This is a genomic window from Streptomyces sp. NPDC044061 (assembly GCF_056434305.1).
In genome coordinates this window covers 80290-178281 of sequence record NZ_JBWKFL010000019.1, presented here as the reverse complement: position 1 = coordinate 178281, position 97992 = coordinate 80290, and the positions used below count along the sequence as shown (strand labels likewise).

90 protein-coding genes and 2 pseudogenes are annotated in these 97992 nt (G+C 72.0%); 35 read left to right on the top strand and 57 right to left on the bottom strand.

The genetic code is table 11. The features are described 5' to 3' along the window. Window positions 1-141: 141 nt before the first annotated feature. The gene (locus AC07CM_RS29820) at window positions 142-1599 is read right to left on the bottom strand and encodes an FG-GAP-like repeat-containing protein (protein WP_478879544.1); all 1458 of its coding nucleotides are present in this window, start codon (window positions 1597-1599) and stop codon (window positions 142-144) included. A gap of 150 nt (window positions 1600-1749) precedes the next feature. Between AC07CM_RS29820 and AC07CM_RS29815 the strand changes: the two genes are divergently transcribed. The 6 genes from AC07CM_RS29815 (at window position 1750) to AC07CM_RS29790 (ending at window position 5884) form a co-directional block, all read left to right on the top strand. Further along, on the top strand, window positions 1750-2040 hold the full coding sequence (locus AC07CM_RS29815) for a hypothetical protein (protein ID WP_478879543.1): 291 nt from the start codon (window positions 1750-1752) through the stop codon (window positions 2038-2040). A gap of 305 nt (window positions 2041-2345) precedes the next feature. Continuing rightward, entirely contained in the window at window positions 2346-3758 is a 1413-nt protein-coding gene (locus AC07CM_RS29810; RefSeq protein WP_478879542.1) for a condensation domain-containing protein, read from the top strand. A 260-nt stretch (window positions 3759-4018) separates the two neighbouring features. Next, window positions 4019-4279 (top strand): hypothetical protein, encoded by a 261-nt coding sequence (locus AC07CM_RS29805; RefSeq protein WP_478879541.1) that lies wholly within the window; start codon window positions 4019-4021, stop codon window positions 4277-4279. Window positions 4280-4437: 158 nt separating this feature from the next. After that, entirely contained in the window at window positions 4438-4779 is a 342-nt protein-coding gene (locus AC07CM_RS29800; RefSeq protein WP_478879540.1) for a hypothetical protein, read from the top strand. A gap of 169 nt (window positions 4780-4948) precedes the next feature. Beyond that, window positions 4949-5263, top strand: a complete 315-nt coding sequence (locus tag AC07CM_RS29795; protein WP_478879539.1) for a hypothetical protein — start codon at window positions 4949-4951, stop codon at window positions 5261-5263. A 276-nt stretch (window positions 5264-5539) separates the two neighbouring features. Further along, window positions 5540-5884, top strand: a complete 345-nt coding sequence (locus AC07CM_RS29790) for a hypothetical protein (protein WP_478879538.1) — start codon at window positions 5540-5542, stop codon at window positions 5882-5884. 130 nt (window positions 5885-6014) lie between these two features. Here AC07CM_RS29790 and AC07CM_RS29785 read toward each other — a convergent pair whose 3' ends face one another. The 3 genes from AC07CM_RS29785 to AC07CM_RS29775 all read right to left on the bottom strand — a co-directional run bounded on the left by AC07CM_RS29785 (window position 6015) and on the right by AC07CM_RS29775 (window position 7624). Beyond that, window positions 6015-6323 (bottom strand): hypothetical protein, encoded by a 309-nt coding sequence (locus tag AC07CM_RS29785; protein WP_478879537.1) that lies wholly within the window; start codon window positions 6321-6323, stop codon window positions 6015-6017. Between the two features lie 215 nt (window positions 6324-6538). Continuing rightward, window positions 6539-6832, bottom strand: a complete 294-nt coding sequence (locus tag AC07CM_RS29780; RefSeq protein ID WP_478879536.1) for a hypothetical protein — start codon at window positions 6830-6832, stop codon at window positions 6539-6541. A 246-nt stretch (window positions 6833-7078) separates the two neighbouring features. Continuing rightward, window positions 7079-7624: a hypothetical protein gene (locus AC07CM_RS29775; RefSeq protein WP_478879535.1), complete on the bottom strand. Its 546-nt coding sequence runs from the start codon at window positions 7622-7624 to the stop codon at window positions 7079-7081. A 463-nt stretch (window positions 7625-8087) separates the two neighbouring features. Between AC07CM_RS29775 and AC07CM_RS29770 the strand changes: the two genes are divergently transcribed. Continuing rightward, window positions 8088-8744 carry a hypothetical protein gene (locus tag AC07CM_RS29770; RefSeq protein ID WP_478879534.1) on the top strand — a complete coding sequence of 219 codons (657 nt, stop codon included), beginning with the start codon at window positions 8088-8090 and terminating at the stop codon, window positions 8742-8744. A 75-nt stretch (window positions 8745-8819) separates the two neighbouring features. Then, on the top strand, window positions 8820-9095 hold the full coding sequence (locus AC07CM_RS29765; RefSeq protein ID WP_478879533.1) for a hypothetical protein: 276 nt from the start codon (window positions 8820-8822) through the stop codon (window positions 9093-9095). A gap of 468 nt (window positions 9096-9563) precedes the next feature. Here the strand turns inward: AC07CM_RS29765 and AC07CM_RS29760 are convergent, their stop codons facing one another. Together AC07CM_RS29760 and AC07CM_RS29755 are read right to left on the bottom strand one after the other, a co-directional pair. Next, complete coding sequence (locus AC07CM_RS29760; RefSeq protein ID WP_478879532.1) at window positions 9564-10175, bottom strand: chaplin; 612 nt, start codon at window positions 10173-10175, stop codon at window positions 9564-9566. Window positions 10176-10365: 190 nt separating this feature from the next. Further along, on the bottom strand, window positions 10366-11106 hold the full coding sequence (locus AC07CM_RS29755; RefSeq protein ID WP_478879531.1) for a hypothetical protein: 741 nt from the start codon (window positions 11104-11106) through the stop codon (window positions 10366-10368). Between the two features lie 188 nt (window positions 11107-11294). On the opposite strand from AC07CM_RS29755, the gene AC07CM_RS29750 reads away from it, so the two are divergent. Continuing rightward, entirely contained in the window at window positions 11295-12293 is a 999-nt protein-coding gene (locus AC07CM_RS29750) for an ATP-binding cassette domain-containing protein (protein ID WP_478879530.1), read from the top strand. Further along, the gene (locus AC07CM_RS29745; RefSeq protein ID WP_478879529.1) at window positions 12290-13120 is read left to right on the top strand and encodes an ABC transporter permease; all 831 of its coding nucleotides are present in this window, start codon (window positions 12290-12292) and stop codon (window positions 13118-13120) included. Before AC07CM_RS29750 ends, AC07CM_RS29745 begins: the two co-directional genes overlap by 4 nt. A gap of 35 nt (window positions 13121-13155) precedes the next feature. Here AC07CM_RS29745 and AC07CM_RS29740 read toward each other — a convergent pair whose 3' ends face one another. The 3 genes from AC07CM_RS29740 to sigJ all read right to left on the bottom strand — a co-directional run bounded on the left by AC07CM_RS29740 (window position 13156) and on the right by sigJ (window position 17903). Then, window positions 13156-16311: an AfsR/SARP family transcriptional regulator gene (locus AC07CM_RS29740; RefSeq protein WP_478879528.1), complete on the bottom strand. Its 3156-nt coding sequence runs from the start codon at window positions 16309-16311 to the stop codon at window positions 13156-13158. Between the two features lie 125 nt (window positions 16312-16436). Beyond that, a complete protein-coding gene (locus AC07CM_RS29735; RefSeq protein WP_478879527.1) occupies window positions 16437-16853 on the bottom strand; it encodes an ester cyclase in 417 nt (138 codons plus the stop codon). A 60-nt stretch (window positions 16854-16913) separates the two neighbouring features. After that, window positions 16914-17903 (bottom strand): RNA polymerase sigma factor SigJ, encoded by a 990-nt coding sequence (sigJ, locus tag AC07CM_RS29730; RefSeq protein ID WP_478879526.1) that lies wholly within the window; start codon window positions 17901-17903, stop codon window positions 16914-16916. A 162-nt stretch (window positions 17904-18065) separates the two neighbouring features. On the opposite strand from sigJ, the pseudogene AC07CM_RS29725 reads away from it, so the two are divergent. After that, window positions 18066-18546: pseudogene (locus tag AC07CM_RS29725) on the top strand (NAD(P)H-dependent oxidoreductase); the annotation flags it as partial. A gap of 49 nt (window positions 18547-18595) precedes the next feature. Here the strand turns inward: AC07CM_RS29725 and AC07CM_RS29720 are convergent. From AC07CM_RS29720 to AC07CM_RS29700, 5 genes are all read right to left on the bottom strand, one after another. After that, a complete protein-coding gene (locus tag AC07CM_RS29720; RefSeq protein WP_478879525.1) occupies window positions 18596-19021 on the bottom strand; it encodes a hypothetical protein in 426 nt (141 codons plus the stop codon). 97 nt (window positions 19022-19118) lie between these two features. After that, entirely contained in the window at window positions 19119-21365 is a 2247-nt protein-coding gene (locus AC07CM_RS29715) for a transglycosylase domain-containing protein (RefSeq protein ID WP_478879524.1), read from the bottom strand. Window positions 21366-21385: 20 nt separating this feature from the next. Next, on the bottom strand, window positions 21386-23692 hold the full coding sequence (locus AC07CM_RS29710; protein ID WP_478879523.1) for a bifunctional polysaccharide deacetylase/glycosyltransferase family 2 protein: 2307 nt from the start codon (window positions 23690-23692) through the stop codon (window positions 21386-21388). Window positions 23693-23708: 16 nt separating this feature from the next. Then, window positions 23709-24458 (bottom strand): hypothetical protein, encoded by a 750-nt coding sequence (locus tag AC07CM_RS29705; protein WP_478879522.1) that lies wholly within the window; start codon window positions 24456-24458, stop codon window positions 23709-23711. Between the two features lie 91 nt (window positions 24459-24549). Further along, complete coding sequence (locus tag AC07CM_RS29700; RefSeq protein ID WP_478879521.1) at window positions 24550-25086, bottom strand: DUF1877 family protein; 537 nt, start codon at window positions 25084-25086, stop codon at window positions 24550-24552. 371 nt (window positions 25087-25457) lie between these two features. On the opposite strand from AC07CM_RS29700, the gene AC07CM_RS29695 reads away from it, so the two are divergent. Continuing rightward, a complete protein-coding gene (locus AC07CM_RS29695; RefSeq protein WP_478879520.1) occupies window positions 25458-26090 on the top strand; it encodes an RNA polymerase sigma factor in 633 nt (210 codons plus the stop codon). A 125-nt stretch (window positions 26091-26215) separates the two neighbouring features. After that, window positions 26216-27040 carry a hypothetical protein gene (locus AC07CM_RS29690; protein WP_478879519.1) on the top strand — a complete coding sequence of 275 codons (825 nt, stop codon included), beginning with the start codon at window positions 26216-26218 and terminating at the stop codon, window positions 27038-27040. Between the two features lie 226 nt (window positions 27041-27266). Here AC07CM_RS29690 and AC07CM_RS29685 read toward each other — a convergent pair whose 3' ends face one another. Continuing rightward, entirely contained in the window at window positions 27267-29657 is a 2391-nt protein-coding gene (locus AC07CM_RS29685; protein WP_478879518.1) for an ATP-binding cassette domain-containing protein, read from the bottom strand. Between the two features lie 346 nt (window positions 29658-30003). Next, the gene (locus tag AC07CM_RS29680; protein ID WP_478879517.1) at window positions 30004-30477 is read right to left on the bottom strand and encodes a carboxymuconolactone decarboxylase family protein; all 474 of its coding nucleotides are present in this window, start codon (window positions 30475-30477) and stop codon (window positions 30004-30006) included. Between the two features lie 282 nt (window positions 30478-30759). On the opposite strand from AC07CM_RS29680, the gene AC07CM_RS29675 reads away from it, so the two are divergent. Next, on the top strand, window positions 30760-31608 hold the full coding sequence (locus AC07CM_RS29675) for an SCO2400 family protein (protein ID WP_478879516.1): 849 nt from the start codon (window positions 30760-30762) through the stop codon (window positions 31606-31608). A 35-nt stretch (window positions 31609-31643) separates the two neighbouring features. Here AC07CM_RS29675 and AC07CM_RS29670 read toward each other — a convergent pair whose 3' ends face one another. Together AC07CM_RS29670 and AC07CM_RS29665 are read right to left on the bottom strand one after the other, a co-directional pair. Then, window positions 31644-32366 (bottom strand): TIGR03943 family putative permease subunit, encoded by a 723-nt coding sequence (locus tag AC07CM_RS29670; RefSeq protein WP_478879515.1) that lies wholly within the window; start codon window positions 32364-32366, stop codon window positions 31644-31646. Next, on the bottom strand, window positions 32363-33442 hold the full coding sequence (locus tag AC07CM_RS29665) for a permease (RefSeq protein ID WP_478879514.1): 1080 nt from the start codon (window positions 33440-33442) through the stop codon (window positions 32363-32365). The genes AC07CM_RS29670 and AC07CM_RS29665 overlap by 4 nt, the downstream gene beginning before the upstream one ends. Window positions 33443-33606: 164 nt before the next feature. Here AC07CM_RS29665 and AC07CM_RS29660 point away from each other — a divergent pair, with 164 nt between their 5' ends. Continuing rightward, window positions 33607-35460: an NAD-binding protein gene (locus tag AC07CM_RS29660; RefSeq protein ID WP_478879552.1), complete on the top strand. Its 1854-nt coding sequence runs from the start codon at window positions 33607-33609 to the stop codon at window positions 35458-35460. A gap of 156 nt (window positions 35461-35616) precedes the next feature. On the opposite strand, the gene AC07CM_RS29655 is transcribed toward AC07CM_RS29660, so the two are convergent. Beyond that, the gene (locus tag AC07CM_RS29655; protein ID WP_478879513.1) at window positions 35617-37425 is read right to left on the bottom strand and encodes a S9 family peptidase; all 1809 of its coding nucleotides are present in this window, start codon (window positions 37423-37425) and stop codon (window positions 35617-35619) included. A 176-nt stretch (window positions 37426-37601) separates the two neighbouring features. On the opposite strand from AC07CM_RS29655, the gene AC07CM_RS29650 reads away from it, so the two are divergent. Both AC07CM_RS29650 and AC07CM_RS29645 read left to right on the top strand, forming a co-directional pair. Further along, on the top strand, window positions 37602-38381 hold the full coding sequence (locus AC07CM_RS29650) for a class I SAM-dependent methyltransferase (protein ID WP_478879551.1): 780 nt from the start codon (window positions 37602-37604) through the stop codon (window positions 38379-38381). Between the two features lie 43 nt (window positions 38382-38424). Next, window positions 38425-39222: an SURF1 family protein gene (locus tag AC07CM_RS29645; protein ID WP_478879512.1), complete on the top strand. Its 798-nt coding sequence runs from the start codon at window positions 38425-38427 to the stop codon at window positions 39220-39222. A gap of 15 nt (window positions 39223-39237) precedes the next feature. Here the strand turns inward: AC07CM_RS29645 and AC07CM_RS29640 are convergent, their stop codons facing one another. The 4 genes from AC07CM_RS29640 to AC07CM_RS29625 all read right to left on the bottom strand — a co-directional run bounded on the left by AC07CM_RS29640 (window position 39238) and on the right by AC07CM_RS29625 (window position 43798). After that, window positions 39238-40311, bottom strand: a complete 1074-nt coding sequence (locus AC07CM_RS29640) for a hypothetical protein (RefSeq protein WP_478879511.1) — start codon at window positions 40309-40311, stop codon at window positions 39238-39240. A gap of 128 nt (window positions 40312-40439) precedes the next feature. Continuing rightward, the gene (locus AC07CM_RS29635; protein ID WP_478879510.1) at window positions 40440-41129 is read right to left on the bottom strand and encodes a SigE family RNA polymerase sigma factor; all 690 of its coding nucleotides are present in this window, start codon (window positions 41127-41129) and stop codon (window positions 40440-40442) included. 327 nt (window positions 41130-41456) lie between these two features. After that, complete coding sequence (locus AC07CM_RS29630) at window positions 41457-42530, bottom strand: aspartate-semialdehyde dehydrogenase (RefSeq protein WP_478879509.1); 1074 nt, start codon at window positions 42528-42530, stop codon at window positions 41457-41459. Further along, a complete protein-coding gene (locus AC07CM_RS29625; RefSeq protein ID WP_478879508.1) occupies window positions 42527-43798 on the bottom strand; it encodes an aspartate kinase in 1272 nt (423 codons plus the stop codon). Before AC07CM_RS29625 ends, AC07CM_RS29630 begins: the two co-directional genes overlap by 4 nt. Before the next feature lie 171 nt (window positions 43799-43969). Here AC07CM_RS29625 and AC07CM_RS29620 point away from each other — a divergent pair, with 171 nt between their 5' ends. Further along, on the top strand, window positions 43970-44695 hold the full coding sequence (locus AC07CM_RS29620) for a sulfite exporter TauE/SafE family protein (RefSeq protein WP_478879507.1): 726 nt from the start codon (window positions 43970-43972) through the stop codon (window positions 44693-44695). 33 nt (window positions 44696-44728) lie between these two features. Here AC07CM_RS29620 and AC07CM_RS29615 read toward each other — a convergent pair whose 3' ends face one another. From AC07CM_RS29615 to AC07CM_RS29605, 3 genes are all read right to left on the bottom strand, one after another. Then, window positions 44729-45385: a DUF5063 domain-containing protein gene (locus tag AC07CM_RS29615; protein WP_478879506.1), complete on the bottom strand. Its 657-nt coding sequence runs from the start codon at window positions 45383-45385 to the stop codon at window positions 44729-44731. Beyond that, window positions 45378-45977: a recombination mediator RecR gene (gene recR / locus AC07CM_RS29610; protein WP_478879550.1), complete on the bottom strand. Its 600-nt coding sequence runs from the start codon at window positions 45975-45977 to the stop codon at window positions 45378-45380. The genes AC07CM_RS29615 and recR overlap by 8 nt, the downstream gene beginning before the upstream one ends. Window positions 45978-46071: 94 nt before the next feature. Next, on the bottom strand, window positions 46072-46416 hold the full coding sequence (locus AC07CM_RS29605; RefSeq protein ID WP_478879549.1) for a YbaB/EbfC family nucleoid-associated protein: 345 nt from the start codon (window positions 46414-46416) through the stop codon (window positions 46072-46074). A gap of 310 nt (window positions 46417-46726) precedes the next feature. Between AC07CM_RS29605 and AC07CM_RS29600 the strand changes: the two genes are divergently transcribed. After that, window positions 46727-47476, top strand: a complete 750-nt coding sequence (locus AC07CM_RS29600; protein ID WP_478879505.1) for an SLATT domain-containing protein — start codon at window positions 46727-46729, stop codon at window positions 47474-47476. A gap of 27 nt (window positions 47477-47503) precedes the next feature. On the opposite strand, the gene AC07CM_RS29595 is transcribed toward AC07CM_RS29600, so the two are convergent. Both AC07CM_RS29595 and AC07CM_RS29590 read right to left on the bottom strand, forming a co-directional pair. Further along, window positions 47504-49036 carry a substrate-binding domain-containing protein gene (locus AC07CM_RS29595; protein ID WP_478879504.1) on the bottom strand — a complete coding sequence of 511 codons (1533 nt, stop codon included), beginning with the start codon at window positions 49034-49036 and terminating at the stop codon, window positions 47504-47506. A gap of 129 nt (window positions 49037-49165) precedes the next feature. Further along, complete coding sequence (locus AC07CM_RS29590) at window positions 49166-51163, bottom strand: serine/threonine-protein kinase (RefSeq protein WP_478879503.1); 1998 nt, start codon at window positions 51161-51163, stop codon at window positions 49166-49168. Window positions 51164-51386: 223 nt separating this feature from the next. On the opposite strand from AC07CM_RS29590, the gene AC07CM_RS29585 reads away from it, so the two are divergent. The 4 genes from AC07CM_RS29585 to AC07CM_RS29570 all read left to right on the top strand — a co-directional run bounded on the left by AC07CM_RS29585 (window position 51387) and on the right by AC07CM_RS29570 (window position 56855). Beyond that, window positions 51387-52742, top strand: coding sequence for an aminotransferase class III-fold pyridoxal phosphate-dependent enzyme (locus AC07CM_RS29585; protein WP_478879502.1), 1356 nt, complete (start codon window positions 51387-51389; stop codon window positions 52740-52742). A gap of 101 nt (window positions 52743-52843) precedes the next feature. Further along, window positions 52844-53536, top strand: coding sequence for a GntR family transcriptional regulator (locus AC07CM_RS29580; RefSeq protein ID WP_478879501.1), 693 nt, complete (start codon window positions 52844-52846; stop codon window positions 53534-53536). Further along, window positions 53533-56124: a dolichyl-phosphate beta-glucosyltransferase gene (locus AC07CM_RS29575; RefSeq protein WP_478879500.1), complete on the top strand. Its 2592-nt coding sequence runs from the start codon at window positions 53533-53535 to the stop codon at window positions 56122-56124. Before AC07CM_RS29580 ends, AC07CM_RS29575 begins: the two co-directional genes overlap by 4 nt. An 80-nt stretch (window positions 56125-56204) precedes the next feature. Next, window positions 56205-56855, top strand: coding sequence for a hypothetical protein (locus AC07CM_RS29570; RefSeq protein ID WP_478879499.1), 651 nt, complete (start codon window positions 56205-56207; stop codon window positions 56853-56855). 15 nt (window positions 56856-56870) lie between these two features. On the opposite strand, the gene AC07CM_RS29565 is transcribed toward AC07CM_RS29570, so the two are convergent. The 4 genes from AC07CM_RS29565 to AC07CM_RS29550 all read right to left on the bottom strand — a co-directional run bounded on the left by AC07CM_RS29565 (window position 56871) and on the right by AC07CM_RS29550 (window position 59499). Beyond that, on the bottom strand, window positions 56871-57869 hold the full coding sequence (locus AC07CM_RS29565; protein ID WP_478879498.1) for a peptidoglycan-binding protein: 999 nt from the start codon (window positions 57867-57869) through the stop codon (window positions 56871-56873). Window position 57870: 1 nt separating this feature from the next. Further along, window positions 57871-58041 (bottom strand): hypothetical protein, encoded by a 171-nt coding sequence (locus AC07CM_RS29560; RefSeq protein ID WP_478879497.1) that lies wholly within the window; start codon window positions 58039-58041, stop codon window positions 57871-57873. Further along, complete coding sequence (locus tag AC07CM_RS29555) at window positions 58034-58981, bottom strand: helix-turn-helix domain-containing protein (RefSeq protein ID WP_478879496.1); 948 nt, start codon at window positions 58979-58981, stop codon at window positions 58034-58036. Before AC07CM_RS29555 ends, AC07CM_RS29560 begins: the two co-directional genes overlap by 8 nt. Window positions 58982-59082: 101 nt before the next feature. Beyond that, window positions 59083-59499 (bottom strand): hypothetical protein, encoded by a 417-nt coding sequence (locus tag AC07CM_RS29550; RefSeq protein WP_478879495.1) that lies wholly within the window; start codon window positions 59497-59499, stop codon window positions 59083-59085. Between the two features lie 116 nt (window positions 59500-59615). Here AC07CM_RS29550 and AC07CM_RS29545 point away from each other — a divergent pair, with 116 nt between their 5' ends. Beyond that, window positions 59616-60458: a helix-turn-helix domain-containing protein gene (locus tag AC07CM_RS29545; protein WP_478879494.1), complete on the top strand. Its 843-nt coding sequence runs from the start codon at window positions 59616-59618 to the stop codon at window positions 60456-60458. After that, complete coding sequence (locus AC07CM_RS29540) at window positions 60458-60667, top strand: DUF397 domain-containing protein (RefSeq protein ID WP_478879493.1); 210 nt, start codon at window positions 60458-60460, stop codon at window positions 60665-60667. The genes AC07CM_RS29545 and AC07CM_RS29540 overlap by 1 nt, the downstream gene beginning before the upstream one ends. Here the strand turns inward: AC07CM_RS29540 and AC07CM_RS29535 are convergent. The 3 genes from AC07CM_RS29535 to AC07CM_RS29525 form a co-directional block, all read right to left on the bottom strand. Then, on the bottom strand, window positions 60624-62441 hold the full coding sequence (locus AC07CM_RS29535) for a bifunctional metallophosphatase/5'-nucleotidase (protein WP_478879492.1): 1818 nt from the start codon (window positions 62439-62441) through the stop codon (window positions 60624-60626). The two genes, AC07CM_RS29540 and AC07CM_RS29535, sit on opposite strands and share 44 nt — an antisense overlap. Before the next feature lie 126 nt (window positions 62442-62567). Further along, window positions 62568-62780, bottom strand: coding sequence for a hypothetical protein (locus AC07CM_RS29530; protein ID WP_478879491.1), 213 nt, complete (start codon window positions 62778-62780; stop codon window positions 62568-62570). Window positions 62781-62886: 106 nt separating this feature from the next. Next, window positions 62887-64170, bottom strand: a complete 1284-nt coding sequence (locus AC07CM_RS29525) for an adenylosuccinate synthase (RefSeq protein ID WP_020941292.1) — start codon at window positions 64168-64170, stop codon at window positions 62887-62889. A gap of 197 nt (window positions 64171-64367) precedes the next feature. On the opposite strand from AC07CM_RS29525, the gene AC07CM_RS29520 reads away from it, so the two are divergent. Then, window positions 64368-65219, top strand: coding sequence for a diacylglycerol kinase family protein (locus tag AC07CM_RS29520; protein ID WP_478879490.1), 852 nt, complete (start codon window positions 64368-64370; stop codon window positions 65217-65219). A gap of 37 nt (window positions 65220-65256) precedes the next feature. Here AC07CM_RS29520 and AC07CM_RS29515 read toward each other — a convergent pair whose 3' ends face one another. Further along, window positions 65257-65748 (bottom strand): GbsR/MarR family transcriptional regulator, encoded by a 492-nt coding sequence (locus tag AC07CM_RS29515; protein WP_478879489.1) that lies wholly within the window; start codon window positions 65746-65748, stop codon window positions 65257-65259. 73 nt (window positions 65749-65821) lie between these two features. On the opposite strand from AC07CM_RS29515, the gene AC07CM_RS29510 reads away from it, so the two are divergent. Both AC07CM_RS29510 and AC07CM_RS29505 read left to right on the top strand, forming a co-directional pair. Further along, on the top strand, window positions 65822-66715 hold the full coding sequence (locus tag AC07CM_RS29510; RefSeq protein WP_478879488.1) for an ABC transporter ATP-binding protein: 894 nt from the start codon (window positions 65822-65824) through the stop codon (window positions 66713-66715). After that, window positions 66712-68343 carry an ABC transporter permease gene (locus AC07CM_RS29505; RefSeq protein WP_478879487.1) on the top strand — a complete coding sequence of 544 codons (1632 nt, stop codon included), beginning with the start codon at window positions 66712-66714 and terminating at the stop codon, window positions 68341-68343. The genes AC07CM_RS29510 and AC07CM_RS29505 overlap by 4 nt, the downstream gene beginning before the upstream one ends. Window positions 68344-68368: 25 nt before the next feature. Here the strand turns inward: AC07CM_RS29505 and AC07CM_RS29500 are convergent, their stop codons facing one another. From AC07CM_RS29500 to AC07CM_RS29465, 8 genes are all read right to left on the bottom strand, one after another. Beyond that, window positions 68369-69586 carry a cytochrome P450 gene (locus AC07CM_RS29500; protein WP_478879486.1) on the bottom strand — a complete coding sequence of 406 codons (1218 nt, stop codon included), beginning with the start codon at window positions 69584-69586 and terminating at the stop codon, window positions 68369-68371. 19 nt (window positions 69587-69605) lie between these two features. Further along, on the bottom strand, window positions 69606-70271 hold the full coding sequence (locus AC07CM_RS29495) for a response regulator (RefSeq protein WP_478879485.1): 666 nt from the start codon (window positions 70269-70271) through the stop codon (window positions 69606-69608). Beyond that, window positions 70268-71626: a sensor histidine kinase gene (locus AC07CM_RS29490; RefSeq protein WP_478879484.1), complete on the bottom strand. Its 1359-nt coding sequence runs from the start codon at window positions 71624-71626 to the stop codon at window positions 70268-70270. The genes AC07CM_RS29495 and AC07CM_RS29490 overlap by 4 nt, the downstream gene beginning before the upstream one ends. 91 nt (window positions 71627-71717) lie before the next feature. Beyond that, window positions 71718-72398, bottom strand: a complete 681-nt coding sequence (locus AC07CM_RS29485) for a response regulator (RefSeq protein ID WP_478879483.1) — start codon at window positions 72396-72398, stop codon at window positions 71718-71720. Beyond that, on the bottom strand, window positions 72395-73780 hold the full coding sequence (locus AC07CM_RS29480; RefSeq protein WP_478879482.1) for a sensor histidine kinase: 1386 nt from the start codon (window positions 73778-73780) through the stop codon (window positions 72395-72397). Before AC07CM_RS29480 ends, AC07CM_RS29485 begins: the two co-directional genes overlap by 4 nt. Continuing rightward, window positions 73773-75023: an acyltransferase family protein gene (locus tag AC07CM_RS29475; protein WP_478879481.1), complete on the bottom strand. Its 1251-nt coding sequence runs from the start codon at window positions 75021-75023 to the stop codon at window positions 73773-73775. Before AC07CM_RS29475 ends, AC07CM_RS29480 begins: the two co-directional genes overlap by 8 nt. Next, a complete protein-coding gene (locus AC07CM_RS29470; protein ID WP_478879480.1) occupies window positions 75016-75996 on the bottom strand; it encodes an alpha/beta hydrolase in 981 nt (326 codons plus the stop codon). Before AC07CM_RS29470 ends, AC07CM_RS29475 begins: the two co-directional genes overlap by 8 nt. Window positions 75997-76156: 160 nt before the next feature. Next, complete coding sequence (locus AC07CM_RS29465) at window positions 76157-77023, bottom strand: alpha/beta hydrolase (protein ID WP_478879479.1); 867 nt, start codon at window positions 77021-77023, stop codon at window positions 76157-76159. A gap of 460 nt (window positions 77024-77483) precedes the next feature. Between AC07CM_RS29465 and AC07CM_RS29460 the strand changes: the two genes are divergently transcribed. Then, entirely contained in the window at window positions 77484-78809 is a 1326-nt protein-coding gene (locus AC07CM_RS29460; protein ID WP_478879478.1) for an MFS transporter, read from the top strand. 220 nt (window positions 78810-79029) lie between these two features. Here AC07CM_RS29460 and AC07CM_RS29455 read toward each other — a convergent pair whose 3' ends face one another. Next, window positions 79030-79794 carry an XRE family transcriptional regulator gene (locus tag AC07CM_RS29455; protein WP_478879477.1) on the bottom strand — a complete coding sequence of 255 codons (765 nt, stop codon included), beginning with the start codon at window positions 79792-79794 and terminating at the stop codon, window positions 79030-79032. A 188-nt stretch (window positions 79795-79982) separates the two neighbouring features. Further along, window positions 79983-80396, bottom strand: coding sequence for an SH3 domain-containing protein (locus tag AC07CM_RS29450; protein WP_478879476.1), 414 nt, complete (start codon window positions 80394-80396; stop codon window positions 79983-79985). Between the two features lie 365 nt (window positions 80397-80761). On the opposite strand from AC07CM_RS29450, the gene AC07CM_RS29445 reads away from it, so the two are divergent. From AC07CM_RS29445 to AC07CM_RS29435, 3 genes and pseudogenes are all read left to right on the top strand, one after another. Further along, a complete protein-coding gene (locus AC07CM_RS29445; protein WP_478879475.1) occupies window positions 80762-81142 on the top strand; it encodes a DoxX family protein in 381 nt (126 codons plus the stop codon). Beyond that, window positions 81139-81606: a peroxiredoxin gene (locus AC07CM_RS29440; protein ID WP_478879474.1), complete on the top strand. Its 468-nt coding sequence runs from the start codon at window positions 81139-81141 to the stop codon at window positions 81604-81606. Before AC07CM_RS29445 ends, AC07CM_RS29440 begins: the two co-directional genes overlap by 4 nt. Before the next feature lie 75 nt (window positions 81607-81681). Beyond that, window positions 81682-82098: pseudogene (locus AC07CM_RS29435) on the top strand (ATP-binding protein); the annotation flags it as partial. Here AC07CM_RS29435 and AC07CM_RS29430 read toward each other — a convergent pair. The 5 genes from AC07CM_RS29430 to AC07CM_RS29410 all read right to left on the bottom strand — a co-directional run bounded on the left by AC07CM_RS29430 (window position 82099) and on the right by AC07CM_RS29410 (window position 85165). Further along, window positions 82099-82533, bottom strand: coding sequence for a cupin domain-containing protein (locus AC07CM_RS29430; protein WP_478879473.1), 435 nt, complete (start codon window positions 82531-82533; stop codon window positions 82099-82101). 87 nt (window positions 82534-82620) lie between these two features. Further along, entirely contained in the window at window positions 82621-83091 is a 471-nt protein-coding gene (locus AC07CM_RS29425; RefSeq protein ID WP_478879472.1) for an ATP dependent DNA ligase, read from the bottom strand. Window positions 83092-83120: 29 nt separating this feature from the next. After that, a complete protein-coding gene (locus AC07CM_RS29420) occupies window positions 83121-83348 on the bottom strand; it encodes a hypothetical protein (protein WP_478879471.1) in 228 nt (75 codons plus the stop codon). A gap of 284 nt (window positions 83349-83632) precedes the next feature. Next, the gene (locus AC07CM_RS29415; RefSeq protein ID WP_478879470.1) at window positions 83633-84244 is read right to left on the bottom strand and encodes a DNA polymerase ligase N-terminal domain-containing protein; all 612 of its coding nucleotides are present in this window, start codon (window positions 84242-84244) and stop codon (window positions 83633-83635) included. Window positions 84245-84301: 57 nt separating this feature from the next. After that, on the bottom strand, window positions 84302-85165 hold the full coding sequence (locus tag AC07CM_RS29410; RefSeq protein WP_478879469.1) for an oxidoreductase: 864 nt from the start codon (window positions 85163-85165) through the stop codon (window positions 84302-84304). Between the two features lie 156 nt (window positions 85166-85321). Here AC07CM_RS29410 and AC07CM_RS29405 point away from each other — a divergent pair, with 156 nt between their 5' ends. Next, the gene (locus AC07CM_RS29405) at window positions 85322-86197 is read left to right on the top strand and encodes a helix-turn-helix domain-containing protein (protein ID WP_478879468.1); all 876 of its coding nucleotides are present in this window, start codon (window positions 85322-85324) and stop codon (window positions 86195-86197) included. A gap of 2 nt (window positions 86198-86199) precedes the next feature. Here the strand turns inward: AC07CM_RS29405 and AC07CM_RS29400 are convergent, their stop codons facing one another. Beyond that, on the bottom strand, window positions 86200-86709 hold the full coding sequence (locus AC07CM_RS29400; RefSeq protein WP_478879467.1) for a hypothetical protein: 510 nt from the start codon (window positions 86707-86709) through the stop codon (window positions 86200-86202). 328 nt (window positions 86710-87037) lie between these two features. Between AC07CM_RS29400 and AC07CM_RS29395 the strand changes: the two genes are divergently transcribed. Then, window positions 87038-88021 (top strand): TauD/TfdA dioxygenase family protein, encoded by a 984-nt coding sequence (locus AC07CM_RS29395; RefSeq protein ID WP_478879466.1) that lies wholly within the window; start codon window positions 87038-87040, stop codon window positions 88019-88021. A gap of 10 nt (window positions 88022-88031) precedes the next feature. Here the strand turns inward: AC07CM_RS29395 and AC07CM_RS29390 are convergent, their stop codons facing one another. The 5 genes from AC07CM_RS29390 to AC07CM_RS29370 form a co-directional block, all read right to left on the bottom strand. Next, window positions 88032-89207 carry a hypothetical protein gene (locus tag AC07CM_RS29390; RefSeq protein ID WP_478879465.1) on the bottom strand — a complete coding sequence of 392 codons (1176 nt, stop codon included), beginning with the start codon at window positions 89205-89207 and terminating at the stop codon, window positions 88032-88034. Beyond that, complete coding sequence (locus AC07CM_RS29385) at window positions 89204-90229, bottom strand: hypothetical protein (protein WP_478879464.1); 1026 nt, start codon at window positions 90227-90229, stop codon at window positions 89204-89206. Before AC07CM_RS29385 ends, AC07CM_RS29390 begins: the two co-directional genes overlap by 4 nt. A 122-nt stretch (window positions 90230-90351) precedes the next feature. Further along, window positions 90352-91407, bottom strand: a complete 1056-nt coding sequence (locus AC07CM_RS29380) for an LLM class flavin-dependent oxidoreductase (protein WP_478879463.1) — start codon at window positions 91405-91407, stop codon at window positions 90352-90354. A gap of 67 nt (window positions 91408-91474) precedes the next feature. Next, the gene (locus AC07CM_RS29375) at window positions 91475-92977 is read right to left on the bottom strand and encodes a metallophosphoesterase family protein (protein ID WP_478879462.1); all 1503 of its coding nucleotides are present in this window, start codon (window positions 92975-92977) and stop codon (window positions 91475-91477) included. A 162-nt stretch (window positions 92978-93139) separates the two neighbouring features. Further along, window positions 93140-94942: an alkaline phosphatase family protein gene (locus AC07CM_RS29370; RefSeq protein WP_478879461.1), complete on the bottom strand. Its 1803-nt coding sequence runs from the start codon at window positions 94940-94942 to the stop codon at window positions 93140-93142. A gap of 584 nt (window positions 94943-95526) precedes the next feature. Here AC07CM_RS29370 and AC07CM_RS29365 point away from each other — a divergent pair. Further along, on the top strand, window positions 95527-97920 hold the full coding sequence (locus AC07CM_RS29365; RefSeq protein ID WP_478879460.1) for a M4 family metallopeptidase: 2394 nt from the start codon (window positions 95527-95529) through the stop codon (window positions 97918-97920). Window positions 97921-97992 lie beyond the last annotated feature (72 nt).

Sequence of the window (97992 nt, the reverse complement as noted above, 5' to 3'; positions counted from 1 at the left end):
GGGAACGGGGGTGGGGTCCGCGGTTCGTGTTTGGGGGGGGGTCAAAACCGGGAGACGGGGAGAAGGGAGAGGGGGGGGGGGGGGGGGGGGGGCCCCCCCACCCCCCCCCCCCCCCCCCCTTCCGGCTGTCTGTCTACGTGCTCAGGAGCCCGACATGGCGCGCCCGAACATGGGGTCGTCCCCCGACTTCCCGATGTCCACGGAGGACGCGCCGAAGCTCACCGCGCCGGTGGCCGTGACTCCTCCGGTGGAGCCGCGCAGGACCCACACGGCGCCGTCGTCGCTGTTCTCGCCGGCCGCGCCCACCGACAGATCGGCGCGGCCGTCCTTGTTGTGGTCGGCGAGGTGGATGACGTCGCCGAACATGTCCGCCGACTCGTTGGCGCCCGGGACGCCCGAGGTGCCCTGGTTGAAGGACTGGGCGCCGCTCCCCGTCAGGCCGGAGGCACTGCCACGCAGCACCCAGACGTTGCCGGCGCCGGTCGCGGAGCCGATGGTCTCGAAGCTCGCGCCGACGGCGAGATCCGGGTAGCGGTCGCCGTTGACGTCGCCCGCGGCGAGTGCGCCACCGAACGAGTCGTCGGACTCGTCCGCTCCCGGCACACCCGCGGTGTCCTGGCTGAAGACGGCGCTGCGAGTGGTGTCGACGCCCGCCGTACCGCCGTAGAACACGGTGACGTAGCCGCCCTTCGCCGTCCGGTCCGTGACGGAGACGAAGTCGGAGCCCACGACCAGGTCGTCGTGCCCGTCGCGGTCGAAGTCGGCCACGGTGAGCGCGCCCGCGTACCCCGGGCCCGCCTCGGTCTGCAGCGTGGGCCCGGTCGAGGCGCCCCGGTAGACGAAGTTGCCCGCGGAGGACCCCACCACCAGGTCGTCCACCCCGTCGTTGTCGAAGTCCCCGGCGGCCAGCTGGACGGCGCCCCTGGGGAACGCGCCGGACTCGATCTGCGCGTCGAAGCGCAGCTTCCCGGCCGCGCCACCGGACTTGGTGAAGCCGCCCTTGAAGATCCACACGTCCTTGCCGGTGGAGCCGACCGCCAGATCGGCCCTCCCGTCACCGGTGAAGTCGCCGACCGCGAGGGACTGGCCGAACCGGTCGTGGCCCGACGCGTTCGGGTCGCTGATCGCCGTGCCACCCGACAGGCCGGACGAGCTGCCCCACAGGATCGTGACCGAACCACCGTCGACATCGCCGCTGACGTCCTCCAGCGGTGTGCCCACGACGAGATCGCCGTAGCCGTCGTTGTTGAGGTCGCCGTGCGCGAGTTCGGTGCCGAAGCGGTCGGAGGTCTCCGAGGTGCCCGGCACGCCGGAGGAACTCTGCGACGTCGTCTTGTGGCGTGCGGCGCTGATACCGCTCGACGAGCCGTAGTTGACGACCACGGCGCCCGCCTTCGCCTTCCCGCCCGCGACCGCACCCGGGGCGCCGATCGCCAGATCGCGGTACCCGTCACCGTTGAAGTCGTCGGCGAGGCCCGACGCGGCGGCACTGGCGCCGCCGGGCAGGGTGATGAGCAGGCCACCGGCCAGGGCGGCCGCGACGGCGGTGGCGCCCAGGACGACGGGACGCCGGGAGCGTTTGTGGTGGGGCCGGGACATGGGTTCCTCTCCAGGACATGGGCGCGGGCCCAGAGATGACCTCTGGTGAGCCTGAAGGGTTGTACGGGAAAGGAGAGGAGAGGGGAGGCAGCAGTACAGCAGCGAGGTACGGCAACCGCGTGAACCGCAGCTGCGGTACGGGAGTTGTCGATGTACGACGAGCACATGCGCGCTCTCCCGCGGAAACCGGCGATCTCGTCTGCCGAACCGATTGCGCCGAGTGTCGTTGATCAAGCCATGAAGAAGATGATGATCCCGGCTGCGGTCGTCGCCGTGGCAGCCTGCATGATGTTGTCCCCCTCCCACGCTCAGGCACAGACACTCGCCAACGGTGCAGGGGCCCGAGGCACGGACGATGAGCCGAACCCCCTGGGCAATCTGCTGCAGACGGGGCCGATCACGTTTCCGGAGTCCCTCTACCAACTGCTGCCGACCGATTGACCGTAGCCGCGGTGGTCTCCTCTACCCGCTGACGGGGAAGGCGAGTGGCAACCGGCGTCCACTCCGTGCGTCACGGGCTCCGGGAAGGACGTGCCACGAACTCCCGGGGCCCGATCGCGGGAACGCACTGTTTCAACGACGCCAATTCCTTGACGTCACGCGGCGGATGGCGCGCGGAACGGCGGTGATCGCTTCATCGTTCGAGGTGTCACACGTTTCACTGAAATGCCGACGACACAGCAGACACCACTCGCGCACGGCTTCTCCTTGATCAAGCCTGTGTCTTCTGCGAAGGAGACGCCACTGTGCGAATTTCTGACATTCAGCGCTGCGAGGTCCGGCCCGGACGGCTCGTCGAGTGGACGTTCAGCCCGGCGACCGTCGCGGCCGCAGCAGTGCTGCCGCCGGATCCGCGGCCGCCGGCATACATCCAAGAGTCGCACATCAGGACGGCGCGGTCGGTGCGCGAGGACGGACTGTTCGTGCCGACCTGGCTCGGTACAGCGTTCGACCTGCCGGGCCGGGCCGACCTCGACGCACTGGAACAGGCGCTGCGCGACTGGACGTTGCGCCACGAGACGCTGCGCAGCGGGTTCCGATGGGCCAGAGACGAGATGCAGCGGTTCACCCTCGTCGAGGACGACGTGACGCTCCACCGCGAGGTGGTCGGCGACTTCACCGACGAAGATGTGCTCATCCGATATCTGCAGGACCGTTTCGACGCCGCGGCGGACGCGCTCGGTTGGCCCAATCTCATTTACGCGGCGGTCGTCCGCGACGATTCCACCAGTGTGTACCTGGCCTTCGACCACACCAACGTCGACGCCTACTCCCTCCAGCGCATCCCCGACGAGATCCACGACCTCTACACGGCACGCTTCACGGGACGGCCGGTCGTCAGTGCACCCGTCGGCAGCTACGTCGACTTCTGCGAGCAGGAGCGGGCGAACGCGGACGCCGTCGACGACACACACACGATCGTCGCGCGCTGGCGGGAGTTCATCGGCCGGTGCGACGGAAGGCTTCCGGAGTTCCCCGTCGATCTCGGCCTGCGGCCCGGTGGCGATCTGCCCACTCAGAAGCTGGTGCGTGAGCCGCTCGTCGACGCCGACGCGGCCGCCGCGTTCGAGGCGTATTGCCGGCCCTACGGCGGCAGCCTGGTGGGCGTCCTGGCCGCGACCAGTCTGATCGTCCATGAGCTCGGCGGCCAACCGGTCTACCGCACGGTCGTGCCGTTCCACACCCGGCTGAAGTCCGCGTGGTCGGACTCCGTGGGCTGGTATGTCGGCGGCGCGCCGATCGAAGTACGGGCGACACGGGACTTCGACGGGGCGCTCGCCTCGGTCCGTGCCGAGTTGCAGGCCAATCGTTCACTGGCACGGATTCCACTGGCCCGGGTCCTGCGGCTGCTGGGTGCGGACTTCCGCCCCACGTCACCCGACATGTACTCGATCATCTCGTATGTGGACGCTCGCCTCATCCCCGGCGCGGCCCGCTGGGCCGAACAGAAGGCGTACGGACTGCTCCGTGTCTCGTACGGCGACCAGGTGTGCGCCTGGGTCAACCGGCTGCCCGAGGGACTGTGGATCGCCTGCCGCTACCCGGACACCGACGTCGCCCACAAGAACGTGCGCCTTTACGTCGAGGGGCTCAGGGACTTGATCCTCTCCGCGCCCGTCCGCAGCCGCCTCCATGTCGCGCAGGCGTCGTCGTCCTGATGCAACTCTCCTTGAGTACACCCAGGTTGACGCGAGCCGCACCGGATCTGACATACCGTCAGCTCGCGTCGCAGCGCGTCCCGCAGGGCAAACCGGCGTGCTGTGAAACCAGTTGGCGCCCACGAGTGGCTTTCCGGGCCCATGTTCCCCCGCGGACACGTACGAACGCTGTGGAACCCCCCGGTCCGCTACTGCTAGTGTCCGTCTGGTCACGGTAGGCAATCAGCCTTCATGTACAAGCGATGGAGAACCGAGGACCCATGCGTAAGTTTCAGCAGGTCGTGATCGCAGCAGCAGTGGCGGCCGGCGGCCTGTCCGCCATCGGCGCCGGCACCGCTGCCGCCGACACCTACGACAACGGACCGCAGGTGTCCGACCTCTACCGCCCCTACCAGGAGTGCAGCCCGCAGACGGTGGCCGAGGGCAACATCCCGGTCGGAGTGCTCGGCCTCGCCCAGACCCTGGACACCACCTGCGGTCAGTACAACAGCGCCCAGCACTACAGCGCCTTCACTCACTGAGGTCGACGGCGTCATCGTGGCGCCACTCGGCGCGGATCCGGGCGGGTCGGCCTCCAAGGGGCCGGCTACCCGGCCGGCCGCCCGAGTGTCACAGACCGCGCCCGGCGCGGCCGTCCGCAACGGACGATGCCCGGGCCTCCGCGAAAAGGACACATCACATGTTCAGCAGGAGAAAGATCGCGGCCGTCTCGGGGCTCGTCGCAGGCCTCGCCGTGGCGTCCGCCGGCGTCACACACGCGTACGCCGCAGGTGGCCCGGGAACCTGCACTCGGGACCTCCTGGGCAACGTCAGCTGTGTCCAGCACATCGAAGGCGTGATCCCCGAGGACGGCTTCATCCCCCACCAGGAGACCTGCATGCGGGTGCAGCCCGTGACGCTGCCGGCCGCCACGGGCAACGGCACGACGCGGTTCGGGCCCGAGGTGACCTGCTCGGCCGGGACATCCGAATCGCCGACAGAGGCCGACGGCGACCGGGAGCCGCTTGACCTGCTCCACTGAGCCTCGTACGGCCGAACCCTCCCGACGGCCCTCCTCACTCCGTGGCACGGCTCGCCGTGCGCCGACGCGACATGTGTGGTGTAGATCCCAAATCGCTACATACGGTGTGTATATGATCACCCTATGTAGTCGATCCAGGCGGCATGCCTGGGCAAGAAAGGGTTGCATCATGCGTAAGTTTCAGCGCGCTGCGGTCGTAGCGGCGGCGGTCGTGGGGCTGTCCGCCCTCGGCGCCGGCATCAGCTTCGCCGGTGAGGGCGACGTGCCCGTCATCGCCACCTCCAACTCGTCGGCCAACTCCCTGGCCGTCGGGCGTGATTACGTCCAGCCGCAGGAGGAGCAGGAGGGGCCCCAGTACTCCGAGCCCGCGAAGGGTCCCGAGCAGGGTCCCGACGAGCACCAGGGCGAGGAGCAGGGTTCCGGCGAGCACCAGGGCGACAACGACCAGGGCTACGGCCAGCAGCAGGGCGACGACGACCAGTAAAGACATACCGCGGTCTCATCCCCTCGGCGCCACCACGGGAGTTTCCTTCAGGAGCGCAGGAACCCGGCCTCCGGATTCCGCATCAGCTCCTCCGTGCACGATCTGTTGAGCGACAACCCGTGGTGAAAGTAGCCCGGACGCACCATGCGCGTCCGGGCTACGGCCGTCCCACCGTCGAACGCCAGGATCACCTTCTTTCCGCACCTCTCGGCCCGGGCGACACCGGTCAACGGCACAGACACACGCCCGAGCCCCTTCACCAAAGGAATGCAGCACATGTTCTCTTCGCAGAAGACTGCCGCCGTCGCGGCACTGGTCGGAGGTCTGGCCGCGATCTGCCTCGGCGCCGGACACGCGTACGCCGGGGGAAAGCCGGACCACTGCCACACCACCAAGCAGGGCGACTTCGTCTGCGTTCAAAAGAACGAGACGTTCATCGACAAGGACGGCACGCATGTCCTGAAGCAGGAGCAGAACTGCTCGATGGCCGACCGGCCGCGCGTGGACCTTCAGAACGACTCACTGCTGGAAGACGAATCCGCCAAGGACGGCACGACCATGGATTGCTCCAACACCGCCAAACTGCCTGCGGGGTTCAAGAAGCCGCACATCGGCCTCTGAGCGCCAACGGCAAAATGCTGGTCCGGGATCGTTCCCGGACCAGCATTTCGTTTCTGGCAGGCAGGCCTTCTGGGGAAATGGAATTCCCCGGTGCAGCGGGCGGAGCAGCTGCACCGGGGAAGGCTGTGTCCTACTTGCCGCCGAACGTGTTGTTGCAGCCCTGGTCGGAACCTTGGTCGGTCTGCTGGGCTCCCGAATTGCCCTCGCCGCCCAGCAGGTTGCCCCCGAGACCGTTGGCGAGGCCGAGCTCGCCGAGGATGTCGAGGTTGGTGTCGTGCGACCTGCACTTGGCGGTCTGCATGATGTTGAAGGTGTCGCCCTTGTCGCCCTTGCCGCCCTTGTGGCCCCAGCCCGTGTCGGCGTGGGCAGCGCCGGTGCCCAGGAGTCCGAGGCTTCCGAATGCGGCCACCAGGACGGCAGCCGTGCGGAGCTTACGCATGTCATCTCCGAAGTGAGGTGGATGCGATCTGTGAGAGATCGACTTTGTGCAGTGGTGAAGTCTGTAGCGGCTCCTGGTACCGGGGACCTGAGACGTCCGGCCACGAGCCTCGCCGCCGCGGAGTACCGCCGGCGTACATGAATGGTCCCGGCGCCCTGCCTGAGGCCCGGGTGCCGGGACCATTCGCTGTCCGGCGCCTGTGCGCCGGAGAGACGTCAGAGGGCGCTGTTGTTGCAGCCCTGGGTCGAGCCCTGGTCGGTGGCCTGGGCGCCCGGGTTGCCTTCGCCGTTGAGGGCGCTGCCCAGGACACCGTCGAGCAGGCCGACTTCGCCGAGCAGGTCCAGGTTCATGTCGTGCGACCTGCAGCTGCTGCTCTGCTTGATGTTGAACTTGTCGCCGTGGTCGCCGCCCTTGCCGCCGTAGCCGCCGTCCGCGTGGGCGGTGCCGCCCACGAGTCCGATGCTGCCGATTGCAGCGATCAGGACGGCAGCGTTGCGAAGCTTGCGCATGTCATCTCCGTGAGGTGAGTGGGTGCGATCTGTAGCAGATCGGCTTTTTACAGTTACGAGAGGTTAGTAGGAAATACCCCAAAACGGACATCGACGCGCCGACTTGTGATCACATAGACGAAGCATCCGAAAGCTGTGCCGCGGCGAGCGGCCCACCGGGCGCGAACCCCCAAGGTCCGCGCCGAGCGCCGACGCTGGGCCGTCCGGTAGCGCTACTGCACGAGCACCACCGCACGAGCGCCACTGTCACGAGCGCTGCTGCGCGCTGGCGAACGAGTTCGACTGGCTGCTGGCCTGGGTGCAGTCGACGCCGCGGGTCTGGGAGGCGGCAAGCAGGGCGACCGGGACATTCGCGTCGAGCAGGCTCTGCGGGCTGCACTCCTGGTACGGACGGAACAGGTTGGCCTGGTTCGGCGAAGCGCTCTGTGCCCCCTGCGCCCCCTGCGCCGCCTGACCCGTCTGCGGTGTCTGCGGCGTCTGAGAAGAGATCTGCGGGCTGATCTGCGGGTTCAGCTGCGGGTTGATCTGCGGGGCAACCTGGGTGGCCCGCTGCGGTGCCGCCTGCTGCGGTACCGCCTGCTGCGGTGCCGCCTGCTGGGGAGCCGGCGAGCCATAGGTCTGCGTGGCCGCCTGAGCGGAGGTTGCCGAGACAGCCTGAGCGTCCTGCTGTGCAACGGGGGGCGGCACGGCGCCGTTGTTGGCGTAGGGGACGGCGGCGCTGGGGCCGGCACCGACGCCGGACAGGCCGCCGGCTGCTGCGACGATGAGCGCGACCTTGTGGAGCTTGCGCATGAAAACCTCGGTCCTTCAATTGACCTGTGCACGGAACCTGTTGAGATGCCGATGAAGCAGCGCAGCCATTGCCGTTCCTGCTGCCCTGTGCGGCTGCGATGGCCCATCGTTCTCGCCCCGTGGGGAACGAGACGAGAACGGACTTGATACGGGTGCCGGTGGTCTGGTCACCCATTTGACGCAAGGGCGCGGGGCCCCAACACCCGTGTCGAAGGCGGCAAATGGGTGAAGGGTCGTGAGTGCCGTGACCACGTCGCCGGAATCCTCGTTCCTCTACGGAGAGGGCAGCGACTGTGGGGCCGTTACGAGGTGGACGATTCCGCTCTCGGCTCCGAAGCGAAGGCCGTGTGCTCCTCGAGATGACCGTTGCCGACGGTGCGGTGCGTATATCGCATTGACGGAAAGCGTGACCGCACTTGATGCAACGGGTTCCCAGTTCAGGTATTGAAGGGCCGAGGGTTTCATGCGCAAGCTTCACAAGGCCGCGCTCATCGTCGCAGCGGCCGGCGGTCTGACCGGCATCGGCGCCGGCAGCAGCTACGCCGACTCTGCCGTCCCACCAAGCACTGCCCCACCGGCATCAGTTCCGGATCAGCAGGCCGCACCGGCGCCCGCTCCGGCACCTGCGTACCAGCAGGCCGCACCAGCTCCAGCCCCGGCGCCCGCGTACCAGCAGGCCGCACCGGCGCCCGCTCCGGCACCTGCGTACCAGCAGGCCGCACCGGCGCCCGCTCCGGCGCCCGCGTACCAGCAGGGCGGATACGCCTCCGCCACGGCGTCGTCGCAGGGAATGGCCCAGTCCTTCACCTCGCCGAGCCCGCAACAGGCCGCCCCTCCGCAGCTGATGCAGGCCGCCCCCGCCCAGCCGGCACAGGGCGCGCCGCAGGTCATGCCGCAGGTGATGCCGCAGGTCGCCCCGCAGCTGGCAGTACCCCAGGCGTTCGCCCCAGAGCCCCCGGCGCAGGTCACCCCGCAGGTGAACCCGCAGGTGAACCCTCAGGTGAACCCGCTCATCAACCCGACGCTCGCGCCCACGGCCGTACCGGCGCTGTCTCCGGTCGGCCTCGGTCAGCTTGCGGCGCCCCCCGTCGGACAACTGGGGCTTCCCCGACTCGGCTGACGGCCTGCCCGGAAGAAATCCGCAGCTCCGACACGACGTGTTGCGGATCCCACCCATTGCAACAACGGAGAATCCATGCGCAAGTTCCACAAGGTTGTCATCGTGAGCGCCCTCCTGGGCGGTGTCGGCTCCTTGGGCGCCAGCACCGCCTTCGCACACGGTGAGCGGGGCCATGACCTGGACATCACGCAGGGTACCGAGTGCCGCTCCCACGACATGAACATCAACGTGCTCGGCAGCGTCGGTGCCATCAACGGTCTGGCGGGCAACCTGCTGAACGGCGAAGGCAGCCCGGGCGCACAGCCGAACCACCTCGGTTCCGACATGGGCTGCAACAACCAGGCACTCTGATCGACCCCGAAGTCGATCGACCCCGAACCGGCCATTTCGTCGAGGCGGTCTCACCGTATTCACGCGCGGAGACCGCCTCGACGCGCGTGGTCTTCGAATCGGGCGGCCTGACACGCCCTTCCGCGTCCGAGACCGCATTGCCTTCCTGTCTCACTCAGGAAGAGCCGCACACAGCGGGTGGACATCGCCGGTATTTGGCACAGGCTCTGCGCCGAAACCTTTCAGCAGAGTGCTTTGTACCTGCGCGGCTGCTACGCCACGCATTTGGCCGGGGCCACTCAACAGAAGCCGTCACGGGTCCCAGGAGGACATGCCATGACCTCCTGGGACCCGGACCGAAGGGAACGCGCTCTTTCAACGACACTGCGTCCGAAAAGTCATGCGCCGGTCGGCTGAGCTTCTCCCGGCACCACGGCGAACGTGAACGGCCCCACGGGACGAGCCTGGTGGGGCCGTTCGGCGTTCGGTTCAGTGGGTGCGGCCCGGACGGAAGCGGCGGTACAGGGTCGCGCCCGTGAGCAGGAACGCGCCGGCGACGGCGGCGGCAGGGGCCGTGAGGTCCGTTCCCGTGTGGGCCAGCGTGGACGTCGCCGCACGAGGGGTGTGCGGACGGGGCTGAGGCCGAGCCGGGGACTTCGGGGCAGCCCGGTGCTTCGGGGTAGTGGTGTGAGGGTGGTTGACCGACTGATTGCCGATCGCCGGGTTGCCCACGCCGACCACGTTGACGCTGTTCCCGGAAACGTTCGCCGGCAGGTCGACGGGGAGCTCGACACCGTTGCCCGAGAGCAGCCCGGGCGAGTCCGCGACTCGTCCGTGGGCCGAGGCCCCGCCTGACGTGTCCGATCCGCTGCGGCTCTTCCCACCGCCGGCCTTCGCCGAGCCGCCGTTCGCGCACACGTTGCCCGCGGCCGGATTGAGCAGCCCCACGACGTCCACCGTGTTGCCGCAGACGTTCACCGGCACGGACACCGGAACCTGGATGCTGTTGCCGGAGAGAACCCCGGGCGAGCCGGTTGCCGTACTGTCGGCGTCGGCCCCGTCGGCCGCGAAGGCGGCGGTCGCGGGGATCGCTACGACCATCGCGCCAGAGGCGACGGCGATCACACGGTTTCGGGTAGCCCGTTTCATAGGTCACTGCCTTCCTGACATCCTGGCGGGTGCTCACCCGCATCTCTTAAAACGCTCGTAAAGCAGCAGAGTTATGGCATTCCGGCTTCCAGTTGCCGCGTGGCCGAGCGAATCCCTGTGACCAGGGCCTGAAAGCGAGGCCCTAGGACTCCGGGGCGGTCTCGGAGCGGGTGCGCTCGTACTCGGCGGGGTCCAGGATTTCCCAGACCGCCTGGCCGATGGCGAGGACGCCGCGGGCCGGCAGGGTCGCGGCACCGATACGCACGCAGTCCGGCAGATGGGCGGGGCGGCCGAGGTCGGCGCCTTCGAGCACGGCTCGCGAGCTTTCGACGAAGTAGATCCGCTGCGGCATGAGCATTCCGGTGTGGCCGCTCGGCATGACCCCGGAGAAGCGCATGTCGCCCATTCCGAGCGCCCGGGCCAGTCGCTGCCGTGCCCGAAGCCAGAGAGGGCTGCGCCAGGTGGAGAGCGGCAGCGCCGCGCTGACACTGTTCAGAAGGTCCAGAAGGCGGGTCGAGGTGGCGGTCAGGGTCCAGTCCAGTGAGGGGCTGTCCATCGTCACCCGCAGGGAGGCCGGTCCCGTCCAGGTGACCTGTATGCGCGCGTGTCCCGTGCGGTCGCACGCGCTGCCGTAGTACCTGGGGCACGCGGTGTCCAGCCGTGTCCCGTCGACGTCGATCGACCAGTCGCCGTCCGGACCGCGATGCCACAGCGTGCGGTACGGACCGAAGTCGTTCTCCGGGAAGACGCGCAGCGCGAGCACGTGACCGGAGTCGAAGGGCAACCCGAACACGCCCCAGCCCCTGACGTACTCGTGTCCGGGCCAGGGGGCTCGGCCGCGTACCGCCGGGAGGTCCGACAACCTGGCGGACAAATCGAGCATCTCGATCACCCCGGTGCGTCGTCCGTGTGCTTCGACGCTCCCGATACCAGCGTAGGGGTCACCCGAGCTGTCAGGCCGCTGACAGCCTCGTCAGGTGGTGCCAGCGGCCTGACGGCGTCCTGCCAGCGGGACGCGGCACCGTCTTCCTCATCGAGAGCGTGACGAACGAAGAGATGGGGAGGGCACAGATGTCGTACGCCATCCGGGCCGAGGGTCTGGTCAAACGCTACGGGGACATGGTCGCGCTGGACGGCGTCGACCTGGAGGTGCCGGCCGGCAAGGTGATCGGCGTGCTCGGGCCGAACGGGGCGGGCAAGACCACCACCGTACGGATCCTGTCGACGCTGCTGCGGCCGGACGGCGGACGGGCCACGGTCGGCGGCCACGACGTGGTGCGCGACCCGCTGCGGGTGCGCCGGCTCATCGGTCTCACCGGGCAGTACGCGTCGGTCGACGAGGACCTGTCCGGCACGGAGAACCTGGTCCTGCTGGGCCGGCTGCTGGATCTGCCGAAGCGGGCGGCGAAGGCGCGGGCCGCGGAGCTCCTGGAGCAGTTCTCGCTCACCGAGGCGGCGAACCGGCCGATCAGCACCTTCTCCGGCGGGATGCGCCGCCGCCTCGACCTGGCGGCGAGCCTGGTCGGCCGGCCGCAGGTGCTCTACCTGGACGAACCGACCACCGGCCTCGACCCGCACGCCCGCGGCGAGGTGTGGGACGTGGTGCGGCGGCTGGTCGACGACGGCTCCACGGTGCTGCTCACCACGCAGTACCTGGAGGAGGCGGACCAGCTCGCCGACAGCATCACGGTGTTCGACCGCGGCCGGGTCGTCGCCGAGGGCCGTCCCGGTGACCTGAAGCGCCGGGTCGGCGGTCAGATCCTCCAGGTCCGTCCGTCGCTGTCGCACGACGTGCCCCGGGTGGCCGCGATGCTGACCGAGCTCACCGGCACCGAGCCCGCCCAGGACGGCACGAACGGGCTGCTGACCGTGCCCGCCGACGACCCGCTGCTGGTGTCCGCGCTGGCCCGTCGCCTGGCCGCGGACGGCATCGGCGCCGACGAGATGGGGCTGCGCCTGCCCAGCCTCGACGAGGTGTTCCTGGCCCTGACCGGACGCCCGACCACCGACGACAAGCAGAACGACGACAAGCAGAACGACGACACCTACGCCGAGAGGACCGCGGCATGAGCGCCCAGACCTTCACCCCCGGCCACGACGCCCATCACGCCGCCGCCCCCTCGCGCGTCGGTGCGGCCCGGACCCTGCGGCACAGCTTCGCCCTCGCCGGGCGGGGCGCCACCAAGTTCATGAAGTCCCCGTTGCAGCTCACCGACGTGGTGCTGACACCGGTCATTTCCCTGCTGATGTTCGTCTACCTCTTCGGCGGCGCCATTTCCGGCGGCCATGACCACGCGTACCTGCAGATGGTCACGCCAGGGGTCATGGTGATGACGGTCTTCCAGGCGAGCATCGGCATCGGCGTCTCGCTCAACGCCGATGCGAGCACCGGAATGTTCGACCGGTTCCGGTCCATGCCGATCGCCCGCTCCGGACCGCTCGTCGGCGCCGTCCTCGCCGACTTCGTGCGCTACGCGGTCTGCCTCGGCACCCTGCTGATCCTCGCCCTGATCATGGGCTACCGGATCGGGACCGACCCGCTGTCCACGCTCGCCGCGCTGGTCCTGCTCATCGGTTTCGCGCTGAGCTTCTCCTGGCTGTCGGTGTACATCGGCATGCTGGCCAAGACTCCCGGGTCCGTGCATGGTCTGATGACGGTCGTGGTGCTGCCGCTGACCTTCGCCAGCAACGTGTTCGTGCCGGACCGGACCATGCCGGGCTGGCTGAAGGCCTGGTCGGACGTCAACCCGGTCAGCCTGATGGCGGACACCGTGCGCGGCCTGCTCAACGGCGGCGCGATCGCGCACCCGCTGCTCGGCAGCCTCGGCTGGATGGCCGGCATGGTCGCCGTCTTCTTCCCGCTGGCGATGCGCGCCTACCGCAAGAATGCCGGGTGATCCACAACTGCCCTACGAATTCCGGCACTTGGATGCTACGAGCGCACCGGCCGGCCGACTTGTCCGGCCAGCCGGTGCAGCGCGTCCGTCCGTGCCGGCGCGGCGCCCTCGTCGAACGCCGCGCGGTACTCGTGCTCGCCGAGCCGCCCCGTCAGCCGCTCGACGAGTTCGCGCAGCTCGGGCTCCCCCGCGTCGAACGCGCCCCGCATCACCTGGCTCATCCCGAGCGAACGCGCCGCACCGGCCGGGTCGCCCTCCAGCGCGAGCAGTCCGCCGAGCAGCTCCGCGACCCAGGCGAGGCCCGCTCCCGCGCCCTGGGCCAGCAGCCCGCCGGCCGCCTCGGGCAGCAGGGCCCGCGCCCCGGCGGCGTCGCCCGCTGCCAGCCGGTTCTCCATCCGCGTGCTGACGATCAGGTCCCGGGCCAGTTGCTCGGGGATGGACCGGCTGTGGACGAACGACTCCAGTTCGTCGAGGACCCGGTCGGCGCCCGCCAGATCGCCTTCCCTGCGGTGCAGATTGGCCATGCCCGCCACGATGTTGGCCTCCAGCCGGCGGTGGCCCCGCTCCCTGGCCTGGCTCTGGGCCCACTCCAGGTCGCGCCGCGCGCCGGCCAGGTCGCCGCTGCGCCGCCGCTCGCGGGCCAGGCGGACCCGTCCGAGGTCCAGGTAGTCGTCGGTACCGAGCTCCGAGCTGAGCGCGACCACCCGTTCGTAGGTGGCGATGGCCTGGGCGTACTCGCCGCGCAGCGAGTGGTCGCGGCCGACGGGCAGCAGGCTCATCACCAGGCCCCAGCGGTCGCCCACCTCCTCGAAGCCGCGCAGCGCCGCAAGCCGGGATGCCTCGCCGGTGCGCAGATCACCCTGCTCGGTGAGGGCGAAGTCGTACGCGAGGTGGGCGCTGGCCCGCACCCAGGGGTCGGGCGACCGGAGCGAGCGCGCGAGGCGGTCCTCGGGTGACTCCGACTCGTCGTCCGATACGGCCAGTTGGGAGATGCGAAGGAAGAGTCCGGCCGTGTGGAACTCGCGGGCGCCCGCCGAGTCCACGTCCGCGATCGGCCGGCGAGCCCGGTGCGGCGCGTCGTCCAGGGTGCGCAACTCGGCCAGTGCCGACTCCAGCTGGGAACTCATGCCGCGCACCCCCCAGTACCAGGACAGCGCTCCGACGAACCGGGCGGCCAGGTCCGCGTTCCCGGCGTCCGCAACATCCATGGCTGTTCTCAGCGCGTGCATCAGGTTGGGGTGCTCGGCGTCGAACACCGCGATCGCTTCGAGTTGCCGGCCGGTGCGCAGCCCGGGCTCGTGTTCCTGGGCCAGGGCGAGGAAGTACCGCGCGAACGGGCCGGTGAGGTCGTCACCGGAGGCGTCGAGGCGGGTAGCGGCGTAGGCGCGTACGGTCTCCAGCATCCGGTAGCGCGGCTCGCCGTCACCCGTGTCGGAGGAGTCGACCAGTGACTTCTCGATGAGCGCGTCGAGGACGTAGAGGACGTCGTCGGCGGGGAGTGCAGCGTCCGTGCAGACCGCTTCGAGGGCGGCGAGCGTCGCTCCACCGGGGAACGCGGACAGGCGGCGGGCGAGGATCCGTTCGGGCTCGTCGAGCAGGTCCCAGCTCCACTCGACGACCGCGAGCAGGGTGCGCTGCCGCGGCAGGGCGGTGCGGCTGCCCGAGGTCAGCAGCCGGAACCGGTCGTCGAGGCGGCGGGCGATCTGGGCGACGCCCATCGAGCGCAGCTTGGCGGCGGCCAGCTCCAGGGCGAGCGGCAGCCCGTCGAGCCGCCGGCAGATCTCGACCACGGCGCCGACCGTGGCGTGATCGAGCGTGAAGCCCGGCCGGACGCTCTCGGCCCGGTCGACGAACAGCCGCACCGCCGCCGACCGTGCCGCCTCGGCGGGCTCCGGATCGCCGGTGGGCACGTCGAGCGGGCCGAGATGGCACAGCGCCTCGCCGTCGATGGCGAGAGGTTCTCTGCTGCTGGCGAGGATTCGCAACTGTGGGAGCCGCTGGAGCAGTTGTCCGGCGAGTTCGGCGGCGGCATCGACGATGTGCTCGCAGTTGTCGAGGACGAGGACGGCGTCGCCGATGTCGAGGAGCTCCGCCATCCGGTCGACCGGTGCGGTGCCCTGGGTGCGCCCGGCCTCGTAGAGGCCACCGTCCGTGGAGCCGACCGCGCCGAGCACGGCGTCGGCCAACTGGCCGGGGGCCCCGACCCCGGCGAGCGGCACGAACCAGACGCGGCCGCGCTCCTGGGCCCGGTCCCGGCCGACGGCTTCCAGGGACAGCCGGGTCTTGCCCGCGCCGCCCGGGCCGACGATGGTGACCAGGCGGGACGCGGCCATCAGCGCGGCCAGCCGGGTAAGTTCGCGCTCGCGGCCGACGAAGCTGGTCAGGCGGGCCGGCAGCCGGTTCGCCACAGTCTGCGGCCGTGCCGCCACCGGGCGCGCCAACTCGCCGCGCAACAGGGCGAGATGGACCTCCCTGAGACCGGCGGACGGATCGACGCCCAGCTCGTCGGCGAGCCGCTCGCGGATCTCCTCGTACGCCGCGAGCGCGTCCGACTGGCGGCCGGCCGCCCACAGGGCACGCATCCGCAGCTCGGCCAGGCGCTCGCTCAGCGGGTTGGCTGCTGCCGCCGTGCCCAGGTCGGCGAGGACCTCCGCGTGCCGGCCGAGCCGCAGCTCGGCCTCGAAGAGGTCCTGGGCCGCCGCGGTCCGCAGATCGTCGAGGCGGGCGACGACGGCGGCGGCGAAGGGCGCCTCCCGTACGTCGGCGAGGGCCTCGCCCTGCCACAGCCCCAACGCCTCGCGCAGCACGACCGTCGCCTCGTCGTAGCGGCCCTCCGCGCACCGCTTGCGGCCGTCGGCGGCAAGCTCCTCGAACCGGGCGGCATCCACCTCCATCGCCCCGTCGGCGATGAGCCGGTAACCCCCGGCGGCGGACTCCACGCGGGCTGCGCCGCCCAGCGCCCTGCGCAGCCGGGACACCAGGGACTGCAGCGCGTTGCCCGCGTCGGCCGGCGGGTCCTCGCCCCACAGGCCCTCGACCAGCGTGTCGACGGACACCGGGCGTCCGGCCTCCAGGGCGAGCCGGGCACACAGCATCCGCAGCCGGGTCCCCGATACGGCGGCCTGCGGCGCACCGTCCGTACCGTCCGCGTGTCCCCGCACCTGGACGGGGCCCAGCAGAACTATGCGCACGGCGCTTCCCCCATGATCAGCCGACGACCCGACACAGCATCCAGCACAGGCCGTGCCCGGTAAAGGCCGGAGGGAAGACGGCGCCCTCGGGAGCGGTGACCCCGGTGGGCGGGGACTCCGCGCCCTCACCCCTCGGCGAGGCCGAGTTGGCGCAGCATGCCGAGTTCGTCGCTGCTGCCCCAGCGCTCGACGAGCTTGCCGTCACCGTCGAAGCGGCTGATCTGCATGCCCCGGTAGCTCACCTGCCTGCCGGTCGCCGGGTGGCCCATCAGAGGCCCCAGGTGCGTGCCGGTGATGGTGTAGGCGAAGGCCAACTCGTCGTCGGCGGCCACCAGATGCTCCACCGCGAGCCGCAGGTCCGGAAAGGCCGTTCGCATCTCGCCGAACATGGCCTTGTACCCCTCGGGCCCCGGCGCCTGTCCGGGCGCGGGGTCGTGGTCGATCGAGCCGGCCGCGACGATCTCTTCGAGGGCGTCGAGGTTCCCGGCGACGACGGCCTCTCCGAAAGCGGTCTGTGCGGCGATGATTGCTTGCTGAGACATGGGCACCCCTCGGTGGCGTGTCGACCACCGGCCCGTCCGCCGGCTGCGGAACCCACGCACCTACGACCTCTTCCGACCGTACATCCGCCCCACGCACCCGGCATGTCTGTGCCCGCCGTCGCGGCCGTCTCGGCGCCTCGTCCAGGAGCCGAGCTTCTCGGGGTTCAGTACGGCCCAGATGTGGCTGATCCGGTCGTGCGTGACGTCGAACGCCATCACGGAGACGGTGACGCCGTCCCGTTGGGCCACCAGGCCCGGCCGGCCGTTGACGGTGCGTTCCACGAGCGTCGGGGAGGGTGCCGTGACGGGTCGGCTTGCGAAGAAGAGGGCGACCTGCTCGGCGCCCCGGACCGGGTGGAGCGCGGCCGTGACGAGTCCGCCGCCGTCTCCGGTCGCCGTGGCGCCGGGGGCCGGCAGGCCGACGAGGGCGTCGATGTCCTGGGCCTCCCAGGCCTGTTTGAAGGCTCTTACGATGCGGGCCTGCCGCACCGGCGGTGCTTCTGCCACGGAAGGCTGTGACGCGCGAACGCGGCGCCGGGCCGAGGTGGCGAGTTGGCGGCAGGCCGCCGGGGTGCGGCCGACGATCCGGGCGATGTCGGTGAAGGGGTGGCGGAAGACGTCGTGCAGCACGAACGCGACGCGTTCGGCCGGGGTCATCGACTCGAGCACGACGAGGAAGGCCATGTGGACCGACTCGTCGAGGGTGACCCGGTCGGCCGGATCGGCGATCGTGCCGCCCGTGCGGCCGCTGATCCACTCCGTGCGGTCGGGCAGCGGCTCCGGGATCCACTGGCCCACGTAGCGCTCGCGCCGGGCCCGTGCCGAGCCGAGCAGATCGAGGCAGACGCGGCCGGCGACCGTGGTCAGCCAGGTTCCGGGAGAGACGATCGCGTCCTGCTCCTCGGGCGGCATGGCGTACCAGCGGGCGTAGGTCTCCTGTACGACGTCCTCGGCATCGGCCAGGGAGCCCAGCAGCCGGTACGCCAGGTTGGTCAGCCGGCACCGCTCGCTCGTGATCGCGCTCAGGTGCGGATCGGACGGGTTGGTCATGGTGTCACCGGCCCCCTCGGACGTTTCGCCTCACTCCCTACGACGAGACGTCCCACCGATGTGTGAGGGCGGCACGGCGCCTCACATCCCGCAGGGCTGTCACGTCGTACCGATCAGAACCGCTCAGGAAGGGGAACATCGTGGAATCCGTGCACGTCGGAGGCGGTCGGCGCCAGGCCGGAGTGGGCCGGTCACCTGGCGGACACCGCCGATGTCGCCGAGGCCGGACACGGCGACCTGGAGTGGGCCGACGCGGTGCTGTTCGGCACGCCCACCCGCTTCGGCAACCCCGCGAGCCAGCTCAGGGCGTTCCTCGACACCACCGGGCCGCTCTGGTTCCAGGGCAGGCTCGCGGACAAGGTGTACTCGGCCTTCACCGCCTCCAACACCGCCCACGGCGGGCAGGAGTCCACGCTCCTGGCGCTGGCGAACACCTTCTGCCACTGGGGCGGGATCATCGTGCCGCCCGGGTACACCGATCCCGTTCAGTTCCGGTCCGGCAATCCCTACGGCACCTCCCACGTGGCCGGCGACGGACCGGTGGGCGAGGTGGCCCTCCAGGCGGGCCCGGTACCAGGCCCGCCGCGTAGTCGACATCACGGCCCGTCTCAAGGCCGGCCGCGCCGACCGGGCCGTTTCCTGAACACCGGGTCAGGGGCCCGATCCGCGTCGCGGGTCGGGCCCCCGAGTGCTCAGCGTTCTCCCCTTCGCCTGCTGCGTACCAGCCAGGTGGCTCCGCCGATGGCCAGGGCGATCGGCCACTCCAGGGCTCCCGCCACGGCGAGGGCTCCCAGGCCGCCGTAGAAGACCATGTCCCGGCCCGGCACCTTGTTCAGGCCGGCGGGCAGGTTCTCCACGGTGGGGTACGGGATCGGGACCGAGGGGTGGAACGTGCGGGTGCGCAGGTGGACGCCGCCGTCAGGGTGGCCCTTGCCGGACTGTTCCTGCCGGGCCCGCGCACTCCCCGTGGGCATTCGCGCGCTGCGGGACCTGTACTGCCCCCGCTGGGCCCGCACCCGCTCCGTGGGCTCCAGCGTGGTCAGAGCGGCTTCGGAGTATCTCTTCTGGGCCCGTACCCGCTCGGTGGGCTCGAGCACGGTCTGAGCTGCCGTAGTCATCCCGTCTCCTCCTCTCCTCTGAGTCGGTATGGGTTCCCTCCTCCATCGTCGCGCGCCTCGGTGCGGCCCTCACAGCGGGAGACCATCGGAAGTCGGATCAGCGGCACTTGTGCGGATGGCACGCGTGTCCGGTGGTCGGGGTGCCGGGAGTGGGGGCCGTCTTCCTGCCGGTGCCGCCGCCCCGCTTGGCGGGCGGTGCGGAGTGGGTGGGAGAGGGGGAGGGGGAGGAAGACGGTGCTCCGGGCTCGTCGGTGCCGTGGCCGAGGGGAGCGGGTGCCGGGAAGGGGGCGTCGGGGAGGCCGGCCAGGGCGCCGCGCATGTACTGCGTCCAGATCTCGGTGGGGATGTCGCCGCCGAACACCTTCCGCAGGCCGCCGACGCCGGCCAGGGACTCCAGCTGCGGGTGTTTCGGGTCTTCCCGGAACAGGACCACGGAGGTGGCGAGCTGAGGCGTGTAGCCGACGAACCAGGCCGAGCGGTAGTCGTCGGTGGTTCCGGTCTTGCCCGCCGCCGTCCTGGCGAGGGCCTGGGCCTTGGTACCGGTGCCCCGGGCTACGACGCCCCGGAGTACGTCGGTCACGTTGTCGGCCACCGCGGCCGGCACCGCCCGCACCGGGGCGGGGGCGCGGAAGCCGGGCAGTGCCGAGCCGTCGTGGGTCACCTTGGTCACCGAGTAGGGGGTCGCCCGCATACCGGAAGCGGCGAAGGTGCCGTAGGCGCCGGCCATGCGGATGGCGCTGGGTGTGGAGGTGCCGATGTAGAAGCCGGCGCTGGGGGCGGCGAGGCTGGTCGGGCGCAGGCCGAGGGACTGGGCCGTGTTCGCCACGTTCTCGTAGCCGACGTCCTCTCCCAGCTGCACGTACGGCGTGTTGACCGACTGCTCCATCGCCTTGCGCAGCGTGATGTAGCCCCAGCGGGTGGGGGTGTCGTTGTGCTGGTGGAGGAGGCCGGTGGGGTCCTTGGGGTCGGCGACGTAGTCCCCCTGCTGGGTCTTGATCCGGATGCCGTCGTCGCCGTTGAACCTGCCGGCCGGGGTGATCGGCTGCGCGGGAGTTCCGGGCCGCAGCACTGCTCCGTGCTGGAGGGCGGCGGCAAGGACGATCGGTTTGAAGGTCGATCCCACCGGAACGCCGGAGGTGTCGGCGTTGTCCGAGTAGTGCTCGTGGTCGTAGCCCGGGCCGCCGTAGACGGCCAGGATCCTGCCGGTGAGCGGGTCCACCGAGGCGGCTCCGACCTGGACGTCCCGGTCGACCGACCGGTGTGCGGGGTCGAGGCGTTCCTCGCGCACCCTCGCGACGGCCCGGGCGAGTTCGGCCGTCTTCTTCCTGTCGAAGGTGGTGCGGACCTCGTAACCGCCCCGGCTCAGGCTGCTGTCGGTGACGGCCGGGTCGTGCGCCTGGACGTACGACCTGGCCAGTTGGACCAGGTATCCGGTCTGGCCCGGCAGTGCCGCGCCGGGAGCCCACTTCCTGGGCGTCGGGAAGCCGGCGGCCGCGTACCGGGCGCGCTGTCGCGGTGTCAGCCTGCCGGTCTGCACCATGCGGTCGAGCACCCAGGACCAGCGTGCCCGCGCCTTCGCCCTGGCGGTGGGGTCGGAGTCCGCGTACTGGAAGAGGCTCGGCTCGTTGACCGCTGCCGCGAGGAAGGCGCCCTGGCTCACATCGAGCCGCTGCACCGGGAGGCCGTAGTACACGCGGGCCGCGGCCTGGACGCCGTTGGCCTGGCGGCCGAAGTAACAGGTGTTGAGGTATCCCTGGAGGATCTGCCGCTTGGTCATGACCGCGCCGATCTTGGAGGAGATCAGCAGTTCCTTGAACTTGCGCGAGAACGTCTGCGACTGGTCGAGGTAGGTGTTCTTGACGAACTGCTGGGTGATCGTCGATCCCGACTGGACGGAGCCGCCCCCGGCCATGTGGACGACGGCGCGGGCGATGCCCTGCGGGTCGATGCCCGGGTCGGTGTAGAAGGACGCGTTCTCCGCGGCGATGAAGTCCCACTGCACGCCCACGGGCACCCGGGCGAGGGTGACGTTCTGCCGGTTGACGCTGCCGTCGGTCGCCAGGACCGTGCCGTCGGACCAGTAGTAGACGTTGTTCTGCAACTGCGTCGAAGGATTGGGGTCGGGGATCGTGACCGTGGCGTAGGCATAGCCGACGGCAGCCGCCGTGGCGCCGAGGCCCAGCAGGAGGAACGCCAGCAGTTGACGCACCGAAGGCAGCCAGCGCAGCGGACCCGTCCTGCCCCGGCGCGGGTAGTCGATCCAGCGTTTCTTCTGCGGAGCCCTTCCCCGGGCACGGCTGCCTGCGGTCGAGCGCTGCGGTGGTCGGCGACGGTGTCCGCCCATGGTCTCGGATCACTGTCCTCTCAGTACCACTGTGTCGTTTCTTGCTGCGCGGGCTGCCGGGAGCCGTCGTCGGGTGCGCGCTGCGGAAGGCCGTCGTACGGCGCCGGCCGGGCGAAACCCTCGTAGGGCGCCGGCCGCGGAAGGCCGGCCCGGTGCGGGGTGGCATCGGCGCGGGGTGCCTCCACCGGGGCGCGCAGGCTGCCGTACCGCTCCATGCGTTGCCACCGCAGCCGTGAGCCGGTCACGGCGGTGAAGACGGACTGGATCACCACCAGGTACATCAGCTGGCGGTAGACGAACTGCTGCAGCGGCAGGCTCCACAGCGGGCCCGGCCGTTCTCCGTCCAGGCGGAACGCGTACAGCCCCATCGCGAGCTGCAGCGCCAGGAAGGCGCACCACAGCCCGATGATCCGGACCGGGTCGAGGAAGACCAGCCCGTACAGGGCGAAGACGTCGACGACGGGGGCCAGCAGGGGCAGCAGCACCTGGAAGAGCAGGAGGTAGATCAGTCCTCTGCGGCCCAGTTTCCCGGCGGCGCCGCGCTGCACCAGCGCGCCGCGGTGCTTCCACATCGCCTGCAGGGTGCCGTAGCACCAGCGGTACCGCTGCCGCCACAGGGCGCCGAGTGACGCGGGCGCCTCGGTCCAGGCGACCGCGCCCTCCTCGTACACCACACGCCAGCCGTCGCGGCACAGCGCCATGGTCAGATCGGTGTCCTCGGCGAGGGTCACGTCGCTGACGCCGCCGAGATCCAGCAGTGCGCGGCGACGGAACGCGCCGACCGCTCCGGGGACGGTCGGCATGCACTCGGCCAGGTCGAACAGGCGGCGGTCGAGGTTGAAGCCGACCACGTACTCGATGTGCTGCCAGCGGCCGAGCAGGCCGCCGCGGTTCACGACCTTGGCGTTGCCCGAGACGGCGCCCACGCGGGGGTCGGCGAAGGGCTGCACGATCGTGCGGACGGTGCCGGGTTCGAAGACCGTGTCGCCGTCGACCATGACCACCAGGTCGAAGGCGGCGACCGCGAGTCCGGTGTTGAGGGCGGCGGGCTTGCCGGCGTTCCGCTGCCTGATCACCCGCACCCCGGGCAGGTGGAGCGACTCCACCAGGTCGGCGGTGCCGTCGGTGGAACCGTCGTCCACCACGATGATCTCCACCGGATGGTCCGACGCGAGCAGCGAGCGGACGGCCGCCTCGATCCCGGCACTCTCGTTGTAGGCGGGAACGATGACGCTGACCGGCTCGGTCACCGGCGGTCCCCAGGACCGGTCCCCGCGTGCCGTCCGCAGGCGCCGGTGCCGCCGGGCGGCGATCAGCACGACCAGCGCGCGCAGCACGCCGATCCCCCCGGCCGCGTACATGAGCAGTCCCAGCAACCACACGGCCGTGTCGCCGCCCCGCAGCACGTTGATGAGGGCCAGGCCCTGCAGATGGTCGCCGAGCCCGGCGGGCTGGACGGGTGCGCCCATGCCCACGGCGTCGGAGACCGTCGCGAACCTGAAGCCCCGTGCCTTGAGCCGAGGCACCAGGGCACTCAGCGCGGCGACGGTCTGGGCGCGGTCACCGCCGGCGTCGTGCAGGAGCACGATCTGCCCTGCGCGGCCGTGGGGTGTCGCGTTCGCGAGGACGCGGTCGGTGCCGGGGCGCTGCCAGTCCTCCGCGTCCCGCGTGGACAGCACCGTGACGTAGCCCGCCGCGTCGGCCTGCTCGAGCACCGACCAGTCGGCGTTGTCCAGCGCGTCGTTCCCCGAGGAGTACGGCGGTCTCAGCAGGGCGGTGGTGACGCCCGCGGCGCCGGCCACCGCGAGTTGCGTCTCGCGCAGTTCCAGGGAGCGCTGCCACGGGGCGAGGCGGGCCAGGTCGGGATGGGTGAAGGTGTGGATGCCGATCTGGTGGCCTTCGGCGACGATCCGGCGGACCAGCTCCGGGTGGGCGGCGACCTGCGTGCCCACGACGAAGAAGGTCGCGTGCACGTGGTTGCGGCGCAGCACGTCCAGGATCCGTGGCGTCCAGACGGGGTCGGGTCCGTCGTCGAAGGTCAGCGCGATGGTGCGGGCCCTCACCCGGGCCGTGTGCGCGGAGGTGGCGGCGTTCGCGATCACGGGGCCGCCGTGGATCACCTGGCCGGGCACCTTGTCGGCGCGGCCTCGGGTGCCGGGCACGTCGTCCTGGGTGATGCCGAACATGTGGTGGGTGTAGCCCTGCAGCAGCAGGGCCGCCGACAGGGTCACCGTGAGCACGCTCAGCAGCAGCCAGTGGGTTCGCGGGGTGATCTGCCGGACACGGCCGCGGCGGCGGGGAGGGGCGGGGTGGTGGCGGTTGGTCACGTCGGGAGGCCTTGGATCACTTCACGGGCTTGTGGGACGAGCCGACCGCTCGGCCCCTGGAGGTGGGATGGGCGGTGGCGGCGTGGGTCGAGGCCGGTGAGGTGATGCCGGTGGGCGTCGCGGTGGGCACGGGTGCGGCCGTGGAGCCGGCGGAGGCCGTGGGCCGGTCCGAGGGGCCGGAGGTCTTCCGCTCCGCCGCGGGGTGAGGGGTCTTCCGGGCCTCGGCCGGGCTCGTGCTCTCCGCGGAGCGGCCGGTGCCGGCACCGGGTCCGGAGTCGGGCGCGGTCGCCCGGTGCGGAGCCGGATGCGTGGTGTCCGGCTGCGGCACGAACGGGGCGCTGAGGGTGGGGCCGCCCAGTACGGCGCTGAGCAGCAGGGCGACGTACCCGCCGGCGGGTATCACGAGCAACCGGGCGGCGCGCAGCACGCGGCGCTGGCGTCGCCCCGAGGAGTCCACGAAAACGGGCCGCCCGGACTCGTCCCCGGGCGGGTCCGGCACTGCTCCGGGGTGATCGAACGGGCCGGGTTCCGGGAGCGGGGCGATGCCGGGTTCCGGGAGCGGGACGGTGAGGACGTCGCCATGGACGATGCCCCACGGGGGCGTGGCGTTGGGGGTGGCGGCGGGGGTGGTGCCGGCATGCCCGTACTCGTGGGCATGCGCGTATCCGGCGTGGCCGTACGGATCGTCGCCGTACGCCCAGCCGTTTTCGTCCGTCCACTGCACGAGTCGTCCCCTGTCCTGGCCGACCGACAAGGTCGTCCGCATGGAAAGAGCGAACTCGGCCGGAAGTGTTACACCTCGGCGGCATGGCACGGGACGGGTCCACCGGAAAGGGACGAGTCGGGCAGGGGGTGTGTCACCGCGCCGACGGCTCGCCGAGGGGCGGTGCACCGCGGTCCTGCTCCGGCAGCCACTTCACCACCGCCTCCCCGTGCTCGGCCGTGTGCGCGTAGAACGCCGACAGTTCCCGGTGCGCCGCCGCGAAGACCCCCCGTGTCCGGGCCTCCGCCGTCGCGCCGCCGTGGCGCGGCAGCAGTTCGGCGCGGGCGAAGAGCCACAGCGCCGCGAAGTCGGCCGTCGTCAGGAACGCGGACACCTGATGCACCTGGGCCGCCGTCAGGACCAGGAAGGGCGGCTTGTGCCGGTCGGGGTGGAACACCGGCCGGCCGCCGAGAACCACCTGGGACCGGGGCCCGGCCTCCGTGCGATGCGGGGGAGCGCCCGTGTACAGGAACGCCTGGTCCAGGCACCACCGGTCCGGGACCTCCGCACGGTGCCGGCCGGCCCGGAGGCGCAGGGCCCGCCCGTCGTCATGGAACAGCCGTTCCAACCAGGTCACGCTGTTGCGCAGTGCCGGGGGCGGCACCGCTCGCAGATGCAAGTACGTGCTCATCGCAGAAGGAGCGCGGAGCGGCGCCGAAGCATTACCCCGGCCACCCCGGTCCCTCTCCGCGCCGGCCACGGGGGGAGTCACGGCCGGAGCGGAGAGGGGGCTCGGGAGCGGGCGGCGGGGCAGGACCTCGTCGGCCTGTCCGGCGGCCCGGTACTCCCCCAGCGTTCGGCCGACGCGAAACATCACGCGGTACCGGGGCCCGTGCAGACGTCACGCTCCGGCGAACGCCCCCGCCGAGACGTGCAGGACGCCTGGGGCGTTGTGACATTTCTGTGAGGACGGGCGCTGGGATACGTGGGGGGCCGTCGACGCGACCGGTGTGCGTCGGGCGGCACGGACCCGCTATCGACCCGGTGCGAACGAGGACAGTTTTGGGCCAGGCACGACGACCCCGGCGCGTTCAGGCGTGCGACGGGGAGCTGGGCGCGGCGGTCGCGCGGGCCCAGGAGGGCGACGAGGCCGCTTTCGCCGTCGCCTACCGGATCGTGCAGCCGGGCCTGCTCGGCTATCTGCGCGGAATCGTCGGCGAGGACGCGGAGGACGTGGCCTCGGACGCCTGGCTGGAGATCGCCCGTGACCTCGGGCGGTTCAAGGGGGACGGTGCCGGTTTCCGCGGCTGGACGGCGACCATCGCCCGGCACCGGGCGCTGGACCATCTGCGCCGCCGGCGGACTCGCCCCCGGTCAGCGACGCTCGAACAGGACGTCCTGGAACTGCCCGGTCCGCACAGCACCTGCGAACAGGCCCTGGAGTCCCTCTCCACCGAGCGGGCCCTGGAACTGGTCCGCGGGCTGCCCCCGGACCAGGCCGAGGCCGTGCTGCTCCGGGTCGTCGTCGGTCTGGACGGTCCGGCCGCCGCACGCGTCCTCCGCAAACGCCCGGGCGCGGTGCGCACCGCCGCTCATCGGGGCCTGAAGAGCCTCGCCCTGCGGCTGGGCATCGACGACGGGACGGACGCGGGTGTGACGGATGAGCCTTCCCGAACGCTGGGGAGGTCGAAGTGAACGGCGGTGGTGGCAGTGAGCCGGTGGGCCGGCGGCGCGGCCCGCTGCGGCGCATGGATCGAACAGGCCGGACAGGGCAGACAGGCCAGATAGCTCGGACAGGTCGGACAGGAACGGAAGCGGACATGGATGAGCGACTGAGCGACGGCGGAGCCGCGGGCCGTCGGCGCGCGCATCCTGGCGGCGCCGTGTCCGGCCCCGCGGACGTACGGGTCGCCGCCGAGCTGGAGGGCGTGCTGGCCGCCGTCATCCGCGCGGGCGATCTCGACGGCGAGGCCGAGCGGCGGGCCGTGGCCGCCTTCCGGACCGCCCGCGACACGGGCGCGCACCGGGCGCGCACCCGGCGCCGGGACGACTGGCGGCTGCCGACGGAGCGGCGTGCCCCCGGGCGCCCGGTGACCACGACGTTCGGCGTGGTGTTCGCCGGCCTCACCCTGGGGGGCGTCGCGGTCGCGGCCATCGGTTCGGCCGGTTCGTCGGCGGACGGTCCCGCTGCTGGGCGGCCCACCGCGCATCCGCCGGCGAGCGGCCCGCAGCGGCCCGGCGGCGAGACCGCCTCGGCGTCCGCCGGCGGGCTCGGACCGGCACACGGCCGGGGCGCCGCCAAGGACATCGCGGCCCACTGCCGCGCCTACGAGCAGGTCGAGGACCGCGGCAAGGCACTCGACGCGACGGCCTGGAAGCGGCTCGTCGCGGCCGCCGGCGGCACGGACAAGGTCGCCGCGTACTGCTCCGAGCAGCGGGCGCGGGCCACGGCCACCCCGAGCAGGCCGGGCAACGCCGGCAAACCCGCCCAGGGCGCCGCGAGCACGGGCGGCGGCAACGGCACGACCGGGAGCAGCGGCGGCTCCTCCAAGGGCGGTTCCGGCAACACCGCCGGTGGCACGGACAACGCGGGCGGAAGCGGCGGGACCGGCGGCGACAAGGGCGGCGGGAGCAAGCACAGGTAGCGCCCACCGGCCGGCCGTTCGCCGTCCGGACCCGCGCCGCACCAGGGCGGTACCCGGTCGGGGCAGGTGACCCGCATGGCGTGGGGAGCCCCGCTCACGTCCACCCGGGCCACGGTCCCCGGCCCGGGACGCCCCCGTCGGGTCCCCATGTACGTCCGCGTTCGGACCCACGCCACCCCCACCCACACCACGCCCCCCGCAGGCGGCCCCTGCCCGGGGCGCCCCCTCAGGCGTCCACGTACGTCGCGAGGTGCTCCCCCGTGAGGGTGGAGCGCGCGGCGACCAGGTCGGCGGGGGTGCCCTCGAAGACGATGCGGCCGCCGTCGTGGCCGGCGCCGGGGCCCAGGTCGATGATCCAGTCGGCGTGTGCCATGACCGCCTGGTGGTGCTCGACGACGATGACCGACTTGCCGGAGTCGACGAGCCGGTCGAGCAGGCCGAGCAGTTGCTCGACGTCGGCGAGGTGGAGGCCGGCGGTCGGCTCGTCCAGGACGTAGACCCCGCCCTTGTCGGCCATGTGCGTGGCCAGCTTGAGGCGCTGCCGCTCGCCGCCGGACAGGGTGGTGAGCGGCTGCCCGATGGTGAGGTAGCCGAGCCCGACGTCGACCAGCCGCCGCAGGATCCGGTGGGCCGCCGGGGTGTGCGCCTCGCCGGCGCCGAAGAACTCGTCGGCCTCGGTCACCGACATCGCGAGCACCTCGCTGATGTCACGGCCGCCGAGGTGGTGGTCGAGGACCGATGCCTCGAACCGCTTGCCCTCGCACTCCTCGCAGGTCGTGGCGACACCGGCCATCATCGCCAGGTCGGTGTAGACGACACCGGCGCCGTTGCAGGTCGGGCAGGCGCCCTCGGAGTTGGCGCTGAACAGTGCCGGCTTCACGCCGTTGGCCTTGGCGAACGCCTTGCGGATCGGGTCGAGCAGTCCGGTGTACGTCGCCGGGTTGCTGCGCCGGGAGCCGCGGATCGCGGTCTGGTCGATCGACACCACGCCCGCGCCGGCGGGGATCGAACCGTGCACGAGCGAGCTCTTGCCGGATCCGGCGACGCCGGTGACGACGGTCAGCACGCCGAGCGGGACGTCGACGTCGACCGCGCGCAGGTTGTGCGTCGTCGCGCCGCGGATCTCCAGGGTGCCGGTGGGCTTGCGCACCGACTCCTTGAGGGCCGCACGGTCGTCGAAGTGGCGGCCGGTGAGGGTGCCGCCCGTGCGCAGCCCCTCGACGGTGCCCTCGAAGCAGACGGTGCCGCCCGCCGTACCGGCGCCGGGGCCGAGGTCGACGACGTGGTCGGCGATCGCGATGACCTCCGGCTTGTGCTCCACGACGAGCACCGTGTTGCCCTTGTCCCGCAGCCGCAGCAGCAGGTCGTTCATCCGCTGGATGTCATGCGGGTGCAGGCCCGTGGTGGGCTCGTCGAAGACGTAGGTGACGTCGGTGAGCGAGGAGCCGAGGTGGCGGATCATCTTGGTGCGCTGTGCCTCGCCGCCCGAGAGCGTGCCCGCCGGCCGGTCGAGCGAGAGGTAGCCGAGGCCGATCTCCACGAACGAGTCGAGGGTCTCCCCCAGCGCCGTCAGCAGCGGTGCCACCGACGGCTCGTCGAGGCCGCGCACCCAGGCGGCCAGGTCGCTGATCTGCATCGCGCAGGCGTCCGCGATGCTGATCCCCTGGATCTTCGAGGACCGGGCCCCTTCGTTGAGCCGGGTGCCGTCGCAGTCGGGGCAGGTGGTGAAGGTGACCGCACGGTCCACGAACTCCCTGATGTGCGGCTGCATCCCCTCCCGGTCCTTGGCGAGCATCGATTTCTGGATCCGCGGGATCAGTCCCTCGTAGGTCATGTTGATGCCCGCGATCTTCATCCTGGTCGGCTCGCGGTGGAGGAAGTCGTGCAGTTCCTTCTTGGTGTACGCGCGGATCGGCTTGTCCGGGTCGAAGAAGCCCGACTCGATGTAGAGCCGGGAGTTCCAGCCGCCCCCCTTGTAGCCGGGGACGGTGATCGCGCCCTCGGCGAGCGACCTGGAGTCGTCGTAGAGCTGGGTGAGGTCGAGGTCGGTGACCGAGCCCCGGCCTTCGCAGCGCGGGCACATGCCGCCGGTGATGCTGAAGCTGCGGCGCTCCTTCACGGTCTGTCCCGCGCGCTGCACGGTGACCGCGCCGGCTCCGCTGATCGAGGCGACGTTGAAGGAGAACGCCTTGGGCGAGCCGATGTGCGGCTTGCCGAGCCGGCTGAAGAGGATCCGCAGCATCGCGCTGACGTCGGTGGCGGTGCCGACCGTGGAGCGGGGGTCGGCGCCCATCCGCTGCTGGTCGACGGTGATCACGGTGGTCAGCCCGTCGAGGACGTCGACCTCGGGCCGCGCCAGGGTCGGCATGAAGCCCTGCACGAAGGCGCTGTACGTCTCGTTGATCAGCCGCTGCGACTCCGCTGCGATCGTGTTGAACACGAGCGAGCTCTTGCCCGAGCCGGAGACGCCGGTGAACACCGTCAGGCGGCGCTTGGGGATCTCGACGCTGACGTCCTTGAGGTTGTTCTCGCGCGCGCCGTGCACCCGGATCAGATCGTGGCTGTCGGCAGCGTGCGGCGCGGGCGCCTGCGTGTCGGTGCTCGTGGCCATTCTCATCCCGTCCCCATCTGTGAGGGCCGCTTCCGCGGCCTCCATCGGCGTCGCGCGGCTCACGCTAGCCCCCCGCCCGGAGACAATGCTTCTCGATTCCTGATCGATCGGGCCGGGCCCGGCCGGACCGGCCTCGCGGAGGTCGATGTCGTACGAGCTTTGGGGCGCCCGGGAGCGGGGGCGAGCGGCGTCACGGCCGCGCGAGCCGGCGGGACCGGGTGTCTCCCGGGCCGCCGGCGCCCGTGTGGGGCGCGCAGGGACCGTCACCGCTTCGCCGCGAGGACCAGAAGCGCGACGGAGGCCGGCCGGGCCGCTCCGGGAAGTGCTCGGGGAGCCCGGCGGTCTTCCGTCGTCACCCGAACTGGCCGGGCTGGTAGTCGCCGGCCGGCTGCTGGACGATGACGTTCATGCGGTTGTAGGCGTTGATCAGGGCGATGAGGGAGACCAGGGCGGCGAGCTGCTCCTCGTCGTAGTGCTTGGCGGCGTTCGCCCAGGCCTCGTCCGTGACGCCTCCGGTCGCGTCCGCGATGCGGGTGCCCTGTTCGGTCAGCTCCAGGGCGGCGCGCTCGGCGTCCGTGAAGACCTTGGCCTCGCGCCAGGCGGCGATCAGGTTGAGGCGGGTGGAGGTCTCCCCGGCGTGCGCGGCGTCCTTGGTGTGCATGTCGGTGCAGAAGCCGCAGCCGTTGATCTGGCTGGCGCGGATCTTCACCAGTTCCTGTGTCGCCGGGGGCAGCGCCGAGTCCGCGACCGCCTTGCCGGCCGAGTTGATGTACCGCAGGAACTTGCCTGCGACCTGGCTGCCGAAGAGGTTCAAACGAGCGTCCATCGTGCACTCCTGTGCCGTCGATCGGGCCGTCGGTCATGCCGCCGGTGTGGGCTACACCTGGATGACGGAACGGATCGGCGCGATGTGACAGGCGTGTGTGTGGCGCCCGTCACATGCGACCGGGGTGCGCGTGAATCCGCAGAGAATGTGCGCAGGAGCCCCACAGGGGAAGCACACAGTCTTCCGAAAGCCTCGTTAGCGTTGCTGGCCGCTCGATCCCACGTGCGAACGTGGCCAGGCCCCGGCCGAGGCCGCAGGCGCAGTCGACTCGGAAAGACGCAAATGGACTACTGCTCCTCATGCCGTCGGCATCTGAACGGCGCCCTGGTGTGCCCCGGCTGCGGCGCCTACGCCCCGGACATCGCTCCCCCCGCGACCGCCACGACCCGTGTGTCGGCGGCGCGGGACGACAGCGCCTTCTGGTTCGACAGGGATCTCCGGAACGAGTCGACGCCGGCCGGTCCGGACGTGGCTCCGGACTCCCACCCGTCGGCCGACCTGGACGGCCCGCCGCCCGCACCGCAGGGACGGGCGGCCCGGCGCCGCCAGTTGGCCCGCTGGAAGAAGAACAAGCGCCGGGCCGCGGTCGCGACCGCCGTCGCACTCGTCGGCGGCGGCCTCACCCTCGCCTCGCTCGACCGGCAGTCCGCCGACCGGGCCCAGGCGGCCGCGGCCCCGGACAACCGCGGCATGGGCGTCGCGGAGGAGCAGACCACCGACGAGGCGCGGCCGGAGTCGACACCGCCCGGCGCGCATCGGGCGCCGCGCACCACGCACCCTGCCCACGCCCGGCCGGCCGCGACCGTGCCGCACCGGCAGACCCTCGCCGCCGCGTCCCGGACCGTCGCACCGGACGCCCACCCGGACGCCGCGGCCGTGCCCGTGCCCGCTCAGCCTCCGGCGGCACGGCAGCAGACCGCCGCCCCTGCCTCCGGCGGCACGACCGGCAGCGGCACCACCGGCGGCACCGGAACGGGTGCCGGCACCGGAACGACGGCGCAGCAGCCGAGCGCGCCCGCTTCCACACCCTCGACCGGCGGCGGAACGAACTCCGGAACGCCGCAGACGAACCCCGCCCCCGCGGCCACCTCGCCGTCCCACCTCTGCCTGCTCGTGGTCTGCCTGGGCTGACGGGGCGCCCGCCTCAGTCGTGCCTCAGTCGTGCCTCAGTTGTTCCAGGTCTCGTCGTACGGGTCGTGCGGGGTCGGCACGGGCCGGGCCGACGTGACCTTCAGGTACGGGATCGGGCCGTTGTTGACCGGGTCGTGGGTCAGGCCCGCACGGTAGGTGCCCGTGACCTCCAGCCAGGCGTCCGGTTGCAGGACCGGGGGCAGCTTGCCGGTCAGGGCGATCTTCACCGGCTGGGCGTCCGCCGCACAGCAGTTGAGGGCCATGCGGACCAGATAGGGCGCCCCGGCGCGGTCCAGGGCGAGGAAACCGGTGACGCGGACGGGGCGGCCGTGCAGGGAGCGCCCGTGGTCGTAGGCCGCGCGGGACGCGTAGTCGACCACACTGAGCGGTACCGGGTCGGCCGAGGACAACTTCCCGTAGCCGTACGGCTTTTGCAGGGCCGTCCCGGTGCGCAGGGCGCTGTAGGACCCCAGGGCGGGCGGGGCGATGAGGATGAGGGAGAGCAGCGGGAGCACCAGGAGCCAGGAGATCCGCGGCTCGGGGTGCGTGTGGGCGTCTTCGGCACGCCGGGCCGCCCTGGCCCGCTTGCGCTCGTACCACGCCGTCGCCAGGGCCGCCGCGATCAGGACCGCGCCCGACGCCAGCAGCAGCGGCCGCAGACCCGCCTTGACGTAGCGCAGGTACAGGTCGGTGGCGCCCGCGTGCAGCAGCGCCGCGCCGAGCAGGAACATGACCGCCGCCTGGGCCTGGCGGTTCACAGCAGCACCGTCCCGGTCAGGACCGCGCCCACGACGGCCAGCGCGAAGGTGGCGGGGGCGAAGCGGAGCGCGAAGCCGCGGCCGAAGGTGCCCGCCTGCATCGCGAAGAGCTTGAGGTCGATCATCGGTCCCACCACCAGGAACACCAACTTGGCCGTCAGGGAGAACTGGGTGAGGGAGGCCGCGACGAACGCGTCCGCCTCCGAGCAGATGGACAGCAGTACGGCGAGCACGGCGAGGGCGAGGACGGAGACGAGGGGGCTGCCGGCCGCGGTGCGCAGCCAGGTCGCCGGGGTCGCCGCCTTCAGCGTGGCCGCGGCCATCGCGCCCAGGACCAGGAAACCGCCCGCGTGCACGGTGTCGTGCCGGACCGAGTTCCAGAACGTCTCGCCCCTGGTCGCGCCCTCGTGCGCGCCGTGGGCCGGCGGCCGCAGCCAGTCCGTGCGGCCCAGCCGCTGCCACAGCCAGCCCATCGCGCAGGCCACGAGCAGGCTGGCGAGGAACCGGGCCAGCACCATCCTGGGATCTCGGGGGAAGGCCACGGCCGTGGCGGTCAGGACGATCGGGTTGATCGCGGGCGCGGAGAGCAGGAAGGCCAGGGCCGCCGCCGGGGTCACGCCCCTGCGCACCAGCGCCCCCGCCACCGGGACCGAGGCGCATTCGCAGCCCGGCAGCACCGCGCCCGCGACCCCGGCCACCGGTACGGCCAGGGCGGGACGGCTCGGGAGGGCGCGGGCGAAGAACGAGGGGGGTACGAAGACCGCGATCACCGCGGAGAGGAGGACTCCGAGGACGAGGAAGGGCAGCGCCTGGACCGTCACGGCCACGAACACCGTCATCCAGCTCTGCATCAGCGGAGTGCCGAGCGCCCCGCGGATCCGGGACTGGGCGAGCACCGCCAGCAGCAGGATCATGGTGAGGACCAGCGGGGAGCTGAGATTCCGGCCCTCCTGGCCGGGCCGCTCGCCGCGGGCCTGCCCTGGTCCTTCGCCGGGGTCTTCGCCCGTGGGTACGCCGGACGCGCGCGCCGGGTCCCGCTCGGCCGCGCCGGGCAGGGCGTCTTCGGTGATGGCCACGGGTGGGTACCTCCGGCTGTGTGCTCCCTCTCCCTCCCCATCTGTACGCGAATGCTGGGGACGACGTTCACATCGTTGCTGGAACCACCCGTCTCCTTGGTGCAGTCTTTTCCCTCGTGGCGAGCGTTCCGTATCAGGGTGGGGCCGGCAACGCACCGGCGCACATGGTGGTGTGCGGTGACGACGGGCTCGCGCACCGGCTGGCGGCCGAGTTGCGCGGAGTCCACGGCGAGCAGGTCACCCTCGTGGTGCCGCCGGACGGGCACACCGCACGGCCCCCGGTGGTCGGGCGGGCCCGGGCCGCCTCGGCCGCGCTGCTCGACCGCATGGTCAACGCCGCCGTCGGACGGGGCGGGGGCAATGCCGGCAACGGCGGCAGCGGGACGACCGGGGGCGGTAACGGAGGCAGCGGCAACCGGGCCGACAGTGAGCGGGTGTTGGAGGCCGCCGACCTCACCGAGGCCGTGCTCGCCGAGGCCGGAGTGGAGCGGGCCGCCGCCCTCGCGCTCGTCCATGACGACGACGAGACCAACATCCGGGCGGCGCTGACCGCCCGCCGGCTCAACCCGCGCCTTCGGCTCGTACTGCGCCTTTACAACCGGAGGTTGGGCCAGCACATCGAGGAACTACTCGACCAGGCGGCCACGTTGGCCTCCGGCGAGGGGGCGGAGGGCGGTCCGGAGGCGTCCACGACCGTGCTGTCCGACGCCGACACCGCCGCGCCCGCTCTGGCCGCGGCCGCCGTCGCCGGCACCACCAAGGTCGTACAGACCGACAGTCTGCTGCTGCGGGCCGTGGAACGGCCGCCGTCCGCGGACGGGCAGGTCGCCGGGGGGCTGTGCACTCTGGCCCTGCTGTCCGCGGCCGGACCGGATCCCGGCGGGGCGGACGGGTCCGGGGGCGGCGCGGAGCAGGAGCCCCGGCTGCTGCCGGACGACGACGAGGTACGGCGCGCGGCCGGGCGGGCCGCCGTTGTGCTGGAACAGGTGTCGGCCGCGTCCGGTGGGCCGGCGTCGGCGACGGTCGGGCGCGGGGTGGGAGGAGTACCGCCGCTCGCCTCCCTCTTCTCGCGGCGGCTGCGGTGGTCGCTGGCCGGCCTGGTGGGGTGTGTCGTCGGGCTCGCCGTGGCGCTGTGGGTGGTCACCGGGATCCATCCGCTGGGGGCCTTCTATCTGACGTTGCTGGACCTGTTCGCGATCGACGATCCGGCGATCGGGGCGCCGCTCGGGCGGCAGATCCTTCAACTCCTCTCCGGACTGGTCGGGTTGCTGTTGCTACCGGTGCTGCTGGCGGCGGTGCTCGAGGCGCTGGGCACCTTCCGGACGGCCTCCGCGCTGCGGAAGCCGCCGCGCGGTCTGGGCGGGCACGTGGTGCTGCTCGGGCTCGGGAAGATCGGTACGAGGGTGCTGACCCGGCTGCGGGAGCTGGGCGTTCCCGTGGTGTGTGTGGAGTCCGATCCGGAGGCGCGGGGGCTGGCGGCCGCGCGGCGGCTTCGGGTGCCGGTGGTGCTGGGGGATGTGACGCAGGAGGGGGTGCTGGAGGCCGCGAAGATCCATCGGGCGCATGCGCTGCTCGCGGTGACCAGCGCGGACACGACGAATCTGGAGGCCGTGCTGTACGCGCGGTCCGTGCGGCCGGATCTGCGGGTGGTACTACGGCTGTACGACGACGACTTCGCCACGGCGGTGTACCGGACGCTGCGGGCCGCTCATCCGCAGGCGTCGACGCGAAGCCGGAGTGTGTCGCACCTTGCCGCGCCGGCGTTCGCGGGGGCGATGCTGGGGCGGCAGGTGCTGGGGGCGATTCCTGTGGAGCGGCGGGTGTTGCTGTTCGCCTCGGTCGAGGTGGCCGGGCACCCGGAGTTGGAGGGGCGGACCGTGGGGGAGGCGTTCCGGGCCGGGGCGTGGCGGGTGCTGGCTTTGGAGGGGCGGGCTTCGGTGCCCGGGGATCACGTGTTGAGCAAGGGGGACCGGGTGGTGGTCGCCGCGACCCGCAGAGGCCTGGCAGACCTCCGCTGACCCCAGGGGGCTCCGCCCCCGGGGGTCCCGCTGTCCCACCCGCCCATCCGTTCCGGTCGGCCGAAAGCGCGACGCCCGGGCCCGGGTGGATGGGACCGCGCGGCCGGGCGGGTGCCGCCCGGCTCGGACAGTCGGTGGAGCTGGGCGGGGCGGGGCCTACAGGGCCGTCAGGTGTCGTCTCGCGAAGTCCAGTTCCAGGGCCACCTGCTTGATTCGTTCGTCCACCACCAGGGAGCCGTGGCCGGCGTCGTAGCGGTACACCTCGTGGGTGGCGCCGCGGGCCTCCAGGCGCTTGACGTAGTTGTCGATCTGGCGGATCGGGCAGCGGGGGTCGTTGACGCCCGCCGAGATGTAGACGGGGGTCTTGACCTGGTCGACGTAGGTCAGCGGTGAGGACGCCTCGAAGCGGTCCGGGACCTCCTCCGGGGTGCCGCCCAGCAGGGTGCGGTCCATCGCCTTCAGGGCCTCCATCTCGTCGTGGTACGCGGTGACGTAGTCCGCGACCGGGACGACCGCGATGCCCACCGCCCACGCGTCCGGCTGGGTGCCGACGCCGAGGAGGGTCAGGTAGCCGCCCCAGGAGCCGCCGGTGAGGACCAGGCGGGCGGGGTCCGAGAGGCCGGAGGAGACCGCCCACTCGCGGACCGCCGCCACGTCCTCCAGCTCGATCAGGCCCACCCGGTGCTTCAGGGCGTCCGTCCAGGCCCGGCCGTACCCCGTGGAGCCGCGGTAGTTGATGCGGATCACCGCGTAGCCCTGGTCCACCCAGGCGGCCGGGCCCGCGGCGAAGGAGTCGCTGTCGTGCCAGGTCGGGCCGCCGTGCAGGTCGAACACCGTGGGCAGCGGGCCGGTGGCGCCGGCGGGCTTCTGGACGAGGGCGTGGATGCGGCCGCCGGGACCCTCCACCCAGGCGTCCTCGACGGGCACTGAGGGCGGGCACTTCATGCCGGGCGGGTCCAGCACGGCCCCGCCGACGGTGGAGCGGACCGCGGGCGGCTCGGCGGCCGACGACCACAGGTACTCCACGCTGCCGTCGGGGCGGGCGGTGGCCCCGGAGACCGAGCCGGTCGGGGTGGGGATGCGGGTCAGCCCGCCCGAGGCCAGGTCGTACCGGAACAGCTCGCTGCGTGCCTCGTGACTGTGGGCGATGAGCAGGCCGCTGCCGTCCGGATACCACTCGGCGCTGACGTCGCCGGGCAGGTCGAGGGAGAGGTCCGTCTCGTCGCCGGTCGCCACGTCCCACACCAGGGGCTCCCAGCGGCCGCGGCGCTGGTGGCCGATGAGCAGGCGGGTGTCGCCGTCGACCGGGGCGAAGCCCAGCACCTCGAGGCCCAGTTCCTCGGTGCCGCCCTTGGTGTCGTCCAGCTCGGTGACCGTCGTACCGTCCGGGCGCAGCACGCGCAGCGCCGCGTGCATGGCGTCGCCGTGCTCGGTGTGCTCGATCGCGATCAGGGAGCCGTCGTGCGAGAGGTCGCCGACGCCCGCCGACTCGCGGTGCCGGTAGATCACGACCGGGTCGTCGCCCTCGCGCGCAAGGTGGATCGTGGTGCCCGCGTCGTCGGTCGAGCGGCCGACCACCGCCGTACGGCCGTCGCGGGCCAGGGCCAGGCCGGCCGGGTAGGACGGGTCGAGGCCGGGCACGGCCGGCTCGTCCCGGCCGCCCCCGAAGGGCTGGCGGCGCCAGACGCCGAACTCGTCGCCGTCCTTGTCGTCGAACCACCAGATCCAAGCGCCGTCCGGAGAGAGCACTCCGTCCGTCGTGCCGTTCGGCCGGCGCGTCGCCTGCCGCTGCTCGCCCGTCGCCCGGTCCCAGGCGTACAGCTCGTACGTGCCCGTCGCGTTCGACACGAACAGGGAGCGGTCCGGTGCGTCCTCCGCCCAGTCGGGCAGCGACACCCGCGGCGCCCGGAAGCGCCTCTCCCAGTCCGGCGTGTCCGGTGTGTCCGGCGTCCTGCTCTCACTCATGGCCCCAGTCATGCGCCCATAGTGCCTGGCCCGACCGACAATTCGCTGGCAGGTGCCCCCAGCCTGTGGATAACTTCCCGACCATGACCACCGAGTCCGCACACACGGCCACCCCGAGCACCCCGGCCGCTCCCCCGGCCGCCCTCCCCGAGGGCTGGCGCGAGGACAACCGGGCCATGTGGGACGAGCGCGTTCCCTTCCACGTCGCGAGCGAGTTCTACGACCTCGACGGCTTCCGGGCCCGCCGGGACGTCCTGCGCGACTTCGAGACGGACGAGGTCGGGGACGTCACCGGGAAGTCGCTGCTGCACCTGCAGTGCCACATCGGGCTCGACACCCTCTCCTGGGCGCACCGCGGCGCCGCCCGCGTCGTCGGCCTCGACTTCTCGGCACCGGCCGTCGAGGCGGCCCGCGGCCTGGCCGCCTCCCTCGGGTACGGGCCGGCACGTGCGGACTTCGTCACCGGTGACGTGTACGACGCGGCCGATGCCGTACCCGAGCCGTCGTACGACATCGTCTACACCGGCCTCGGCGCCCTGTGCTGGCTGCCGGACATCCGGCGCTGGGCCGAGACCGCGGCCTCCCTGGTCGTCCCCGGCGGCTTCCTCTACCTCGCCGAGTTCCACCCGCTCACCGAGTCCCTGGACGACGAGACCGGCTCGCGGATCGTGCGCGACTACTTCACCCGGGACGCCCAGGTGTACGACGTCCCCGGCACCTACGCCGACCAGGGCGCCGCCACCGTCCACAACCGCAGCGTCGAGTGGCAGCACACCCTCGGGGACGTGGTCTCCGCGCTCGCCGCGACGGGGCTGCGCCTGGAGTTCCTGCACGAGCACGACGTCTCGGTCTTCCGGCGCTTCGAGAACTTCGAGCTGCGCGACGGCTACCACCGCTTCCCGGCGGACCACCCGCGCATCCCGCTCGTCTACTCGCTGCGGGCCGCGAAGGACTGACCCCGGGCCGAGCCTTTGGGAGCGGAGCCGTACCGTTGAGGGCGTGTACCGGTTTCTGCTGACACCCCGCTGGTGGGGCATCAACGTCTTCGTTCTGCTCGCCATCCCGTTCTGCATTTTCATGGGGTCGTGGCAGCTGAGCCGGTTCGAGGGGCGGGTGCAGGAACACCGCGCCGCGACCGAGCAGGCCGCCTCCGACCACCAGGAGCGGCCGCGGCCGCTGGCCGAGATGCTGCCCGTGGACAAGAGCACCTCGGGCCTGCGGGTGACGGCGAGCGGCCGGTACGGCAGGCAGCTCCTGGTGCCGGGCCGGGACCTGGACGGCAGACGTGGCTTCTACGTGCTGACGCTGCTGCGCACCGACTCCGGCCGGGCCCTGCCCGTGGTGCGGGGCTGGCTGCCCGGCAAGGCGGACCCGGCGAAGGCGCCCGCGCCGCCCGCCGGCGAGGTCACCGTCACCGGTGCGCTGCAGGCCTCCGAGACCCCCGGGGACAACGGGGTCGGCAGCCAGGGCGGGCTGCCCGCAGGGCAGACCGGGGCGATCAGCTCGGCGACGCTCGTGAACCTGGTGCCGTACAAGCTGTACGACGCCTGGGTCACCCTCGACCGGGCCGACGCCGGGATGAAGGCGGTGCCCGCGACCGCGCCGGACGGCACCGGTCTCGACCTGAAGGCGTTCCAGAACCTCGGCTACACCGGGGAGTGGTTCGTCTTCGCGGGCTTCGTGGTCTTCATGTGGTTCCGGCTGCTGCGCCGCGAGGCGGAGTTCCAGCGGGACGCGGCGCTCGGCCTGGTGCCGGAGCAGGAGCGGGACGACGCCTCCGCTCCGAGCGCCGTCTGAGCCCCGGGCCCCGTCCTACGCCCCCGCGAGCACCCCGGTGTAGTAGACCGTCCCGGCGCACTCGTTCGGGACCGTCGCCTGCACGGTCGGGCCCGCCTGCGCGGTGTGGGTGACGAGGACGCTGCCGTCGGCCGTCCCGCCGTCCTCGGTGCCGAGCTGGGGGGTGACGCCCTCCGTGCCGCCGGTGTCGGTGCTCCCGCCGGAGTTGGTGGAACCGGCGTCCTGGGTGGGCGTCGGGTCGGGCGAGGGGCCGCCGCTGTCCGAGCCGCCGGTGCTGCCGCCGGTGGTGGGGCAGGTCTCGGAGGGCACGAAGGCGAACTTCTCCTCGTAGGCCGCGCCAGGCTGCAGCACCAGCGAGGCCACCTCCAGGGAGGGGTCGGGCAGGCCGGCCGCGGCGTCCCCGGCCGCGTGCCGGGCGCTGCCGATCTTGGCGGGATCCGCGGCTCCCTGCGCCGAGACGCCGACCGTGCCCGGGCCGCCGACGGTACAGGCGGTGGTCGAGGTGTTGGTGATGCGGAAGGTGCCGTAGACGACACCCGCGGTGTCGGGAGCGTCGACGCTCTGGGCGGGTGAGCCCAGCTGGGTCGCCGTGCACAGCGGGGCGCCCGCGGCCATCGTGGCGGACGGGTTGGCGCCGCCGGACGAGCCGGTGCCGTCGCCGCCCGCCCTTCCCGGCCCGCCGGACTTGCCGCTGTCCCTGCCGTGGCCCGGGGTCCTGCCGGGCGCCCCGCCGGCGCTGCTGGAGCCGCCGTCCGGGTCCTTGCCCTGGGTGGCGCCCCCCTGGGCCTGGGAGGTCTGTCCGGCCATGGCGGTGTTGGGGTCGGTGCCGCCGGAGTTCGAGACGTGGATGAGGGCGGGGACCGCGGTGCCGAGGAACAGCGCCGCGGCCGCCATGCCGACGGCGGCCTGGCGCTTGCGGGCTCGCCGGGCGGGCACGGCGCGGCGCAGATGGTCCAGGCTGCCGGTGCGCGGTTCGACGTCGTCGACCGCCGAGTGCAGCATGCGGCGCAGTGCCAGCTCGTCCTCGCCGAGCCCGTCGAGGTCCGGGCCGAGCCCCTCGGGGCCCTTTTCGTCGGGGCCGTGGTTCACAGTTCCGTTCCCAGCGTGCGATTGCGTGTGCTCTTGCTCGTGGTGCTTCGTCGGTTCGTGCCAGGCGTAGGGCTCATGGCGCTCGTGGGAGTGGCGTTCGTGGGAATCGCCCCCTTCGGTTCGCCCGCTCATGCCGGTGCCTCCATGGCCACTCGCAGCGCGGCGATGCCGCGCGAGCCGTACGCCTTGACCGAGCCCAGCGAGATGCCGAGCGTCTCGGCGACCTGGGCCTCGGTCATGTCCGCGAAGTAGCGCAGGACGAGGACCTCGCGCTGGCGGCGCTGCAGGCCCTTCATCGCCTTGATGAGGTCCCGGCGCTCCAGCTGGTCGTAGGCGCCCTCCTCCGCGCTCGCCATGTCGGGCATCGGCTTGGACAGGAGCTTCAGGCCGAGGATGCGGCGGCGCAGCGCGGAGCGGGAGAGGTTGACGACCGTCTGTCGCAGGTAGGCGAGGGTCTTCTCGGGGTCGCGGACCCGCTTGCGGGCGGAGTGGACGCGGATGAAGGCCTCCTGGACGACGTCCTCGCAGGAGGCGGTGTCGTCGAGGAGGAGCGCGGCGAGGCCGAGCAGCGAGCGGTAGTGCGCCCGGTAGGTCTCGGTGAGGTGGTCGACGGTCGTGCCGGCGACCGCGGTGTCGGAGGTCGCCGCTGTCGCCTCTGTCTCGTCGGAGCCGTCACGCTGACTGGGTATGCGGGCGGGCCGCGCTGCGGGCATGGGCGCGATCACCGGCATGCCGCCGGGAACGCGCGGCCGGAGCGCCGCGCGGGGCGGCCGCAGGACCGTGCCGCGGGCCGCAGTGAGTTCGAGTACCTCTGCCACGCCAGTTGGACACGTTTACCCCCGGGAGGGTTGTACGTGCCGGACGTCACATGTGCGACAACCGGCGATGCCTCAAGTGCCGTCATGCGTCCCGCTCTTCCCCTATATCCCATTTTGAACGGGCGTCCCCAACGCCCCGATCACGGCGTCCCCACGCCAGGATCCTCACGTCCCACGCCCCGCAAAGGGTGACCGCAAAGACGCTCCCCGCCCCCCGCGCGGTTGCGGGGGGCGGGGAGGAGAATCCTCTGTCGCCGAGCAGCTCGGGTACAAGTGGTTTGGACCATGCACCCCAGCCACATGTCTTACATGGATCCTACAAATGTCTCAGCCGCGTGGGGAGATTTCTCCTGTGATCTCCGCCGCCACCAGCTCGGCGATCTGGGCGGTGTTGAGCGCCGCGCCCTTGCGAAGGTTGTCGCCGCACACGAAGAGCTCGAGCGCGGTCGGGTCGTCCAGCGCGCGCCGGACCCGCCCGACCCAGGTCGGGTCGGTGCCCACCACGTCGGCGGGCGTGGGGAACTCACCCGCGGCGGGGTCGTCGCACAGGACCACGCCGGGCGCGGTGGCGAGGATCTCGCGGGCGCCGTCGACGGTCACCTCGCCCTGGAAGCGGGCGTGGACGGTGAGCGAGTGCGTGGTGATCACCGGGACCCGTACACAGGTCACGGCGACCGGCAGGGTCGGCAGCCCGAGGATCTTGCGGGACTCGTCCCGCACCTTCATCTCCTCCGACGACCAGCCGTCCTCCCTGAGCGACCCGGCCCACGGGACGACGTTCAGCGCGACCGGCTCCGGGAACGGCCCCGTGTCGTCGCCGACGGCCCGCCGGACGTCACCGGGCTTGGTCCCCAGCTCGGTCCCGGCGACCAGGGACAGCTGGGCCCGCAGCGTCTCGACGCCCGCGCGGCCCGCCCCGCTCACCGCCTGGTACGACGACACCACCAGCTCGCGCAGCCCGAACTCGGCGTGCAGCGCGCCCAGGGCGACGATCATCGACAGGGTGGTGCAGTTGGGGTTGGCGACGATCCCGCGCGGCCGGGACCGCACCGCGTGCGGGTTGACCTCGGGTACGACGAGCGGCACGTCCGGGTCCATGCGGAAGGCGCCCGAGTTGTCGACGACGACCGCACCGCGGGCGGCGGCGATCGGCGCCCACTCGGCTGCGACCTCGTCCGGCACGTCGAACATGGCGATGTCGACCCCGCCGAAGGCTTCCTCCGTCAGGGCCACGACCTCGACCTCCTGCCCGCGCACGGCCAGCTTGCGGCCGGCCGAGCGCGGGGAGGCGATCAGACGGATCTCGCCCCAGACGTCCGCGCGCTGGGACAGGATCTGGAGCATGACCGCGCCGACGGCTCCGGTCGCTCCCACGACCGCGAGCGTCGGCTTGCCGATCATCGGCCGGTGCCTCCGTAGACGACGGCCTCGTCGGTGTCGGAGTCGAGTCCGAAGGCGGTGTGCACGGCGCGCACGGCCTCCGGCACGTCGTCGGCACGGGTGACGACCGAGATACGGATCTCGGAGGTGGAGATCAGCTCGATGTTGACGCCGGCGTCGCTGAGCGCCTCGAAGAACGAGGCCGTCACGCCCGGGTTGGTCTTCATGCCGGCGCCGACCAGGGAGATCTTGCCGATCTGGTCGTCGTAGCGCAGCGAGTCGAAGCCGATGCCGGGACGGTTCCTCTCCAGCGCGTCGATGGCCTTGCGGCCCTCGGTCTTCGGCAGCGTGAAGGAGATGTCGGTCAGGCCGGTGGAGGCGGCCGACACGTTCTGCACGACCATGTCGATGTTGATCTCGGCATCGGCGATGGTACGGAAGATCGCGGCGGCCTCGCCCGGCTTGTCCGGCACGCCGACGACCGTGATCTTGGCCTCGGAGGTGTCGTGCGCGACACCGGAGATGATGGCCTGCTCCACCTTCTGGTCCCCAATCGGCTCACTGCTGACCCACGTGCCCTGCAGCCCGCTGAAGCTGGACCGGACGTGGATCGGGATGTTGTAGCGGCGGGCGTACTCCACACAGCGGTGGAGCAGCACCTTGGAGCCGGAGGCCGCGAGCTCCAGCATGTCCTCGAAGGAGATCCAGTCGATCTTCTTCGCCTTCTTCACCACACGCGGGTCGGCGGTGAACACGCCGTCGACGTCGGTGTAGATCTCGCAGACCTCGGCGTCGAGCGCGGCGGCCAGCGCCACGGCCGTGGTGTCGGACCCACCGCGCCCCAGCGTGGTGATGTCCTTCTTGTCCTGGCTGACGCCCTGGAAACCGGCGACGATCGCGATGTTGCCCTTGTCCAGCGACTCGCGGATCCGGCCCGGCGTGACGTCGATGATCCGGGCTTTGTTGTGGACCGAGTCGGTGATGACGCCTGCCTGGCTGCCGGTGAACGACTGGGCCTCGTGCCCCAGGTTTTTGATCGCCATGGCCAGCAGGGCCATGGAGATACGCTCTCCGGCGGTCAGCAGCATGTCGAACTCCCGGCCGGCAGGCATCGGAGAAACCTGCTCGGCGAGATCGATCAGCTCGTCCGTCGTGTCGCCCATCGCGGAAACCACGACAACCACCTGGTTGCCGTTCTTCTTCGCTTCCACGATCCGCTTGGCGACGCGCTTGATGCCTTCGGCATCGGCTACGGAGGAGCCTCCGTACTTCTGCACGACAAGGCCCACGTGCGCTCCTCGCTCGGTTCGTTTATGTCGGCTCAGTCTAACGAGCGTCCGAAATCCACCCTCCTGCTCCCGCATGGTGAGACACCGGACGCCGCTCCGGAACCTGCCCAGCCCGAGCCACCCCACGCGAAAAGTGCCCCGGCTCACAGTGGGGGTGGTAGGAGGGGCACCATGACGGAACTGCTGCTGGCGGGGATCGTCCTGCTCGGCGCGAGTGTCCAGTGGCTGACCGGGATGGGCTTCGCCCTGGTCGCCGTACCGGCACTGGTCCTGCTCCTGGGACCGGCCGAGGGGGTGGTGCTCGCCAACTGCGCCGCCGGTGCGATCAGCGTCGTGGGCCTGACGGGCGGGTGGCGCCGGGTACGGCCGGCCGCGATGGTCCCGCTGTGCGCGGCGGCGGCGTGCACGGTCCCGGCCGGAACGTGGCTGACCCGCCGTCTGCCGCAGCCCTTGCTCCTGACGGTGATGGGGGCGCTGGTGACGGTGGCCGTCCTCCTCGTCATGCGGGGCGCCCGGCTGCCGGCCCTGCGCGGCGGCAGGGGCGCGGTGACGGCCGGCGCACTGGGCGGCTTCATGAACGCGGCGGCGGGCGTGGGCGGCCCACCGGTGTCCCTGTACGCCCTCAACGCCGGCTGGACGGTACGGGAGTTCGTGCCCAACGCCCAGTTCTACGGCGTGGTCGTCAACGCCTTCTCGGTGGCCGCGAACGGGGTGCCCGACCTGGGCCGGACCAGCTGGACGGTGGTCGCCGCCGCGCTGGCCACCGGCGCGGCCGCAGGAAGGTCGATCGCCGGCCACATCCCCGAGAAACGGGCCCGGCACCTGGTACTGACCCTCGCCCTGGCGGGCGGCCTGAGCGCGGTGGGGAAGGGGGTCTGGGGGGTGTGGGGGCGATGAGCCGGGCCCCCACTGCCGCACACTGCTCCGGGGCTAGCTGCCCCCGCCCATCCCCAGCTGTCCGCCGATTTCCTCCGCCATCACCCTGCCTGCCTCGAACTCCAGGGTTTCGTCGCCCATGGAGGGCTGGTCGGTGTCGAGGCCGTCCAGTTCTTCCAGGGGCTGGTTGAGGCGGACGTGGATGAGGACCGACTGGAGGGCGCGCAGGACGGCGGAGGCCGTGGGGCCCCAGTTGGAGAAGTAGGAGAACTGCCACCACCACAGGGCCTCGGTGGTGCGGCCGGAGCGGTAGTGGGCCATGCCGTGGCGGAGGTCGGTGATGACGTCGGCGAGGTCGTCGGAGATACGGGCCGGGACGGGGGCCGTGCGGGGCTCGTAGGGGTCGAAGACCTCGGAGTAGACGTCGACCGGCTCCAGAAGGCGGGCGAGGTTCTCGCGCAGTAGGTCGACGTCCGGCTCGGGGCCCAGGTCGGGCTCGTAGCGCTCGTCGGGAACGATGTCCTCGTGCGCGCCGAGGCGGCCGCCGGCCAGCAGCAGCTGGGAGACCTCCAGGAGCAGGAAGGGGACGGCCGAGCCGGGCTCGTCGCCCTTCGCCACCTCGGTGACGGCCACCAGGAAGCTCTCGACCTGGTCCGCGATCTGGACCGAGAAGTCGTCCGGGTTCTGCGCGTGCAGCGTGGCGTCAGACATCTAGCAGTCGTCTCCCCTCGAAGGCGCGGCCGAGGGTGACCTCGTCCGCGTACTCCAGGTCGCCACCCACAGGGAGGCCGCTGGCCAGGCGGGTGACCTTCAGGCCCATGGGTTTGATCATGCGGGCGAGGTACGTGGCCGTCGCCTCGCCTTCGAGATTGGGGTCCGTGGCGAGGATCAGTTCGGTGACGGTGCCGTCCGCGAGACGCGCCAGGAGTTCCCTTATCCGCAGGTCGTCCGGGCCCACGCCCTCGATCGGGCTGATCGCGCCGCCCAGGACGTGGTAGCGGCCACGGAACTCCCGGGTCCGCTCGATCGCGACGACGTCCTTCGGCTCCTCCACCACACAGATGACGGCCGGGTCGCGGCGCGGATCGCGGCAGATGTTGCACAGTTCTTCCTGTGCCACGTTGCCGCAGGTCGCGCAGAAGCGGACCTTCGCCTTCACCTCCAGGAGGGCCTGCGCGAGCCGCTTCACGTCCGTCGGCTCCGCCTGCAGGATGTGGAAGGCGATCCGCTGCGCGCTCTTGGGACCGACGCCGGGCAGCCGCCCCAGCTCGTCGATGAGGTCCTGGACCACGCCTTCGTACAACGGACTGCCCTTCCTGGAGACCTTTCGGTACGTACGGTAGTTGGCTCGCACCTTTCCTTGGAAGGCGGTGCGGGTGTCTCGGAGGTGGCGAACGTCAGAACGGCAGGCCGGGGATGCCGCTGCCGCCGCCCAGGCCCTGTGCCAGCGGGCCCAGCTTCTGCTGCTGGAGCGTCTGCGCGTTCTCGTTGGCCGCCTGTACGGCCGCCACGATCAGGTCGGCGAGGGTCTCGGTGTCCTCCGGGTCCACCGCCTTCGGGTCGATCTTCAGGCCCCGCAGCTCGCCGGAGCCGGTCACGGTGGCCTTGACCAGGCCGCCACCCGCCTGCCCGTCGACCTCCGTGTTCGCCAGTTCCTCCTGCGCCCGCTGCAGGTCCTGCTGCATCTTCTGGGCCTGCTGGAGCAACTGCTGCATGTTGGGCTGGCCACCACCGGGGATCACGATCAGCTCCTGATTCTTCGTGCGCTCCGTTGTTTCTCCGCTGTGCACGAGCCTACGTGGTCCACGCGGCCATCGCCCCGCCACTCTTTCGAGTGAGAACGGCGGCGGCCCTATACCTGATCAAGGCCCTCTTCCGAGCGGAAAAGTCGGGAAAGCCCGGTCTCCGCCACCCATTGGGCGGTAGGAAGGGTGCCGCACTTCGGCATGCAATGTCACGCAATGTGACCGGTCGACCGGTCGTTTTCAGTGCCGTGTCCAGTGCCGTGTTCGGTGCCGTGTTCGGTGTCGTGTCTTCAGTTGGGAGTGCCGGGTGGGTCAGCCGGAGATGCAGCCCGAGGGTCCGCCTCAGGACGGGTGGGGCGAGGGTGCGGCCGGGCTGCGGCCGGGCGATCTGGCCGGGCGGACGTGTCCGCTCGGGGACTGGGGGGAGCCCGCCGAGCGGCTCGACGAGCTGTACCGCTGGGTGGAGCGGGGGGCACTGCAGACGGCGGCCTGGTACCTCGCGGACCGGGTGTGGAAGCGGCGCGGGGCCCGGGCGCTGCGGGCCGGGGCCGCGGCGGGGGCGGTCTGCGGGGCGGCGCTGCCGTTGCTGGACCTGACCGGGGTGGTCGGCGGGGTGGCGCCGTGGGGGTATCTCGCGCTGATGCTCTCCGTGGCCTGTGTCGGCGTGGACCGGTTCTTCGGGGTCACCTCCGGGTGGATAAGGGACGTCGCCACCGCACAGGCCGTGCAGCGGCGGCTCCAGGCGTTGCAGTTCGACTGGGCCTCGGAGAGCGTGCGGGAGGTGCTCGGGCCGGCGGAGGGGACGGCCGGCGAGGCCGCCGAGCGGTGCCTGGCGGTGCTGCGGCGGTTCTCGGAGGACGTGATGGAGCTGGTGCGCACGGAGACGGCCGACTGGATGGTCGAGTTCCGGACGGGACCCGCGCCGCTGGGGATCCAGGCGACGGTGGCCTCCGGGGCGCGCGCGGAGTCCGGTGCGCCCGTCGGGAGGTTTCCGCTGCCGCCCGCGAACGGGACGCGCCCCAACATGCCCCGGCAGCGGCCGCCGGAGCCCCGTTAGGGCCTCAGGAGAGGCCCTGGGAACGGCTCACGCGCACAGCTTCATGCCCTCCGGGGTCCAGCAGGGCACATGGCCGTGGGTGCGGATCACGTCCTGGCCGTTTCCTCTGGACAGGTACGTCAGGAAGCTCGAGGCCAGCGAGTCCGCGGGGGGCTGCCCGTAGGTGTAGGCGTACTCGATCTCGCGGTACGGGTAGCCGCTGTGGCCGTGTTCGACGGCGTCCACCGAGGGGGCCTCGCCGTCGAGGTCCAGCACGTGCAGGCCCTTCGCCCGGGTCGCCAGGTTGAGCTCGCTGTAGCCGACGGCGCCGGGGAGCCGGGCCACCTCGGTCAGCACCTGGTCGGTGGAGTCGAGCTCGCAGCGGGTCACCGGCGCGGTCGGGTCGTCCTTGCGGACGCAGTCGACGGAGGAGTTCGCCATCTCGCCCCGGCCGCCCAGGACGCGCCGCTGGAAGACCTGCCGGGTGCCGGAGTTGGCGTCCCTGCTGACCAGGTGTACCGCGACCGAACCTCCGCCCAGTCGACGCCAGTTGGTGATCTCGCCCCGGTACAGCCGCCGCACGTCCGCCGTCGAGAGGTTCCGCAGGCCCACGTCGTCGTTGACGACCAGTGCGAAGACCGAGACCGCGACGCGGTTCTCGCGCAGCTCGGGCATGCCGGCCGGCTTGGGTCCGTCGGACAGGGCGATCAGGGGCGGCGAACCCTTCCCGCCGGCCTGGGCGCCGGACGCGGCCAGCTCCCGGATGCCCGCCGTGGATCCGTGCGGGTCCACCGTGATGGCCGCGCCCGCGCAGTCCTCCTCGTACTTCCGGGCCACCTCCCGCAGCACCGGCGCGAACGCGGTCGACCCGGTGATGGTCAGCGCGCCCTTCGCGCAGCCGATCGGAGGGGGCGTGTCGTCGCGGGCCACGACGATGGCCGCCAGGGTCACCACGCACACCGTGAGCATGATGGTGATGAACCGGGACGCACGGCTGAACAGCGGTGGCTTGTCGTCGGGCGTGGCGCTGCGGTTGGGATGGACCTCGCCGTCCCGGATGCCGCCGACGATCCGGATCTCCCGGCCCACGTCCCCGCCGGACAGCAGCACGAGCAGCTTGAAGTGCTCGCCCTTGTTCAGCGGGACGCGCGGGATGCGCAGGGTGTTGCCCTCGAAGCCGAAGCCGCGTTCGGCGGTGAAGTGGTCCATCAGGTGGTCGGTGTCGGTCGGCTGGGTGACCGAGACGCCCCGGACGGTGCGGTCGGTGAACACCGCAGTCAGGCCGTGGCGTTCGGGGCTGGTGTAGTCGTCGCGGTCGATGCCCTGTGAGCCGTCGTTCTCGACGCGGAGCAGGACGAGGGTCGCGTCGGTCATGTCCGGGGCCTCGTCGAACAGGCCGAGCCGGCGGTTGGGCCGGCCCGAACGGGCGTCGTCCCCTATGGGGTTGTCCATCTGTACGCGGTAGCCGACGCGTTTGCGCCGTGGCACCCGGCGCTCGTACCAGACCATGCCGGCGGACGCGACGATGCCCAGCACCGCCGTGCCGACGGCCACGACGTTCTCCGCGCTCAGCCACTCCATGTGGGTGCCCCCGCCACTCCCCGGAGTCGGATGGTGGGGTCACGGTACGCACGGAGAAGGGGACGAAACGGACGCGTTCTGCGAAGTTCGCCGAACGTTCAACAGCCCCTGCGACGGCGGTGGTCCAGGTCACTGCTTGGTGTACGTCAGGCTCTCCCCGCCGGTCCTCTTCACCCGCTTCAGGCGGCCGTCCGGCAGCAGCGAGACCTCCGTGGCCTCGCCCGGCGAGCAGGAGGAGCGGGGCTCGCCCGAGGTGACCGTGGAGGGGCCGATCTCCAACGGGCCGTCCGCACCCGGCTGTTCCGCGAGGGTCGCGGCGAAGACGCAGTGGTACGTGCCGCCGTCCTCGGTGGGGCCGTCCGCGACGAGCGTGAGGACCGTGTCGCCCACCTTGCCCTGCTCGATGGTGAGTTGGCGGGTGTTGGAGCCGTTGGCGTTGTCGATCGTGGTTTCCCAGGTGCCGAGGTAGGCGTCCGGGACCGCGCCGTCGGACGGGGCGGAGGAGGTCGGTGCGGTCGTCGTCGGGGCGGGGGTCGGGGAGGTGCCGGCGGGTCCGGTCGTGGTGCCGGTCGGGGCGGAGGAGACCGTGCCGCCGGCGGTGTCGTCGGCGCCGTGCTTCATCAGCGCGTAGACCGAGCCGCCTGCGCCGAGGGCGACGATCAGGGCGATCGCCACGAGGAGGGCGGTGGAGCGGGTGTTCTTGCGCGGGGGCTCGTGGGGCATGCCGACGGGTGGGCCGTAGGGAGGGGTGGAGCCGAGGGCGCCGCCGCCGTAGGGGGTGTACGGCGGCTGGGGGTGGGGTTGGGGGTAGCCGTACGAGGCCGGGGAGCCGTAGGTGGGAGGGGCGGGGGGTGTGCTGGGGGGTGGGGTGTGCCCGGAGACCATGGTCGGCGCGTGGTTCACCGGTGGGGCGGCGTCGGGGGTCGGTGAGTGCTCGTGGATCCAGGCCGGGGGGTTCATGGGTGCGGGTGCCGGTGCGGGCGCCGGTGCGTGGGTGGGCACCCGGCCTTCGGCCGGGTGCGGGTTCCCACCCGCACCACCCGTACCACTCTCGTCGTCGACCGCGGGTGGCCCCTGTGGGGCGGACCCACCGTCGGCGGCCGCGGGTCGCTGGGGAGACGGAACGGCGGCGGGATGCGCGGGCGGCTGCTGGGCCGGGCCGGACGCGGGGTGTGCGGGTGGCTGAGGACCCGGAGTCGGGGTGGACTCCGGGTCCTCCCTGTCCAGGAGTTGTACTGCGTGGCGGCCCAGTTGGGCCACCAGGGCGCCGGGGAGCCAGGGGTCGCGGGAGCGGCCTCCGGCCACCGTGTCCTCCGCCCTCGTCAGTTCCAGGATCCGGTCCAGGGAAGGCCGGGCGGCGGGGTCCTTCTTCAGGCAGTCCCGGACCAGGTCCGCGATCCCCTCCGGCACCCCCTCCAGATCCGGCTCCTCCTGGGCGATCCGGAACATCAGCGCGTGCACCCCGCTGTTCGCGCCCCCGAAGGGCAGGACACCGGTGGCGGCGTAGGCCAGCACGGACCCGAGGCAGAAGACGTCGCACGCGGGCGTGATCCGGTCCCCGCGCACCTGCTCCGGCGCCATGAACCCCGGCGAACCGACCAGCGACCCGGTACGGGTCAGCCCGTCCCCGGCCAGCGTCTCCATCGCCCGCGCGATCCCGAAGTCGATCACCCGCGGCCCGTCGATGGTCACCAGCACGTTGGACGGCTTCAGATCCCGGTGCACGATCCCCGCCTCGTGGATGTCCTTCAGCGCGTGCGCGAGCCCCGCCGCGAGGATCCGTACCGACCGCTCCGGCAGCGCCCCGTGATCGTGTCCGACGACCTGCTGCAGGCTCGGGCCCGCGACGTACCCGGTGGCCACCCAGGGCACCGGGGCCTCGGTGTCCGCGTCCAGCACGGGCGCGGTCCAGTACCCGCCGACCCGCCGCGCGGCCTGCACCTCCTGCCGGAACCGCGCCCGGAACTCCTCCTGCTCGGCCAGCTCCTCGCGGACCAGTTTCACGGCGACCGTACGCCCCCGGTCCGACCGGGCGAGATACACGTGCCCCATGCCGCCCGCGCCCAGCCGCGCCAGCAGCCGGTACGCCCCGATCTGCTGCGGATCCCCCGGTCCCAGCTTCTCCATCCCCGCGCCGCCTTCCCCCCATAGGTCTGCAACGGACCGAGAATAGTGCGGTCGTACAAGGTGCCGCGCGGAGTGGTGTCTACGGTTGCGTAACAGCGGCCCGGACGGCGGCCTCCCGGAGCGGTGCCGCCCGCCGCCTTCGACAATCTGTCGCGGAATTCCCCCGCCCAGGGAACAGGACGCCGATGTCGCGTCCGCATCCCGGACATTTACGCTCGCCCGCATGACCCCTCAGCCCAACCCCTCCGCCGGCGCCGCAGTGAAGGCCGCGGACCGCGCGCACGTCTTCCACTCCTGGTCCGCCCAGGACCTCATCGACCCGCTCGCCGTCGCAGGCGCCGAGGGGTCGTACTTCTGGGACTACGACGGCAAGCGGTACCTGGACTTCACCAGCGGGCTCGTCTACACCAACATCGGCTACCAGCACCCCAAGGTCGTCGCCGCGATACAGGAGCAGGCCGCGACGATGACGACGTTCGCGCCCGCGTTCGCCGTCGAGGCACGCTCGGAGGCGGCCCGGCTGATCGCCGAGCGGACACCCGGCGACCTGGACAAGATCTTCTTCACCAACGGCGGCGCGGACGCCGTCGAGCACGCGGTGCGCATGGCCCAGCTGCACACGGGCCGCCCGAAGGTGCTCTCGGCGTACCGCTCGTACCACGGCGGCACCCAGCAGGCGGTGAACCTCACCGGCGACCCGCGCCGCTGGGCCTCCGACAACGGCAGCGCCGGTGTCGTCCACTTCTGGGCGCCCTTCCTCTACCGCTCCCGCTTCTACGCGGAGACCGAGGAGCAGGAGACCGCGCGGGCCCTGGAGCACCTGGAGACGACGATCGCCTTCGAGGGGCCGGGCACGGTCGCGGCGATCATCCTGGAGACCATCCCCGGCACCGCCGGGATCATGGTGCCGCCGCCCGGCTACCTGGCCGGGGTCCGGGAGATCTGCGACAAGTACGGGATCGTGTTCATCCTGGACGAGGTCATGGCCGGGTTCGGGCGGACCGGCGAGTGGTTCGCCGCCGACCTGTTCGGTGTCGTACCCGACCTGATGACCTTCGCCAAGGGTGTGAACTCGGGTTACGTGCCCCTCGGCGGTGTGGCCATCTCCCAGCGGATCGCGGAGACCTTCGGCAAGCGGCCCTACCCGGGCGGGCTCACCTACTCCGGCCACCCGCTGGCCTGCGCCGCCGCCGTCGCCACGATCAACGTGATGGCCGAGGAGGGTGTCGTCGAGAACGCCAGGCGGCTCGGTGAGTCGGTCCTCGGTCCGGCCCTCGCCGAGCTGGCCGAGCGGCACCCGAGCGTCGGCGAGGTGCGCGGCACCGGCGTGTTCTGGGCACTGGACCTGGTGAAGAGCCGGGAGACCCGGGAGCCGCTGGTGCCGTACAACGCGGCCGGCGAGGCGAACGCCCCCATGGCCGCGTTCGTGGCCGCCGCCAAGCAGCACGGCCTGTGGCCCTTCGTGAACATGAACCGGACGCATGTGGTCCCGCCGTGCAACGTGACGGAGGCCGAGCTGAAGGAGGGCCTCGCGGCTCTGGACGCGGCGCTGAGCGTCGCCGACGAGCACACGGTGTAACCCAACTGCAGCTGACGTCGGGGCAACCCGAACGCGTAAGGTGGCGTGCTCGTAAGAGAAGGCGAGTACGTCACCCATACGTGTGAGGAGAGGCCCGGACGATGCCCGGCAACGGCGCCGTGACGCGCAGCACCCTGCGCCAGCAGATCGCGGACGCGCTGCGTGACGAGGTGCTGGCGGGACGCCTCACGCCGGGCCGGGCCTTCACCGTCAAGGAGATCGCCGACCAGTACGGCGTCTCGGCGACCCCGGTCCGCGAGGCCCTGGTCGATCTCGCCGCGCAGGGCATCCTGGAGGCCGACCAGCACCGCGGCTTCCGCGTCCCCGAGTACTCGCCGGCCGACTACCGGGACATGATCGAGGCCCGCAGCCTGGTCACCGACGGCATGTTCCAGGCCCTCGGCAAGGACCACCCGGCCTTCGCCGACATGGAGAGCCCGCGGACGGTGGCGGCCCTCGCCGCCGTGCGCCGGCGAGGCGAGGAGGCGCAGCGGGCCGCGGCGGCCGGGGACCTCACCGTCCTGATCGGCTACGATCTGCGGTTCTGGCGCGAGCTCAGCGGCCTGTACGGCAACCCCTACCTCACCGACTTCCTGCACCGGCTGCGGGTGCAGTCCTGGGTGTGCGCGGTGCAGCACCTGCGCCGGCTGCCCGACGTGCGCGGCCGGCTGTGGGCCGGGCACACCGACCTGGTCGACGCCCTGGCCCGCCGCGAGGCCGAGACGGCCCGGGCGATCGTCGCCGCCGCCAACGAGCACTCGCTGGCCCTCGTCGAACGACTGGCGGCGCAATGAGCGGCGCCGCGGAGGCGGACCGCCCGCTGGGCGGCCCCACGGAGCCCGGACGCCCGGCGGACGGCCCGGCGAGTCGCACCGCCGGGGACAACAGGATCCGCATCCCCCACCCGCGAGCCGCCGACGGCGTGCTCGCCGCACAGGTGCCGTCCGCACCCGGTCACGTCGGCTCCGTCGGCTCCCTCGACTCGGTGGACCTCTCGGTCGTCATCCCCGCCTACAACGAGGAGGACCGCCTCGGCCCCACCCTGGAGGCCGTCACCCGGTATCTGGCCGGGAACGCGGCGCACACCTGGGAGGTGATCGTCGCCGACGACGGGTCGACCGACGGCACCCGGCAGGTGGGCGCGCTCCACCACCCCCGGGTACGGCTCGTCACCGGTCCCCGCAACCGTGGCAAGGGGCACGCCCTGCGGCTCGGGGTCGCCGCCTCCCGCGGCCGCCGGGTGCTGATCACCGACGCCGACCTCTCCGCGCCCATCGAGGAGCTGGAGCGGCTGGACCGGGCGCTCGGCGAGGGCAACGCGGCGGCGATCGCCTCCCGGTCGGTGCCCGGCGCGGAGATAGCCGACCGGCAGCACCGGGTGCGCGAGCTGCTGGGCCGCGCCGGCAACTTCCTGATCCGCTGCACGGCCGTGCCCGGCATCCGGGACACGCAGTGCGGCTTCAAGCTCTTCGACGGCGACCGGGCCCGCGCGGCCTTCGGCGCCGCCCGGCTCGACGGCTGGGGCATCGACGTGGAGGTGCTGCACCACTTCCACCGCGCCGGCTGGCCGATCGCGGAGGTCCCGGTCCGCTGGAGCCACCGGCCCGGCTCCAAGGTCGGCCCCCTGGACTACGTCCGCGTCCTCGCCGACCTGGCCCGCATCAGGGCCCGTGCCCTGCGCCCCGCCGACCTGCTGGCCGCCGTCCTCTTCCTGGTCATGTCGGTGGCCCTGTACTCCGGCCGCTTCTTCGACCCCTCCCACCGCTATCTCAGCGACTCCATGCAGGACCAGAACCAGTGGGAGTGGTTCTTCGCGGTCACCGCCGACAGCGTCGCCCACCTGCGCAATCCGCTCTTCACGGACCTGCAGGGCTTCCCCGACGGCGTCAACCTGATGGCCAACACGGTGATGCTGGGCCTGTCGGTGCCCTTCACACCGATCACCCTGCTGTTCGGCCCGGCCGTCGCGCTCAGCCTCTGCATGGCCCTGGGCCTGGCCGCCACCGCGGGCGCCTGGTACTGGCTGATCGTGAAGCGGGTGGTACGACGCCGGGCGGCGGCCTTCGTCGGGGCGTCCCTGGCGGCCTTCGCGCCGCCGATGGTCAGCCACGCCAACGCGCACCCCAACTTCGTGATCCTGTTCATGATCCCGCTGATCGTCGACCGGGCCCTGCGCCTGGCCACGGGCGACCGGGTGGTCCGGGACGGGATCGTGCTCGGCCTGATGGCCGCCTACCAGGTCTTCCTCGGCGAGGAGCCGCTGCTGCTCGCGTCGATGGGCATGCTCCTGTTCGCCGCCGCCTACGGTGCGGTGCGCCGGGACGTGGCACGGGCGGCCTGGCGGCCGCTGCTGACGGGGCTGGCGATCGGCGGCGCCGTCTGCCTGCCCCTGGTGGCGTACGCGCTGCACTTCCAGTTCTCCGGGCCGCAGAGCTACCAGGGCATCCTGCACGGCGACAACGCGGGCAACAGCCCGCTGTCCCTGCTGGCGTTCGCCGAGCGCTCCCTGATCGCGGGCGACGCGCAGATCGCCGGCCCGCTGTCCCTGAACCCGACCGAGCAGAACGCCTTCTACGGCTGGCCGCTGGTCGCCGTCGCCTTCGCGATCGTCGTACGGCTGTGGGAACACGCCCTGGTCAAGGCGCTGGCGTTCACCGCGGTGGCCGCGGCGGTCCTCTCCCTCGGCCCGAAGATCCGCATCCCGCTCACCGACACCGTCTACCCAGGCCCCTGGGCGCTGCTCGCCCACAGGCCGCTGTTCGAGTCGGTGATCGAGGGACGCGTGGCGATGATCTGCGCCCCCGCCCTCGGCATGCTCCTCGCGCTGGCCGTCGACCGCGCCGCCGCCTCCCGGAACCCGGGCAGCCAGTACCTCGGCCTGCTGGGCGTGGCCCTCGCGCTGCTCCCGCTGATCCCGGCCCCGTTGAAGTCCACGGACCGGGTCGCGGTGCCCGCCTTCATCACCGACGGGACCTGGAAGTCGTACGTCCGTCCCGGCGAGACGCTGGTCCCGGTGCCGCTGCCCGACCCTGGCGCCGCCGAGGCCCTGCACTGGCAGACGGAGGCCCACCTGGGCTTCAAGCTGCCCGGCGGCTACTTCAACGGACCCTGGGGCGACCAGCACGTCGGCATCTACGGCGCCGCACCGCGCTTCACCTCCAACATGCTCCGGGACGTCCGCTACACCGGCCTCGTCCCGGTGATCGGCAAGAACTGGCAGGCACAGGCCAAGCGGGACTTCGCCCACTGGAAGGCGGGCGCCCTGGTGCTGGCGCCGCAGCCCAACGACGGTGCCCTGCGCACGGTCCTGAAGAAGCTGACCGGTCGCGAGGGTAAGTGGACCGGCGGGGTCTGGGTATGGGACCTGCACAAGGGGAGCTGAGCCTGCGCCGCACCGACTACCCTTCCCTGACCACCTGCTGCCGTGCGTGAACGCGCGCCTGCCGATGCGAGGAGCCCTCTTTGGCCTGTGACCTGTGGCTGGTACCGCTCGTCGACGTGTTGTGCCACACCCCGGACAACCCGTTCGCCGAGGAACTCGCGCACTACAACGACGCGCTGGCCGCGGCCGGGCTCCCGCCGGTGCCGGTGTACCAGTACATGCCGGGTCTGTCCGGAGACGTGGCCCCGGTGGCCGGCTTCGACTACGACGCGCTGCACTTCCTGCGCCGGGCCTATCTGCTCCAGGTGTGCGGGCTGCCGGTGACCCCGGTGGACGAACTCGGCGGCGACTACGAGCAGCTGCTGGAGATGTTCGAGTCGACGGCCCAGCAGTCCCACCTGGTCTGGCACTACGACCACGCGGGCGCCTACGTCCCCGTCGACTTCCCGCACCCGCTGTCCAACGAGGAGCTGCTCGCCGGGGGCGGCCCGCTGGGCTCCTCGCAGTCCCTGCTGCGGGAGCTGGAGTACGTGGCCCCGTCGATCGGCATCGATCCGGCCAATCCGCCGACGGCGCCGGAACCGCCCTCCGCTCCCACCGAGTTGGAGGAGCCGGCCGTCCCGGCGCCGTACGACCCCAGCCCGTTCGCCCGCGAACGGCACGTGTGGCTCGGCCTGCACGCGGCCGCGACGCGGTCGCTGGCGCAGGGGTCGATGATCGTGTTCAGCTGAACCGGCGGCCGCGGATCAGAAGGTGCCCGCGTTCAGCGCCTGCTGGAGGTGACGCGTGGTGTCGGGACCCCACTCGCCGTCGACGCCCGCACCGACCTTCTTCTGCAGCGCCTTGACCGTGTTCGGGCCGACCACCCCGTCCGCCGCCACCTTCAGATAGCCCTGGAGGGCCTTCTTCGTCAGCGGCCCGAAGGAGCCGTCCACGGACAGCTTCGCGCCGTGCGCGTTGAGCACGCGCTGCATGGCGGCACAGGTCGCGGGACCGAACTCGCCGTCCACCGCGAGCTTTCCGGAGGAGGGCGGGCGCGGGGCGGGCGGCTGCGGCTTGGTGCCGCCGTTCAGCGCGGCCTTCATCACCGCGTCCGAGGCCGGCCCGTACTCGCCGTCGACCGTCAGGCCGTACTTCGACTGGAAGGCGCGCACCGCCGCGTCGGTGGCCGGACCGAAGTCGCCGTCGACGTCCAGCTTCGACCCCATGACCGTGTTGAGGTTCTGCTGGAGCGTCTTCACCGCCGGGCCCGTGGAGCCCTTGCGCAGGATGCCGTCCGAGGCGGGCAGCGGGCTCGCGTCACCGTAGCTGGGGCGCCCGTAGCCGACGATCGTGCTGGAGTTGCGGAGCCGCCGCATGCACTGGTCGCTGGTGTTGCCCTCGATGGTCGTGATGGTGCCGTTGGAGTGCACCGCCTCGACGACACCGACGTGGTCGATGGCCCCGATGGACCGGCTGCCGCTCCAGTCGAAGAAGACGACGTCGCCCGGGCGGATGCCACCGATGCCGTAGTGCCACAGGCCCCGCGACTGGAACGACTGCGCGTGGGCGACGGTGTACGCGAACTTGCCGCCGACCGCGCCCAGGTTGTCCGAGTGGGCCGCGGCGTAGCTGACCGTCATGTCGCACCAGGCGTCATTGAAGCCGTACCACTCGGTGACCTTGTTGTGGTTGGAGCCGGGCGGGTACTCCCCCGTGCCCAGCAGGCTGCGCATCTGCGCGAGCATTCCCTCTACAGATCCCATGTCACACCGCCCCGTTCTCGGGGAAGGCGTCGATGTCGCCCTTGACGACGACGTTCGGGTCCTGGCTCACGCCGGCCTGGTCCGGGTCGACGTCGAAGACGCCGGCGCCGCCGCGTGGTTCGACGGGCTTGTCCCCGGCCGCGGCCGCGGACTGTGCTGCGCTCTCAGGCATGCAGTTCCCCCATGTGTACGGAGACGGGCACGATCCGCCGTGCCTCGTCATGTCCATGAGTCTGCTGTGCCGGAACGCGGCTGTCGTTGGCGCTGTGCGCACAGTTCCTTGACGGGCAACGGCCATGCCCCCGCGGCCCTGGCGCACCCGCGCGGAAGCACGTCGGGGTGGTCCCGTACGCGGCCCGGAAGGACCGGCTGAAGTCGGCGGCCTGCGCAAAGCCCCAACGTGCCGCGATCACGTGGACGGGCAGGTGACGCAGCCCCGGATCGGCCAGGTCGCGCCGGCACCGCTCCAGCCGCTGCCCCTTGATCCAGGACGCGACGGTCAGTCCCTGACGCTGGAAGAGCCGGTGCAGGTAACGGGTGGAGATGTGGTGCGCGGCGGCTATCCGGTCCGGCGTGAGCCCGCCGTCCGCCAGTCGCTGCACGATGTGCTCCTGGATGCGCGGGAGCAGCGCCGAGTCCCCGAGCCCCTCGTCCAGCAGAAGGGCGACCAGCTCGGACACCACGGTGCCGAGCCTCAGCTCGTCACCGGGCCGGTACGGGGCGGTGTCCGCGGCCAGACCGGCCAGGAACTCCGCAACCAGCACGGCCAGTCCGGAAGACCGCCCCAGCTCCCGTGCCACCAAGCCGTCATGAACCGGCGAACCGCCCGCCGGGTGCGCCGTGATCACGGTGTTGGACGCCCCGGTCAGCCGTATTCGGAACGGCCTGCCCGAGTCGAGGAGCACGAGCCCGCCCGCCCCGATGCGCACGGCCCGCCCCGCCTGCTCCAGCTCCAGTTCCCCGTCCTGCACCAGCAGGAGTTGCCGACCGGCACCGCGCCCGTCCCCCCGCATCTCCGCCGCGGGCCCCCGTGCGGTGGACACCCGCACGGCCCCCAACTCCCGCACGGTCCGCTCGTACCGGCCGTCCAGTTCCTGAGCCCATGCCTCCATGTACCGCTGTCCCCCTCGGACGCATCAAGATCAACTAGCTCCATGGATACCGGACGGCCGTCCCCGAGCCATAGGCGCCACGTCGCAAACGTGCCCCGATATCAGACCGGTTGGGAACCGGAATCCGCCCCCAGCGCCGAACGCAGCAGCAGCGTGTGGACGAGTCGGCCGGGCCCGGTCGGCGGGTAGCGCCACGCCAGCGGCCACGTCTGCCCCTCCAGCGCGGGCACCGGGATGTAGCAGACCCGGTACGGCCCACTCGTCAGCCGGGTCACCTCTTCCGGCCAGCTGTGGTGGCCCGTGCTCCCCGCCCCCACGAGGAAGTAGACACAGCGCCGCCCGCTGCCCGACTCGACCACCGGCCCCGGATCACCTCCGGTCATCCGCGCCAGCCGGTCGGCGACCTCGCGCCCACGGTCGCCGTCGAGCCGTACGGCGTCGAATTGGACCCCTGCCTTGCGGAGTTGGATGCCGGTCATGGGAACCCATTCCAGGACGGGGTGACTTTGCGTATTCATGCGACCAGTGTCAGTGGGTGCCACTACGGTCTTCCATGACTCTCCGTCGACCCTTCGAAACGGTCGGGAGTCGACGTGGAGAGCCGATGACCGGTTGAGTTCGGTTGAGTCCGGGGGTGACCGCAATGGCGCGGGCGGAGAACAAGGTGGAGGCGGGCGGCACGGCACATCTCGTCGCCGCCCTGGCGAAGGCACTGCGGGAACAGCAGAGCCTGACACAGGACGAGCTGGGGAAGCGGATCGGCTACACGGGCTCGGCGATCAGCGCGATGGAGACGTGTGCGCAGCCGGCCAGCGACAAGATGCTGGTGGCGCTGGAGGAGCAGATCGGGGGCGGGCTGGGGGTCTTCGAGAAGGCCCGGCGGTGGATGCTTCTGGAGAAGTACCCGGCCCGCTTTCGGGGCTTCTCCGAGTTGGAGGCCGGGGCGGTCACGATCAGTTCGTACGAGACGCTGGTGATCGACGGACTTTTCCAGACTGAGGAGTACGCGCGTGCGCTGATCGGTGGCAGCTACCCGCCCGTCACGGAGCAGAAGCGCGAGGAGCTGGTCGAGGCACGGCTTGCTCGAAGGGCTCTCTTCGACCGGGTCCCGGCCCCGATGATCGAGCTGATCCTTGAAGAGAGCGTGCTGAGACGGCCGTTCGGATCCCAGGAGGTACTTTGTGGGCAGCTGCGCTCGCTAGCCAAAGACGCCCAGCGGGACAACGTCTGCATCCAAGTACTTCCGCTCGACCGCGGGCTGCGAGGCACCTATGCAGGCGACCGGGGCGCTATGAAGCACGTGGTGACCAAGGACCACGAGCACGTGGTCTACATGGAGGTCGAGGACCAGGGCATCCTGATCAGCGAACCGGCCGAGGTGTCCCAACTCGCCCACCGATATGCGAAGATCCGCGCACAGGCCCTGAGTCCGGACAACTCGCTGAGCCTCATCGAACAGCTGGCAGGAGAGAAGTAATGACCGACACCGGCACCCTTCGGTGGATCAAGTCCAGCTACAGCGACGGCGGCGGCGGCAACTGCGTCGAGGTAGCCCCCGCCCCCCACACCATCCACATCCGGGACTCCAAGAACCCCGACGGCCCCCGTCTCACCGTGTCGCCGGGGGCCTGGGCCGACTTCCTCAGAACACCGGCGTTCCCGCCTGCGTCAGCTTCCAGTTGGTGACCGCGAAGTCCGCCGGATCCAGACTCTTCTTCGCCGTCACGTAGTCGATCATCAGCTGGCGGATCTCGTTGGTCGAGCTGTAGGCGATCTCCGCCGAGGCGATGTGCGGGTACCCCGAGCCGCCGTTGGCACGGTAGTTGTTGACCGCCACGACGAAGACCTGGTCGGCGGCGACCGGGGCGCCGTCGTAGCTCAGGTTCCTGATCCGGGAGCCCTCGGGCTGGGCGATGTCGATCTCGTAGGACACGCCCGCCGCCGTGTCGTACATGTAGTCCCAGAAGTTGTTGGCGTTGGTGAGGGTCGCGGTGTCGACCTTCGTGCCCGCCGGCACCTGGTGGTAGTACTTCGCCGCGTACTCCAGGTAGTCCTTGAGCTGCGCGCCCGTCAGCTTCTTGCCGTACAGGGTGTTGTCGTAGATGTAGAGGCCGGCGATGTCCTTGATGGTGACGGCGCCCTTGGGGATGTCCGCCGTGCGGCTGAAGGGGGCCGCCACCGAGATCAGCGGAAGCGCCGCGTCGGCCGTCGACAGGCCCGCCTTCACCGTGTCCGCCTGGACCTTGTGGATGAAGTCCATGATCGGCACGTCCTTCCAGCAGGAGTCCGCCGCCGAGAGGTCCTCGGTGCACGTGCCGACCGCCGTGTTGACGTACTCAACGACCAGCTCGTGGTCGGCCTCCAGGAGCTTTTTGATCTCCGGGTCCTCGTCCACCGCGTTGGGGTTGAGGGTCTGTGCCGTCTTGCTCGTGACCCGCCACTGGCCGTGGTGCAGTTCGAGCTCGAAGTCGAAGACGCTCAGGCGGTAGCCCCAGCAGTACGGCTCGGAGAGGAGGACCTCCTCGCCCGTCTCGGCGTTCTTCACGGTGTAGGACGGGACTTCCACGTGGGTGTGGCCGACCAGGATCGCGTCGATGCCCGGTACCTGCTCGGCGACCAGGTTCGAGGCGTTCTCGACGTAGGGGAGTTCGTCGCCGTAGGACGAGGAGCCGTCCAGGCCCGAGTGGTCCGTCAGGAAGACGACGTCACAGCCCAGCGCCCGCAGCCTCGGCACGTACTTCTTCGCCTGCTCGACCAGGCCCGGGAAGACCATCCTGCCGCTGACGTTGTCCTTGTCCCACAGCGCGATGCCGGGGTTGGTGAGGCCGAGGATGCCGACCTTGATGTCCGGGGCGCCCGGCACACAGATCCGCTTCACGGTGTAGGGCTGGAAGGCGGGGCGCAGCGTCTTCGCGTCCAGCGCGTTGGCGCCCAGCAGCGGGAAGCGGCACTGCCGCTCGAACTTCCGCAGCACCTCGATGCCGTAGTTGAACTCGTGGTTGCCGAGGGCGGCCGCGTCGTAGCGCATGTGGTTCATGGCGACGGCCATCGGGTGCTTGGGGCCGCGCTTGCCGTCGGTGCCCGTGATGGGGTCGACGCGGGCGAAGTAGTAGGCCAGGGAGGTGCCCTGGATGATGTCGCCGGCGTCGACCAGCAGCACCCGGTCCTCGCCCTTGGCGGCGCGCTGCTGCTTGATGAGGGTGGCCATGCGGGCCACGCCCACGGAGTTGCCCGCCTTGTCGGTGTAGGGGGCGTCCTTGTAGTAGTCCCAGTCGAAGACGTGGCTGTGCAGGTCGGTGGTGCCCAGAATGGAGAACGACCAGGTGCGCGGCGCCTTTTCGGGCTTCTGGCCGGCCGCCTGGGCGGGGGCCGCCGAGACGCCGCCGGCCGCGGCCACGGCCGCTCCGGTGACGGCCGACTTCTTCACGAACTCCCGGCGGTTCATGGGACTGACGGGCATACGAGGCTCCTGGGTACGCGTGCGAGAGGGTCGACGGATGAGCCGTGCGGGACTACACGCGTAGATCGTGGCGTCGGTCAGGTCTGCCCGAAACCAGGAGTGAGCCATGTCCCGGTCAAGGATGCGTCAGGGGTGCCTGATGAGCCTGATCACCGGCGGCCACAGCACCCCGCTCGCCATCAGCAGCGAGGGCCCCAGATGCACGGGGCACACCCACAGCGGGGGCCGGTCGTGCCGGACGACCTCGAAGACGGCGGGGTCCGAGCAGTCCGTGCCGCCGGCCTGGTCGCCCTCACCGCCGTACGGTCCCCGGCACCGTGCGTTCCGGCGGACGCTCATACCTCGATTGTCCCTCGCGCGCGAAACGGGGAACCGCCCGCCGATCACGCCGGGGGCGGATCGACGGGCGGTTCCCGTGGTGCGAGGCGACGTGCGAGGCGACGGCCTACAGGAACGAGTTGATCTCGATCGTCTCGTCCCGGCCCGGGCCCACGCCGATCGCGGAGATCGGGGCGCCGGACATCTCCTCCAGCGCCTTGACGTAGTTCTGGGCGTTCTTCGGCAGGTCGGAGAAGGACTTCGCCTTGGTGATGTCCTCCGACCAGCCGGGCAGGGTCTCGTAGACCGGCTTCGCGTGGTGGAAGTCCGTCTGCGAGTACGGCAGCTCCTCGACGCGCTTGCCGTCGATCTCGTACGCCACGCAGACCGGGATCTGCTCCCAGCCGGTGAGGACGTCCAGCTTGGTGAGGAAGAAGTCGGTCAGGCCGTTCACGCGGGTCGCGTAGCGGGCGATGACCGCGTCGAACCAGCCGCAGCGGCGGTCACGGCCGGTGGTGACACCCCGCTCGCCGCCGATCCGGCGCAGCGCCTCGCCGTCCTCGTCGAACAGCTCGGTCGGGAACGGGCCGGCGCCGACACGGGTCGTGTAGGCCTTGAGGATGCCGATGACCCGGCTGATCTTCGTCGGGCCCACGCCGGCGCCGGTGCAGGCGCCGCCCGCGGTCGGGTTCGAGGAGGTGACGAAGGGGTACGTGCCGTGGTCGATGTCGAGGAGGGTGCCCTGACCGCCCTCGAACAGGACGACCTTGTCCTCCTCCAGCGCCTGGTTGAGGACCAGCACGGTGTCGGTGACGTACGGCTTGATCTGCTCGGCGTAGCCCAGCAGCTCCTCGACCACCTGGTCGACGGCGATCGCGCGCCGGTTGTACAGCTTGGTGAGGAGCTGGTTCTTGACGTCGAGGGCAGCCTCGACCTTCTGGGTCAGGATCGACTCGTCGTAGAGGTCCTGGACCCGGATGCCGACGCGGTTGATCTTGTCGGCGTAGGTCGGACCGATACCGCGCCCCGTCGTACCGATCTTCCTCTTGCCGAGGAAGCGTTCCGTCACCTTGTCGACGGTCACGTTGTACGGCGTGATGACGTGCGCGTTACCGCTGATCAGGAGCTTGGACGTGTCGACGCCACGCTCGTTCAGACCGCTCAGCTCGGAGAGCAGGACCGACGGGTCGACGACGACACCGTTACCGATGACCGGCGTACAACCGGGAGAGAGGATTCCGGAAGGGAGAAGGTGGAGTGCATACTTCTGGTCGCCGACGACGACCGTGTGGCCGGCGTTGTTGCCGCCCTGGTAGCGCACTACATAGTCCACCGAGCCACCGAGCAGGTCGGTCGCCTTCCCCTTGCCTTCGTCACCCCACTGAGCACCGAGCAGCACAAGTGCGGGCACGCGCGTACACCCCTTCCGGGCGGGGCATGTCCAAGGTCGGGTGCTTGGGCGTAAGGTTCACCGCCGCGTACCACCGCGACCGCCTTTGGTCGCACAACCGTCGGACCGGATGCCCCGGAATAGACGAAGCCCCTGGCGCAATAGCGCAAGGGGCTCTTGCACAAAGATGCTACCCGAGGAAGCGAGGCAGGACCGAGGTGGCGACTTTCGCGACGTCCGATCAGCTGCTTGTGATCATCGATCCGACGGCACGGCACAGGGACGGGGAGTCCGTACGTATCGCGAAAGACGTGCTCAGCGCGGGTGCGACCACCAAGGTCTGTCTGCCGGACGGGCCCGAGGAATTCGCCCGGGCCCTCGGCCGGCGAGGGTCCCGGCGCCCGGTCGTGGTCGGCGACGACCGGGCTCTGGTCCGCGCGGTGACCCTGCTGCACCGGCGTCGGGAGCTGGCCGGATGTGTGCTGTCGGTGGTGCCGGTCGGGGACGCGGCGCTCGCCGAGTCCCTCGGCGTTCCGGCCGGTACGGTGGCGGCTGCGCGGGCCGTGCTGGACGGGGCGGAGCGCCGCCTGGACCTGCTGGTGGACGACAGCGACGGGGTGGTCCTGGGCACGCTGGGTATCCCGCCGGCGCCGCTGCGGGCGGATTCCGCCGAACCGGTGAGCGCCCCCTCCGGGCACCCCTGGCTGCGCACGCGCTACCGCTCCCTGGTCCGCACCCTGGCCCCGCGCCCCACCCGCCTCGCCGCCATACCCTCCCCCGGACCCGCCCGCCTGCGCGTGGAGGTGGACGGCGACACGGTCGTGGACCTGGACCAGCCCGTGGAGGCGGTGTCGGTGTCGCCGGGCGCCCGCGGGGTGGCCGAGGTGGAGGTGCGGCCGCTGTCGCTGGGCGCGGAGGCCACGCCGCTGCGGGCCTCGGGCCGGTCGGTGACGGTGGTCGGGGCGGACTTCCGGTACCGGGCGGACGCCGCGGTCTCCGGGCCGGTGCGGCGGCGTACCTGGACGGTGCGCGAGGAGGCGTGGGCACTGACGCTGCCCGCCCGCGGGTGACCCCGACCAGCGCGCACGGACATCGGCTGCGCGCGCGTCAGCGCCCGTACTTGCGCTCCCGGTAGGCGCGCCAGCGTTCCATCATCCGGGCCACGTCCTTCTCGACGAACTCGAAGAAGTCCAGGGTCTCGGCCAGTCTGCGTCCGGCCGGTGTGTCGGCGCCCAGGCCGGACACGCCCTCGCGCAGGGCGTCCTCCCAGCGCTTGATGATCGCCTCGCGGCTGGTGAGCGCCTCGTACCACTGGTCGCTGTGCACCCGGTACCGCTCCCGGCGCGAGCCGGGTTCCCGCTCCCGTGACACCAGGTGGACCTGGGCGAGGTAGCGCACCGCGCCGGAGACCGCCGCCGGGCTGATCCGCAGCTGTTCGCCCAGCTCGGCGGAGGTCAGGGTGCCGGTGTCGGAGGCGAGCAGGGCGGCGAAGACCCGGGCCGGCATGCGCGGCACCCCCGCCTCGACGAGCTGTGCCGCGAAGTGCTCCACGAACCGCGAGACCGCCTCGGGGTCCCTGTCTGTACTCGACTCCGTCATGCCCTCACCCTAACCGGCGTTCATACGCTTCCTTAACTTCACAAATTTCTGAAAGAAGCGTACGTTCGCAACCATGACGAAGGCAATCACGGTCTCCGGACTCCACAAGTCCTTCGGCCGTACCCACGCGCTGGACGGCCTCGACCTGGACGTCGAGGCCGGTGAGGTGCACGGCTTCCTCGGCCCCAACGGCTCCGGCAAGTCCACCACCATCCGGATCCTGCTGGGCCTGCTGCGCGCCGACTCGGGAGCCGCGCAGGTGCTGGGCCGCGACCCGTGGACGGACGCGGTGGAGGCGCACCGCCGGATCGCCTACGTCCCCGGCGACGTGACGCTGTGGCGCAACCTCTCCGGCGGAGAGGTCATCGACCTGTACGGCCGGCTGCGCGGGGGCCTCGACAGCGGACGGCGCGCGGAGCTGATCGACCGCTTCGAACTGGACCCCACGAAGAAGGGGCGCACCTACTCCAAGGGCAACCGGCAGAAGGTGGCCCTGGTCGCCGCCTTCGCCTCGGACGTGGACCTGCTGATCCTGGACGAGCCGACCTCGGGCCTCGACCCGCTGATGGAGGAGGTCTTCCAGCGCTGCGTCGAGGAGGAACGGGACCGGGGCCGCACCGTCCTGCTCTCCTCCCACATCCTCAGCGAGGTGGAGCAGCTGTGCGACCGGGTCAGCATCATCCGCAAGGGACGCACGGTCGAGAGCGGATCGCTGGCCGACCTGCGCCATCTCACCCGTACCAGCGTGACCGCAGAACTGGCCGGGGCGCCCAACGGGTTGGCCCGCCTGCCGGGCGTGCACGACCTCGACGTCCGGGGCCGCAGGGTGCGGCTCCAGGTCGACACCGACCAACTGGACGCCGTACTACGGCAGTTGAGCGAGTCGGGGGTGCGCTCGCTGACCTCGACCCCGCCGACCCTGGAGGAGCTGTTCCTGCGGCACTACCAGGACGAGGTGGCGCGATGACGACCCTCGCGGTACGGACTTCCGGCGGCTCCCGCCCACTGGCCGGCACCGGCACCCTGCTGCGCTTCGCCCTGCGCCGCGACCGGGTGCTGATCCCGGTGTGGGTCGCGGTGAACGCGCTGATGGTCCTCTCCATGCCGAACACGCTGAGGAACCTCTACGGCACCCCGGCCGAACGCGCCGACCTGCTGCACCAGGTGGCGGCCAACGCCTCCTTCCGGGCCCTGATCGGCCCGGTGTTCGACACCTCGCTCGGCGCGCTGACGGCATGGCGCGTCGGGGTGTACGCGGGCGCGCTGGCGGCCGTCATGGGCCTGCTCGTCGTCGTACGGCACACCCGGGACGAGGAGGAGAGCGGCCGCCAGGAGCTGGTGGCGTCCGGAATGGTGGGGCGCCGGGCCTCCCTCACGGCGGCTCTGCTGGCGGCGGCGGTCGCCTGCGCCCTGCTCGCCCTGCTGATCACGGCGGGCCTGTCCGCCCAGGGGGCCAGGGGCGCGCTGTCCTTCGGGCTCGGGCTCGCGGCGGTCGGCATGGTCTTCGCCACGATGGCGGCGATCGTCGCCCAGCTGACGGAGAGCGCGCGCCTGGCGCGGGGCCTGACGGCGGCGGTGCTGGGCGCCGCGTTCGTCCTGCGCGCGGCCGGCGACTCCGCGAGGGATGGGGGCACCTCCCGGGCCTTGGGCACTGGGGGAGGCTCCTCGGTCCTGACCTGGCTGTCGCCGCTCGGCTGGCTGGAGAACCTGCGGCCCTTCGCCGGGGAGCGCTGGTGGGTGCTGCTGCTGTTCGCGGCGGCGGTGGCCGCACAGGCCGCGGTGGCGTACGCGCTCGCCGGCCGCCGGGACGTGGGCATGGGCTTCCTGCCCACCCGCCCGGGGCCTCCCGCCGGCCGCCTCGGCACCGCGGGCGCGCTGGCCCGGCGGCTCCAGCGGGGCGGCGTGCTCGGCTGGTCGATCGGGTTCTTCCTCGCGGGCGTCGTCTACGGCGGGCTCACTCAGGGGGCGGCCGACCTGGTCCGCGACAACGACAACGCGCGGCGGATCGTCGAGCGGATGGGCGGGCAGAGCGGTCTCACGGACGCGTTCCTCGCCTCGATGATCGGCATGCTCGGCCTGATCGCGTCCCTTTACGTCGTGGCCTCGGTGCTGCGCCTGCACGGCGAGGAGACGTCGGGTCGCGCCGAACCCGTGCTGGCGTGCGCGGTGGGACGCCTGCGCTGGGCGGCGAGCCACCTGACGATCGCCTTCGGCGGCTCGGCCCTGATCATGCTGCTGGCCGGTCTGGGCTTCGCCGTCGGCTACGGCAGGCAGGTCGCCCCGGTCCTCGGCGCCTGCCTGGTGCAGCTCCCGGCGGTGTGGGTGATCGGCGGCGTGGCACTGCTGCTGTACGGGGCCGCACCCCGGCTCGCATCGGCCGCCTGGGGCATCGCGGTGGCCGTCCTGCTGATCGGCTGGGTGGGCCCGGCCCTGGACGCGCCGCAACTCGTCCTGGACCTCTCCCCGTTCGGCCACCTGCCGAAGCTGCCGGGCGGGGGGATGCGGTGGGAGCCGGTGCTGATCCTCACGGGGCTGGCGGCGCTGCCGGCCGGGGCCGGGCTGGCGAGCCTGCGGCACCGGGACCTGACCACCTGAGGCAGGGCGGTGCCGTGGCCGCCGGTCACACCTCCACGCTGAGCCCCTCCAGCCCCCGGATCACGAAGTTCGGCCTGCGCTTCGGCTCCGCCGCCAGGGCCAGCGTCGGGGCCTGCTCCAGCAGCGCCGTCATGGAGGCCGCCAGTTCGATGCGGGCCAGGGGGGCGCCGATGCAGTAGTGGATGCCCGCGCTGAAGGAGATGTGCGGGTTGTCCGCGCGGGTCAGGTCCAGCCGCTCGGGGTCGGCGAAGACGTCCGGGTCGTGGTTGGCGGAGCCGAAGAGCATGGCGATCTCCGAGCCCTTCGGGATCGTCGTGCCGTCGATCTCGATGTCGTCCAGGACCCAGCGCTCGAAGAGCTGGAGCGGGGTGTCGTAGCGCATCAGCTCCTCGACCGCGGACGGGACCAGGGAGTGGTCCGCACGCAGGGCCGCCAGCCCGCCGGGGTTGCGGAACAGCGCCCACCAGCCGTTCACCGTCGCGTTGACCGTGGCCTCGTGTCCGGCGTTGAGCAGGAGGACGGCCGTGGAGATCATCTCCTGCTCCGTCAGGCGGTCGCCCTCGTCGTGCGCCGCGATCAGGCCCGACATCAGGTCGTCGCCCGGCTCCTTGCGGCGCGCGGCGATCAGTTCGCGCAGGTAGTCGGAGAACTCGACCGAGGCCCGCACCGCCCTGTGCGCCGTCTCCTCGGACGGGTTCAGCTCGTACATCCCGCAGATGTCCGCCGACCAGGGCCTGAGCGGGGCCCGGTCGGACTCGGGGATGCCCAGCATCTCGGCGATCACGGCCACCGGCAGCGGCTCGGCCACGTCCGTCAGCAGGTCACCGCCGCCCGCCGCGACCAGGGCGGACACCAGGTCGTTCGCCAGGTTCCGGACGTACGGCTTCAGCGCCTCCACCGTGCGCGGGGTGAACGCCTTCGACACCAGTCGCCGGATCCGGGTGTGGTCCGGCGGCTCCAGGTCGAGCATCCCGTGGTCGTTGAGGGTGTGGAACGGCTCGTGCTCCGGCGGGGGCGCGGTCCGGCCGAAGTCCTCGTGCGTGTACCGGTGCCGGTAGGTACGACCGAGCCGGCGATCCCTCAGCAGCGCGGAGACGTCCGCGTGGTGCGGGACGAGCCACTGGTCCGTCGGCTCGTACCGGATCACCCGGCCGCGTGCCCGCAGCTCGGCGTAGGCCGGATACGGGTCGGCGAGGAACGCCGGGTCCCAGGGGTCGAAAGCGAGGTCCGAAGCAGCTGCCATGGACGGACGCTAGCCCGGCTCACCCCGGCGTGACCAGCCTCGCCTCGTACGCGAACACCGCCGCCTGGGTCCGGTCCCTCAGGCCCAGTTTCACCAGGATGCGGCTGACATGTGTCTTGATCGTCGACTCCGCCACCACCAGGCGCTCGGCGATCTCGGCGTTGGACAGGCCCTGGGCGATCAGGACCAGTACCTCCGTCTCGCGTTCCGTCAGCTCCCCGTACGCCGCCTGTGCCGACGGCATCAGGCGCGGCGTCTGCGACAGCCGGGAGAACTCCGTGATCAGCCGGCGGGTCACCGAGGGCGCGAGCAGCGCCTCCCCGGAGGCCACCACCCGTACCCCGTCGGCGAGCTGGCGGGCCGAGGCGTCCTTCAGCAGGAAGCCGGAGGCTCCCGCCCGCAGCGCCTGGTACACGTACTCGTCCAGGTCGAACGTGGTCAGCACCAGCACCTTCGCCGCCGCGTCCGCGGCCACGATCTCCCGGGTCGCCTCGATGCCGTTCAGCTCCGGCATGCGGATGTCCATCAGGACGACGTCCGGGGACAGTTCACGGACCCGGTCGACCGCCTCCCGGCCGTTGACGGCCTCGCCGACGACCTCGATGTCCGGCATCGCGTTCAGCAGGACCGAGAAGCCCTCGCGCACCATCATCTGGTCGTCCGCGATCAGTACGCGGATCGTCATGCCCCACCCTCGCTCGCGGTGTCGTCCGCCGGCACCGGCAGGAACACCGTCACCTCGTACCCTCCCTCGGCCGTCGGCGCCGCCGTCATCTCACCGCTCAGCATGGAGACCCGCTCGCGCATACCGGTGATGCCGTGCCCGGCGCCGGGCGAGGGCTTCAGCAGGGCCGACGCGGGCGGCGGCCCGTTGACTATGCGCAGGCCCAGGCCGCCCAGGACGTACCCGATCTCGACCCGCGCGCCCGCACCCGGAGCGTGCCGCAGGCTGTTGCTCAGCGCCTCCTGCACGATCCGGTACGCCGACAGCTCGACGCCCTGCGGCAGTTCGCGCACCGCGCCGGTCACCACCTTCTCCACCTCCAGGCCGGCCTCCCGCACATTGGCGAGCAGCCGGTCCAGGTCGGCGAGGGTGGGCTGCGGGGCGTCCGGCGCCTCGTAGTCCTCCGCGCGGACGACCCCGAGAACCCGGCGCAGCTCGGTCAGGGCCGCCACCGCGTTCTCCCGGATGGTGGCGAACGCCTTCTCCAGCTCCGGCGGCGGGTTCTCCACCCGGTAGGGCGCGGCCTCGGCCTGGATGGCGACCACCGACATGTGGTGGGCGACCACGTCGTGCAGCTCGCGGGCGATGGTCGTGCGCTCCTCCAGCAGGGTGCGCCGCGAACGCTCCACCGCCGTCACCGTCTGCTGGGCGGTCACCTCCTGCTCGGCCTCGCGACGGATCTGCCGGACGGTGACGACCAGCAGGATCAGCGCGGAGAGGATCAGCATCGGGCCCACGTTGGTGGTGTAGTGGCCCCCGCCGAAGACGCTTCCGGCGAGGAAGCCGTAGACCGCGGTCACCACCCACATCCAGGCCGCCGTGCGCGGACGGGTGCGCAGCGCGACGACCGTGAGCACCACCAGATGGGACAGGAAGCTGCCCGGCAGCCACGGCCAGTCGCTCCAGCCGTCCGCGCCGCCGACGACGGCGACGGCCGTGGACGCGGCGAGCGAGAACCAGAACGCTCCCACCGGACGCGCCAGGGTCAGCAGCACCGGCCCCGCCGCCAGCAGCCCGCACAGCATCGCCGGCAGTCCGGGACTCCCCGAGCTCGCCAGGGCGAACAGCATCGCCACCAGACCGAGGCCGGCCACCACCGCGTGCGGTGCCCAGGCCGTGTACTCCCTCACGCGACCGGACCGGCGGGCGAGCCGGCCGCCGGACTCCCTGCGCGGCAGCGGGCGGTAGGCGAACGCGTCGTGGAACAGGTCCTGCCGCAGCCCGCGCAGGGCGTCCGCGGCGAGCCGGAACTCGGGGCTGCGCGGCCTCTCGGCTCCGCCCGGCGGTGTCGTCTGCGTGTGCGTCGTCTCGGTCACGTGCCACACGGTAGGGGGAGACGGGCCCCGCGGTCGTCACCAGTGAGAAGGGTCCTCCGCCGTCCTCCTCAGGTACTACGGGCGGCCGCGGTCAGTAGCCGGACGGCCGCACCAGGCCGCACTCGTAGGCGAAGACCGCCGCCTGCGTACGGTCCCTGAGGCCGAGCTTCACCAGGATCCGGCCCACATGCGTCTTCACGGTCTGCTCGGCCACCACCAGCCGCCCGGCTATCTCCGCGTTCGACAGGCCCTGCGCGATCAGTGCCAGCACCTCCGTCTCCCGCTCGGTCAGCTCGCCCACGCGCTGCTTGAGCGGGGTCCGCGGGGAGCCGTCCAGCCGGGAGAACTCGGCGATCAGCCGACGGGTGATGCCGGGGGCGAGCAGCGCGTCGCCGGCCGCCACCACCCGGACCGCCTCCGCGAGCTGGTCCGCGGAGGCGTCCTTGAGCAGGAACCCGGAGGCGCCCGCCCGCAGCGCCTCGTACACGTACTCGTCCAGGTCGAACGTGGTCAGCACCAGCACCCGGATCCCCGGGTGGTCGGCGGTGATGCGGCGGGTCGCCTCGATGCCGCCCAGCTCGGGCATCCGGATGTCCATCAGGACCACGTCCGGGGTCAGTTCGCCGACCTTCACGATCGCGTCCCTGCCGTCCACCGCCTGCCCGATCACCTCGATGTCCGGCTTGGTGTTGAGCAGCACGGTGAAGCCCTGCCGGACCATCTGCTGGTCGTCGGCGATGAGTACGCGGATGATGCCGGCGCCGCTCGTCATGGGGTCTGTTCTCCTGTCGGGGACGGATCGGTCGGGAGTTCGGACGGGGTGCCGTCCCGCGGGAGGAAGGCCGAGACCGTGAAGCCGCCGTCCGGGGTTCCGGTCGCGGTGACGTCGCCGCCGAGCATCGACGCGCGCTCGCGCATGCCGAGCAGCCCGTGTCCGGCGCCCTGGGAGGGCGGAACAGGTTGCCGCGGGCGGGAGTTGGTCACCGCGAGCCGCAGGCCGTCCCGGACGTGCGCGACCTCGACGCGCACCTCGGACCCCGGCGCGTGCCGCAGCGCGTTGCTCAGCGCCTCCTGCACGATCCGGTACGCGGACAGCTCCACCCCCGGAGCGTAGGGCCGCGCCCGGCCGGTGACGTCGGCAGTCACCTCGAGCCCCGCCGCGCGGGTGTTCTCGATCAGCGCGTCGAGCCGGCCGAGCGTGGGTTGGGGCGCGTCCGGGGCCGCCTGGCTGCCGGGATCCCCGAGCCCGTAGGGGTCCTCGGGGTTCTCCGAGCGCAGCACGCCGAGCACCCGGCGCAGCTCGGTGAGCGCCTCCAGCGCGTTCTGCCGGATGCCCGCCAGGTTCTCGATCAGCTCCCGCGACGGGTCCTCGACCAGGTGCGGGGCCACCTGTGCCTGGATGGAGATGACGGACATGTGGTGCGCGACCACGTCGTGCAGCTCGCGCGCGATACGGCTGCGCTCCTCCAACAGGGTGCGGCGGGCGCGTTCCTCGGCGGTGAGGGTGGTCTGCTCGACGAGTTCGGCGCGCGCCTCCCGGCGGCCGCGCAGGGCGATGCCGAGCACCACGACGACCGTGGACAGCACCACCGTGACGACCCCGGTGGGCTGGTAGCGCGTCCCGCCCCAGACGCCCTCCAGCAAGTAGGTGAGCAGCGCGGTCAGGGCCAGTGCCTCGACCGCGACCCGGGTGCGCACGCGCAGCGTGAGCAGCAGGAGGACGAGCAGGTGCGCGACGATGCCGGCCGCGGTCCAGGGCCAGGTGAACGTCACCCCGTCCACCATGTTCAGCCTTCCGTGGACCGCGACGGCTCCCACCACCGTCGCCGCCATGGACAGCCACCAGCCCGGGATCGGCCGCGACAGCGCGAGGACGACCGCGACGCCCTGCGCGAGCCCGATCAGGAAGGCCGCTCCCGGAGCCAGGTGCCCGTTGTCCCCGAACTGCGCCACAGAGCCGAGCGTGATCCCCAACGCGGCCAGGCACAGCAGTCCGTGCGGCAGCCAGCGCAGCCACACGGAGGCGGGCAGCGGATCCGGCCTGACGGTCCACAGGTCCTCGCGCAGCACCCGCAGCCGGCCCCGGACCCGGCCAGCGAGCACCACGAACACCCGGCGGCCCCCCGTTTCCGTCACACGGCCCACCCTAGACACGGCGGGCCGGCCGCGCAGCGTCCCCGTCCGGCGCCCGGTGCACCCGGACCACCCGTGAGCGCCCCGGCACGACGGGCGTGCCCCGGCCCGGGGTGCGGCGGCGGGTGCCCTGCTCGTGGGACCGGAACGCGGTCCAGCACGCGGCCAGCACCAGGGTGAACACCGGGAGCCAGCACAGCCGGTACGCCACCCAGGTCGGGGAGTCCGGCGGGGTGTGCAGACCCGGGAGGCGGCCGGCCAGGAGCGCGGTGGCCGTCGTGGCCATCAGGGCCGTCTGGTGCCACAGGAAGACCGTCATGGCGGAGAGGTTGACCAGGGCCACGGCCGCCCAGGCGAGCGGGCGGCGCATCGCCCGACGCAGCCGGTCGCGCAACAGCAGGGCCAGACCGCACTGGGCCAGGCCGAACGTCACGGCCGCCAGGGTCGGCGGGTTGAGGTTGGAGATCGCGGCGCCCGGGACACCGACCATCGACGCCGGGTAGCCCGCCCACAGCACGAGCGCGGCCGTGGCCGTCGTACCGCCGAGCAGCAGTACCCCGGCCGCACGGCGGGACTCCAGCTCGCCCCGGGTCCAGGCGGCGCCCAGGGTGTACGGCACCAGCCAGCCCGCCGCGAGGTTCACCCAGCCCAGCCAGGAGGGGCCGGTGTGCAGGCCGAAGCGGAGGACGTCCACGTGCAGGACGACGGCCAGCGGCCAGAGCGGGTTGAGGCGGGCGACCAGCGGGGTGGCCGCCGTCAGGGCGGCGAAGACCAGGAGGAACCACAGGGGCGACAGGGCCAGTTTGACGAGCGTGTGGAGCGTGTCGAAGGCGGTGCCGGTCAGCAGCAGGGACGTCGCCGCCACGGTCCACAGGCCGAGGAGGGCGAGGACCGGCCGGAGCAGCCGGGTCATGCGGCCGCGCAGCCATGCGCCGTACGGCACGCCCCGGGCGCGGGCCGAGTCGAGGCTCCGGGTCGCCACATGGCCGCCGACCAGGAAGAACACGGCCAGGGTCTGGAAGGCCCAGGAGATGGGGGCCAGCCACGGGAAACGCCCCAACGGGCTCGCCGTGTGCAGCGCGCCGTCGTCCGCGACCAGGGCCGTGACCAGCCAGTGCCCGAGCACCACTCCGAGGATCGCGAAGGCGCGCAGGGCGTCGACCGCGCGGTCCCGGGATGCGGGCGTGGCGGTGTCCACCCGGTGGGCACCCTGGCGTATCGCGTGCAGCGCGCGGCGCGGGGAGATCGGGGCTGGCTCAGACACGGGTCACCTCCGAGGTCTCGCCGAGGGTGATCCGGGCCAGGTTGGCGAGGGAGTCCGAGCCCGGGGTGAAGTAGCCGCTGTGGTCGGCGCCGGCCGCGTCGAAGACCCGGGCGCCGAAGCCGCGGGAGACCGGGTCGGTGCCGAAGCCGACGGTGGTGAACAGGAGGTCGGCGCGGACGTGCGGGACGTCGGCCACCCAGTCCCGGCTGCCGCGGGCCGCCCACACCCGGGCGGCCGTGCGCAGGCCGGCGACGGTGTCGGCGCCGGTGCCGGGGCTGCCGACGAGGGCGATGTCGTCGACGTCCAGGCCGGCGGCGGCACGGCCGCAGACGACCGAGCCGTAGGAATGGCAGAGGAGGGACACGCGCGCCCCGGCGGGAGCGAGGGCCCGCAATTGGCCTACGAGGCGCCTCAGTCGGGGGGCCGCGTGCTCCGCGCGGGTCGGGGTCGTCACCGTGGTGCTGACCGTCCCCGGGGTCCGGTAGCCCAGCCAGGCGACCACGGCGACGCGGGTACCGGCGGGGGCGCGGTGCGCGAGCTCCGCGTAGAGGGCCGCCGCCGCCCTGTGGAAGCGGCCGTAGGTGTCGAGGGAGGTGTCGGAGCCGGGGACGAGCACCGCCACGCGGCCGGCGCGGGTCAGGTCGCCGAGGACCTCGGTCGCAAGGCCTGGGCCCCGGCCGTCGAAGGAGAGGAGCCGGCGGGAGGGGGCGGCCAGGGCGCGGTCCGCGGCGGCGCGGTGTGCGTCGCCGTGGGCGGCGGCCATGCGGGCCGCGTCGGTGGCGTCGCCCCGGTTCGCCTCGTACGCGGCCTCCAGGGTGGAGGGGGTGAGGGGCGCGAGAACGGCGGGGGGCGGGGCCGGGATTCCGGGGCGGGCCGCGCCGGCGAGCGGGACGACTATGGCGGCGGTGAGAAGAGCCGAGAAGAGGGCCCGTAGCCCTTTGCGTACGGCTTTCGTCGTCGCTGTGCGCCCCATGGTCGACTCCCCCTCGGTCCGCCCGGCCATCGGGCTTGTCCGACAAGGAAGTTAGGAACGAGGGCAGGTCGACGGCGTCCCGCCAGGGAGCTGTCCTGCTGTGTAGCTCTCAGGTACTACGGGTATGACCGGGGGCGCCCCCTGGGGGGAACCGGGCGGGTCACCAGGCGAGCTGGGCGATCTCCTCCGCCACCACCGCGCACGCGTCCGCCGCCGGGTCGATCAGCGGGAAGTGGCCGACGTCCTCCAGCAGCGTCAGGCCCACCACCTCGCCCGCCTTCGCCGCCGCGTCCGCGTACGACTCGGCCACCGCCTGCGGTACGTCCAGGTCGCTGCGGCCCTGGACCAGGGTCGTGGCGATGCCCGTCGGGAGCAGCAGCACGGGGTCGGCGTACGGCCGGCGCTCGGCGAACTCGTCTTGGCCGCCCAGGAGTTGCATTGCCGCGTTGCCGCAGACGTCCAGCTTCTCCGCCACCGCGAAGTCCGCGATCGGGGCGAGCGCCACCACACCGCGCAGGGGGGCCGGGCCCTCGACGCGCCAGGGTGCGTCGGCGGGCAGGACGTGGCGGGCCGCGGCCCACAGGGCGAGGTGTCCGCCCGCCGAGTGGCCCGTGAGGACCGTACGGCGGGAGTCGGCCTGCGGGAGCGCCTCACGGACCAGGGCAGGCAGGGCGTCCAGGGCGGCGGCCACGTCGTCGAAGGTGTCGGGCCAGCGACCGGCGAGCGCTCCGGCGTCGGTCCCGGATCCGCCCCGTCTGTACTCGACGTTGGCCACGGCGAAGCCCCTGCGGGCCAGGTAGTCCGCGAAGGGGGTGATGTGGCGGCGGTCGTAGGGGGCGCGCCAGGCTCCGCCGTGCAGTACGACGACGAGGGGGGCGACGGCGGTGTCGGTGCGGGGGGCGTAGAAGTCGATCACCTGGTCGGGGTGGTCGCCGTATGCGGCGGTGACGTCGGGGTCGACCGCCGGGTGCGAGAAGGCCGACTCCTCTTCGGCGGCGGCGCGGGCAGCTGCGGCGTCGTCCGGCATGCTCCAACCTCTCAGCGACGATGGGGGTACCTCCCGGGCTTTCGGCACCGGGGGAGGTTTTGACGGACCAGGTGCGAATACAACGTCGGCCGTTGGCGGGGACGGTACCAGGCCGGTGACGTGCGGGGACATGGGGATGTCACGCAGGGTGAGGGTTAAACGGGCCTGTGCGGAGTTTGTCCCCGCACCCCGGGCGCGGCCGGGATGTGCGAGGGGCGGGGGGGGGGGGGGGGGCGCCCCCCCCCCCCCCCCCCCCCCCCCCCCCCACCCCCCTGTGCCTTAGAAGCGCTGGTCAGAGCGGTGTCTCCCGCGTCTCCGGCAAGATTGTTAACAAAGACGTTGACACTCTTGGGATGGGTCCTTACCGTCTAGCGCACCACGGGTCAGCCGCTACGAGCCGCGTCGGCCCTCCTCACTGAGCCCCTCCAGGGAACGCCTCCTGGACGAGAGGAAAACCACGATGTCCTCCTCCCCCGCCCTGCCCGCTCGCGGCAGCAGACTCGCGCTGCTGGTCGTCGGTCTGTGCTGGCTGGCCGTCCTCTTCGACGGCCTCGACATGTTCGTCTACGGCTCGGTGCTGCCGCACATGCTGGAGAGCAAGGCCCTCGGGATCACCCCGGGCCAGGCCGGCGACCTCGGCAGCTACGCCACCTTCGGCATGCTGGTGGGCGCCCTGACGGCGGGCACGGTCGCCGACCGCATCGGCCGCAAGAAGCTGATGGTCGTCTGCGTGGCCCTGTTCTCGCTGGCCTCGGGGATATGCGCGCTGTCCGACTCCGTCGCGGTCTTCGGCCTCGGCCGGACCCTGGCGGGCGTCGGCCTCGGCGGACTGCTGCCCACCGCGATCAGCATGGTCTCCGACTACGCCAGGGGCGGCCGCGCCGCCCTCACCATCGGCACCCTGATGACGGCCCACCACGCCGGCGGCATCCTCTCCGCCTATGTGGCCAAGTGGCTCGTGGAGCCACACGGCTGGCGCTCCGCCTTCTGGGTCTGCGTGCTTCCGCTGCTCTTCGTGCCGGTGCTCGCCAAGGTCATGCCCGAGTCGCTGAGCTTCCTGGTCGCCAAGGGCCGCACCGAGGAGGCCCGCGCGCTCGCCGTCCGCTACGAGGCCGAACTCCCGGCCGAGACCGCCCCGAAGGCCCCCGCCGACCGCTTCGGCGCCCTGCTCAACCTGTTCCGCGGCGGCGAGTGGGTGCAGACCCTGCTCTACTGGCTGGCCTCCTTCGGCGGACTCCTGCTCGTCTACGGTGTCGCCACCTGGCTGCCCACCCTGATGCGCGGCGAGGGCTACAACCTCGGCTCCGCCCTGACGTTCGTCGTCCTGTTCAACCTCGGCGGCATCGTCGGCATGCTCGTCGCGGGCCGCGCCTCCGACCGCTTCGGAGCCCCGCGCATCTCCGCGATCTGGTTCGCGCTCACCGCCGCCGGCGTCTTCCTGCTCAGCGTCCACATGCCGCTGGGCGTGACCTACCTGGTCGTCTTCCTCACCGGCGTCTTCCTCAACAGCGCCCAGACGATGATCTACGCGACCGTCTCCATCCGCTCCACCCCGGACAACCGCGCCACCGCGGTCGGCTGGACCTCCGGCATGGGCCGCTTCGGCGCCGTCTTCGGCCCCTGGCTCGGCGGCCAGCTGCTCGCCGCGGGCAACGGCGACTGGGGCTTCACCGCCTTCGCCCTGGCCGGCGTGTCGTCGATGGTCTTCATCGGCGTCGCGGCCCTGCGCTCGGGCCGCCGCACGGTGCGCAGCGGCGCCGAGCAGCAGCTCATCGCCGCCGGCTGACCGACACGGCGCCGCGCCCGGGAGCCGGGCGCGGCACCGCCGTTTCGGGGCCCGAAGTCACGGCTGTCGGTTGTCGGCCGCAGGGCCGGAGCGGGTTGCTTCGGTGCCGTCTTATGTGGGTGGGGGGCGGTGCGGCGCGGCAGTTGGCCGCCGTCGGGTGGCCGCGACGGTGCCGGGCGCGGCATCTTTCGGGACGCGCGCTGTCGGTTGTTCCCTCGTTTCAGCCCTCGCCTGCCGGTTCGTCGTCGTCCAGGCCCGTGCACGCCACCTTTCCCGCGACCTCGGCGCACGCCTCCACGCCCCATGGTGAGCGGACGGCGAGCATGGGACTCGTGTCCCCGGCGGAGGCGCCCGCCGGATAGCCGGCCGACAGCACGTCCTGCCCGGCCCGCACCGAGACCTCCCGCGCCAGCGGGGAGCGCACCCGCACCTGCGACCACGCCGTGCCGCAGGTGGGGGAGTAGCGCAGCAGGACCTCGTAGGCGGGGTCCGTCACCCGGCTCCTGGTCTGCGCGTCCCGTGCGCACACCGACGCGTCGGGCAACTGGCCCTGGCAGGAGCGTCCGTGGCAGCGGGGCACGGACAGCAGGGTCTGCGCGGCGGGCGCGGGGGCGCCCGGTCGGCCGGAGAGGGTGACGGCGGCGGCCACCGCGGCGGCCGTGCCGATCAGCGCGAGCGCCGACACCGGAAGCCAGCGCGGACGGGCCCGGTCCGTCCGGCTCGGCGGAATCGGCGCGGGCGGCCCCTCCGCCGCCTCCCACAGGGCCAGTACGGCGGCGGGATCGGCACCGGCCAGCCGGCTGAGGGCCTCCACCGCGGCCCGCGGGGGCCGCTTGATGCCGGTCAGATAGCGGTGCCAGGCCGACTTGCTGTACGGGGTGCGTGCGGCCAGTGCCGCCAGGCTCAGTCCCGTACCGTCCTTCAGTTCGCGCAGTCTCGCCACCAATGGCTCGTCCGGTGTGGTCGATCCTTGGGGATGCCGCATCGTGCGTCCCTCGACTCCCATTCCGCTATGGGCACTTTCGCCCCTGTTGTCGGAATGGCTTCCCTGGCAATCGGCCTTCGCAACACCGGGTGAGGCAGGAGGAAGGTGAGTCACGCGTACACCGAAGGCCTGTTCGGTGGTCATCGAACAGGCCTTCGGTGGTCAGGGGTTACGGTGCTGAGCGCCCGTCAGCACCACGGCACGGCGCGGTTGGTGACCACGTAGCGGGCCGCGACCCAGCCCCTGTGGCGGGGCATCCGGTACCAGATGTGGTTGCCGTACACCCCGGTGCCGTAGGTCTTGCAGGTGATCGACACCAGCCGCCGGGTGTGCCGGTGTCCGACCACCCGGTAGGCGGTGCCCGGACCGGAGCGGACGTTCAGCCGGGCGTGGCGCGTCGCGACGCGGCCGAGCACGGGGTAGATGCGGCGGTGGTGGTGCGTGCGCTGCCACACGTGGTGCGTGGGGTGCTGGACCGTGACACCGGGCACCTGGTGCCGGGTCGTCGCGGCGCTCGCCGGCGCCGCTCCGGCCGCCGTCGGCAGGAACGCGAGCACCGCGACCGTGGCCAGCAGGCCGCTCTTGAGAGTCCGTCGGATCATGGAAACCTCCGGCTGTCGTTCTCGTGACCACGAACGGTGATCACGACAGCCAGCGTTTCCGCGCCGGGCCGTCCGGATGCCGTCCCCGCGTCCCGCGGGACGCCGGGGACGTCCCCGGGAACGCGCTGCCCAGCCCATCTGGTCCTCCGCCGGGAGGTGTTCCACCGTCCTGCCCGTCCCCGTGAACGTCCGGGCGACGTGCCCCGGGGAGTGCGCCCACGGGATCCGCGGCCGGTGTCACCCGCATAGCGGAACGGATGGGGGATCGGTGACGTCCCACTCGAGTCACGCAACCATTTCCGAAGTGGCCGCCTCCGCCTCTACCGTCGAGTAATATCCGGCGACAGGTCACCAGAGGAGGAACCGTGCCCCGGTCCGAACGCTCACCCCTGCTGCTCGCCGGCCTGCTGGCCGCCGCCGGGGTGGCCCATTTCGCCGCCCCGCGGCAGTTCGACGCCACGATCCCGAAGGCGCTGCCGGGCTCGCCCAGGACATGGACGTATGGCAGTGGGGTCGTGGAGCTGGCACTGGCGGCCGGCATCGCCTCGCGCCGGACGCGTCCGGTGGCCGCGAAGGCGGCGGCGGCCTTCTTCGTCGGCGTCTTCCCGGCCAACGTGCAGATGGCCGTCGACTGGCGGCACCGGCCCGCGCCGCAGCGGAACGCGGCCCTCGCCCGGCTGCCCCTCCAGGTGCCCCTCGTGCTGTGGGCCCGGGGTGTCGCCCGGAACGGGGAGGGACGGTCGTGAGCGGACGCCTCGAGGTCGGGGACAAGGCCGAGGACTTCGCCCTGCCCGACGAGACCGGCACCACCCGGCGGCTCACCGAGCTGCTGGCCGAGGGCCCCGTGGTGCTGTTCTTCTACCCCGCCGCCCTGACGCCCGGCTGCACCGCCGAGGCCTGTCACTTCCGCGACCTCGCCGCGGAGTTCGCCGCCGTCGGCGCCCGCCCGGTCGGTATCAGCGGCGACAGCGTCGACAAGCAGCAGGAGTTCGCCGGGCGGCACACCCTCGGCATGCCGCTGCTCTCCGACGCCGACGGGACGGTGCGCGAGCGCTTCGGGGTCAAGCGGGGCTTCACGCTCGCGCCCACCAAGCGGGTCACGTTCGTCATCGCTCAGGACCGCACCGTTCTGGAGATCGTCCGCAGCGAGCTGCGGATGAACACCCACGCCGACCGGGCTCTGTCCGTACTGCGCACCCACAAGGGCTGAGGCGGGCGCTGCCGCGGTTGAGGCACCAGGACAATCGCATCATCCTTGGCATGCGGAGCGTCTCGCGGCCGCGGCGATCATCGCTGCCTCCTGGTCCGCACCCGCGCACTCGACGCCGACCGCGTCGCCACCTGGGAGGTCCCGCCCGACCCCGCCCAGGTGGCCGCCTTCCCGCAGGCGGCCACCGAACGACCGGCCGCCTGGGGGCTGGAGGAGGCCGCGTTCGTCACCGAACTCGTCGTCAGCGAACTCGTCACCAACGCGATGGGCTACGGCGAACCGCCCGTCCAGCCGCGACTGATCCGCGGCCGCGCGCTCATGTGCGAGGTGTCCGACGCCAGTTCCACCTCGCCGCACCCGCGCCGGTCGCACGCCTACGACGAGGGAGGCCGCGGGCTGCTGCTGGTCGCCCAGCTCACCCGGCGCTGGGGCAGCCGGCAGACGGTCGGCGGCAACACGATCTGGGCGGAACAGCCGCTGCCCGACGCCTGATCACTGGAACGAGCACCCCGGGTTCGGTGCGTCCTCCGAGAAGGGGGCGCCGTGCGGCAGGACGTAGAGCACGTCGAGGACGATCGGGGTGTCGCCCAGGTTGCGCCCGATGTGGACGTTGCCCGGACCGGCCGGCTCCTTGATCGTCGCGCCCTTCCGGTACACGCCGTCCGAGGCGCAGGTGGAGTCGAAGTGGCTGAGGGTCCCCTGCTTCACGACGCCGTACAGCGGACCGTCGTGGTAGTGCCATCCGGTGCTCTGGCCGGGCGGAATCGTGATCTCCCGCAGGGTGTAGTCGGTGCCGCCGACGGTGGTCTGGCTGATGATCCGGGCCGTCACCCCGGGCCCGGCCGGGGTCGCCCCGGCGGTGCCGCAGGCGAGTGCGGTGGCGGCGGTCAGCGCGCCGATGACGGCGGTGCGGAGTGCGGTGCGCATGCGGGGGCCTCCAGGGACGCGAGTGGGCATCGCCGCGAACATAGAGGCCCGCAGGGGCTGTTGGGGGCGGAACCCGGTGATCCGGATTCAGCCGGCCGCGCGCTCCCGCACCGCGTCCGCGGGCCTCTCGTCCTCGCGCAGCCCGAGGAACCGCGGATGGCGCAGCATCCCGTGCCTGGTCCACTCCGTGAAGGCGACCGGCGCGACCAGGCGCGGCTCCACCCACCGGGCCCCCGCCTCGCGCACGGCCCCCGTGAACGGCGACGTCTCCCGAAGCAGCCCGTCCAGCCGCTCGCGCAGCGCGAGCAGCGTATTCCGGTCGAAGCCGGTACCGACCTTCCCCGCGTACCGCAGCCTCCCGTCCGCGTAGTGGCCGAGCAGCAGCGCCCCCAACCCGACCCGGCTGCCCGCCGGTTCGGTGAACCCGCCGATGGCGAACTCCTGGCCCTGCGCGCACTCGAGCTTCAGCCAGTCCGTGGAACGGCGCGGCCGGTACGGCCCGTCGGCACGCTTGGTGATCGGTCCCTCCCAGCCGCGCTCACAGGCCTCGGCCGGCAACTCGGCGCCGCCCGCGTTGCGATGGGGTGTCAGCCGCAGCGGTACGCGGCAGGAGAGGGCGCGGCGCAGCAGTGACTTGCGGGCCCGCAGCGGGAGTTGGCGGACGTCGAGCCGTCGAGGCCCAGCAGGTCGAACACGTAGTAGGTCACCGCGACCCCGCTCGCCTCGATGTCCCTGCGCCGGGTGAGCCCCATGCGCCGCTGCAGCCGCGCGAAGTCCGTGCGGCCCCCGGAGAAGGCGACGACCTCACCGTCCACCGTGAGTTCGGCGCACCTCTGCGCGGCCGGCGCCTCGACGATCTCCGGACGTCGTCGACCCGCTGCCCGGTGCGGGACAGCAGCCGCACCTGCCCGCCGTCCCGGACCGCGAGCAGCCGTACACCGTCCGGCTTCCGCTCGAAGACCCAGCGATCGTCGAACTCCCGCCGGTCGCCGAGCGTCGCCGGCATGGGCGAGGTGGCGAGTCCCGGGCCCGCCCGGGCGGGCCGCAGCAGGCGCTGCCGGTCGGCGGGCAGGGCGTCCAGCAGGCCCGGCACCGCCGGTCACTGCTCCCCGTCGTCGGCGGCGACCTGGCCGAGGGTGCGTCCGGTGCGGACCGAGCGGGCCCGGCGCGGATCCGGGGTGCCGTGTCCCTCCGCCCGGGCGGGGCCCTTGTGGACCAGCAGCCAGGCCTCCTCCCCGTCGTCACCGACGCGGAAGCGGGTGAGCGCGTACTCGCCGTGCAGCTTGGAACCGCGCAGCCGGAACGACGCGTGACCCTTCCGCAGCGACTCCGCGAAGTCCACGGGGCGGCCCCTGCGGTCGTGACTGAGCGGCTCGTACGTCCCCCGGTCCCAGACGATCACGGTGCCGCCGCCGTACTCGCCCTTCGGGATCACGCCCTCGAAGTCCTCGTACTCCAGCGGATGGTCCTCGGTGGGCACGGCCATTCGCTTGTCACCGGGATCCGCGGACGGCCCCTTCGGCACGGCCCAGGACTTCAGGACGTCGCCCACCTGGAGCCGGAAGTCGAAGTGCATCCGGCGCGCGTCGTGGATCTGCACCACGAACCGCGGCCGCTCACCCTCCGCCGCGGCCCCCTTGCCCGACGGCTCGCGGGTCCGTTCGAAGTCGCGCTTGCCGCGGTAGGTCCGCAGCCGGTCCTCCGTCGCCACGTGCGGCTCCTTCCCTACGTCCGCCCCACGGGCCCCGGGTACCCCGCTACGGACCGTTCAGATCCCGATCCCGTCCAGCTCGGCGACCGCGTCCTCCGGCAGCACCAGCGCGGCGGCGGCGATGTTCTCCCGCAGATGGTCCGGGGACGACGTGCCCGGGATCAGCGCGATGTTCGGCGAGCGCCGCAACAGCCAGGCCAGGGCGACCTGCTGCGGCGAGGCTCCCAGCCGCGCGGCGACCTTCGACAGCGCCTCGGACTGCAACGGGCTGAAACCGCCCAGCGGGAAGTACGGCACGAAGGCGACGCCCGCCGCCGCCGTGCGCTCCAGCAGGACGTCGTCCTGCCGGTTGGCCAGGTTGTACAGGTTCTGGACGGTGACCACGGGCGCGATCGCCCGGGCCTCCTCGAACTGCGCGAGGGACGCGGCGCTCACCCCCAGGTGCCGGATCAGCCCCCGCTGCCGCAGTTCCGCCAGGGCACCGAACTGGTCGGCGACGGAGTCCTCGTTCGGCGTGTCCAGGTCCCCCAGCCGCAGATTGACCACGTCCAGCGTCTCGACGCCCAGGTTCCGCAGGTTGTCGTAGACCTGCGCCTTCAGGTCCTCCGGGTGCCGGGACACGATCCAGCTGCCGTCGGCGCCCCGCCGCGCGCCGACCTTGGTCACGATGTGCAGGCCCGCCGGGTAGGGGTGCAGGGCCTCCCGGATGATCTCGTTGACCACCACGGGCCCGTAGAAATCGGCGGTGTCGATGTGGGTGATACCGGCCTCCACCGCCGCGCGGAGCACCGCCACGGCACGGGCCCGGTCCTTCGGCGGGCCGAAGACGTGCGGTCCGGCCAGCTGCATGGCGCCGTAGCCCACCCGGGTCAGGGTCGGGCCGTCGGCCGGGGTGACGGTGCCGCCGAGCTGTGCAGTCATGTCGTACCTCTCGCGATGTGCACGGGCCACCGGTGTCTCCGGCGCCCTGTCCTCGCTCTCCACGGTGCGCCGCGCACACCCCCGGCGGCAGTGCCCCCGCGTTCCTGGGAGTGGCAGGGCCAGTCACGGTCACCCGCACGGCCGTACGGTGGTGTCATGGACGGTACGAACGCGCTCGGCGAGTTCCTGCGTGCCCGCCGGGCGCAGATCGGGCCCGAGGACGTGGGGCTGCCCGGCTCCGGCCTGCGCCGGGTGCCCGGGCTGCGCCGCGAGGAGGTCGCGATGCTCGCCGGCATCAGCTCCGACTACTACCTGCGCCTGGAACAGGGCCGCGACCGCAACCCGTCCGCGCAGGTCCTGCAGTCGATCGCCCGGGTGCTGCGCCTGGACGCCGACGCCACCGTCTACCTCCTCGGGCTGGCCCAGGACCGACCCGCCGGCGCACGGCCCGGCCACGGGGCGCAGGGGCACCGGCGCCCGGAGCGGGTGCCGGCGAGCCTGCTGCAGCTCATCGACGGCTGGCCGCGCAACCCCGCCTACATCCAGAACCGGTACACCGACTGCCTCGCCGCCAACGCCCTCGCCACGGCCCTCACCCCGAACTACCGGCCGGGCGTCAACCTGCTGCGGGCCGTGTTCCTCGACCCGGCCGAGCGCGCGCTGCGCCGGGACTGGGACGACCTCACCGAGGAGGGCGTGGCCGCCCTGCGCGCCTACGCCGGACCCGACACCGACGACGCACGGCTGCGCGACCTGGTCGGCGACCTGTCCCTGCGCAGCGAACGCTTCCGCATGCTGTGGGCCCGGCACGACGTCAGGCCCCGGCGCGGCCGGGTCAACCACCTGAGCCACCCGCAGGTCGGCGACCTCGACCTGCACTCGAGCAAACTCTCCGTCGAGGGCACCGAGGGACTCACCCTGGTCGTCTCCCACGCCGAGCCCGGCAGCCGCAGCGCGGAACTGCTCGACCTCCTCGGCAGCCTCGCCGCGCCCGGGGCGGACGCCCCGCAGGAACGCGTCGACGAGCAGTAGCGTCAGCTCGCGGCACCGACGCCGGCGCGGTCGGGCAGCAAGGAGAGCAGCTGGCGCGTGTGGCCGGGCAGCTCCACTTCCGCGAGGCCGGTGATGAGGTCCCTGAGCGCCAGGGGCTGATCGACCAGCAGCGTGTCGTGGGACAGGAGCAGGGTGGGCACCGGCGTGTCGAGCTCGGCCTCGCTCAGCATCGGCCCGCCGAGCGCGCAGAGAGCGTCCGACTGGAGGCGGATGCGCTCCCGCAGCCCCGCGTTGCCGCCGGCCAGCGCGATGGTGCGGTCGATGGTCCAGGTGTCCAGCGCCAGGCGGTTGTCGTACGTCGTGCGGGCTCCCGAGGCGACGGACGAGGCGGCCGCGATGGTGGTGGCGTTGATGAGGGACACGTGCGCCAGGATCTGGTCGGCGTTCCACTCACCGGCCGGCGGGACGGGGCCCGGGTCCGCGGCGTCGGCCACGGTGGCGGCGGCGTCCAGCAGCGCGCGGTAGGCATTCCGGAGCGGGGTGGTGTCCATGACGTCTTCCTCTGCCGTCTCGGCTGTTCGCGGTGCATCTCCCACGGCGCCCGGGGGGAGCGGACCGGATCTGGCACGTCACTCCCGGGCTCACCTCCATTATGCAGGTGATTACCTGCATAATGTCAACGGCCGACCCGGCCGATCCACCACGGGAGTTCGCGGTCGGCCCAGCGCGACGGGCCGTCAGGCTCGGGTCGGCGGCGTGGAAACCCCTCTCGTACCGTCACTCGCTGCGGTGCTCTGTCGCCAGGCCGCTCCATCGCTGCCACGATCTCCGTGGAGGCACCACTGACGACCAGACGACCGGACGACCACCGGAGCGCGCATGACGACGGACAGGGGCACAGCGGAGCAGGCCGGGCGGGCGGAGCCGGTCAAGGGGGTCGAGGTGCGCCCGGCGGCCGGGTACATCGGCGCCGAGATCACCGGCGTCGACCTCGCCGAACCGCTCGAGGACGCCGTGGTCTCGCTTATCCGGGAGGCGGTGCTGCGCTGGAAGGTGGTGTTCTTCCGCGAACAGCGCCTGGACCACGCCGGGCACGTCGCCTTCGCCCGTCGGTTCGGGGAACCGGTGGTGGTCGGCCGGCGCGGCAGCGCCTCACCGGCCGACCTCCCGGAGGTGGAGACCACCGCCGACCGGCTGGAGCTCGGCGGACGCTTCGGCATGGAGCACGAGGAATGGCTGCGCCGCCGCCGGCACACCCTGCTGCGCGGCTGGCACTGCGACCACGGCGCCCGCGTGGACCCGCCGGCCGCGACGATCCTGCGCGCGGAGACCGTTCCGCCGTACGGCGGTGACACCACCTGGGCGAACCTGGCCGCCGCCTACGCCGGTCTGTCGGCCCCGGTCCGCGCCTTCGTGGACGGGCTGCGCGCCGAGCACCGGCTCGGTGTCGGCTACCAGCCGCGGCCCGGCGACGACGCGTACGTCCGCCACCTGCTCGACCACCAGGTGGCCTCCGTGCACCCGCTGGTGCGCGTCCACCCCGAGACGGGCGAACGGGTGCTGTTCGTCAACGGCTACTACCTGGAGCAGATCACCGACGTCTCGCGCCCGGAGAGCGCAGCGCTGCTGGAGATGCTGCTGGAACAGGCGGTCCGCCCCGAGTACACGGTCCGTTTCCGCTGGGAGCCCGGCAGCGTCGCCTTCTGGGACAACCGGGCCACCATCCACCTGGCCCCCGGCGACAACGCCCACCTGGGTTTCCCGCGCATCATGCACCGGGTGATGCTCACGGGGGACGTACCGGTGGGCGTGGACGGCAGGCCGTCCGAACCGGTGGTGGGCACCCGGCCGGGCCACTGGTGACAGCCTCGGCTCACGGCGACGGATAGGCGAGCATCCAGCGCCGGTACGTCCAGGGGCGGTCGTCGTCCTCGGAGTTCGGTGCGCCGTCCGCCGGCGGGCAGCGAGCCGTGATCACGAGCGTCTTGTGGTCGGGGGAGAACGAGGAGCGGAACTGGGCAGGTGGCCGGGGCTTCGTCGTCGAGGGGCAGACGGCCGGAAAGGGCACGGAGACGGAGGCCAGGATGCGGTGCGCGGCGGGCTCCCAGAAGAGGAGACGGGCGTTCTGCAGGACGGCCGTGACGCGGCCGTCGTCGGCCATCGGGTAGATCGGGCTCCGCGTGGTGCTGATGGTCTTGTCCGCGCTGATGCCGCCGAGCCGGGGGTGCGGCTGACCGGGGACTGCCTCGGCGCTCGGCAGCGGGCTGGTCGTGCGGTAGTCCAGCACCAGGGCGTGGCGGAACGTGCCGTAGACGACTCGGTCGTGGCCGACGGCGGGGAAGCCCGTGCTGGGGAAGAAGACCTGCCGCTCCAGGCGCAGCGTGGACGCGTTCCAGACGTTCACGCAGGAGCCGAACGCCGCTATGAACTCGGTGCCGGCGAAGGCCATGTCGTCGGCGCCCGAGCACTCGTACCGCAGATCCAGCCAGTGCGGGGAGCCGTCGCCGCGCAGGTCGTAGACGGCGATCCCGTCCGTCTGCGCGGCGACGCGACGCCCGGTGGAGTCGATGGCGAGCTGGTCCGCCGAGATGCCGCTGCCCAGCGGGGAGTCGGTGCGGATGCGGCCCCGGACGACCCGGGAAGAAGGATGGACCCTGTCCGCGACGGCCAGTTCGTTGAGTGCGCTGGCGGCGGCGAGCCACCGTCCCGTCGGGTCGAGGGCAAGCTTCACGACTCGTCCGTCCAGGCCCATGACGCGGCGGGGACCGTCGTGCCCCGTCGTGGCGTAGACACCGCCGGCCTCCGTTCCGTAGACGACACCGCCGTTGCCCGCCGCGACCGCGGAGACCCGCTCCCCGGACACGGTCTGCGGCAGCGGATGCAGCCGGGGAGTCGCCGTGTGCTGCGGTGCCCCGCCGGAATCGGGGGAGTCCTGCTGCCCGAGCCGCCACACCACCACGGAGAGGAGGACTCCAGCCGCCACGGCCGCGGCCAGAACGGCGGCCACGGCACGTCCGCTCAGGGTCCGTCGAGGGGGTCGCTCGTTCACGACGCGCCGCCTCCGCCGGCGGCCCTGTGCCAGCCCCCGCCGTGGGGATCGAGTTCCCAGACGGTCACGCCCGCCGGCCGGGTCACGGTGGTGAACGGTTTTCCACCGTCGTCCGACACGACGACGGTGCGCTTGTGGCCGTCCTCCACCAGATCCACGGCGAGCTTCCACCGGGCCGCGCCCCGGGTGATCCGGGCCGTCACCAGAAAGGTCTCCAGATCCCCGGCGGCCACGGTGAAGTCCGGCCGAAGGCTCTTGCCCCCCTTGTCGTACACGCCGTAGGGCTGGGGCTTGTCGAGGTCGACGTCAACCGAGTACACCGTGGCCTCACCCTGGGTGCGGCACTCGGCCTCGACCACGGAGGGCGCGGGCTCGCGGGAGATCACCTCGGCGCGCATACCGGTGATCAGCACCGTGCTCGAGCCGCTGTTGGTGACCGTCAGCTGCATCCTCGTCTCGTCGGTGTCGAGTCCGCCCCTGGCACGGGCCCAGGCCCAGAACCCGGCACATCCGTCATGCGGCTCGCTGCGGTCGAACCGCTGAGCGGGGACGAGTTGGGTGAGGTCCCCTTCGGCGTCGAGGCGCAGGGGATCGGTCTCCACGGACAGGGAAACCTTCGACCCTTCGGGCCAGAGGTTCACCGCCCCCGTGAACACGGCCGTGGCGGCCGCGGCTGCGAGCGTGGTGACGACGGTGGACGCGGCCAACCCGGGAACCGTGCGCAGCCACCGTGCCGGGCGCCCGCCGGCCGGTGCCGGAGAGGCGTCGTCCTCACCGGGTGCGGCAGCCGCGGAACCGTCGCCCGCGTCCGGCCCGGCCGATGTGTCGTCCGTGGGTGGTCCGGTGGTGTCCGGGCCGGGGTTCGTCGCGTCACCCGAGGGCTCGGCGTCGTCGTTCTGGTGGGCCGGATCCGCGCCCGCGCCCGGGTGTTCCGGCTCCGCGTCGCCGTCCCGCCGATCCCCGTCCGAGCCGGGACGGCCGATGCCGTCCTCGCCCGCCGTAGCCGGTAAACCCGCTGCCACTCGACCACCCCCGGGATCCTCGTCGTGTGCGCCCACCACTCATACCAGGGCAGGCGTGGTGACACAGGAGGAATCCCGGGCCTCAGGGTGCCTCTTCACTGTTTGTTCGCAACGTGCCGGGTTCAGCCCGCGGGCCGCCAGCCCAGGGCGGGGCCCAGCTTCGTCGCCATGTCCGTCAGGATCTGGACGTAGTCCTCGTGCTCGAAGGTGAACGGGAGGGCGAACGCGACCTCGTCGATCTCGCGGAACGCGGCGTGCGCGTGCAGCCGTTCGGCGAGCTCCTCGGAGGTGCCGACCAGGTCCGGGGCGAACAGGAGCCGTGCCGGGCCCTGGGGCGAAGCCGTCCGGGGCAGGCGCCCGGCCGCGTACTCCTCGTACCTGGCCCGCTGCTCGCGGCTCGCGGAGTCGGTGGGGATCACCACCAGGCCCTGGGACACACGGGCCGCTTCCCCGTCGGGGTGGTGGGCGCGGAACGCGCGGATGTGGGACAGCTGGATCTCGGCGAAGTCCGGCGTCCCCGCGGCGTTCTCGGTGTTCTCGGTGTTCTCGGTGTTCTCGGCCTTGACCACGCTGCTGGTCAGGAAGTTCATGCCGTGCTCGCCCGCCCGGCGCGCCGAGCCGAGGCTGCCGCCGCCGTACCAGAGCCGTCGGCCGAGCCCGGGCGAGTGCGGCTGGACCACGTCCGAGAACACCTCGAAGCCCTCCACCCCGCTGAAGTCGGTGGCCGGCTTGCCGCGCACGAAGTCCAGCAGGCGGCGCACCCGTTCGTGACCAAAGTCCTCCGCTTCGGCCGTGTCCGGGTAGAGGGCCTCCCTGACCTGTTCGAAGTGCATCGGCGGGCCCACGCTGACACCGGGGTTGAGACGGCCGCCGGACAGCACGTCCACGGTCGCCAGGTCCTCGGCGAGACGCAGCGGGTTCTCCCAGCCCAGCGGGATCACCGCGGTGCCCAGCTCGATGCGCCGGGTGCGCTGCGAGGCCGCCGCCAGTACGGCGACCGGGGACGAGACGCCGTACTGGAGGTGACGGTGGCGGACCCAGGCGCTGTCGAAGCCCAGCCGCTCGCCCAGCTCGATGATCTCCAGCGTGGACTCATGGCCCCGGCTCGGGTCGGCCGCGTCGAACAGACCGATCGTGAGGAATCCGAGCCTGCGCAGCGGGCGGGGAGTGGACGGCACGGGCTCCTCCAGCGGTCGTACGTCGGTACCGCCCCGATTCTGGCAGCCGAGTGTGACAACCGTGTGATCAGTTCAGCGGGATGACGATCTCGTCCTCGACCGGCGGATCGACCTCCTGCGCCCGGTTGCCGGTCGCGGCGAAGCAGCGCAGCCTTACCGCCTCGGTGGTGACGTCCAGGCGCAGGAAGCTCTTGAAGAACGGCGGGGTGTAGGTGGCCGAACCGGGTGAGAACAACTGCGTGTAGAGCTTGCGCACCGGCAGCCGGAACCGGGAGGTGCGGTCCGGTCGTCCGCCTGCTCCCAGCAGGCTCGCGACCAGGCGGGTGCGCCGGGTGACCCGGGCGTCCGGGCCGGGCGCGCGGCCCGGCTCGATGCCGAGCCGTTCGGCGACGACCGCGGTCGCCTCGGACTCGCTGAGGGTGAAGAAGCGGCGCAGGCGCGTGCGGCGGCCGTACAGGCGGCTGTAGAAGGCCAGCGAGTCCCCGCGCAGCGGATAGCAGCGGAAGTCCCGCTCGGTGACGTTCGCTACCGACACCCGCGGGATGGTGTGCGTGGCGTGCATGAACGCGCCGCCGCCGCCCGCCACCACGTACTGGACGGTGCGCCCGTCCACGTCGACCGGGTAGCGCTGGTAGTTGTGGATGTCACCGCCGATCGCGGCCACGTAGTGGTGTTCCGGGTCGCGGACGATGTCGTCGACCGTGCCACCGCCCTCGACGGCGCAGGGGTGGTGCTCGCCGTCCACGTACAGCGGGGAGCCGGTGATCAGGATCTTCGGCCTGGGGCCCCGGGAGATCTCCCGCAGCCACGCGCCCTGTTCGGCGTCGATCGTGCCGAGCAGCCCGGTGTCGATGCCGACGATCCGCAGCGGTCCTGCGTCGATCGCCCAGTACGGCCCCGGCTGCACGGCCTGTTGTCCCGGCGCCGACCTCGACTTGCGTGCGGCCGCGAGGCGTTCCTCATCCGCCGGGTGCGGCCGGTGCCAGAGCAGGGTACGCCACCAGGCCCGGGTGGCCGGGCGGGGCGCGGACTCGCGGTCGAGCGGTGGGGTGTCGGCGCAGAAGACGCGCATGAACGCGCCGAGGTCCTCGTACCAGTCGTGGTTGCCGGGTATCGCGTAGATCGGCGCCGGGTAGTCCTGGTACGGCCGGAAGAACTTGGTGCCGTAGTCCTCCGCGCTGCCCACGGGATAGATCACGTCGCTCGCGATCACCGCGAAGTCGGTGTCCTGACCCGCCTTCAGGAAGCCCGGCACGACGGCGTACTGGGAGTCGTCGCCCTCGCCGGTGTCCCCGATGACCATGAAGGAGAACCGGTCCGGCACCTCATGCCGGATCACCTTGTCGGCGGGCGCCCCCGCCGCGGCTCGCCGTGCCACCCAGCGGCTGCGGGTGCGGCCCGTCGGGTCGCCGAACCACGACGCGAGCACCCCGTTGCGGGCGGCCCACAGGATCCTGGGGTTCAGCCACGACAGCTTCTCGACGTGGCCGGGCATGAGTTGCTGGTAGGCGCCGCGTTCGGACGGGCCCCAGCCGGCGCCCTGTGCGGTATCGCGTGAGGAGTCAGACACCGGTGCACGGTAACAACCGGCCGGTCGGTGGGCGCGGGGCGGGGGCTCTGCGGGGGTGGCGAACAGCGGGCCGAGGCTGCCGAGTTGACCGGCTCCGGCGCGACCGATCCGCGGCGGCGCGGCTCGGCCCGCTGCCCCGGTGCCTGACCGGGGGTGCCCCGGTCAGTCCACGGTCAGCGAGAACGGACCGGCCAGTACCGAGTAGCCGTCATCGGCGAGGTAGTACACGTCGTACGTGCCCGCTCCGTTGAGTTTGTCGGTGGAGAAGGCCGCCGTGCCGCTGCCGCCCGGTGTGTAGGCCCAGGTCAGTGCGGACCGCTGGCCCGGGGCGACACCGGCCGGATAGACGCCGATCCAGTTCTTGGCGCTCACCTGCGCGGCGGACGGCACCGTGTACCGGAAGGTGACGTTGCCGCCGTTCGCGACCGCGTTCAGATCGCCGGTGAGGGTCGGTGCCGTGGCGGTGGACGGCGCGAAGGCGGCGTTCAGCGGGGTCGCGTAGGTGTCGTTGGCGGTCAGCCCGGGCAGGCCGAGGGCCGTCTCGACGGTGCGGGCGATGCCGTAGTGGTCGTAGTGGGCCGGGCTGTTCGTCCCGGCCGGGACCGTGCCCCGGGAGCCGACCACGACGGTGGCGATGTGGTTGTAGGCCTCGCTCTGGCTCTCGTCCCAGGTGAGGACGAGCAGCGAGCGCTGCTGGGTCCAGGCGGGGGAGGACAGCACGGGGGCGAGGGTCTGCTTCAGCCAGCCGTCCTGCGTCCGCAGACTGGTGGCGTTGCCGTTGCCGGAGCCCTCGCCGTCGTAGTAGTCGTCGGCGGCGATCCAGGAGAAGTTCGGCGTGGTCGAGGCCGACCGGAGGTCGGTGGTCAGCTGTGTGGTGTCGAAGAGGTGGGCGGCGCAGCGGGCCCGATCGCCGCTGATGTCGGTGTAGTTGATGAACGGCGCGTCGTCCGGCATGTACTCGCTGTCGTAGTCCTTGGTGGTGTTGCAGGGCGTGCCCATGCCCTGCTCGTAGGCCTTCCAGCTCTTGCCCGCCGCCTCCAGGGTGTCGCCCAGGTTGCGCTGCGGGGAGTTGATGTTCGGCCAGTAGGTGGCGCCCTTGGCGTAGGTGTCACCGCCGGCGATGGCGAGGTAGTTCTCGTCGCTCGGGTGGTAGACGCCGTGGAAGTCGGTCAGCGTCGCGCCCTGGGTCATCAGGCTGTGCATGTAGGGCGTGTCGGCCGGATCGTTCATGATCTCGGAGTAGTCGGTGTTCTCCATCATGACCATGAACACGTGGTCGTATCCGGGCACCTCGGACACGGGCGGGGTGAGCGGGGCCGGGGCCCTGACCGGGGTGTCCAGCGTGAGGGAGAGGTTGTCGAGGTAGCCGGTCTCGTGCGACGTCGACAGGAACTGCACCTCGACCTGGATCGACCGGGTCCCAGCCGGGACCGGGCCGGTGGTGGTGCGGGAGAGGAACTTGGTGGCCAGGCCCCGGTCGGACGCGGAGACCGTCGGCAGCTTGGCCGTCGTGCCGAGCGGGCGGTCGTGCGCGTCGTGGAAGTGCAGGGAGACCGCGACGTACCCGCCGTAGACCGTCCAGCCGCCGAGCCAGCCGGACAGGTTGTAGCTCACACCGCCGCCGTCGACGGCCGCGGCCGCCGAGGAGACGTCCACGGTCTGCGACATCGAGCCGTCACCGAAGTTGCCGGGGCCGAAGAAGGCCTTGCCGGGCGTCCTGCCGTCGCCGGGCAGCCCGAAGGACCCGGCGGTGTGGCACATGACGTCCGGACCGCCGGCCTGGGTGGTCCAGCCGGGCACCGTGGTGGCCGCCGACCAGTCGTCGGTGCAGTAACCGCCGGCCTCCGCATCGCCATTGACGATCAGATTGCCGCTGCTCCCGGCCGCGTGGGCCGGGGAGGCGCAGACGATCAGTGCGGCGAGCAGTGTGAGCAGCCCGCCGAGGGATCTCCAGCGCAGTCGCATTCGGGTACCTCGTCCCGTTCAGGAGGGTGTCGTGGGGATGCGGGCCGTGCGGCCCGGCTGTGCGCGATGAACGGGACATGGGTATCGGTCTCCGCTGTCGGGCGGAAGAACCAAGGCCAAACTTGACCAGACAAGTTGGCGCGGGGACGGTCAGGCGGCACCCTCCTCCGAGGCGTCGCTGCCGGCTCGAACTTCTCGGTGGCCGGCGGCCGGTGGCCGGGGCCCGCGCATCGCCCTCGGCGTGACCCACGGCCCGAAGGTCCTCGCCGGCGGTGAACCCCTCGGCGCGCCGGACGCGGAACCGTGCCGCCGGGACCCCTTCCGCAACCGCCGCACCGGCACGACACTGCGGGAACGCCCGCTGCCGCCGCGGCCGTACGCCCGGCATAGGGAAAACCCTCGAATGCCCACGGTGTGGCTGACATGTGCGGGTCAAAGCTGAAATTCTCCCCCCGCACACAGATCCTCCCCGGTGTGCGCATGGATCACGGTCCCCGCACAGCTCAGCTCGTCCCGGGCAGCACACCCGTCTGCCCGGGTCTGTCACCGGCCGCGACCCGGCGGCCGCAGCAGGAGGAGTACGAGTGAGACGTCTTCCCCACAGACGGGCCACGGTCGGAGCCGCGCTGGTCTCCACCGCTGCCTTCCTCGCCGTCGGCATCCAGTCGGTTCCGGCGACGGCCAAGCCCGCAGGCCCCCACGGCAGCACCCTCCGCACCGGAGGCCTGGAGGCCAAGCTCACCCCCACCCAGCACTCGGCGCTGATCAAGAGCGCCCGGCAGAAGACCGCCACGACCGCCCGCACCCTCGGGCTCGGCGCGCAGGAGAAACTGGTCGTCAAGGACGTCGTCAAGGACAACGACGGCACCCTGCACACCCGTTACGAGCGCACCTACGCCGGACTCCCCGTCCTCGGCGGCGACCTCGTCGTGCACACCCCGCCCGCCTCCCTGGCCGCGGGCACCGTGAGCACGACCTTCAACAACCAGCACCGGATCAAGGTCGCGTCCACCGCCGCGACCTTCACCAAGTCCGCCGCCGAGACCAAGGCCCTCAAGACGGCCAAGGCCCTCGACGCGAAGAAGCCCACCACCGACAGCGCCCGCAAGGTGATCTGGGCCGGCAACGGCACGCCGAGGCTCGCCTGGGAGACGGTGATCGGCGGCTTCCAGGACGACGGCACGCCCAGTCGGCTGCACGTCATCACCGACGCCGTCACCGGCAAGGAACTGCACAGGTACCAGGCGGTCCAGACCGGCATCGGCAACACCCAGTACAGCGGCCAGGTCACGCTGACCACGACCCAGTCGGGGTCGAACTACACGCTGACCGACGGGGCGCGCGGCGGCCACAAGACGTACAACCTGAACCACGGCACCTCGGGCACCGGCACGCTGTTCTCCCAGACCAACGACACCTGGGGCAACGGCACCACGTCCAACGCGGCCACCGCGGGCGCGGACGCCCACTACGGCGCGGCGGTCACCTGGGACTTCTACAAGAACACCTTCGGCCGCAGCGGCATCAAGAACGACGGCGTCGGCGCCTACTCCCGCGTCCACTACGGCAATGCGTACGTGAACGCGTTCTGGGACGACAGCTGCTTCTGCATGACCTACGGCGACGGCTCCGGCAACGCCGACCCGCTGACCTCGCTCGACGTGGCCGGCCACGAGATGAGCCACGGCGTCACCTCCAACACCGCGGGCCTCGAGTACACGGGTGAGTCCGGCGGCCTGAACGAGGCCACGTCCGACATCTTCGGCACGGGTGTGGAGTTCTACGCCAACAACTCGACCGACGTCGGCGACTACCTCATCGGCGAGAAGATCGACATCAACGGCGACGGTTCGCCGCTGCGTTACATGGACAAGCCCAGCAAGGACGGCGGCTCCGCCGACAGCTGGTACTCCGGCGTCGGCAACCTGGACGTGCACTACTCCTCGGGCCCGGCGAACCACATGTTCTACCTGCTCTCCGAGGGCAGCGGCACCAAGGTGATCAACGGCGTCACCTACAACAGCCCGACCTCGGACGGCGTAGCGGTCACCGGCATCGGCCGGGCCGCCGCCCTGCAGATCTGGTACAAGGCGCTGACGTCGTACATGACGTCCAGCACCAACTACACCGGTGCCCGCACCGCCGCACTCAACGCGGCCGCCGCGCTGTACGGCACCAACTCCGCCCAGTACGCCGGGGTGGGCAACGCCTTCGCCGGCATCAACGTCGGCAGCCACATCACGCCGCCCGGCAACGGGGTGACGGTCACCAACCCGGGCAGCCAGACGTCGACCGTCGGCACGGCGGTCAGTCTGCAGATCCAGGCCGCCAGCACCAACAGCGGTGCGCTCAGCTACAGTGCCTCCGGTCTGCCGGCCGGCCTGTCGATCAACAGCTCGACCGGCCTGATCTCCGGCACGCCCACCACCGCGGGCACCTCGAGCACCACGGTCACGGTGACCGACTCCACCGGCGCGACCGGCACCGCGACCTTCAACTGGACGGTCAACTCCACCGGTGGCGGCTGCTCGGCGACCCAGCTGCTGACCAACCCGGGCTTCGAGTCGGGCAGCACGGGCTGGAGCGCGACCAGCGGGGTCATCACCACCGACAGCGGTGAGGCCTCCCACAGCGGGTCCTACAAGGCCTGGCTCGACGGCTACGGCAGCACGCACACCGACACCCTGTCCCAGTCGGTGACGATCCCCGCGGGCTGCAAGGCGACCCTGACCTTCTACCTGCACATCGACACCTCGGAGACCACCACCAGCACTCAGTACGACAAGCTGACGGTGACCGCCGGTTCGAAGAACCTGGCCACGTACTCGAACCTCAACAAGGCGTCCGGCTACAGCCAGAAGTCCTTCGACCTGTCCTCGCTGGCGGGCTCGACGGTCACGCTGAAGTTCAACGGGGTCGAGGACTCCTCGCTCCAGACCAGCTTCGTCGTGGACGACACCGCCCTGACGACCGGCTGACCCACCACGTCGGGGGGGGGGGGGGGGGGGGGGGGGGGGGGGGGGGGGGGGGGGGGGGGGGGGGCGAGGGCA

Coding starts and splice junctions, on each gene's coding strand:
- AC07CM_RS29760 (WP_478879532.1), bottom strand. CDS start 10,175: ATGGTCGTAGCGATCCCCGCGACCGCCGCCTTCGCGGCCGACGGGGCC.
- AC07CM_RS29745 (WP_478879529.1), top strand. CDS start 12,290: ATGAGCGCCCAGACCTTCACCCCCGGCCACGACGCCCATCACGCCGCC.
- AC07CM_RS29720 (WP_478879525.1), bottom strand. CDS start 19,021: ATGACTACGGCAGCTCAGACCGTGCTCGAGCCCACCGAGCGGGTACGG.
- AC07CM_RS29705 (WP_478879522.1), bottom strand. CDS start 24,458: ATGCGGACGACCTTGTCGGTCGGCCAGGACAGGGGACGACTCGTGCAG.
- AC07CM_RS29450 (WP_478879476.1), bottom strand. CDS start 80,396: ATGATCCGACGGACTCTCAAGAGCGGCCTGCTGGCCACGGTCGCGGTG.
- AC07CM_RS29815 (WP_478879543.1), top strand. CDS start 1,750: ATGTACGACGAGCACATGCGCGCTCTCCCGCGGAAACCGGCGATCTCG.
- AC07CM_RS29580 (WP_478879501.1), top strand. CDS start 52,844: ATGCCCGGCAACGGCGCCGTGACGCGCAGCACCCTGCGCCAGCAGATC.
- AC07CM_RS29820 (WP_478879544.1), bottom strand. CDS start 1,599: ATGTCCCGGCCCCACCACAAACGCTCCCGGCGTCCCGTCGTCCTGGGC.
- AC07CM_RS29715 (WP_478879524.1), bottom strand. CDS start 21,365: ATGGGCGGACACCGTCGCCGACCACCGCAGCGCTCGACCGCAGGCAGC.
- AC07CM_RS29505 (WP_478879487.1), top strand. CDS start 66,712: ATGACGACCCTCGCGGTACGGACTTCCGGCGGCTCCCGCCCACTGGCC.
- AC07CM_RS29495 (WP_478879485.1), bottom strand. CDS start 70,271: ATGACGATCCGCGTACTGATCGCGGACGACCAGATGATGGTGCGCGAG.
- AC07CM_RS29655 (WP_478879513.1), bottom strand. CDS start 37,425: ATGAGTGAGAGCAGGACGCCGGACACACCGGACACGCCGGACTGGGAG.
- AC07CM_RS29550 (WP_478879495.1), bottom strand. CDS start 59,499: ATGAATACGCAAAGTCACCCCGTCCTGGAATGGGTTCCCATGACCGGC.
- AC07CM_RS29650 (WP_478879551.1), top strand. CDS start 37,602: ATGTGGGACGAGCGCGTTCCCTTCCACGTCGCGAGCGAGTTCTACGAC.
- AC07CM_RS29455 (WP_478879477.1), bottom strand. CDS start 79,794: ATGCGGCATCCCCAAGGATCGACCACACCGGACGAGCCATTGGTGGCG.
- AC07CM_RS29690 (WP_478879519.1), top strand. CDS start 26,216: ATGGATGAGCGACTGAGCGACGGCGGAGCCGCGGGCCGTCGGCGCGCG.
- AC07CM_RS29790 (WP_478879538.1), top strand. CDS start 5,540: ATGTTCTCTTCGCAGAAGACTGCCGCCGTCGCGGCACTGGTCGGAGGT.
- AC07CM_RS29555 (WP_478879496.1), bottom strand. CDS start 58,981: ATGGAGGCATGGGCTCAGGAACTGGACGGCCGGTACGAGCGGACCGTG.
- AC07CM_RS29750 (WP_478879530.1), top strand. CDS start 11,295: ATGTCGTACGCCATCCGGGCCGAGGGTCTGGTCAAACGCTACGGGGAC.
- AC07CM_RS29770 (WP_478879534.1), top strand. CDS start 8,088: ATGCGCAAGCTTCACAAGGCCGCGCTCATCGTCGCAGCGGCCGGCGGT.
- AC07CM_RS29560 (WP_478879497.1), bottom strand. CDS start 58,041: ATGCCTGAGAGCGCAGCACAGTCCGCGGCCGCGGCCGGGGACAAGCCC.
- AC07CM_RS29700 (WP_478879521.1), bottom strand. CDS start 25,086: ATGAGCACGTACTTGCATCTGCGAGCGGTGCCGCCCCCGGCACTGCGC.
- AC07CM_RS29395 (WP_478879466.1), top strand. CDS start 87,038: ATGACGACGGACAGGGGCACAGCGGAGCAGGCCGGGCGGGCGGAGCCG.
- AC07CM_RS29805 (WP_478879541.1), top strand. CDS start 4,019: ATGCGTAAGTTTCAGCAGGTCGTGATCGCAGCAGCAGTGGCGGCCGGC.
- AC07CM_RS29675 (WP_478879516.1), top strand. CDS start 30,760: ATGGACTACTGCTCCTCATGCCGTCGGCATCTGAACGGCGCCCTGGTG.
- AC07CM_RS29530 (WP_478879491.1), bottom strand. CDS start 62,780: ATGAGCGTCCGCCGGAACGCACGGTGCCGGGGACCGTACGGCGGTGAG.
- AC07CM_RS29785 (WP_478879537.1), bottom strand. CDS start 6,323: ATGCGTAAGCTCCGCACGGCTGCCGTCCTGGTGGCCGCATTCGGAAGC.
- AC07CM_RS29535 (WP_478879492.1), bottom strand. CDS start 62,441: ATGCCCGTCAGTCCCATGAACCGCCGGGAGTTCGTGAAGAAGTCGGCC.
- AC07CM_RS29515 (WP_478879489.1), bottom strand. CDS start 65,748: ATGACGGAGTCGAGTACAGACAGGGACCCCGAGGCGGTCTCGCGGTTC.
- AC07CM_RS29590 (WP_478879503.1), bottom strand. CDS start 51,163: ATGGAGAAGCTGGGACCGGGGGATCCGCAGCAGATCGGGGCGTACCGG.
- AC07CM_RS29405 (WP_478879468.1), top strand. CDS start 85,322: ATGGACGGTACGAACGCGCTCGGCGAGTTCCTGCGTGCCCGCCGGGCG.
- AC07CM_RS29800 (WP_478879540.1), top strand. CDS start 4,438: ATGTTCAGCAGGAGAAAGATCGCGGCCGTCTCGGGGCTCGTCGCAGGC.
- AC07CM_RS29615 (WP_478879506.1), bottom strand. CDS start 45,385: ATGTCTGACGCCACGCTGCACGCGCAGAACCCGGACGACTTCTCGGTC.
- AC07CM_RS29370 (WP_478879461.1), bottom strand. CDS start 94,942: ATGCGACTGCGCTGGAGATCCCTCGGCGGGCTGCTCACACTGCTCGCC.
- AC07CM_RS29735 (WP_478879527.1), bottom strand. CDS start 16,853: ATGTCTCAGCAAGCAATCATCGCCGCACAGACCGCTTTCGGAGAGGCC.
- AC07CM_RS29685 (WP_478879518.1), bottom strand. CDS start 29,657: ATGAGAATGGCCACGAGCACCGACACGCAGGCGCCCGCGCCGCACGCT.
- AC07CM_RS29630 (WP_478879509.1), bottom strand. CDS start 42,530: ATGATCGGCAAGCCGACGCTCGCGGTCGTGGGAGCGACCGGAGCCGTC.
- AC07CM_RS29780 (WP_478879536.1), bottom strand. CDS start 6,832: ATGCGCAAGCTTCGCAACGCTGCCGTCCTGATCGCTGCAATCGGCAGC.
- AC07CM_RS29620 (WP_478879507.1), top strand. CDS start 43,970: ATGACGGAACTGCTGCTGGCGGGGATCGTCCTGCTCGGCGCGAGTGTC.
- AC07CM_RS29510 (WP_478879488.1), top strand. CDS start 65,822: ATGACGAAGGCAATCACGGTCTCCGGACTCCACAAGTCCTTCGGCCGT.
- AC07CM_RS29485 (WP_478879483.1), bottom strand. CDS start 72,398: ATGACGAGCGGCGCCGGCATCATCCGCGTACTCATCGCCGACGACCAG.
- AC07CM_RS29680 (WP_478879517.1), bottom strand. CDS start 30,477: ATGGACGCTCGTTTGAACCTCTTCGGCAGCCAGGTCGCAGGCAAGTTC.
- AC07CM_RS29565 (WP_478879498.1), bottom strand. CDS start 57,869: ATGGGATCTGTAGAGGGAATGCTCGCGCAGATGCGCAGCCTGCTGGGC.
- AC07CM_RS29465 (WP_478879479.1), bottom strand. CDS start 77,023: ATGCCGGACGACGCCGCAGCTGCCCGCGCCGCCGCCGAAGAGGAGTCG.
- AC07CM_RS29795 (WP_478879539.1), top strand. CDS start 4,949: ATGCGTAAGTTTCAGCGCGCTGCGGTCGTAGCGGCGGCGGTCGTGGGG.
- AC07CM_RS29400 (WP_478879467.1), bottom strand. CDS start 86,709: ATGGACACCACCCCGCTCCGGAATGCCTACCGCGCGCTGCTGGACGCC.
- AC07CM_RS29470 (WP_478879480.1), bottom strand. CDS start 75,996: ATGGGGCGCACAGCGACGACGAAAGCCGTACGCAAAGGGCTACGGGCC.
- AC07CM_RS29585 (WP_478879502.1), top strand. CDS start 51,387: ATGACCCCTCAGCCCAACCCCTCCGCCGGCGCCGCAGTGAAGGCCGCG.
- AC07CM_RS29575 (WP_478879500.1), top strand. CDS start 53,533: ATGAGCGGCGCCGCGGAGGCGGACCGCCCGCTGGGCGGCCCCACGGAG.
- AC07CM_RS29755 (WP_478879531.1), bottom strand. CDS start 11,106: ATGCTCGATTTGTCCGCCAGGTTGTCGGACCTCCCGGCGGTACGCGGC.
- AC07CM_RS29660 (WP_478879552.1), top strand. CDS start 33,607: ATGGTGGTGTGCGGTGACGACGGGCTCGCGCACCGGCTGGCGGCCGAG.
- AC07CM_RS29765 (WP_478879533.1), top strand. CDS start 8,820: ATGCGCAAGTTCCACAAGGTTGTCATCGTGAGCGCCCTCCTGGGCGGT.
- sigJ (WP_478879526.1), bottom strand. CDS start 17,903: ATGACCAACCCGTCCGATCCGCACCTGAGCGCGATCACGAGCGAGCGG.
- AC07CM_RS29775 (WP_478879535.1), bottom strand. CDS start 7,624: ATGCGCAAGCTCCACAAGGTCGCGCTCATCGTCGCAGCAGCCGGCGGC.
- AC07CM_RS29410 (WP_478879469.1), bottom strand. CDS start 85,165: ATGACTGCACAGCTCGGCGGCACCGTCACCCCGGCCGACGGCCCGACC.
- AC07CM_RS29430 (WP_478879473.1), bottom strand. CDS start 82,533: ATGCGCACCGCACTCCGCACCGCCGTCATCGGCGCGCTGACCGCCGCC.
- AC07CM_RS29595 (WP_478879504.1), bottom strand. CDS start 49,036: ATGGAGTGGCTGAGCGCGGAGAACGTCGTGGCCGTCGGCACGGCGGTG.
- AC07CM_RS29540 (WP_478879493.1), top strand. CDS start 60,458: ATGACCGACACCGGCACCCTTCGGTGGATCAAGTCCAGCTACAGCGAC.
- AC07CM_RS29460 (WP_478879478.1), top strand. CDS start 77,484: ATGTCCTCCTCCCCCGCCCTGCCCGCTCGCGGCAGCAGACTCGCGCTG.
- AC07CM_RS29500 (WP_478879486.1), bottom strand. CDS start 69,586: ATGGCAGCTGCTTCGGACCTCGCTTTCGACCCCTGGGACCCGGCGTTC.